The organism is Cognatishimia sp. WU-CL00825 (genome assembly GCF_040364665.1).
Taxonomy (GTDB): Bacteria; Pseudomonadota; Alphaproteobacteria; order Rhodobacterales; family Rhodobacteraceae; genus Cognatishimia.
Map to the genome: position 1 here is coordinate 57,672 of NZ_BAABWX010000005.1, position 113,833 is coordinate 171,504.

Annotated in this window: 110 protein-coding genes (1 of these 110 running past the window's edge); 64 read left to right on the forward strand and 46 right to left on the reverse strand. The window is 53.3% G+C overall.

What is annotated here, in order from left to right:
• Positions 1-2: 2 nt before the first annotated feature.
• Entirely contained in the window at positions 3-194 is a 192-nt protein-coding gene (locus ABXG94_RS14930) for a DUF1127 domain-containing protein (protein WP_353535544.1), read from the reverse strand.
• A gap of 432 nt (positions 195-626) precedes the next feature.
• Here ABXG94_RS14930 and hslV point away from each other — a divergent pair, with 432 nt between their 5' ends.
• From hslV to ABXG94_RS14950, 4 genes are read left to right on the forward strand one after another with little or no spacing between them, the layout of a single operon-like run.
• Positions 627-1,184, forward strand: a complete 558-nt coding sequence (gene hslV, locus ABXG94_RS14935; RefSeq protein WP_353535546.1) for an ATP-dependent protease subunit HslV — start codon at positions 627-629, stop codon at positions 1,182-1,184.
• Positions 1,181-2,215 carry an aldo/keto reductase gene (locus tag ABXG94_RS14940; RefSeq protein ID WP_353535548.1) on the forward strand — a complete coding sequence of 345 codons (1,035 nt, stop codon included), beginning with the start codon at positions 1,181-1,183 and terminating at the stop codon, positions 2,213-2,215. The genes hslV and ABXG94_RS14940 overlap by 4 nt, the downstream gene beginning before the upstream one ends.
• A gap of 28 nt (positions 2,216-2,243) precedes the next feature.
• Complete coding sequence (gene hslU, locus ABXG94_RS14945) at positions 2,244-3,551, forward strand: ATP-dependent protease ATPase subunit HslU (protein WP_353535549.1); 1,308 nt, start codon at positions 2,244-2,246, stop codon at positions 3,549-3,551.
• A gap of 1 nt (position 3,552) precedes the next feature.
• The gene (locus tag ABXG94_RS14950) at positions 3,553-4,788 is read left to right on the forward strand and encodes an MFS transporter (protein WP_353535551.1); all 1,236 of its coding nucleotides are present in this window, start codon (positions 3,553-3,555) and stop codon (positions 4,786-4,788) included.
• Here the strand turns inward: ABXG94_RS14950 and ABXG94_RS14955 are convergent.
• Genes ABXG94_RS14955 through ABXG94_RS14965 form a run of 3 tightly spaced genes read right to left on the reverse strand, consistent with a single transcriptional unit; the run spans position 4,785 to position 7,065 of the window.
• Complete coding sequence (locus ABXG94_RS14955; RefSeq protein WP_353535552.1) at positions 4,785-5,381, reverse strand: Smr/MutS family protein; 597 nt, start codon at positions 5,379-5,381, stop codon at positions 4,785-4,787. The genes ABXG94_RS14950 and ABXG94_RS14955 overlap by 4 nt on opposite strands.
• On the reverse strand, positions 5,378-6,415 hold the full coding sequence (gene mltA / locus ABXG94_RS14960) for a murein transglycosylase A (protein WP_353535553.1): 1,038 nt from the start codon (positions 6,413-6,415) through the stop codon (positions 5,378-5,380). Before mltA ends, ABXG94_RS14955 begins: the two co-directional genes overlap by 4 nt.
• Complete coding sequence (locus ABXG94_RS14965) at positions 6,412-7,065, reverse strand: Tim44/TimA family putative adaptor protein (protein WP_353535554.1); 654 nt, start codon at positions 7,063-7,065, stop codon at positions 6,412-6,414. The genes mltA and ABXG94_RS14965 overlap by 4 nt, the downstream gene beginning before the upstream one ends.
• A gap of 100 nt (positions 7,066-7,165) precedes the next feature.
• On the opposite strand from ABXG94_RS14965, the gene ABXG94_RS14970 reads away from it, so the two are divergent.
• Positions 7,166-7,669 carry an FxsA family protein gene (locus tag ABXG94_RS14970; protein WP_353535556.1) on the forward strand — a complete coding sequence of 168 codons (504 nt, stop codon included), beginning with the start codon at positions 7,166-7,168 and terminating at the stop codon, positions 7,667-7,669.
• 58 nt (positions 7,670-7,727) lie between these two features.
• Positions 7,728-8,240, forward strand: a complete 513-nt coding sequence (secB, locus tag ABXG94_RS14975; RefSeq protein ID WP_353535558.1) for a protein-export chaperone SecB — start codon at positions 7,728-7,730, stop codon at positions 8,238-8,240.
• A gap of 51 nt (positions 8,241-8,291) precedes the next feature.
• Here the strand turns inward: secB and dnaQ are convergent, their stop codons facing one another.
• The 4 genes from dnaQ to ABXG94_RS14995 are packed head-to-tail and all read right to left on the reverse strand — an operon-like array spanning position 8,292 to position 11,038.
• Positions 8,292-9,026 carry a DNA polymerase III subunit epsilon gene (gene dnaQ, locus ABXG94_RS14980; RefSeq protein WP_353535559.1) on the reverse strand — a complete coding sequence of 245 codons (735 nt, stop codon included), beginning with the start codon at positions 9,024-9,026 and terminating at the stop codon, positions 8,292-8,294.
• The gene (gene coaE / locus ABXG94_RS14985; RefSeq protein ID WP_353535560.1) at positions 9,019-9,612 is read right to left on the reverse strand and encodes a dephospho-CoA kinase; all 594 of its coding nucleotides are present in this window, start codon (positions 9,610-9,612) and stop codon (positions 9,019-9,021) included. The genes dnaQ and coaE overlap by 8 nt, the downstream gene beginning before the upstream one ends.
• A complete protein-coding gene (locus ABXG94_RS14990; RefSeq protein ID WP_353535562.1) occupies positions 9,609-10,442 on the reverse strand; it encodes a shikimate dehydrogenase in 834 nt (277 codons plus the stop codon). Before ABXG94_RS14990 ends, coaE begins: the two co-directional genes overlap by 4 nt.
• Complete coding sequence (locus tag ABXG94_RS14995; protein ID WP_353535564.1) at positions 10,439-11,038, reverse strand: Maf family protein; 600 nt, start codon at positions 11,036-11,038, stop codon at positions 10,439-10,441. Before ABXG94_RS14995 ends, ABXG94_RS14990 begins: the two co-directional genes overlap by 4 nt.
• Before the next feature lie 417 nt (positions 11,039-11,455).
• Here ABXG94_RS14995 and hemJ point away from each other — a divergent pair, with 417 nt between their 5' ends.
• The 7 genes from hemJ (at position 11,456) to ABXG94_RS15030 (ending at position 18,843) form a co-directional block, all read left to right on the forward strand.
• The gene (gene hemJ, locus ABXG94_RS15000) at positions 11,456-11,905 is read left to right on the forward strand and encodes a protoporphyrinogen oxidase HemJ (protein ID WP_353535566.1); all 450 of its coding nucleotides are present in this window, start codon (positions 11,456-11,458) and stop codon (positions 11,903-11,905) included.
• A gap of 120 nt (positions 11,906-12,025) precedes the next feature.
• Positions 12,026-13,321 carry a transcription termination factor Rho gene (rho, locus tag ABXG94_RS15005; RefSeq protein WP_353535568.1) on the forward strand — a complete coding sequence of 432 codons (1,296 nt, stop codon included), beginning with the start codon at positions 12,026-12,028 and terminating at the stop codon, positions 13,319-13,321.
• A gap of 6 nt (positions 13,322-13,327) precedes the next feature.
• On the forward strand, positions 13,328-14,626 hold the full coding sequence (gene mnmE, locus ABXG94_RS15010; RefSeq protein ID WP_353535569.1) for a tRNA uridine-5-carboxymethylaminomethyl(34) synthesis GTPase MnmE: 1,299 nt from the start codon (positions 13,328-13,330) through the stop codon (positions 14,624-14,626).
• Between the two features lie 3 nt (positions 14,627-14,629).
• Positions 14,630-16,504, forward strand: coding sequence for a tRNA uridine-5-carboxymethylaminomethyl(34) synthesis enzyme MnmG (gene mnmG / locus ABXG94_RS15015; protein ID WP_353535570.1), 1,875 nt, complete (start codon positions 14,630-14,632; stop codon positions 16,502-16,504).
• A gap of 2 nt (positions 16,505-16,506) precedes the next feature.
• Positions 16,507-17,127, forward strand: a complete 621-nt coding sequence (gene rsmG / locus ABXG94_RS15020) for a 16S rRNA (guanine(527)-N(7))-methyltransferase RsmG (protein WP_502901720.1) — start codon at positions 16,507-16,509, stop codon at positions 17,125-17,127.
• A complete protein-coding gene (locus ABXG94_RS15025) occupies positions 17,120-17,929 on the forward strand; it encodes a ParA family protein (RefSeq protein ID WP_353535572.1) in 810 nt (269 codons plus the stop codon). Before rsmG ends, ABXG94_RS15025 begins: the two co-directional genes overlap by 8 nt.
• A gap of 20 nt (positions 17,930-17,949) precedes the next feature.
• A complete protein-coding gene (locus ABXG94_RS15030) occupies positions 17,950-18,843 on the forward strand; it encodes a ParB/RepB/Spo0J family partition protein (RefSeq protein ID WP_353535574.1) in 894 nt (297 codons plus the stop codon).
• A gap of 55 nt (positions 18,844-18,898) precedes the next feature.
• Here ABXG94_RS15030 and ABXG94_RS15035 read toward each other — a convergent pair whose 3' ends face one another.
• Genes ABXG94_RS15035 through rph form a run of 4 tightly spaced genes read right to left on the reverse strand, consistent with a single transcriptional unit; the run spans position 18,899 to position 21,728 of the window.
• A complete protein-coding gene (locus ABXG94_RS15035) occupies positions 18,899-19,252 on the reverse strand; it encodes a YbaN family protein (protein WP_353535575.1) in 354 nt (117 codons plus the stop codon).
• A 4-nt stretch (positions 19,253-19,256) separates the two neighbouring features.
• A complete protein-coding gene (gene hemW / locus ABXG94_RS15040) occupies positions 19,257-20,414 on the reverse strand; it encodes a radical SAM family heme chaperone HemW (protein WP_353535577.1) in 1,158 nt (385 codons plus the stop codon).
• Positions 20,407-21,018, reverse strand: coding sequence for an RdgB/HAM1 family non-canonical purine NTP pyrophosphatase (rdgB, locus tag ABXG94_RS15045; protein ID WP_353535578.1), 612 nt, complete (start codon positions 21,016-21,018; stop codon positions 20,407-20,409). The genes hemW and rdgB overlap by 8 nt, the downstream gene beginning before the upstream one ends.
• Positions 21,015-21,728: a ribonuclease PH gene (gene rph / locus ABXG94_RS15050; RefSeq protein ID WP_353535580.1), complete on the reverse strand. Its 714-nt coding sequence runs from the start codon at positions 21,726-21,728 to the stop codon at positions 21,015-21,017. Before rph ends, rdgB begins: the two co-directional genes overlap by 4 nt.
• Positions 21,729-21,853: 125 nt before the next feature.
• On the opposite strand from rph, the gene hrcA reads away from it, so the two are divergent.
• The 3 genes from hrcA to ABXG94_RS15065 are packed head-to-tail and all read left to right on the forward strand — an operon-like array spanning position 21,854 to position 24,597.
• Positions 21,854-22,918 (forward strand): heat-inducible transcriptional repressor HrcA, encoded by a 1,065-nt coding sequence (gene hrcA / locus ABXG94_RS15055; RefSeq protein WP_353535582.1) that lies wholly within the window; start codon positions 21,854-21,856, stop codon positions 22,916-22,918.
• A 9-nt stretch (positions 22,919-22,927) separates the two neighbouring features.
• Positions 22,928-23,485 (forward strand): nucleotide exchange factor GrpE, encoded by a 558-nt coding sequence (locus ABXG94_RS15060; protein WP_353535584.1) that lies wholly within the window; start codon positions 22,928-22,930, stop codon positions 23,483-23,485.
• Between the two features lie 59 nt (positions 23,486-23,544).
• Complete coding sequence (locus tag ABXG94_RS15065) at positions 23,545-24,597, forward strand: TPM domain-containing protein (RefSeq protein ID WP_353535585.1); 1,053 nt, start codon at positions 23,545-23,547, stop codon at positions 24,595-24,597.
• A 2-nt stretch (positions 24,598-24,599) separates the two neighbouring features.
• On the opposite strand, the gene mutS is transcribed toward ABXG94_RS15065, so the two are convergent.
• A complete protein-coding gene (gene mutS / locus ABXG94_RS15070; RefSeq protein WP_353535759.1) occupies positions 24,600-27,215 on the reverse strand; it encodes a DNA mismatch repair protein MutS in 2,616 nt (871 codons plus the stop codon).
• A gap of 176 nt (positions 27,216-27,391) precedes the next feature.
• Here mutS and ABXG94_RS15075 point away from each other — a divergent pair, with 176 nt between their 5' ends.
• Entirely contained in the window at positions 27,392-29,647 is a 2,256-nt protein-coding gene (locus ABXG94_RS15075) for an NADP-dependent malic enzyme (RefSeq protein WP_353535586.1), read from the forward strand.
• Between the two features lie 76 nt (positions 29,648-29,723).
• Positions 29,724-30,599, forward strand: coding sequence for a ribokinase (locus tag ABXG94_RS15080; protein WP_353535588.1), 876 nt, complete (start codon positions 29,724-29,726; stop codon positions 30,597-30,599).
• A gap of 102 nt (positions 30,600-30,701) precedes the next feature.
• On the opposite strand, the gene msrA is transcribed toward ABXG94_RS15080, so the two are convergent.
• On the reverse strand, positions 30,702-31,364 hold the full coding sequence (gene msrA, locus ABXG94_RS15085; protein ID WP_353535589.1) for a peptide-methionine (S)-S-oxide reductase MsrA: 663 nt from the start codon (positions 31,362-31,364) through the stop codon (positions 30,702-30,704).
• Between the two features lie 249 nt (positions 31,365-31,613).
• The gene (locus tag ABXG94_RS15090) at positions 31,614-32,843 is read right to left on the reverse strand and encodes an argininosuccinate synthase (RefSeq protein ID WP_353535591.1); all 1,230 of its coding nucleotides are present in this window, start codon (positions 32,841-32,843) and stop codon (positions 31,614-31,616) included.
• A 151-nt stretch (positions 32,844-32,994) separates the two neighbouring features.
• On the opposite strand from ABXG94_RS15090, the gene ABXG94_RS15095 reads away from it, so the two are divergent.
• A complete protein-coding gene (locus ABXG94_RS15095; protein ID WP_353535593.1) occupies positions 32,995-33,720 on the forward strand; it encodes a hypothetical protein in 726 nt (241 codons plus the stop codon).
• A gap of 69 nt (positions 33,721-33,789) precedes the next feature.
• A complete protein-coding gene (ilvA, locus tag ABXG94_RS15100) occupies positions 33,790-35,028 on the forward strand; it encodes a threonine ammonia-lyase IlvA (protein WP_353535594.1) in 1,239 nt (412 codons plus the stop codon).
• Positions 35,029-35,031: 3 nt separating this feature from the next.
• On the opposite strand, the gene ABXG94_RS15105 is transcribed toward ilvA, so the two are convergent.
• Positions 35,032-35,361 carry an Hpt domain-containing protein gene (locus ABXG94_RS15105; protein ID WP_353535596.1) on the reverse strand — a complete coding sequence of 110 codons (330 nt, stop codon included), beginning with the start codon at positions 35,359-35,361 and terminating at the stop codon, positions 35,032-35,034.
• A 133-nt stretch (positions 35,362-35,494) separates the two neighbouring features.
• Here ABXG94_RS15105 and ABXG94_RS15110 point away from each other — a divergent pair, with 133 nt between their 5' ends.
• Complete coding sequence (locus ABXG94_RS15110; RefSeq protein WP_353535597.1) at positions 35,495-36,763, forward strand: PP2C family protein-serine/threonine phosphatase; 1,269 nt, start codon at positions 35,495-35,497, stop codon at positions 36,761-36,763.
• Here ABXG94_RS15110 and ABXG94_RS15115 read toward each other — a convergent pair.
• Positions 36,760-37,209, reverse strand: a complete 450-nt coding sequence (locus ABXG94_RS15115; protein ID WP_353535598.1) for an NUDIX hydrolase — start codon at positions 37,207-37,209, stop codon at positions 36,760-36,762. The genes ABXG94_RS15110 and ABXG94_RS15115 overlap by 4 nt on opposite strands.
• Before the next feature lie 79 nt (positions 37,210-37,288).
• Here ABXG94_RS15115 and hslO point away from each other — a divergent pair, with 79 nt between their 5' ends.
• The 6 genes from hslO (at position 37,289) to ABXG94_RS15145 (ending at position 43,932) form a co-directional block, all read left to right on the forward strand.
• Positions 37,289-38,278 carry an Hsp33 family molecular chaperone HslO gene (gene hslO / locus ABXG94_RS15120; protein ID WP_353535600.1) on the forward strand — a complete coding sequence of 330 codons (990 nt, stop codon included), beginning with the start codon at positions 37,289-37,291 and terminating at the stop codon, positions 38,276-38,278.
• The gene (locus tag ABXG94_RS15125; protein ID WP_353535601.1) at positions 38,275-38,871 is read left to right on the forward strand and encodes a CoA pyrophosphatase; all 597 of its coding nucleotides are present in this window, start codon (positions 38,275-38,277) and stop codon (positions 38,869-38,871) included. The genes hslO and ABXG94_RS15125 overlap by 4 nt, the downstream gene beginning before the upstream one ends.
• 8 nt (positions 38,872-38,879) lie before the next feature.
• Entirely contained in the window at positions 38,880-40,028 is a 1,149-nt protein-coding gene (locus ABXG94_RS15130; RefSeq protein WP_502901723.1) for a CCA tRNA nucleotidyltransferase, read from the forward strand.
• A gap of 197 nt (positions 40,029-40,225) precedes the next feature.
• Entirely contained in the window at positions 40,226-42,064 is a 1,839-nt protein-coding gene (locus ABXG94_RS15135; protein ID WP_353535762.1) for an ABC transporter ATP-binding protein, read from the forward strand.
• Positions 42,065-42,141: 77 nt separating this feature from the next.
• Positions 42,142-43,362 carry a class I SAM-dependent RNA methyltransferase gene (locus ABXG94_RS15140; protein WP_353535603.1) on the forward strand — a complete coding sequence of 407 codons (1,221 nt, stop codon included), beginning with the start codon at positions 42,142-42,144 and terminating at the stop codon, positions 43,360-43,362.
• Between the two features lie 81 nt (positions 43,363-43,443).
• Positions 43,444-43,932: a L,D-transpeptidase family protein gene (locus tag ABXG94_RS15145; RefSeq protein WP_353535605.1), complete on the forward strand. Its 489-nt coding sequence runs from the start codon at positions 43,444-43,446 to the stop codon at positions 43,930-43,932.
• A gap of 1 nt (position 43,933) precedes the next feature.
• Here the strand turns inward: ABXG94_RS15145 and dalA are convergent, their stop codons facing one another.
• Positions 43,934-44,521 carry a divisome-associated lipoprotein DalA gene (gene dalA / locus ABXG94_RS15150; RefSeq protein WP_353535607.1) on the reverse strand — a complete coding sequence of 196 codons (588 nt, stop codon included), beginning with the start codon at positions 44,519-44,521 and terminating at the stop codon, positions 43,934-43,936.
• 166 nt (positions 44,522-44,687) lie between these two features.
• On the opposite strand from dalA, the gene ABXG94_RS15155 reads away from it, so the two are divergent.
• Together ABXG94_RS15155 and ABXG94_RS15160 are read left to right on the forward strand one after the other, a co-directional pair.
• Positions 44,688-45,290, forward strand: a complete 603-nt coding sequence (locus tag ABXG94_RS15155; protein WP_353535609.1) for a L,D-transpeptidase — start codon at positions 44,688-44,690, stop codon at positions 45,288-45,290.
• Between the two features lie 146 nt (positions 45,291-45,436).
• Positions 45,437-45,619, forward strand: coding sequence for a hypothetical protein (locus ABXG94_RS15160; protein WP_353535611.1), 183 nt, complete (start codon positions 45,437-45,439; stop codon positions 45,617-45,619).
• Between the two features lie 81 nt (positions 45,620-45,700).
• Here ABXG94_RS15160 and hemH read toward each other — a convergent pair whose 3' ends face one another.
• Positions 45,701-46,762 (reverse strand): ferrochelatase, encoded by a 1,062-nt coding sequence (gene hemH / locus ABXG94_RS15165; protein WP_353535613.1) that lies wholly within the window; start codon positions 46,760-46,762, stop codon positions 45,701-45,703.
• A gap of 125 nt (positions 46,763-46,887) precedes the next feature.
• Complete coding sequence (locus ABXG94_RS15170) at positions 46,888-47,706, reverse strand: methyltransferase domain-containing protein (RefSeq protein ID WP_353535614.1); 819 nt, start codon at positions 47,704-47,706, stop codon at positions 46,888-46,890.
• Here ABXG94_RS15170 and ABXG94_RS15175 point away from each other — a divergent pair.
• Genes ABXG94_RS15175 through ABXG94_RS15195 form a run of 5 tightly spaced genes read left to right on the forward strand, consistent with a single transcriptional unit; the run spans position 47,701 to position 50,180 of the window.
• Positions 47,701-48,453, forward strand: a complete 753-nt coding sequence (locus ABXG94_RS15175; protein ID WP_353535616.1) for a double zinc ribbon domain-containing protein — start codon at positions 47,701-47,703, stop codon at positions 48,451-48,453. The two genes, ABXG94_RS15170 and ABXG94_RS15175, sit on opposite strands and share 6 nt — an antisense overlap.
• A gap of 36 nt (positions 48,454-48,489) precedes the next feature.
• On the forward strand, positions 48,490-48,747 hold the full coding sequence (gene grxC / locus ABXG94_RS15180) for a glutaredoxin 3 (RefSeq protein ID WP_353535618.1): 258 nt from the start codon (positions 48,490-48,492) through the stop codon (positions 48,745-48,747).
• Positions 48,747-49,580: a carbon-nitrogen hydrolase family protein gene (locus ABXG94_RS15185; protein WP_353535620.1), complete on the forward strand. Its 834-nt coding sequence runs from the start codon at positions 48,747-48,749 to the stop codon at positions 49,578-49,580. The genes grxC and ABXG94_RS15185 overlap by 1 nt, the downstream gene beginning before the upstream one ends.
• Positions 49,567-50,019: a MarR family winged helix-turn-helix transcriptional regulator gene (locus ABXG94_RS15190; protein WP_353535622.1), complete on the forward strand. Its 453-nt coding sequence runs from the start codon at positions 49,567-49,569 to the stop codon at positions 50,017-50,019. Before ABXG94_RS15185 ends, ABXG94_RS15190 begins: the two co-directional genes overlap by 14 nt.
• Positions 50,020-50,033: 14 nt before the next feature.
• Positions 50,034-50,180, forward strand: a complete 147-nt coding sequence (locus ABXG94_RS15195) for a hypothetical protein (protein WP_353535624.1) — start codon at positions 50,034-50,036, stop codon at positions 50,178-50,180.
• Here the strand turns inward: ABXG94_RS15195 and ubiG are convergent.
• Positions 50,177-50,923 carry a bifunctional 2-polyprenyl-6-hydroxyphenol methylase/3-demethylubiquinol 3-O-methyltransferase UbiG gene (ubiG, locus tag ABXG94_RS15200; protein ID WP_353535625.1) on the reverse strand — a complete coding sequence of 249 codons (747 nt, stop codon included), beginning with the start codon at positions 50,921-50,923 and terminating at the stop codon, positions 50,177-50,179. The two genes, ABXG94_RS15195 and ubiG, sit on opposite strands and share 4 nt — an antisense overlap.
• A 49-nt stretch (positions 50,924-50,972) precedes the next feature.
• Between ubiG and pip the strand changes: the two genes are divergently transcribed.
• The 3 genes from pip to ABXG94_RS15215 all read left to right on the forward strand — a co-directional run bounded on the left by pip (position 50,973) and on the right by ABXG94_RS15215 (position 54,319).
• Positions 50,973-51,947 (forward strand): prolyl aminopeptidase, encoded by a 975-nt coding sequence (pip, locus tag ABXG94_RS15205; protein ID WP_353535627.1) that lies wholly within the window; start codon positions 50,973-50,975, stop codon positions 51,945-51,947.
• A 94-nt stretch (positions 51,948-52,041) separates the two neighbouring features.
• Positions 52,042-53,586 carry an ABC transporter substrate-binding protein gene (locus ABXG94_RS15210; protein WP_353535629.1) on the forward strand — a complete coding sequence of 515 codons (1,545 nt, stop codon included), beginning with the start codon at positions 52,042-52,044 and terminating at the stop codon, positions 53,584-53,586.
• A gap of 112 nt (positions 53,587-53,698) precedes the next feature.
• The gene (locus tag ABXG94_RS15215; RefSeq protein WP_353535630.1) at positions 53,699-54,319 is read left to right on the forward strand and encodes a CDGSH iron-sulfur domain-containing protein; all 621 of its coding nucleotides are present in this window, start codon (positions 53,699-53,701) and stop codon (positions 54,317-54,319) included.
• On the opposite strand, the gene ABXG94_RS15220 is transcribed toward ABXG94_RS15215, so the two are convergent.
• Positions 54,274-54,999 carry a hypothetical protein gene (locus ABXG94_RS15220; protein WP_353535631.1) on the reverse strand — a complete coding sequence of 242 codons (726 nt, stop codon included), beginning with the start codon at positions 54,997-54,999 and terminating at the stop codon, positions 54,274-54,276. The two genes, ABXG94_RS15215 and ABXG94_RS15220, sit on opposite strands and share 46 nt — an antisense overlap.
• A gap of 221 nt (positions 55,000-55,220) precedes the next feature.
• Here ABXG94_RS15220 and rimP point away from each other — a divergent pair, with 221 nt between their 5' ends.
• The 4 genes from rimP to infB are packed head-to-tail and all read left to right on the forward strand — an operon-like array spanning position 55,221 to position 60,578.
• On the forward strand, positions 55,221-55,796 hold the full coding sequence (gene rimP / locus ABXG94_RS15225; protein ID WP_353535632.1) for a ribosome maturation factor RimP: 576 nt from the start codon (positions 55,221-55,223) through the stop codon (positions 55,794-55,796).
• Positions 55,797-57,422: a transcription termination factor NusA gene (gene nusA / locus ABXG94_RS15230; protein WP_353535634.1), complete on the forward strand. Its 1,626-nt coding sequence runs from the start codon at positions 55,797-55,799 to the stop codon at positions 57,420-57,422.
• Between the two features lie 22 nt (positions 57,423-57,444).
• Positions 57,445-58,077: an RNA-binding protein gene (locus ABXG94_RS15235; protein ID WP_353535636.1), complete on the forward strand. Its 633-nt coding sequence runs from the start codon at positions 57,445-57,447 to the stop codon at positions 58,075-58,077.
• The gene (infB, locus tag ABXG94_RS15240) at positions 58,074-60,578 is read left to right on the forward strand and encodes a translation initiation factor IF-2 (protein WP_353535637.1); all 2,505 of its coding nucleotides are present in this window, start codon (positions 58,074-58,076) and stop codon (positions 60,576-60,578) included. The genes ABXG94_RS15235 and infB overlap by 4 nt, the downstream gene beginning before the upstream one ends.
• A gap of 387 nt (positions 60,579-60,965) precedes the next feature.
• Here infB and mutT read toward each other — a convergent pair whose 3' ends face one another.
• Genes mutT through ABXG94_RS15255 form a run of 3 tightly spaced genes read right to left on the reverse strand, consistent with a single transcriptional unit; the run spans position 60,966 to position 63,467 of the window.
• Positions 60,966-61,364, reverse strand: a complete 399-nt coding sequence (gene mutT / locus ABXG94_RS15245) for an 8-oxo-dGTP diphosphatase MutT (protein WP_353535638.1) — start codon at positions 61,362-61,364, stop codon at positions 60,966-60,968.
• Positions 61,365-61,383: 19 nt separating this feature from the next.
• A complete protein-coding gene (argJ, locus tag ABXG94_RS15250) occupies positions 61,384-62,613 on the reverse strand; it encodes a bifunctional glutamate N-acetyltransferase/amino-acid acetyltransferase ArgJ (RefSeq protein ID WP_353535640.1) in 1,230 nt (409 codons plus the stop codon).
• A gap of 2 nt (positions 62,614-62,615) precedes the next feature.
• Entirely contained in the window at positions 62,616-63,467 is an 852-nt protein-coding gene (locus tag ABXG94_RS15255; protein WP_353535642.1) for a peptidylprolyl isomerase, read from the reverse strand.
• 171 nt (positions 63,468-63,638) lie between these two features.
• Here ABXG94_RS15255 and secA point away from each other — a divergent pair, with 171 nt between their 5' ends.
• The 3 genes from secA (at position 63,639) to ABXG94_RS15270 (ending at position 69,036) form a co-directional block, all read left to right on the forward strand.
• The gene (gene secA, locus ABXG94_RS15260; protein ID WP_353535643.1) at positions 63,639-66,350 is read left to right on the forward strand and encodes a preprotein translocase subunit SecA; all 2,712 of its coding nucleotides are present in this window, start codon (positions 63,639-63,641) and stop codon (positions 66,348-66,350) included.
• Positions 66,351-66,469: 119 nt separating this feature from the next.
• Positions 66,470-67,456 (forward strand): translocase, encoded by a 987-nt coding sequence (locus ABXG94_RS15265; protein ID WP_353535645.1) that lies wholly within the window; start codon positions 66,470-66,472, stop codon positions 67,454-67,456.
• 20 nt (positions 67,457-67,476) lie between these two features.
• Entirely contained in the window at positions 67,477-69,036 is a 1,560-nt protein-coding gene (locus ABXG94_RS15270; protein WP_353535646.1) for a phosphate ABC transporter substrate-binding/OmpA family protein, read from the forward strand.
• A 6-nt stretch (positions 69,037-69,042) separates the two neighbouring features.
• Here the strand turns inward: ABXG94_RS15270 and radC are convergent, their stop codons facing one another.
• The 3 genes from radC to dnaK form a co-directional block, all read right to left on the reverse strand.
• Entirely contained in the window at positions 69,043-69,810 is a 768-nt protein-coding gene (gene radC, locus ABXG94_RS15275; RefSeq protein ID WP_353535648.1) for a RadC family protein, read from the reverse strand.
• A gap of 84 nt (positions 69,811-69,894) precedes the next feature.
• Positions 69,895-71,040, reverse strand: coding sequence for a molecular chaperone DnaJ (dnaJ, locus tag ABXG94_RS15280; protein ID WP_353535650.1), 1,146 nt, complete (start codon positions 71,038-71,040; stop codon positions 69,895-69,897).
• Positions 71,041-71,118: 78 nt separating this feature from the next.
• On the reverse strand, positions 71,119-73,032 hold the full coding sequence (gene dnaK / locus ABXG94_RS15285; protein ID WP_353535652.1) for a molecular chaperone DnaK: 1,914 nt from the start codon (positions 73,030-73,032) through the stop codon (positions 71,119-71,121).
• A gap of 201 nt (positions 73,033-73,233) precedes the next feature.
• On the opposite strand from dnaK, the gene ABXG94_RS15290 reads away from it, so the two are divergent.
• The gene (locus tag ABXG94_RS15290) at positions 73,234-73,872 is read left to right on the forward strand and encodes an alpha-ketoglutarate-dependent dioxygenase AlkB family protein (RefSeq protein ID WP_353535653.1); all 639 of its coding nucleotides are present in this window, start codon (positions 73,234-73,236) and stop codon (positions 73,870-73,872) included.
• Here ABXG94_RS15290 and ABXG94_RS15295 read toward each other — a convergent pair.
• Both ABXG94_RS15295 and ABXG94_RS15300 read right to left on the reverse strand, forming a co-directional pair.
• Positions 73,842-74,441 (reverse strand): SH3 domain-containing protein, encoded by a 600-nt coding sequence (locus ABXG94_RS15295; protein WP_353535655.1) that lies wholly within the window; start codon positions 74,439-74,441, stop codon positions 73,842-73,844. The genes ABXG94_RS15290 and ABXG94_RS15295 overlap by 31 nt on opposite strands.
• A 23-nt stretch (positions 74,442-74,464) precedes the next feature.
• Positions 74,465-75,286 (reverse strand): ABC transporter permease, encoded by an 822-nt coding sequence (locus ABXG94_RS15300; RefSeq protein WP_353535657.1) that lies wholly within the window; start codon positions 75,284-75,286, stop codon positions 74,465-74,467.
• A gap of 96 nt (positions 75,287-75,382) precedes the next feature.
• Here ABXG94_RS15300 and cysQ point away from each other — a divergent pair, with 96 nt between their 5' ends.
• Entirely contained in the window at positions 75,383-76,201 is an 819-nt protein-coding gene (gene cysQ, locus ABXG94_RS15305) for a 3'(2'),5'-bisphosphate nucleotidase CysQ (RefSeq protein ID WP_502901721.1), read from the forward strand.
• A gap of 48 nt (positions 76,202-76,249) precedes the next feature.
• Here the strand turns inward: cysQ and ABXG94_RS15310 are convergent, their stop codons facing one another.
• Both ABXG94_RS15310 and ABXG94_RS15315 read right to left on the reverse strand, forming a co-directional pair.
• On the reverse strand, positions 76,250-78,064 hold the full coding sequence (locus tag ABXG94_RS15310) for a polysaccharide biosynthesis protein (RefSeq protein ID WP_353535660.1): 1,815 nt from the start codon (positions 78,062-78,064) through the stop codon (positions 76,250-76,252).
• A 270-nt stretch (positions 78,065-78,334) separates the two neighbouring features.
• On the reverse strand, positions 78,335-78,964 hold the full coding sequence (locus ABXG94_RS15315) for a sugar transferase (RefSeq protein ID WP_353535661.1): 630 nt from the start codon (positions 78,962-78,964) through the stop codon (positions 78,335-78,337).
• On the opposite strand from ABXG94_RS15315, the gene ABXG94_RS15320 reads away from it, so the two are divergent.
• The 5 genes from ABXG94_RS15320 (at position 78,963) to ABXG94_RS15340 (ending at position 84,463) form a co-directional block, all read left to right on the forward strand.
• Complete coding sequence (locus tag ABXG94_RS15320) at positions 78,963-79,094, forward strand: hypothetical protein (protein ID WP_353535662.1); 132 nt, start codon at positions 78,963-78,965, stop codon at positions 79,092-79,094. The two genes, ABXG94_RS15315 and ABXG94_RS15320, sit on opposite strands and share 2 nt — an antisense overlap.
• 29 nt (positions 79,095-79,123) lie before the next feature.
• Positions 79,124-80,140 carry a glycosyltransferase family 2 protein gene (locus ABXG94_RS15325; RefSeq protein WP_353535664.1) on the forward strand — a complete coding sequence of 339 codons (1,017 nt, stop codon included), beginning with the start codon at positions 79,124-79,126 and terminating at the stop codon, positions 80,138-80,140.
• Between the two features lie 209 nt (positions 80,141-80,349).
• Positions 80,350-81,336, forward strand: coding sequence for a glycosyltransferase family 2 protein (locus tag ABXG94_RS15330; RefSeq protein WP_353535764.1), 987 nt, complete (start codon positions 80,350-80,352; stop codon positions 81,334-81,336).
• Entirely contained in the window at positions 81,333-83,030 is a 1,698-nt protein-coding gene (locus ABXG94_RS15335; protein WP_353535665.1) for a DUF5927 domain-containing protein, read from the forward strand. The genes ABXG94_RS15330 and ABXG94_RS15335 overlap by 4 nt, the downstream gene beginning before the upstream one ends.
• A 5-nt stretch (positions 83,031-83,035) precedes the next feature.
• A complete protein-coding gene (locus ABXG94_RS15340; protein WP_353535667.1) occupies positions 83,036-84,463 on the forward strand; it encodes a nodulation protein NodH in 1,428 nt (475 codons plus the stop codon).
• Positions 84,464-84,473: 10 nt separating this feature from the next.
• Here the strand turns inward: ABXG94_RS15340 and ABXG94_RS15345 are convergent, their stop codons facing one another.
• The 6 genes from ABXG94_RS15345 to ABXG94_RS15370 all read right to left on the reverse strand — a co-directional run bounded on the left by ABXG94_RS15345 (position 84,474) and on the right by ABXG94_RS15370 (position 88,275).
• Positions 84,474-84,938 carry a PTS sugar transporter subunit IIA gene (locus tag ABXG94_RS15345; protein WP_353535669.1) on the reverse strand — a complete coding sequence of 155 codons (465 nt, stop codon included), beginning with the start codon at positions 84,936-84,938 and terminating at the stop codon, positions 84,474-84,476.
• 40 nt (positions 84,939-84,978) lie between these two features.
• Positions 84,979-85,545, reverse strand: coding sequence for a ribosome hibernation-promoting factor, HPF/YfiA family (hpf, locus tag ABXG94_RS15350; RefSeq protein WP_353535671.1), 567 nt, complete (start codon positions 85,543-85,545; stop codon positions 84,979-84,981).
• Between the two features lie 248 nt (positions 85,546-85,793).
• On the reverse strand, positions 85,794-86,552 hold the full coding sequence (gene lptB, locus ABXG94_RS15355; protein WP_353535673.1) for an LPS export ABC transporter ATP-binding protein: 759 nt from the start codon (positions 86,550-86,552) through the stop codon (positions 85,794-85,796).
• Complete coding sequence (locus ABXG94_RS15360; RefSeq protein ID WP_353535675.1) at positions 86,552-87,004, reverse strand: LptA/OstA family protein; 453 nt, start codon at positions 87,002-87,004, stop codon at positions 86,552-86,554. The genes lptB and ABXG94_RS15360 overlap by 1 nt, the downstream gene beginning before the upstream one ends.
• A gap of 52 nt (positions 87,005-87,056) precedes the next feature.
• Positions 87,057-87,659: an LPS export ABC transporter periplasmic protein LptC gene (gene lptC, locus ABXG94_RS15365; protein ID WP_353535676.1), complete on the reverse strand. Its 603-nt coding sequence runs from the start codon at positions 87,657-87,659 to the stop codon at positions 87,057-87,059.
• Positions 87,660-87,663: 4 nt separating this feature from the next.
• A complete protein-coding gene (locus ABXG94_RS15370) occupies positions 87,664-88,275 on the reverse strand; it encodes a ribonuclease D (protein ID WP_353535678.1) in 612 nt (203 codons plus the stop codon).
• 187 nt (positions 88,276-88,462) lie between these two features.
• On the opposite strand from ABXG94_RS15370, the gene ABXG94_RS15375 reads away from it, so the two are divergent.
• Both ABXG94_RS15375 and ABXG94_RS15380 read left to right on the forward strand, forming a co-directional pair.
• A complete protein-coding gene (locus tag ABXG94_RS15375) occupies positions 88,463-89,023 on the forward strand; it encodes a DUF4202 domain-containing protein (RefSeq protein WP_353535680.1) in 561 nt (186 codons plus the stop codon).
• 34 nt (positions 89,024-89,057) lie between these two features.
• On the forward strand, positions 89,058-89,450 hold the full coding sequence (locus tag ABXG94_RS15380) for an acyl-CoA thioesterase (RefSeq protein ID WP_353535682.1): 393 nt from the start codon (positions 89,058-89,060) through the stop codon (positions 89,448-89,450).
• A 224-nt stretch (positions 89,451-89,674) separates the two neighbouring features.
• Here the strand turns inward: ABXG94_RS15380 and ABXG94_RS15385 are convergent, their stop codons facing one another.
• On the reverse strand, positions 89,675-90,739 hold the full coding sequence (locus tag ABXG94_RS15385) for an ABC transporter ATP-binding protein (protein ID WP_353535683.1): 1,065 nt from the start codon (positions 90,737-90,739) through the stop codon (positions 89,675-89,677).
• 18 nt (positions 90,740-90,757) lie between these two features.
• Positions 90,758-91,543, reverse strand: a complete 786-nt coding sequence (locus tag ABXG94_RS15390) for an IclR family transcriptional regulator (protein ID WP_353535684.1) — start codon at positions 91,541-91,543, stop codon at positions 90,758-90,760.
• Positions 91,544-91,672: 129 nt separating this feature from the next.
• Here ABXG94_RS15390 and ABXG94_RS15395 point away from each other — a divergent pair, with 129 nt between their 5' ends.
• The 10 genes from ABXG94_RS15395 (at position 91,673) to ABXG94_RS15440 (ending at position 103,672) form a co-directional block, all read left to right on the forward strand.
• Positions 91,673-92,938: an ABC transporter substrate-binding protein gene (locus ABXG94_RS15395; protein ID WP_353535686.1), complete on the forward strand. Its 1,266-nt coding sequence runs from the start codon at positions 91,673-91,675 to the stop codon at positions 92,936-92,938.
• Between the two features lie 132 nt (positions 92,939-93,070).
• A complete protein-coding gene (locus ABXG94_RS15400; protein WP_353535688.1) occupies positions 93,071-93,988 on the forward strand; it encodes a carbohydrate ABC transporter permease in 918 nt (305 codons plus the stop codon).
• Between the two features lies 1 nt (position 93,989).
• On the forward strand, positions 93,990-94,838 hold the full coding sequence (locus ABXG94_RS15405; protein WP_353535689.1) for a carbohydrate ABC transporter permease: 849 nt from the start codon (positions 93,990-93,992) through the stop codon (positions 94,836-94,838).
• Positions 94,835-96,919 carry an alpha-galactosidase gene (locus ABXG94_RS15410; RefSeq protein ID WP_353535690.1) on the forward strand — a complete coding sequence of 695 codons (2,085 nt, stop codon included), beginning with the start codon at positions 94,835-94,837 and terminating at the stop codon, positions 96,917-96,919. The genes ABXG94_RS15405 and ABXG94_RS15410 overlap by 4 nt, the downstream gene beginning before the upstream one ends.
• Entirely contained in the window at positions 96,916-98,625 is a 1,710-nt protein-coding gene (locus ABXG94_RS15415; protein ID WP_353535692.1) for an IlvD/Edd family dehydratase, read from the forward strand. The genes ABXG94_RS15410 and ABXG94_RS15415 overlap by 4 nt, the downstream gene beginning before the upstream one ends.
• Complete coding sequence (locus tag ABXG94_RS15420; RefSeq protein WP_353535694.1) at positions 98,625-99,395, forward strand: SDR family NAD(P)-dependent oxidoreductase; 771 nt, start codon at positions 98,625-98,627, stop codon at positions 99,393-99,395. Before ABXG94_RS15415 ends, ABXG94_RS15420 begins: the two co-directional genes overlap by 1 nt.
• The gene (locus ABXG94_RS15425; RefSeq protein ID WP_353535695.1) at positions 99,392-100,315 is read left to right on the forward strand and encodes a 2-dehydro-3-deoxygalactonokinase; all 924 of its coding nucleotides are present in this window, start codon (positions 99,392-99,394) and stop codon (positions 100,313-100,315) included. The genes ABXG94_RS15420 and ABXG94_RS15425 overlap by 4 nt, the downstream gene beginning before the upstream one ends.
• Positions 100,315-100,920, forward strand: coding sequence for a 2-dehydro-3-deoxy-6-phosphogalactonate aldolase (locus ABXG94_RS15430; RefSeq protein WP_353535697.1), 606 nt, complete (start codon positions 100,315-100,317; stop codon positions 100,918-100,920). Before ABXG94_RS15425 ends, ABXG94_RS15430 begins: the two co-directional genes overlap by 1 nt.
• Positions 100,920-101,765, forward strand: a complete 846-nt coding sequence (locus ABXG94_RS15435) for an SMP-30/gluconolactonase/LRE family protein (protein WP_353535699.1) — start codon at positions 100,920-100,922, stop codon at positions 101,763-101,765. Before ABXG94_RS15430 ends, ABXG94_RS15435 begins: the two co-directional genes overlap by 1 nt.
• Before the next feature lie 8 nt (positions 101,766-101,773).
• The gene (locus ABXG94_RS15440) at positions 101,774-103,672 is read left to right on the forward strand and encodes a beta-galactosidase (protein ID WP_353535700.1); all 1,899 of its coding nucleotides are present in this window, start codon (positions 101,774-101,776) and stop codon (positions 103,670-103,672) included.
• A gap of 80 nt (positions 103,673-103,752) precedes the next feature.
• Here ABXG94_RS15440 and ABXG94_RS15445 read toward each other — a convergent pair whose 3' ends face one another.
• The 6 genes from ABXG94_RS15445 to ABXG94_RS15470 form a co-directional block, all read right to left on the reverse strand.
• Complete coding sequence (locus ABXG94_RS15445) at positions 103,753-105,645, reverse strand: PhoX family protein (protein ID WP_353535701.1); 1,893 nt, start codon at positions 105,643-105,645, stop codon at positions 103,753-103,755.
• A gap of 242 nt (positions 105,646-105,887) precedes the next feature.
• A complete protein-coding gene (locus tag ABXG94_RS15450) occupies positions 105,888-107,282 on the reverse strand; it encodes a TRAP transporter large permease (protein ID WP_353535702.1) in 1,395 nt (464 codons plus the stop codon).
• On the reverse strand, positions 107,282-107,953 hold the full coding sequence (locus ABXG94_RS15455; protein ID WP_353535704.1) for a TRAP transporter small permease: 672 nt from the start codon (positions 107,951-107,953) through the stop codon (positions 107,282-107,284). The genes ABXG94_RS15450 and ABXG94_RS15455 overlap by 1 nt, the downstream gene beginning before the upstream one ends.
• 80 nt (positions 107,954-108,033) lie before the next feature.
• Positions 108,034-109,038 (reverse strand): DctP family TRAP transporter solute-binding subunit, encoded by a 1,005-nt coding sequence (locus ABXG94_RS15460; RefSeq protein WP_353535705.1) that lies wholly within the window; start codon positions 109,036-109,038, stop codon positions 108,034-108,036.
• A 243-nt stretch (positions 109,039-109,281) separates the two neighbouring features.
• Positions 109,282-110,505 carry a sigma-54-dependent transcriptional regulator gene (locus ABXG94_RS15465; RefSeq protein WP_353535707.1) on the reverse strand — a complete coding sequence of 408 codons (1,224 nt, stop codon included), beginning with the start codon at positions 110,503-110,505 and terminating at the stop codon, positions 109,282-109,284.
• A gap of 2 nt (positions 110,506-110,507) precedes the next feature.
• On the reverse strand, positions 110,508-112,238 hold the full coding sequence (locus ABXG94_RS15470) for an ATP-binding protein (RefSeq protein ID WP_353535708.1): 1,731 nt from the start codon (positions 112,236-112,238) through the stop codon (positions 110,508-110,510).
• 190 nt (positions 112,239-112,428) lie between these two features.
• Between ABXG94_RS15470 and ABXG94_RS15475 the strand changes: the two genes are divergently transcribed.
• On the forward strand, positions 112,429-113,833 hold the 5' portion of the coding sequence (locus tag ABXG94_RS15475; protein WP_353535710.1) for an autotransporter assembly complex protein TamA. Its footprint extends 374 nt past the window's final position; 1,405 of the gene's 1,779 nt are visible here — the first part of the coding sequence; the start codon lies at positions 112,429-112,431; the stop codon falls past the right edge of the window.

The following is a 113,833-nucleotide window of genomic DNA, read 5'->3' on the forward strand; positions in this document are numbered from 1 at the left end:
TTTCAGAGAACGTCTGCGCGGCAAAGACCGATGTCATCCAGCTGTGCTTCGCTGAGATCCAACAGGGCTTTGCGGGTTTTATGCTTGGTGTACCAGACCACAAACCCATTCAGAATTTCGCTAACCAGGGTGAACTCTCGGAGAGTTTCGACTGCTCCGAAAGGAGCTTTAGCGGCGATTGGATAAGAAGCCATTTATCATTTCCTTTGTATGTCAGCCGACCCAATGTCGGTTGCAAGGCTTACTTAGGATTGACCTGATGAATGTACAAATGTCGGTTGAACAGCCCTGATGTGCGCGTTTTGCATAGCTTGATAGGCGGGTAATTACCCGGCGAACTGTTGGTTAATCTTTTGATTTTACGCAAAAATACCTCTTATCGATTGCCGCGCCACCACAAGAAATAGGTGTTGCATTTCAACCGGCATCTAAAAACCGCCGCTATAATTCTTGGTTAATTGTACAATTTGTACGTTTGAGGGCGCGAAACGTACAAGTCAGGCCCTGATTCCCCAAAATGGTTAATAAGCGGAATTTTTTGCAACAAAGCGCTTGATTGCTCCCAAGTGCTTGCGTCGCCCTGTGGGCCAGACCATATACTTATCGCAAGGCAACGGAGGCACCCCATGGCAGAAGACAGTTTTCCTGGTTGGCACGGCACAACCATTATCGGCGTCAAAAAAGGCGGCAAGGTTGTGATCGCGGGCGACGGGCAGGTCAGCCTTGGGCAAACGGTCATCAAGGGCACAGCACGCAAAGTGCGCCGCTTGAAACCGGGTGGCCACGAAGTTGTCGCTGGATTCGCCGGTTCGACGGCAGATGCATTTACCCTGCTTGAAAGACTTGAGGCCAAACTAGAGGCCACCCCCGGCCAGTTGGCACGGGCCTCTGTTGAATTGGCAAAAGACTGGCGCACGGATAAATATCTGCAAAAACTAGAGGCCATGTTGATTGTGACCGATGGCAGCGAATTACTGGTGATCACCGGCGCTGGCGATGTGCTGGAGCCGGAGCATGACGTGACAGCAATTGGCTCTGGCGGCAATTACGCCTTGGCGGCGGCGCGCGGTATGATGGACAGCGACAAAGACGCCGAACAGATTGCACGCGACGCCATGGCGATTGCCGCGGACATCTGTGTTTACACAAATGGTCGCCTGACAGTGGAAGACATCTCTGCATGACCGAAATGAGCTATACGCGTCTGGGGCAATCCGGCCTTGTGGTGTCACGGCTGGCGCTTGGCACTATGACCTTTAACCTTGGGTCCGAGTTTTTGCCCGGTGTTGCCCAGGTTGGCCAAGATGCTGCCAATGAAATGGTGGCCAAAGCGCTTGATCACGGGGTGAATTTTTTTGACAGTGCGGATGGGTACTCTGCCGGCGAAGCGGAAATCATTTTGGGCAAAGCATTGGGCAAGCGGCGCGCCGACAATGTGATTTGCACCAAACTGGGGTTTCGCCAAGGCCCGACAATCACCAATGCCGGTCTTAGCCGTCGTCACATCATGCAATCTGTCGAAGGCTGTCTGAGCCGTTTGGGCACCGATTACATCGACCTGTTGGTGCTGCACAAAACCGATTTCACCACTCCAATGGAAGAGACCCTTCGGGCGCTAGATGATGCGGTAAAGGCGGGAAAATTGCGCTATATTGGCGTTTCAAACTGGCCTGCTTGGCAAGTGGCACGCGCCATTGAATTCCAAAAGCAAAACGGCTTGGCCCCCTTTGTGGCAGGTCAATATTTGTACAATGCTGTGGCGCGGGATTTGGAAGTTGATGTGCTGCCAATGATGGCGGAAATGGGCGCAGGTTTGATGGCCTGGTCCCCATTGGCGGGTGGTCTGTTGACCGGCAAATATGACCCGGCCAATTTGGATGCAGGCGAAGGCCGTTTGGCGGCAGGCGATTTTCTGGGAACCGACGCTGCGCAGGCCAAGGCCGCGCTTGGTGTGATGCAGGAAATTGCCAAGGATCGCGGTGAAACAGTGTCGAAAATTGCCTATGGCTGGGTGCTTGCAAAGGCGCGCAGCCATACGGTGATATGCGGCCCAAGCAAGCTGGCCTATCTGGAAGATGCGCTGGGTGCTATGGGTCTGTATCTGACACAAACCGAAGTCGCCGCCATTGATGCAGCCGCCGTCCCTGCCCGTCGCTATCCAGAATGGTTTGACACCATGATGACCGATGAAATTTTCACAAAAGCGCTGGCCTAGGCCCCTTTTGACGTGACCGGAGATAAAGATGACTGACCTAACCCCTCGTGAAATCGTTTCAGAGCTTGATCGGTTTATTATTGGCCAAAACGATGCCAAACGTGCAGTGGCCGTGGCCTTGCGAAACCGCTGGCGACGCAAACAGTTGTCAGATGATCTGCGCGACGAGGTCTATCCAAAGAATATTTTGATGATCGGGCCAACCGGCGTTGGCAAAACCGAAATCAGCCGCCGTTTGGCAAAACTGGCCAAGGCCCCCTTTATCAAGGTCGAAGCGACAAAATTCACCGAAGTTGGCTATGTGGGCCGCGATGTGGAACAGATTGTACGCGATCTGGTAGATGCCGCCATCATGCAAACGCGCGATTTTATGCGCGAAGACGTCAAGGTCAAGGCGCAAAAGGCCGCCGAGGAACGGGTGATTGATGCGATCGCCGGGACCGAAGCGCGCGATGGCACGCGGGACATGTTCCGGCGTAAATTGCTTTCGGGTGAGTTGGACGACACGGTGATTGAAATCGAAGTCGCAGATGCGTCCAATCCGATGTCGATGTTTGATGTTCCGGGTCAGCCGGGCAGCCAGATGGGCATGATGAACCTGGGTGATCTGTTTGGCAAAGCCATGGGCGGGCGCACCACCAAGAAACGCGTGTCGGTGGCAGAGAGCTATGATTTGCTGATTGGCGAAGAGGCCGACAAGTTGCTGGACGATGAAACCGTGACCCGCACGGCGCTGGAAGCGGTCGAGCAGAATGGCATCGTGTTTTTGGATGAAATCGACAAGGTCTGCGCCCGTGCGGATGCGCGTGGCGGCGACGTGAGCCGCGAAGGCGTGCAGCGGGACTTGCTGCCGCTGATCGAAGGCACCACGGTCAGCACCAAACATGGGCCGGTCAAAACCGACCACATTCTGTTTATCGCCTCCGGCGCGTTTCATATTGCCAAGCCGTCGGATTTATTGCCCGAACTTCAGGGTCGCTTGCCGATCCGCGTTGAGTTGCGTGCCTTGACCGAAGAAGATTTTGTGCGGATCTTGACCGAGACAGATAATGCGCTGACCCTGCAATACACCGCGTTGATGCAGACCGAGGAGGTTACAGTCACCTTTACCGATGACGGCATTGCGGCGCTCGCTAAAATTGCTGCTGATGTGAACAGTTCAGTTGAAAACATCGGGGCGCGGCGGTTGTACACTGTGATTGAACGGGTGTTTGAAGAGCTGAGCTTTACGGCCCCGGATCAGGCAGGGATAGAAGTCACTGTGAATGCCGAATTTGTCGAGCAACATCTGGGTGAATTGACCAAATCCACCGACTTGTCGCGTTACGTGCTGTAGCGTGACCACGCTGATTTCCTTTGTTATTCAGAACGCCCGCTGGCTGTCAGCGGGCGTTTTATTGACGTTTATGTCAAGCTTTGGGCAGACGTTCTTTATTTCACTGTTTGCTGCTGAAATCCGCACAGGATTTGGTCTGAGCCATGGGGAATGGGGCGCGCTGTATGCTATGGGCACCACCGCTGCTGCTGTGGCGATGATTTGGGGCGGCGGATTGACAGACCGCTTCCGCGCCCGCGCTTTGGGCACATTGGTGCTCGTTGGGCTTGCCTCAGCCTGTGTGGCCCTGGCGGGTTCGCGCAGTGTGATTTTATTGCCGGTGATCGTGTTTTTCCTAAGGTTCTTTGGACAGGGCATGTCGCGACATCTGTCGATGGTGGCGATGGCGCGCTGGTTCACCCGGTCGCGGGGGCGCGCGCTGTCGATCGCCAACCTTGGCTATTCTTTCGGGGAAATCACCCTGCCGATCTGCATTGTTTTGCTGATGGGCTTCATTGACTGGCGGCTGATTTGGCTTGGAAGCGCGGTGGTGGCTTTGATGGGTGTGCCGTTATTAAGAGGTCTGCTGAAACAGGAACGCAGCCCCAGAGATGCGGTGGATCAGACGGATTCTTCGGGCATGTTTGGCAAGCATTGGACGCGTCCAGAATGCCTGAAACACTGGCTGTTTTGGGCCATGGCCCCAACAATTCTTGGCATTTCTGCCTTTGTGACCACGTTCCTGTTTCATCAGGTCTATTTTGCCGAATTAAAGGGCATTACACATTTAGCGCTGGTTTCGACTTTTCCCTTTTTTACGGGTGTGTCGATTGCCGCCACTCTTGCGGCAGGCTGGTCGCTGGACAAATGGGGCACAGCGCGGTTGATGCCCATCATGTGCCTGCCTATTGCTTTGGGCTTTGTATTCTTTGCAACAGCCGCGGGTTTACCCGGCATTCTGGTCGGGTTGTTTTTTATGGGTTTGACCGCTGGCAGCAGCGCCACTGTTATTCCGGCATTTTGGGCAGAATATTATGGCACACGCCACATTGGCGCGATCAAAGCAGCAGCAGCCGCATTGTTGGTGTTGGGATCTGCCGCCGGACCCGGGTTGACTGGGGCTTTGATCGATCAGGGCGTGTCGTTGGACCTGCAGTATTATGGTGTAGGCATTTATTTTCTGATCAGCTCAGCTTTGATCGGGCTGGCCGTGACCAAAGCAAATCTTAATCTGAAATCGAGTCCAGTAACGCCCTAGCGGCCCCGCCGCAGGTAGATGTAATAGGCACCGCTGCCCCCATGTTTCAGATGTGCCTCGGTGACCTGCATCACAACCTGCCCAAGGGGGGCCATGGTTAACCATTGTGGCACCTGGTGTTTTAACACGCCTCGGCGTACTGGAATGGGGCCAAAATCATCTCGGGATTTGCCCTTGCCGGTGATCACCAGCACCAATCGCTGCCCATCCGCATAGGCTCGCATGATAAAACCAACCAAAGCAGGATGCGCCTGATCAAGGGTCATGCCATGCAGGTCGATTTTGCTCTCTGGCACCAATTTGCCGCGCTTCATTTTGCCAAAAGCCTTTTTGTCCATCTGAACGGGCTGCGCGGCCACACGTTCCGAGATTGACGGCATCAGCTGGTGGGAATGTGACGGTTTTTTGGACTTTGCGCCGATTTCAAACGGATCAATGCGCGCTGGTTTGGCCTGCATTGCATCGGGCAAAGGCATGGGTTTGCGCTTTGCTTCAGGCTCTGGACGCAGAGGAGCGGTCTGCAAACGTTCGGTGGTGTCTGAGACGCGCCGCCAAAGTTCTTTGTCTTCTGTGGTTAGACCGCGCTTTTTCACATGCCTGCCTCTGGCAAAAGCGCATAGGCACGCTGGATCGGCAGCAAAACAACCATACGGCCCGGGTCACGCAAACGGCCAGCGGCCCGGCCGGCCTCGTCGCCCGTGCCGAAAAACACGTCAGCGCGCTGCGCGCCTTTGATGGCAGAGCCGGTGTCTTGCGCCACCATCAAGCGATTCAGCGGGTTTTTGCCAGCCTTTTCCAGCCAAACCGGGGCGCCAAGCTGGGTAAAAGCTGGATCAACAGCCACCGACCGCAATGTGGTGATCGAGCGGTTCATCGCCCCCAATGGGCCTTTATCGGCAGGCACGCGGGTGACGCGGCGAAAGAAAACATAAGACGGATTGTGGCGCAGCAGCTCGGCGCCATCGACGGGATTTCGACGCACCCAATTTTGAATGACCTGAGCAGACACCTGATGCGCCTTATAAACGCCGCGTCGCACAAGTTCGGTGCCAACAGAGCGATACGGATGACCATTTGCACCGCCATAGCCCACGCGAATGGCGCTGCCATCCGGCAGTTTTATCCGGCCAGACCCCTGAATTTGCAGGAAAAACAGCTCTACCGAGTCGTCCACCCAAGCGATTTCTAGACCGCGACCCACCATGGCACCAGTGGTTTCGATATCGCGTCGGCTTAGCCATCTGCTGCCCCGGCGCACCTCGCGCGGTTTCGCATAGACCGGAAAGCGATAGCGTGCGGTGGGCACGCGCGAGCCATGCAGTTCTGGCTCAAAATAGCCGGTGAACAAGGCGTCTTTGCCGTCTTCGATCAATACGGGCCGAAACAGCAGCTCAAAGAACTTTTTGGCATTGCCAAAGCTGGGGGCCGCCGCGCATATGGCGCGCCAATCGGGCGCATCAAGATCAAGACAAGTGTTTTGAAACACCCGCATCGCCGCGTTGTGATTGTCGCGCTCCCAGCCCTTAAGGTCCGAGAACGACAGGATTTTATATGTGGTTTCAGAGGCTGCTGAGGTTCCCATAAGCGTCAGGCCCGCGAGGAGTGCAGCGCGCAGCGCTGCAATCATTCGCCCGTGGCAACAAGCTGCCAATTGGGATCGTCAGCCCCCATGATGCGCGCAAATGTCCAGGTGTCTTTTTGACGTTTGACCTGAGATTCGCTGCCCTCGACAATCTCGCCGTTGGCATCGCGCACCACATAGGTGAGTTCGCCGATAAATTTCACGGTGACCTCTGCTTCGCCTGTGGCATCGTCAAAGCTGGCATCATGCAGGTGGGTTTCACGCACGCCGCTGAATTCTGCCTCGATGGTCAGCCCCTGCGCTTCGCGGGCTTTGATCACCTGAGAAAACGCCTCGTGCACGTCTTGGGACAAAAAGGATTCAATTTGCGAAAGATCGCCGGTTTCAAACCCCATCAAGATCATTTCATAGGCGCCTTTGGCCCCACCAAGAAAGTCGGTCACCCCAAAAGAAGGCTCGGCGGCCTTCATTTTGCTGAGTGCTATCGCAGCGTCGCTGTTTTCGGGCACGTGATCGGTGATATCGCGGTCCGGACCGCCGTCGATCACCTCGAATCCGGGATTTTTGCGTTTGGGGGCCGCTGCTTCGCGGGGCGGTTCAAAGCCATCGCGTGTGCCAAGCACGTTCTTCAAGCGAAGAATGAGAAAAACGGCAATACCGGCTAAAACCAAAATCGAAATTAAGTTCGGATTCATCAGAACCTCATGTAGGGCATGGAAACATTCATATACCGCACTTATGTAAGTCACAGGCGCGATCAAGTCCACACGCGCTGATGTGAAGGAGAAAACGAATATGTGGTTGTTTCTGGCCTTTTTGGCTGTGCCCTTGATTGAGATTGCCTTGTTTATTCAAGTTGGCGGTGCAATCGGGCTGATGCCGACGCTTGCGATCGTTATTTTGACCGCTATTGCCGGGACTTGGCTGGTGCGAAATCAGGGTGCGATGGCTATGGGCAACCTGCGTCGCTCGTTTTCAGAGCTGAATGACCCGACAGAGCCTTTGGCGCATGGGGCGATGATCTTGATTGCCGGCGCTTTGTTGCTGACGCCGGGGTTTTTCACCGATGCTGTGGGCTTTTCGCTGTTGATGCCACCGGTGCGCGTGGCTGTGATGAGCTATGCGCGCAAACGCATTAAGGTGCAGAAATTTTCGATGGGGCACATGGGCGGGCAGGCTGGCCAGCACAGTTACGACCCACGGCGCGAGACCGCCGATGATGTGATTGACGGCGATTTTGCCGAAGTGGACCCAGATAAAAAGCCCACCCATGGCCCCTCTGGATGGACTAAGCATTGAGGCGGCATGTTCAACCTGTTAAGGCTAACGGCAAAATTTGAATTCATTGGAGAATACCATGGCTGAGAACGAAGCCGCAGCAGCCCCAGAGGCCGCGCAAGCCCCCCAGATTAAGATGAATGTACTGACGCAGTATATTCGCGACATGTCTTTTGAAAACATCCTGGCGCAAAAAGGCGTTCAGGGCGAAGTACAGCCAGACGTGCAGGTTCAGGTCAATCTGGATGCCAAAAAACGAGCGGCTGACAACCAGTTTGAATCTGCGATCAAATTGAAAGTCACCAGCAAAGCCAAAGGCACAGAAGACACGCTGTTTTTGCTGGAAATCGACTATGTCGGTATTTTCTCGATCGAAGGTATTCCTGACGAACAGCTGCACCCATTCCTGTTGATCGAATGCCCACGGATGATTTTCCCGTTCCTGCGCCGCGTTGTATCTGACGTGACCCGCGACGGTGGTTTCCCGCCGCTGAACCTGGAAACCATTGATTTTGTGGCATTGTACCGCAATGAGCTGGCCCGTCGTCAGGCCGCGCAGACCCAAAACGGTGCGCAAAAACTCGACGCCTAAGATTTTAGCGGCACCCGCATTTCCATGTGGGTGCCCGCAAGCCTTGCCGGCTTAAGACAGCTTTTTCCAAAGCGCCTCTTCCCCCATTTTATCAACAAACGCCGCATGGGCACTTTGTTCTTCGGCGGTCAAACGCGAGGGCAGGGGTTTGGTGCGGGCCTGTGCCCGCCAATCATCATCAGAGGAATTGCCATTTGAGTTGCCGGAGGACGAAGCCAGTGCAAAATCCGGCTGGCGTCCGCCAATCAGCTCTAAATACACCTCTGCCAGAATTTCAGAATCCAACAAAGCGCCGTGCAATGTCCGGTTGCTGTTGTCGATGTTAAAACGGCGGCACAGGGCATCAAGCGATGCGGGCGAACCGGGAAACCGCTTGCGGGCAATCGCCAGCGTATCCAAGGCCTGTTCCCACGGTAATTCGGCCAAGCCCATGCGTTTGAGTTCGAAATTCAGAAATTTCATATCAAACGCTGCGTTGTGAATCACCAGTTTGGCATCGCCGACAAAATCCACAAACGATTGACCAACTTTGGCAAAAACCGGTTTGTCGCGCAGAATGACCTGGCCCGGTTCTGGCTCTTTTGGCGGTTGCAGCAGGTCTGGGCCAATGCCGTGAATGTCAAAGGCCCCCTGCGGCATGGAACGTTCGGGGTTGATATAGACGTGATAAGTTTCACCGGTCGGCATGTGATTGAACAGTTCTACGCAGCCTATTTCAACAATGCGGTCGCCGCCCTCTTGGGCTTCAAAACCAGTGGTTTCCGTATCAAGTACAATCTCACGCATGAGCCAATTGCCCTCTGATTTGACTGACGATCTGCTGCACCTGTTGCTTGGCATGCGCCACAGTATCGGTGATGACAACGTAATCAGAGCGGGCACATTTGTCATCATTTGACATCTGGTTTTCCCGGATGGTTTCAAATTGCTGCGCCGTCATTGTACCGCGTTCTAAAACCCGATTTTGTTGGATTTCAGCTGGAATAGAGACGCATACAACCGCATCCATCGTCTTTTCTGAGCCAAGTTCAAACAGCAAAGGAATATCAAGCACCACAATATCGCTGGTGGTTGATTTGATAAAATCTGCGCGGTCTTTGGCGACCAGCGGATGCACAATGGCTTCGAGTTTTTTGAGCACGGCCGGATCTTGCTGGATCAATTGCTTTAAGGCGTCGCGCGAAACCGTGTTGTCTTGGACTGCGCTGGGAAATGCGGCCTGGATCTGGGCAACTGCGGCACCACCGCTTGCATACATCCGATGCACTGCTGCATCCGCATCCCAGAGCGCACAACCCAATTCGGCGAACATCTGCGCCGTTGTGGATTTGCCCATGCCAATAGAGCCAGTGAGACCAAGTTTGAAGGTCATGCCAGGATCGCTTGCCGCAACTCTTCGGTCACCTCGGGTCTGGGGCCAAACCAACGTTCAAATCCTGGGGTGGCTTGATACAGCAACATGCCCAGCCCATCAACAATGGTGCAACCTTTGGCTTCGGCTGCTGCCAGAAACGGGGTTTTCATTGGGTTATACACCAGATCGGTCACCAAGGCCGCCGGGTTCAAGCCATCAAGCGGCACGCGCAGTTCAGATTTGCCCGCCATGCCGAGCGACGTTGTATTGACCACGGTTGCGCCGTTTTCCATGACATTCCCGATTTGAACCCATTCGATCACGGTCAAACGGGCGCCAAAATCATCGCGCAATTGCTCTGCGCGCACACGCGTGCGGTTGGCAATCAAGATTTCCGGCACCCCAACATCCAAAAGCGAGGCCACAACAGCGCGCGCGGCACCACCTGCCCCAAGAACCACGGCAGGGCCAGATGTCGGATCCCAATCAGGTGCATTCTGGCGCAGGTTTTCAATAAAGCCGTAACCGTCTGTATTGTCTGCCAGAATTTTACCGTCTTCGTGAAAAATCAACGTATTGGCCGCACCAATCAGCGTTGCACGATCGGTCACTTGGTCAGCAATTTCCAAAGCCCGTTCTTTATGGGGAACGGTCACATTTGCACCGACAAAACCCATCTTATGCATATTGCGCAGCACGGTTTCCAAGTTATCAGGCGACACTTCCATTGGGATATAATGGCCCGGAATGCCATATTTGCGCAGCCAAAACCCATGTAATTGGGGGGACTTTGAATGCGCGATGGGCGCACCGATCACCGCGGCCAGAGGAATTTTAGGCAATGTCATCGTGGTAAATCCCCTCGGAGTGTTAGATAGGCTAAAATTTCTAAAAGTGGCATGCCTAGAACCGTAAAATAGTCACCATCCACGCGGGTGAACAGCCGTACGCCTTCTTCTTCCAGCATATAGCCGCCGACGCAGTGGCGGATTTTCTCCCAGTTGCGATCAAGATAGTCATCTAGGAAATCATCGGAGAAATCACGCATCAAAAGCCGAACAATGCCGACATGTCGCCACACCGGTTTGCCAGCTTCGTAGATCACCGCCGCAGACAAAAGCGTGTGGCGCTTGTGACGCAATTGCAGCAACTGCTGACGGGCATGTTCTTTGTCTTTGGGCTTGCTGAATACCGTGCCGTCGCAGTCTAGAACCTGATCACAGCCAATCACCAAAGCGTCAGGACGCTTGGCGCTTACGCGTTTGGCTTTGGCCTCTGCCAAGCAATCAGCGATGTCACGAGGGCGCGCGCCTTCGGCTTGCAGGCTTTGGCGGATCATTTCTTCGTCTACTGGGGCGGTCATCACCTGAAAGGGCACCCCTGCATTTTTCAGCAGCTGGGCGCGGATTTCAGAACCAGACGCAAGAAGTATAGGAGCGGTCATGTGGATAACTCGGAGGATAAGAAACAGTGAAGCTTGCGGATAGGTTGTCGATGATATCGCCCGGACGTGCAAGCTGTAGATAACCCAGCTTTTGTGCCAGCGTTCACGGCGGTTTTCCCCTTGGGATGAGGATATCTGTCGTTCTGTGGTGGAATCGGTTTACCAGAATTCTATCCGCCGAGTTATCCACAAGCCTTATTTCTGACACATTCAAATAAACCTTTGAAAATAAAGCTAACTTAGATAACAAAAAACTTGTGCACTGATTTTCCAGATTATTTCCCCACCGGTGACTCTGATGTGGAAAAACCCAGCAAAACTCGATAATCCACAGAAATGATCCTCCCTACCTAATCAACTTCCTTTCTTATAAATATTTATTTATTTGAGAGAGAGCAAAGCGCTAGGAATCTTACCATGTCTGACATTCTTGCAAATCTTTATCCCTGGACCAAAGCCTTTCACATCATGTCAGTGATCAGCTGGATGGCCGGACTATTCTATTTGCCCAGATTGTTTGTGTATCACGCTGAACAGGCCACCAAGGGCGATCAATTGGATCAAACGCTACAGATCATGGAATTCAAACTGTTGCGGTTGATCATGGGCCCTGCAAGCGTCGCCACATGGCTGTTTGGCTTGTTGTTGGTGTTCACCCCGGGGATCGTAGATTGGAGCGCTGTGTGGCCTTATACAAAGGCGCTGGGCGTGATCGCTATGACAGTGTTTCATCATTGGCTGATGATCCAGCGCAAGATCTTTGAACGCGGCGAAAATAAGCTTGCTGGACGGCGTTTTCGGATGATGAATGAAGTGCCCACAGCGCTGATGGTTTTGATTGTGATTTCGGTTGTAGTGAAATTCTGAGATCAAATTGACTTTGCTTGGGAATCCACCTATTTAGCGTTCAACAGGTCCGTCCGGACTATGTGCTTTCCGACTTAAATTACTGATGAACGGCCCGAATTGGGCTGAATAGGTGTCTGTATGACCGAGATTACCCCTGAAATCGAACCTGTGATCAAGCTGGCGTTGTCTGATCTTAAGGCTAAGAGCCCCAAAGATCTTTTGGCCGTCGCCGAAGAGCTTGAGATCGAAAATGCATCGACCATGCGCAAAGGCGAGATCATGTTCCAAATTCTGCGCGAGCGTGCAGATGAGGGTTGGGAAATTTCAGGCGATGGTGTGTTGGAAGTGCTGCAAGACGGTTTTGCGTTTTTGCGTTCGCCAGAGGCCAACTATTTACCGGGCCCAGATGATATTTATGTCAGCCCTGATATGATCCGCAGATTTTCTTTGCGCACCGGCGATACGGTTACAGGTGTGATGAAGGCCCCAGAGGAAAACGAACGCTATTTTGCCTTGACCGGTGTGGCCACAATCAACTTTGAAAGCCCGGAAAAAGCCAAGCACAAGATCGCCTTTGATAACTTGACGCCGCTGTATCCTGACGAGCGTCTGAAGATGGAAATCGAGGACCCGACCATCAAGGATCGGTCCGCGCGTATCATCGACCTGGTTTCCCCGATTGGGAAAGGGCAGCGGTCGTTGATTGTTGCGCCGCCACGGACTGGTAAAACGGTTTTATTGCAAAACATCGCGCATTCGATCGAGGCCAATCATCCAGAGTGTTATCTGATTGTTTTGCTGATCGATGAACGCCCCGAAGAGGTGACCGATATGCAGCGGTCAGTTAAGGGCGAAGTGGTTTCTTCGACTTTTGATGAGCCTGCAACGCGCCACGTGGCCGTGTCAGAAATGGTGATCGAAAAAGCCAAGCGCTTGGTGGAACATAAACGAGATGTTGTGATTTTACTTGATTCGATCACAAGACTTGGTAGGGCATTCAACACAGTTGTGCCATCCTCTGGTAAGGTTTTGACCGGTGGTGTGGATGCAAATGCCCTGCAACGCCCCAAGCGTTTCTTTGGTGCTGCGCGCAATATCGAAGAGGGTGGTTCACTGACCATTATCTCGACGGCGTTGATTGACACAGGTTCTCGTATGGATGAGGTCATCTTTGAAGAATTCAAAGGCACCGGTAACAGCGAGATTGTTTTGGATCGTAAAGTGGCTGACAAACGCGTCTTCCCGGCGATCGATATTTTGAAATCTGGTACCCGGAAAGAAGATTTGCTGGTTGATCCAAAAGATCTGCAGAAAACCTTTGTCCTGCGTCGCATTCTGAACCCAATGGGCACAACAGATGCGGTTGAATTCCTGATCTCAAAACTCAAACAAACCAAGACCAATGGCGAGTTCTTTGATTCAATGAACACCTGATCCGCAATGGATATGGTGCAAGATACAATTTTTGCTTTGGCGACGGCCCCTGGGAAAGCAGGGGTCGCTGTCGTTCGCGTGTCCGGTGTTGCAGTGTCTGATGTTGCGGCTGCGTTGTTTGGCGATTTGCCCAAACCCCGCTTTGCGGCGTTGCGCGTGCTAAAAGACGGGCAGGGGCTGCGCCTTGACCAAGCGTTGGTTCTATATTTCCCAAAAAAGAATAGTTTTACCGGCGAACAGGTTTTAGAACTGCATCTGCACGGGTCTGTGGCTGTGGTAAATTCGGTTTTGCGTGCGCTTGGCGATATGCCGGCATTGCGTTTGGCTGAGGCCGGAGAATTCACCCGTCGCGCTTTGGAAAATGGCTGTCTTGATTTGGCGCAGGTCGAAGGCCTGGCAGATCTGATTGATGCGGAAACCGAAGCGCAGCGGCGACAGGCCTTACGCGTCTTATCTGGCGATCTGGGTAAGATTGCTGATCAATGGCGTAAGGATCTGATCCGTGCGGCAGCCTTGATAGAGGCCACTATCGATTTTGCAGATGAAGAGGTACCGGTTGACGTCACGCCAGAAGTCACAGCGCTTTTGTCTGATGTGACGGCCAAGCTGAAGCAAGAGATTACCGGAGTAGAGGCTGCTGAGCGTATTAGAGCAGGATTTGAAGTTGCGATTATTGGTGCGCCAAACGTCGGAAAGTCCACTCTGCTGAATGCGTTGGCAGGCCGAGACGCGGCGATTACATCGGAATACGCCGGGACAACGCGCGATGTGATCGAAGTTCGAATGGACCTTGCGGGTCTGCCGGTTACGTTGCTGGATACCGCTGGATTGCGAGAAACTGAGGACCACGTCGAGGGTATCGGTATTAAGCGTGCCATCGAACGTGCCCAGCAAGCAGATTTACGAGTGTTTTTGGTAGAGCAGGGCGAAGAGCCAGAACTGGAAGTTCAAGCGCAGGATATCGTGGTGACAGCCAAGGCTGACACTTTGCAGGATAAGGCGGGCGCTGTGTCTGGTAAAACCGGGCTGGGACTTTCTGGTTTGATTGAACAGGTTACCGAGCGGCTGGCGATGATGGCCGGCCGGTCTGGTATTGCCACACGGGAGCGGCACCGGCTCGCCATGTTGCGCGCAGATGAAAGCCTAAAATCCGCCAAGTCGGTTTTACAGCTTGGGTCTGATCACTATGATATAGCTGCGGAAGAGTTGCGTACGGCCATTCGGGCTTTGGATTCTATCGTGGGTCGCATTGATGTTGAAAACCTGTTGGATGAAATCTTCTCGAGTTTTTGCATCGGAAAGTAAGGAGTGTTTCACGTGAAACATTTTGATGTCATTGTTGTTGGTGGTGGGCACGCTGGGTGTGACGCCGCCCATGCGGCTGCGCGCACAGGTGCCAAAACAGCGTTGGTAACGCTGTCAATGGACGGGATCGGCGTAATGTCATGCAACCCAGCTATTGGCGGACTTGGCAAGGGTCACTTGGTGCGCGAGATCGATGCCCTTGACGGGGTGATGGCGCGGGTTGCGGATAAGGCTGGCATTCAATTTAGATTGCTGAATCGACGCAAGGGCCCCGCTGTACAAGGCCCCAGAGCCCAAGCGGATCGAAAAATCTATCGTGCTGAAATGCTATCGGAAATGCAGTCTTGCGAAAACCTTGATATCATTGTTGGCGAAGCTGTCGATTTTTTAATGCAGGGTGACACGGTTTATGGTGTTCAACTTTCAGATGGCACTGACATCCAAGCAAAATCGGTGGTTCTGACGACTGGCACATTCTTGCGAGGTGTCATTCATATCGGTGATGTTTCCAAACCAGGTGGGCGGATGGGTGATAAGCCTTCTGTCAAGCTGGCGGAACGTATTGATGGGTTTGGCCTGAAACTTGGACGCTTAAAGACTGGCACGCCGCCGCGTCTGGACGGCCGTACTATTCGCTGGGATGCGCTTGATATGCAGCCGGGTGATGAGGAGCCAGTGCTGTTTTCATTCCTTTCAAAGTCTGTGACCGCGCCGCAAATCAGTTGTGGGATCACCCATACTAATGAAAAGACCCATGACATTATCAAGAAGAACCTAGATCGTTCTGCGATGTATGGCGGGCACATAGATGGTGTTGGTCCGCGATATTGTCCTTCTATCGAAGATAAAGTCGTCAGATTCGCAGATAAAACGTCGCATCAGATCTTTCTTGAACCCGAAGGTGCGGATGATCACACGGTATATCCCAACGGAATTTCAACTTCGCTACCTGTGGATATTCAGGATCAATATGTCCGGTCCATATTCGGTCTAGAAGATGCTAAGATCATTCAACCAGGTTACGCCATTGAGTATGACTATGTTGATCCGCGCGCATTGGATGCAGCTTTGGCCGTTCAGTCCGTACCTGGGCTTTATCTTGCTGGTCAAATTAACGGCACTACAGGCTATGAAGAAGCTGCTGCACAGGGTCTGGTTGCTGGTCTGAACGCTGCGCGAAATGCCCGCGGCGAGGAACCGCACTATTTCAGCCGCTCAGATAGCTATATTGGGGTTATGGTCGACGATCTAATAACAAGAGGTGTTTCTGAGCCCTATAGAATGTTCACATCACGCGCAGAGTTTCGTTTGTCTTTGCGCGCGGACAATGCAGATCAACGCCTGACTCCCATTGGAATACAGCTCGGTTTGGTTGGGCGCGCCCGGAAATCTGCGTTTGACGAAAAGCAACAAGCATTGGATACAGGGCGAGCCATATTGGACGGTTCAGTCTATACGCCGAAGCAGGCGCAAGCTGTTGGTATCGCAGTTAATAATGATGGCACCAAACGGTCTGGGTTTCAATTGCTGGCATTTCCCGACATTGACATTGAAGATATCGAAAAATTGAATCAGGAATTTGCGGGGTTGGATCGTGACATTCAGATTCAGCTTTCAAAAGACGCACTTTACTCAAACTATATTGAACGTCAGAAACGAGACGTGGACGCGATGCGCCGCGATGAAGCGCAAAAGATCCCAATTGATTTCGTTTATGAGGAAATAGATGGGCTTTCGAACGAACTAAAGTTGAAGTTGTCGGCAGCTAGACCTGGGAATTTGGCGCAAGCTGCGCGGGTTGATGGGATGACACCCGCAGCATTGACTCTTTTGTTGGCAAAGTTACGGCAGCGACAACGCGAAGTACGGAGCGCCTGATTGTGGTTCCAGAAAACGTAAAAGCGCGTCTAGATGTTTCACGTGAAACAATAGAGCGATTGGAAAAACTCGCTGAGTTGCTAGAAAAGTGGAACCCCAAAATCAATCTTGTTTCCAAGTCCACAATTGCGGATCTTTGGAACAGGCATATACTTGATTCCACGCAGCTATTTAAAATGTCACCAGATATCGCAGGTCATTGGCTTGATATTGGTAGCGGTGGTGGGTTTCCGGGATTGGTAGTTGCCATCCTAAATACAGAAAAAAAACGCCCCTGGCAGGTCACGATGATTGAAAGTGACATTCGAAAATGTACTTTTTTAAGAACTGTTCTGCGCGAAACAGGGGTATCGGCCGAAGTTATCACCAAGCGGATTGAATCGGCGGAACCACAAAACGCTGATGTACTGTCAGCGCGTGCGCTGGCCGATTTGGACAAACTGAATGGTTTTGCTGAGATACATCTGAAAACCACCGGCGTAGCGCTATTTCCCAAGGGAAATCAGTGGAAAAAAGAGTTGGAATTTGCGCAGAAATCGTGGAAGTTCAACCATGAGGCTATTAACAGTGAAACCCAAGAGGGTTCGGTTATCTTAAAGATCGAGGGAATAACACGTGTCTGATCCTATCCGTGGAAGCGGGCCAAAGATAATAGCCGTGGCAAACCAAAAAGGCGGCGTTGGGAAAACAACAACTGCAATCAATCTTGCAGCTGCGCTTGTCGAAGAGGGCGTACGCGTACTGTTGGTGGATCTTGATCCGCAGGGCAATGCGTCAACGGGTTTGGGAATCGAAACTGATAACCGCAAGTATACAACCTATGATCTATTGCTAGGTGACGTGGACTTAAAAGACGTTATCCAGTTTGTCGATCAAGAAGGGCTTGGGATTGTACCGGCGACAGTGGATTTAAGTTCGGCCGATATCGAATTGATGGCCAATGAAAAGCGATCTTACCTGTTGTATGACGCGCTGCGACAGCCAGCCATGGATGAATTTGACTGGGATTACATCCTGATCGATTGCCCGCCTTCGCTGAATTTACTGACGGTCAATGCAATGATTGCCGCGCATTCGGTGCTAATACCGTTGCAAAGTGAGTTTTTTGCGCTCGAAGGCTTGTCGCAATTGATGTTGACCGTTCGAGAAGTCCGGCAGACAGGCAACCCGAAACTGCGGGTCGAGGGTGTGGTTCTGACAATGTTTGATGCGCGCAATAACCTGTCGCAACAGGTCGAAGAAGATGCGCGTACAAATTTGGGTGAGTTGGTGTTTCAAACGCGCATTCCACGGAATGTTAGGGTTTCTGAAGCGCCGTCTTTCGCGCAACCCGTTTTGCAGTATGATCCAACATCAAAGGGTGCAGTGGCCTATCGCCAATTGGCGCAGGAACTGTTGGATAAGCATCTTGGCGTAAGCGCCTAATATTTTTTTGGAGGCTGGGCATGGTAGAAAACAGAATGAAATCTCGCGGATTGGGTCGTGGTCTTTCTGCATTGATGGCAGATGTAAATGAAACAACAGCACCAGTTGATCAAGGTGGCGCCCCGCGTGCGGACCTGATGGTGCCGATTGAAAAGATCCAGCCCAATCCTGATCAACCCCGCCGCAGGTTTGATGCTGAGCACCTTGAGGATCTGTCAAATTCGATTCGGGAAAAGGGTGTAATTCAACCTTTGATCGTGCGCGAGAAGCCGGGTGATGTGGGCAATTACGAAATCGTTGCGGGGGAACGCCGCTGGCGGGCTTCGCAAATGGCGCAATTGCATGAGCTGCCTGTTATTGTCCGCGAGTTCAATGATACCGAAGTTCTTGAGATCGCGATCATTGAAAACATTCAGCGTGCGGATCTGAACCCGGTTGAAGAAGCCGCGGGCTATCGGGCCTTGATGGAAAAGTTTGGCCATACGCAAGAGGTGCTGTCCAAAGCGTTGGGCAAGAGCCGGAGTCACATTGCAAATTTGATGCGGCTGCTGAATTTGCCGGATGATATCCAGAGCTTGCTTGAGGAAGGTCAGCTGAGCGCGGGACATGCGCGTGCGTTGATTACGTCCGATCATGCCAAAGAAATTGCCAAGCGCATTGTTTCAGAAGGCCTGTCTGTACGGCAAACTGAAAGTCTGGTTAAAAAGTTTGCTTCTGGCGACTTGGACAAGCCTAAAAAGGCACGCCCAGTAAAGGATGCGGATACCAAGGCGCTTGAAGGTGACTTGTCTGCGAACCTAGGTATGAAGGTTGCAATTGACCATAAACCTGGTGGCGAATCCGGGCAAATCACCATCAAGTATGCGGATATGGATCAGTTGGATGAGATTTGCCGGATCTTGACCACCACGTAGTCGCGGTGAAATAGTGTCAAATGGGCCGGATTTCCGGCCTTTTTGCTGTCTTGGTTTAACCGTTTGGGCGCGACCAGATGAACAGCAAAACACAGCTGAGTGTAATGGCTTGGATAAGCAAGAGCTTTACCGCGAGGCCGATCAGAAGTGAAATTCCAAATACTATTACAATGGATAAAGTCGCCAGACGTTTGGCCTTTGGATTGATCGCGCCGCGCTCTTGCCATTCGATGATGGGTGGACCGAGTTGGGGATGTTGGAGCATCCAATTGTGTAAACGTTCTGAGCTGCGGGCAAAGAAGAAGGCTGCGAGCAGCAAAAAGGGTACAGTGGGCAATAGCGGTAAAACGACGCCAATGAGCCCAAAGGCCAGGGCGATTAGGCCAAGTAAAAGCCAAATATACTGCATATTGTTATTCCACCAATATCTGGGCCAACAATGTGTTCAGCACCATACGCCCGTCTTGTGTTGCAAACAGATGATTACCGGATTGGTGAATCATGCCGATATCTTGCAAATGGGTGAGTGTGCCGGAATTTAAAGTGCGGCCAGAGAGTTTCTTCCAGCGATTTAGATCGACGCCGTCATTCAGGCGCAGTCCCATCATCATCATTTCATCCGCCTGGTCCGGTAGGGCAATTGGGTTTTGAACGTTTTCGCCACTGCCTTGATCTACGGCATCAAGCCATTTGTCCGGATTGCGCCAGCATTCAATGGCGTAGCGCTGGCCACCCAGAGTTAGTCGGGCGTGGGCACCGGGTCCGATGCCGGCATAATCGCCATAACGCCAGTAGATTTTGTTGTGGATGCTTTCTGAGCCGGGTTTGGCATAGTTAGAGACCTCATAGCCTTCCAAGCCCGCTTGGGCGCAAATTTCGCCTGTGGCTTGATACATATCGGCGGCCAGATCATCATGCGGTAGGCCGCGCAATTTGCCTTTGGCATATCGGTCACCAAAGGCCGTGCCTGTTTCGATAGTCAGTTGGTAGAGCGAGAGATGATCTATTGCCATCGACAACGCTTCGCGTAGTTCAGCTTGCCAGTCAGACAGGGTTTGATCTTGGCGCGCATAGATCAGGTCAAAGCTGACCCGTTCGAATGTAGAGCGGGCGATATCAAAAGCGGCTTTGGCTTCGGCAACAGAATGTATTCGGCCAAGCCGCTGAAGGTCGCGATCGTTCAGTGCCTGAATGCCCATCGAAATACGGCTGACGCCACCTTGCTGATAGGCCAAAAACCGTCCGGCTTCGACCGAGCCAGGATTGGCCTCGAGGGTGATTTCAAGACGATTGGCCGTGGACCAGGTGCTGTAGATCTTTTCAATGATGGATGCGACGATGTCTGGGTCCATCAATGACGGGGTCCCGCCACCAAAGAAAACCGAGTTCAAAACACGTCCTTTGGTCAATTTTCCAACGCGATCAATTTCCGCTAAATAGGCTCTAAGCCACCTTGATTGGTCTATTTTGCGCGACACATGCGAGTTGAAATCGCAATAGGGACATTTGGCCTGACAGAAGGGCCAATGGATATACAGGCCAAAGCCCCCGGATTGCCAATCTTCAGCCAAAACAGCCAGCCAAGAACTGTGCAACCGCACGACCGCGGTGACTGATTTTGTTTTTCTCGACCTTGTCCATTTGCGCACAAGTGATGTCGAGCCCTTCGGGCACAAACATCGGGTCATAGCCAAACCCGCCTTCGCCGCGGATTGGCCAGGTCAAGGATCCGGGCATCACGCCTTCGAACACTTCGTCGTGTCCGTCGGGCCAAGCGATGACCAAGGTGCAGCGGAATTGTGCTGTGCGTGGGGCGTCAGGGCCCACGGCGGTTATTTCGTCATTGGCACGGGTCATGGCCATCATGAAATCACGGCCATTGTCGGTTTCGGCCCAATCGGCGGTATAGACGCCGGGCGCCCCATTCAATGCATCAATGGTAATGCCACTGTCGTCAGACAGCGCGGGCAGGCCAGTGGCCTTGGCCGCTGCATGCGCCTTGATACGCGCGTTGCCCACAAAGGTGTCTTCGGTCTCTTCTGGCTCTGGCAGATCCATGTCTGCTGCCCCCACGACGGTCACGCCGTGAGGAGCCAAGATTTCGCTGATCTCGGTCAATTTGCCTTTGTTGTGTGTGGCAACCAGCAGCTTGTCGCCCGAGAATTTGCGAATCATCCGACAGCTTCCAATTGCATGGCGGCCAGTTCGTCGACGCCTTTATCCGCGAGATCCATCAGTTGGTTCATCTGGTCACGCGAAAAAACAGAACCTTCGGCGCTCATTTGCACTTCGATCAGGTTCTTGTTGCCTAGCATGATGAAGTTACCATCCACGCCGGCTTCGGAATCTTCTGGGTAATCCAGGTCAAGCACAGGCTGGCCCGCATAGATGCCGCAGGAAATTGCCGCCACCGGAGAGATCAGCGGGTCGGTGATGATGTCGCCAGTTTTCATCAATTTGTTCACAGCCAAGCGCAGTGCAACCCAACCACCAGTGATCGACGCGCAACGTGTACCGCCGTCGGCTTGGATGACATCGCAATCCACAGTGATTTGGCGTTCGCCCAGGGCAACACGGTCAACGCCTGCACGCAGGGACCGGCCAATCAGTCGCTGGATTTCAACGGTACGGCCGCCTTGTTTGCCCATGGCAGCCTCGCGCCGCATGCGAGACGAGGTGGAGCGGGGCAACATGCCATATTCAGCGGTGACCCAACCCAGGCCGGAGCCTTTGATAAAGGGAGGAACGCGTGATTCAAGGGAGGCGGTGCACAGTACATGGGTGTCGCCCATTTTGATCAGGCAAGACCCTTCGGCGTGTTTGGTGACATTTGTTTCGATCGAAACCGACCGCATTTCGTTTAGCTGACGTCCTGATGGGCGCATGGGGGTATCCTCTGATTTCAGGCAATAAAGGTTGGCTCTGGGATACAGGTCTGGGTGGCCAAAGTGCAACCCCGATTGACCTTTATGCTTGCGCGTCCTTCACGGCTGCCTAGATTGGGTAGCATATGACAGACCGCAACGACATTTTGAATGAAATGAATGACCGCTCGCGCGAGGTGTTTCGCCGCGTGGTCGAAGGCTATTTGGATACTGGGGACCCGGTGGGGTCGCGCACATTGACGCGCGAACTGTCAGAGAAAGTCAGCGCCGCCACCGTGCGCAATGTGATGCAAGACCTGGAATATTTGGGCCTGCTTGATTCACCGCATGTCAGCGCCGGGCGCATTCCAACCCAGCAGGGGCTGCGGATGTTTGTTGATGGGTTGCTTGAGGTGCGTGACTTGGACCGCACCGATCAAGAAAAGATCGATGCCACAATGGGCGGCGGCAATGGTGACGTCGGCAGCATGCTGGATCGGGTGGGGTCGGCGCTGTCGGGCGTGACCCATGGTGCGTCTTTGGTCTTGGCTCCCAAACATGAGGCACCGATCAAACATATCGAATTTGTCAGCCTGGCGCATGATCGGGCTTTGGTGGTTTTGGTGATGGCGGACGGGCATGTTGAAAATCGACTGTTTACGCCGCCACCTGGGCAAACCCCTAGCAACATGCGCGAGGCAGCTAATTTTCTGAACTCGTTGATCGAGGGCCGGACGCTGAGCGAATTGCAGACCGTGATCGCGGACGAAATTTCGCGCCGCCGCCAAGAGATCGACAAGCTGTCGCGGGCGTTGATCGATAGCGGATTGGCGGCCTGGGCAGATAAGGATGGCGCCGAAGAGCGACTCATTGTGCGGGGACGGTCCAATCTGTTAGGCGACAGTCAGGGCGAAGAAGACTTTGAGCGCATCCGAAACCTGTTTGATGACTTGGAACGCAAGCGTGATATCGCGGATTTCCTTGAATTGGCCGATCAAGGCGACGGTGTGCGGATTTTTATTGGCTCTGAGAACAAACTTTTTTCACTTTCGGGTTCCTCTTTGGTGGTGTCTCCATATATGAACTCTGATCGAAAGATAGTGGGTGCTGTTGGGGTCATCGGTCCAAAGCGCCTGAATTACGGACGGATTGTGCCGATTGTGGATTACACGGCGCAACTGGTTGGAAAGCTGATTTCTGACCGGGCATAGAGGTGAGTTATGGCAGAGCCGAAAGAAAACGAATTTCTAGACGATATCGCAGATGCAGAAGCGGATGCTTATGCACATCTGGATGAGTTGGAAAATGAAGCGATCGCGCTGGACGAAGTGACGGCGGAGCGCGATGAATACAAAGAACGCTGGATGCGGGCTTTGGCAGAGGCAGAAAACGCGCGCAAACGTGGCGACAAGGCCCGTCGTGACGCTGAAATGTACGGCGGATCCCGATTGGCTCGCGACATGTTGCCGGTCTATGACAATATGAAGCGCGCGATGGAATCCATTACCGAAGAGCAAAAGAGCGCAGCTCCGGCTGTGATCGAGGGCATTGAACTGACGATGCGTGAATTGCTGAATGTGTTTAAGAAACATGGCTTGGAAATCATTGTGCCAGAGGTTGGTGATAAGTTTGATCCAAACCATCACGAAGCGATGTTTGAGGCACCGGTTCCTGGCACCAAAGCCGGCGAAATCATTCAGATCTCTGCCGAGGGCTTTATGCTGCATGACCGATTGTTGCGCCCGGCCAAGGTGGGTGTCAGCTCTATGCCGGCATAAGCCTAAACAGCTCTTAGAAATTGTGTTAGAAAGCTCCTGTTTATCAGGAGCTTTTTGCGTTGAAACAGTTTGCCATCTATTGGATTTTTCTTGTCTGGGCCACGGCGGCAACCGCACAGACCTATCCGGATTACACCGAAGTTTGGGTCAATGATTATGCTGATTTGATGACGGCCCAAGAAGAAGACCTTGTGCGTGAGAAGTTGCAAGAATTGCGTGACAAACGCGGCATTGAATTCACCGTTCTGACCATCCCTAACATGTCAGATTATGGGTATTCAGGTGAAATAGAGCCGTTTGCAACTGGATTGTTTAATCAATGGGGCATTGGCGATGCCACACGCAACGATGGGGTTTTGATGCTGATTGCGCGTTATGATCGGGTGATGCGGATCGAATTGGGCTCTGGATATAGCACCAGCAAAAACGACGCTATGGCCGCGATTATTGACGACGTGATGTTCCCGCATTTCCGCAGTGACGACTATGCAAAAGGCATCGACCGTGGTGTGGTGGCAGTGGTGAAAAACCTTACTGGGGTCTATCCCGGAGAATTTGACATTTCATCACCCCATCGCCTCTGGAATGGGCTTAATCGATGGCTGGATCGCATCGGGGATTGGATTTTTATCGCCTATGCATTTGCGGCGGGTTTGGCCTATCGCTTTTATCGCCGGTGGAAGCGCAACAGGCCACGGAATTGCCCGATAGATGGGCAGGAAATGCAGCGATATTCTGAGGAAAACGAAGACAAATATCTGAAGGGTGGTCAGCGCACCGAAGAACGCCTGAAAAGTGTGGATTATGATGTTTGGCACTGCGCGAATTGTGATCACATCACAATCGAAGCTTACAAAGCCCTATTTTCAAAATATGGGGCCTGTCGCAGTTGTAATTATAAAACGCTTGAAGCCGATAGCTCCGTTGTGACACCAGCAACCACATCATCAACAGGTCTGCGACGTGTGGACTATCACTGCAAAAATTGTGACGACCGCTATCACGCCCATGAAACCATTCCCAAAGTGTCAAAAAGCAGCTCTTCTTCCTCGGGTGGAAGCAGTTTTGGCGGTGGCTCATCCTCGGGAGGCGGCGCAAGCGGCAGCTGGTAGACCTAATTCGCTAAACTCTTGAGTTCATAGAGCAATTCAAGTGCTTCGCGCGGACTAAGGTCATCGGGCGTGATGGTTTCCAAACGGGATTGAAGGGGTGATGGGCCTGCCAGTTGTTTGGGGGCGGCTGCAGGGGCCGCTGCAAACAGTGGCAGATCATCGATCAAAGCCTTTTGGCCTGCACCTTCGCGTTCGCTTTTTTCCAGCATTTCTAAAACGTCGCGGGCGCGGGCCACAACGGCTGGGGGCAGACCGGCCAGTTGCGCCACTTGCACACCATAGCTGCGATCAGCGGCACCGCGCTTGACCTCGTGCAGAAAAATAACTTCGCCATCCCATTCCTTGACGGTCACCGTGGCGTTGTCGACGCCTTTGAGCTTACCAGCAAGGGCCGTCATTTCGTGATAATGCGTGGCAAATAGCGCGCGTGAACAATTCACTTCGTGCAAGTGTTCAAGGGTGGCCCAGGCGATCGACAGGCCGTCATAGGTGGCGGTGCCCCGGCCGATTTCGTCCAATATTACAAGTGCGCGGTCGTCTGCTTGATTCAAAATGGCGGCGGTTTCCACCATCTCGACCATAAAGGTCGAGCGGCCACGGGCCAGATCATCAGAGGCCCCAACACGAGAAAACAATTGGCTGACAAGTCCGATCCGAGCGGCGCTGGCGGGCACGTAGCTGCCCATCTGCGCAAGCAGGGCGATCAATGCATTTTGTCGCAAAAAGGTCGACTTACCGGCCATGTTCGGCCCGGTGAGCAGCCAAATACTTGGATCATCGCCGCCGGACAAATTACAGGTGTTGGCCACAAAAGGCGCACCACCTTGTTGGCGCAGGGCCGCCTCTACAACCGGGTGGCGCCCACCTTGAATGGCAAAATCCTGCGTGTCATTGACCTCAGGACGGCACCAGTTTTCGCTTGTCGATAAATCCGCGATTGCGGCTTGAAGATCAAATTCCGATAGGGCCTTGGCTGCGGTTGAGATAGGGCCAGAATTGTCCAAAATGGCTTGTCTTAGGGTGGAATAGAGACGTTTTTCAATTTCCAGCGCAGTGTTGCCTGCATTGAGGATTTTGGTTTCCATCTCTGACAGTTCGACGGTGGTGAACCGGACCTGATTTGCGGTTGTCTGACGATGAATGAAGGTTTCAGACAGCGGTGCTGACATCATGACATCTGCGTGTTTTGAGGTTGTCTCGATAAAATAGCCTAAGACATTATTGTGTTTGATCTTGAGCGCAGAAATACCGGTCAATGTGCTGTATTGCGCCTGCATTTGAGCGATGACGCTGCGGCCTTCATCGCGCAATTGGCGGGCTTCGTCCAAGGCGATGTCATAGCCTGGCGCGATGAACCCGCCGTCGCGCGCAAGCAAAGGCGGTTCTGCCACCAGCGCGTCATCCAATAGTGTCAGCAAGCTGTCGTGGCCCTGTAGAGCCGCTTTGGCGCTGGCAAGGATAGTCGGCAGATCAGTGTTTTCGCACAGGTTTGAAATATCGTCTGCTTGGGTCAATCCATTGCGGATGGCTGACAGATCCCGCGGCCCGCCGCGGTCAAGCGACAGGCGGGATAGGGCGCGATCTAGATCTGGCACGCGTTTAAGGTGGTCGCGCAATGTGCTGCCGAGCGGGCTGTTTTGCGCCATGAAAGACACGGCGTCCAGCCGTTGATGAACCGTCGCCAGATCTAGAGAAGGAGAGGCGAGGCGGCGTTCCAAAAGGCGGGCACCTCCAGAGGTCACCGTGCGGTCGATTGTGGCCAAAAGCGACCCTGCACGACCACCAGACAGCGCATGGGTTAATTCCAAATTGCGACGGGTGGCAGCGTCGATCTGCATCGTGCCACCGGTGGCTTCGCGCACGGGTGGACGCAGCAAGGGCAACTTGCCTTTTTGCGTGACTTCGAGATAGTCGACAATGGCGCCAAGCGCGCCAATTTCTGCACGTGAAAAGCTGCCATAAGCATCCAGTCCCTGCGCGCCAAACAGCCCTGCGACGCGTTTCTCTGCAGCGGTACTGTCGAATGATCCACGTGACGTTGAGGTGAGCGAGACGCCCATATCAGAGACTAATTCGCCTAAATCTGCTTCACTTCCTTCGGCCACCAGCAATTCAGATGGGGCGAGGCGTGCAAGTTCTGCAGCCAATCGGATGCGCGCCAAAGGCATGACATGCAGCGCACCGGTTGAAATATCTGCCCAAGCCAGCGCGGCAACATCGCGGACCTGTGCAAAGGCAGCCAGAAAGTTATGACGCCGGGCATCCAAAAGTGAATCTTCGGTCAATGTGCCGGGGGTTACCAGACGCACAACTTCGCGGCGCACCACCGCTTTGTAACCGCGTTTCTTGGCCTCTGCCGGGCTTTCCATTTGCTCGCATACGGCCACGCGAAACCCCTTGCGGATCAAAGTCAGAAAATAGCCTTCGGCTGCGTGATGCGGCACGCCACACATCGGAATTTCGCTGCCTTCGTGTTTGCCGCGCTTTGTCAGTGCAATGTCCAGTGCCTCGGCTGCGGCCACAGCGTCGTCAAAGAACATCTCATAGAAATCGCCCATCCGGTAAAACAGAATCGCATCTGGGTGCGCTGCTTTGATTTCCAGATATTGTGCCATCATTGGTGTGACGGCTGATTTCGTTGCGCTCACAATCGTTCCCCCGGGTGGTGTTTTTGTGGTGTAGCAATATCTGAATGGAGCTTGAAAGGCGAAATGATAAATAGTTGCGGCGCTAACATATTGTGACAGCGGTTTGGCTCAGATAAGACCCAAAAGACTTAAAAGGATCGGCTGCAATGACAAAGACCAAAGTGACGCGCGAGGAAGCACTGGCTTTCCATCTGGAACCCACGCCAGGCAAGTTTGAAATCAGGGCCACTGTCCCGATGACAACCCAGCGCGATTTGTCCTTGGCCTATTCGCCTGGCGTTGCGGTGCCTTGCGAAGCCATCGCGGCTGATCCAGCCGCCGCCTATGACTATACCAACAAAGGTAATCTGGTTGCGGTGATTTCAAACGGCACGGCAGTATTGGGCCTTGGCAATCTTGGCGCCTTGGGCAGTAAGCCTGTCATGGAAGGCAAAGCGGTATTGTTCAAACGCTTTGCGGACGTGAATTCGATTGATCTGGAACTGGACACAGAAGATCCCGAAGAATTCATCAATGCGGTGAAGCTGATGGGGCCAACGTTTGGCGGCATCAATTTAGAAGACATCAAGGCACCTGAATGTTTCATCATCGAGCAACGGCTCAAAGAAGAAATGGACATTCCAGTTTTTCATGATGACCAGCACGGTACGGCTGTGATCTGCGCGGCAGGTCTTTTAAATGCGCTGCGGATTTCTGGTAAGAAAATCGAAGATGTTAAGATTGTGCTCAATGGTGCGGGCGCGGCGGGGATTGCCTGTATTGAGTTGGTCAAATCCATGGGTGCAAAACATGACAATTGCATCGTTTGCGACACCAAGGGTGTGATCTACCAAGGCCGAACCGAAGGGATGAACCAATGGAAATCCGCGCATGCGGCCAACACCAAATTGCGCAGCCTCGAAGAGGCAATGGTGGGCGCGGATGTGTTTTTGGGCGTGTCGGCAAAAGGGGCCGTGACACCAGAAATGGTTGAAACAATGGGCCCTGATCCGCTGATCTTTGCGATGGCGAATCCCGATCCCGAGATCACCCCAGAAGAGGCGCAGGCTGTTCGCCCGGATGCGATTGTTGGCACGGGTCGCTCTGATTACCCAAATCAGGTGAATAATGTTCTGGCCTTCCCATACTTGTTCCGTGGCGCATTGGATATTCACGCTCGCGCAATCAATGATGAGATGAAAATTGCCTGTGCCGAGGCTTTGGCGGATATGGCACGCGAGGATGTGCCAGATGAAGTGGCCATGGCTTATGGGCGCAAACTGGCATTTGGTCGTGATTACATCATTCCGACACCCTTTGATCCACGGCTGATCTACCGCATTCCGTCTGCAGTTGCCAAAGCGGGCATGGATACCGGTGTTGCGCGTCGTCCGATCATCGACATGGATGGCTATGAAGCCAGCCTGAAATCGCGGATGGACCCAACCGCCAGCATGCTGCGCAACCTGAACGCGCGGGCGCGCAATGCGCAGGCACGGATGATCTTTGCCGAAGGTGATGACCCTCGTGTGCTGCGCGCAGCGGTGTTGTATCAACGTTCGGGGCTAGGCAAGGCGCTGGTTGTTGGGCGCGAAGCTGATGTGGCTGAAAAGCTCGAAGCTGCTGGGCTTGGCGATGCCATTGCAGAGATCGAAGTTGTGAATGCAGCCAATTCGATGCACCTGCGCACCTACAAAGACTTTTTGTATAAGCGCTTGCAACGTAAAGGCTTTGACAAGCAGGATGTGCACCGTTTGGCAGCGCGCGATCGGCATGTTTTTGCATCTTTGATGCTGGCGCATGGCCATGGCGATGGCTTGGTGACCGGGGCGACCCGTAAGTCTGCGCATGTCATGGAATTGATCAACCACGTGTTTGAAGCAGATGCTCAGGCGGGCGCGGTTGGTGTGACAGCTATTTTGCACAATGGCCGTATTGTGCTGATTTCCGATACGCTGGTGCACGAGTGGCCTGATGAAACAGATCTTGCCAATATCGCCGAAGCCTGCGCTGGCGTTGCACGTCATATGGGGCTAGAGCCGCGTGTGGCATTTGTCAGCTTCTCGACCTTTGGCTATCCGGTGTCAGAGCGTGCCGAAAAAATGCATATGGCGCCGGCGGTTCTTGATAAGCGCGGTGTGGATTTTGAATACGAAGGCGAAATGACAGTTGACGTTGCCCTGAACACCAGCGCGCAAGAGGCTTATCCGTTCCAACGCCTCAGTGGGCCAGCCAATATTCTGGTGGTGCCAGCGCGGCATTCGGCGAGTATTTCAACCAAATTGATGCAGGAGATGGCCGGGGCGACCTTGATTGGTCCGATTCTGACAGGGGTGGATCATTCGATCCAGATTTGCTCGACGACCTCGACCTCCAATGACATCATGAACATGGCGATTTTGGCCGCCTGCAAAGTGGGCTAGCTAACCTTTTTCGTGCTTGCACTCAGCTTGAGACCATCCGACAGTGATGGTCTCATTTTAGGTATGCGAGAATTTTATGGCAATTTATAACCTTGGGTCGATCAATGCCGATCTGTTCTATCAGGTGCCGCATTTGCCGGGGCCTGGCGAAACGCTTGCCGCCAAGGGAATGCATAAAGGCCTAGGGGGAAAAGGGGCCAATATGTCTGTGGCAGCCGCGCGTGCGGCCGCCTTGGTGTCTCATATCGGTGCCGTTGGATCAGACGGAACTTGGGCGCGGCAGCGGTTGCTGGAATATGGGGTCGATACCCGTCATATAGCGGTTCTGGCCCACAGCCCAACGGGCCATGCGATCATTAATGTGGACCAAGAAGGCGAAAACGCCATTGTGCTTTTGCCAGGGGCCAACCATGAGATCACCAATAATGCCATCGGCAAAGCGCTGAGCGAAAGCGCGCGTGGCGACACGCTTTTGATCCAAAATGAAACCAACAACCAAGCCTATGCGGCGCAAATGGGCCGGGATCTGGCGATGTTTGTTGCCTATGCGGCTGCGCCCTTTGACAGCGATGCGGTGCAAGCGGTTCTGCCGATGCTTGATTTCCTGATCTTAAACGAGGTGGAAGCCGAGCAATTGACCGCCGCCACCGGGCTTTCGCCGCAGGACCTGCCGGTTGCAGATATTGTGATCACGTTGGGCGCCAAAGGGTGCCGCTGGATCAACACGCAAAAACGCACGCAACAGGATTTTCCGGCCTTTTTGGTTGACGTGGTCGATACAACGGGTGCGGGGGATACGTTCACCGGCTATCTGCTGGCGGGGCTGGATCGCGGTATGCCGATGGAACAGGCGATTTTGCTGGCGATGCGGGCGGGTGCTTTGATGGTGATGCGTCAGGGCACTGCAGACGTCATTCCCGATCTTAAAGAAGTGCAAAGCGCCCAGTTCTAGCGGATCACCCCCTGGCTTCACCTTTGGAAAAAACTCTGGGGTGAGCGGTGAAATCATCGATTTCACCGCGAGGGGCAAAGCCCCTAAAACCTTTACCAGTCTTTAGTGTTTATCAGCGAAAGGCGCTGCGGACCCCCAAAGCGATTTTACCTTGGCATCGCGACCACAGGCCTTGCGGTAGCGCGCATAGGCATCAGACTGACGCTTTGGTCCAAAACGGGTCAAAACCAGTTTTTCACCTTTGTAATAATCCTGGTGATAGGCTTCTGCCTTATAGAATTTTTGCGCGGGCAACAGTGGGGTGACAATCTTGCGGCCGAGATCTGATTGGGCCTTGGCTTTGGATGCTTCGGCAGCGGATTTCTGAGCGTCATTGGCGTAAAAGATCGCCGTGCGATAGCTTTCGCCTCGGTCACAAAACTGGCCGCCCGCGTCGGTGGGATCAACCGAGCGGAAGAACAAGTGCAACAGCTCGTCGCGTGTCACGGTGTTATTGTCAAAGGTGATCTCTACGGCTTCGTAATGGCCGGTGCCACCTTTGCCGATTTTTTTGTAGGTTGGGTTTTTTGTTGTGCCACCCGTGTAGCCAGAGACGGCTTTTTTAACGCCTTTGACGCTTTCAAAGTCGCTTTCAACGCACCAGAAACAACCGCCAGCAACCACCAGTTTTTCGGTGCCAGCTTGCGCAGAGCCACAGCTTATTGTTGCGCCAATGGCAATAAGGCCGCTTAGCAAAGCCATTTTCAAATTGATCATGCGGTCCATGCGGGTCTCTCCTAATGTGTGAGAGCAGTTTGCAATGTCCATTATCTGCGCTCAAGTCACACAGGCGTCATGTCACGCCATGGTGATTGGGAGTGAAAAAAGCGTTTGCATAAGTTGGAAGTTGATGACTAGGGGCTTTGCCCCTCACGGTGAAATCGGTGATTTCACCGCTCACCCCAGGGTATTTGGATCAAGCACAAGCACGAGGGGGCAGGCAGAAAAAGGCCCGCGCGTGGCGGGCCGATTTGACTATTTCTTTGCGACGCGTTTGTTGCGCATGGCGATCAGTTTCAGGCGCAGCGCGTTGAGCTGGATAAAGCCTGCCGCGTCTGTTTGATCATAGGCCCCCATGTCTTCTTCGAAGGTCACGTGTTCTTCGGAGTAGAGGGAATGATCAGACCAGCGGCCCACGGTGCGCACGTGGCCTTTGTAAAGTTTCACACGTACCGTACCGGTGACGTGATCTTGGCTTGCGTCGATAGCGGCTTGCAGCATTTCACGCTCTGGCGAGTACCAGTAGCCGTTATAGATCAGCTCGGCGTATTTTGGCATCAACTCGTCTTTAAGGTGCATCGCGCCACGGTCCATTGTGATGGATTCGATGCCGCGGTGTGCCTCGAGCATGATGGTGCCGCCCGGCGTTTCATAGATGCCGCGGGATTTCATCCCAACATAGCGGCCTTCGACCAGATCAAGACGGCCGATGCCGTGCTTGCGACCGTATTCGTTTAGCTCTGTCAGAACTGTGGCCGGGGACATGTCCACGCCATTGATGCTGACCGGATCGCCTTTTTCAAAGCCGATCTCAATGAATTCCGGTGTGTCAGGCGCCTCTTCGGGGCTGACGGTGCGCTGAAAGACATATTCTGGTGCGTCTACTGCCGGATCTTCGAGGCTTTTGCCTTCGGAAGAGGTGTGCAGCAGGTTGGCATCCACAGAGAATGGCGCTTCGCCGCGTTTGTCTTTGGCGATCGGGATTTGGTGCTTTTCAGCGAATTCGATCAGTTTGGTGCGGCTGCCCAGATCCCATTCGCGCCAAGGGGCGATCACGGAGATGTCTGGGTTCAGCGCATAGGCGGCCAGTTCAAAACGCACCTGGTCGTTGCCTTTGCCTGTCGCGCCATGAGAGACCGCATCTGCATTGTTGGCCTCGGCGATTTCGATCAGGCGTTTGGAAATCAGCGGGCGGGCAATAGAAGTGCCCAAAAGATACAGGCCTTCGTAGACGGCGTTGGCGCGGAACATTGGAAAAACAAAATCGCGCACAAATTCTTCGCGCAGGTCTTCGATGTGGATGTTTTCAGGCTTGATGCCCAAAAGCTCGGCTTTTTTGCGGGCCGGTTCCAGCTCTTCACCTTGACCGAGGTCGGCTGTGAACGTGATCACTTCGCAACCATATTCGGTCTGCAACCATTTCAAGATGATCGAGGTATCAAGGCCACCGGAGTAGGCGAGAACAACTTTCTTGGGCGCGGACATGTCAGATTTCCTTTGGGCGGCAACATAGGGGCAATATCTGCGCCGATACCGCCTTTTTTTGCTTAGGGCAAGTCATGTGACCTATGCGGCTTGTCAAAGGGTCGAAAAAAGGGAATGTGGGGGGATTATTAAGACGAATTTGGAGGTCGAAATGGTTGGCTGGAAATTGTTTAAGCACGCGGTGCTAATGATCGTTCGAAACTTTACCGATATTTTACGCATCGGCTTCTTGCCAATGTTGACCGCTATTGCGTCAATTGGGCTGCTTGCGTTTGCTTTAGTTGGCTCCGGCAGCATTTCGAATGCGGCATCGCAATTTACGTGGTTGGTTTTGCCGTTTTTTGCCATCGGCTTTTTTTGTATGTTCTGGTTTATCGTTGGCTGGCATCGGTTTGTGCTGTTGCAGGAAATGCCGAATGGCTGGTTGAACAAACCCAATGGTAAAATCGCAAACTATTTCGGGACGATTGTTAAGCTTTTTCTGGTTTCGCTGCTCTGCATGATGCCAGCACTCTTAATTTTGTTGGCGTTTAAGTCGCTTCCTATTCTTTTGTTCCCAATCATGCTTAGCTACATGTTTGTGGTTTTTTACTTACTTTTTCGGCTATCAATTTCACTGCCGGCTGCTGCAATCGGAGAACCCCTAACTCTTGGAGAGACTCTTGCTGCCACCGAAGGCAATTTAGGAGCGTTCATCGTTTTGTTTTTGTGCAGTTTAGTATTTCAACTTGCTGTGCAATTTCTAGCTAGCGTCCTAATTATTGTTCCGATCTTAGCAGCGGTGGTTTCGCTTGCCGGGACAATTTTCACCTCAATGTTAAACGTTAGCATCTTAACAACTCTGTATGGTTATTTTGTCGAAAAACGCGAACTCTGAACTGGTATACACCTGTATTCTTTGACGCGAACTCTTGCCTTGGGCGTGGGCTTGCGTCACTGAAAACAAATGACTCAATTCCAAGATCTTGCCCGCCGTGCCCAAACTGCAATGCGTGATGTATTTGATGCGACGCCTTTGCAGCGTAATGCGCATCTGTCGCTGCGCTATGGGGCTGAAATTTATCTGAAACGCGAAGATCTGACGCCGGTGCGCAGTTACAAATTGCGCGGGGCGTTTAACGCGATGCGCAAGGTGATGGCCAAAGACCCATCGCGTGATCTGTTTGTTTGTGCGAGTGCTGGCAATCACGCTCAGGGCGTGGCCTATATGTGTAAGCATTTTGGCGTTAAAGGTGTGATCTTTATGCCGGTGACCACGCCGCAGCAAAAGATCTTTAAGACCAAGGTTTTTGGCGGTGATGCAATCGAAATACGCCTGATTGGTGACTATTTTGATGACACTTTGGCGGCATCACAGGCCTATTGCGCAGAGGCGGGCGCGGTGTTTTTGTCACCGTTTGATGATGAGGATGTGATAGAGGGGCAGGCTTCGGTTGCAGCAGAGATTGAGCGGCAATTGGGGCGGGTGCCAGATCAGGTAATTTTGCCGGTTGGTGGTGGTGGATTGGCCGCGGGTGTGCGCAGTTATTTCGGTCAAAGAACAAAGCTGACGCTTGTAGAGCCATTGGGCGGCGCAAGTTTGAAAGCGGCTTTGCAGGCCGGGGCCCCAACACGGCTGGATACATTGGATGGGTTCGTGGATGGTGCAGCAGTGGCGCGAATCGGTGAAAAGACCTTTGCGCGGCTTGCCGATATCAATATTGCCGATGTTTTGGCTGCGCCGGAGGACAGGATTTGCACCACGATTTTGGAAATGCTGAACGTCGAAGGTATCGTGCTAGAGCCCGCGGGGGCATTGGCCGTGGATGCGCTAGAGGATGTTGCAGACCAGATCAAAGGTAAAACCGTGGTCTGCGTGACCTCTGGTGGGAACTTTGATTTTGAACGTTTGCCAGAGGTGAAGGAGCGCGCGCAGCGCTATTCTGGCATCAAGAAATACTTTATCCTAAGGTTGCCGCAGCGGCCGGGTGCTTTGAAAGAGTTCTTAGGCATTCTTGGGCCGGACGATGATATCGCGCGTTTTGAGTATCTGAAGAAATCTGCGCGTAATTTTGGGTCTGTGTTGATCGGCATCGAGACCAAAAGCCCGCAGAACTTTGAGACTTTGTTCGCGCGGTTAGAAGCGGCTGGCATGACCTATACCGACATCACCAACGACGAGGCTTTGGCGCAGTTTTTGATTTAGCGCTTATGCGGTGTGTTGCGCCAAACCGGCAAGGAATGCACCGCGGGATTTTTGGTAACATTCAAGAATTTCGGGCAGGTCGATGCCATCTGCCTGGCCGCGTGAGGCAGTGAGTTCACCGATTTGGCAAAGCTTCGCGAACTCTTTGAACCCTAGATTCAAGGCGCTGCCCTTTAGAAAGTGCAAGGCAGATTCCAGGTGTTCACGTTGTGGGTTTTTACCAAGGACTGCGATGGCCTCATCCACTTCTTCCAGAAAGATTTCGACCACTGCGGCAAAATCATCCGCGCCGATTTCGGCCTGTAGGTCTGCGAGCCGTGCCCAATCGATCATGCTGTCCTCCGGCGCTTAATGTGGCAGTGAATTCTTAAAGAAGCATGAGCGGCGATGAACAGGTTGCTTCATGCCCTCTTAAGGAATTGTGGTCTAAAACCAAGCTGATGAAGTGTTTTCACGGGGGCACCTTGTGAGTGCAGAGCCGCAGCACATGCAGGAAAAACAAGCCAAAGGGGCCATTCAGCTTGTTTTGCTGGTGGATGACAGTCGTTTGCAGCGACGCATTCTAAGTGCGCAATTGGCCCGTGATGGCTATGAGGTTGTAGAGGCTTGTTCTGGGCAAGAGGCGCTGGATTTCTGCAGTGATCGGTCGCCGGACTTGGTGCTGTCTGACTGGATGATGCCAGAAATGGATGGTCTGGAGTTTTGCAAAGCCTTTCGTGAGCTGCCCAGCGAAAAATACGGCTATTTCATTCTTTTAACCTCTAAAAGTGAAAAAGATGAGGTGGTGAAGGGTTTGGAAATTGGGGCTGACGACTTTTTGATCAAGCCGATAAACGCGCATGAATTGCGGGCCAGAATTTCGGCTGGCGAACGCATATTGCGCATGCAACGTGAGTTGACCGAGAAAAATCGCGTGATCTCGGATACTTTGTCGGAGCTGCAACGGGTGCACGATTTATTGGACCACGACTTAATAGAGGCCAAAAAATTGCAGCAATCTTTGGTGCGCAACCGCCACGTGACGGTGGGCGCAAGCCAAGTGTCTTTGATGTTGCATTCCAGTGGCCATGTTGGCGGCGATTTGGTTGGCCACTATCGGATCGATGCCCATCAGGTTGGGTTGTTTTCCTTTGATGTGTCAGGTCATGGCGTCAGTTCGGCCCTGATGACGGCGCGTTTGGCGGGGCTGTTGTCGTCTTCTGCACCCGAGCAGAACGTTGCCCTAAAGGCAAAATCAGGCGGAGGATATGCGCCAGTGCCGCCGGCCGAAGTGATTGCCAATTTGAACGCGCAATTCTTGGATGAAATCGAAACAGAACTCTATTTCACGATGATACTTGCGGTTGTGGATCTTAGATCTGGCAGGGTGGTTCTGTCTCAGGCTGGGCACCCGCATCCGCTGGTGCAGCGCGCAGATGGTTCCATGGAGCAAAGTGGCACGGGGGGCTTGCCCGTTGGGTTGATAGAGCAGGCAAAATTTGAAGATTTTGAAATTCATCTGCGTACTGGTGATCGATTGCTGATCTTGTCAGACGGCATTACCGAGTGTCCGAACGCAGCAGGCGAAATGCTGGATGAGCACGGATTAGAGCGGCTTGTTGGCAAGCTGAAAAGCCAAACGGGTGAAACGTTTCTGGAATCGTTTATTTGGTATTTGCAGGAGTATGCTGGGGCGAAAGGGTTTCCAGACGATATTTCGGGGGTGTTGTTTGAGTTTGAGGCGGATGTGGCCTAGCCAAGCGCAAGATGCGCAAAATACTGATCGCCGCTGTTGGCCAGTAACGCGATGGCATTGGGGGCGGGCATCCAGATTGCGCTGTGTCCTGGTTCGGTTGGCGGCCCTAAGGCACGCGCTGGGCGTGCCACATAGATGCTGCATAGCTTTTCAGCCCAAAGGTCATAATCTGGCATATAGCAAAACCGGCGAAAGGCCCCCAGACGTCGGGGGGCAGCCAAGGTCCAGCCGGTCTCCTCCAGAACCTCGCGGTGCAGCGCCATTACGGGCGACTCACCCGGGTCAATGCCACCGCCAGGCAATTGATATTCGGCATCTTGGGTCTGATCGAAGGGGGCTTCGCGGGTGATCAGCATGTCAGAGCCTTGCAAAAGCACAACATAGGCCCCTGGACGCAGTTTATAGCGTCGATCCGCAGCGGGCGGGGTTCCAAACCGTCTAATCATGCGATACCAGCCCTTTTCGTTCGTCTTGCCGCACCTATATAGTCGCGGTATGCCAAGATCAGGCTTGTAAGGAAACCCCATGACCCTCGGAACTAAAATCGCTTGGGACGACACAGTATTGCCGTTCCAGTTGGACAAATCAGATATTCGCGGCCGTGTTGCCCGGTTGGATGGCGTGCTGGACGGTATTTTAAAGCAGCATGATTACCCGGCGACGGTTGAAGCCTTGGTGGCGGAAATGGCCTTGCTGACCGCACTGATTGGTCAAACCATCAGCGTGCGCTGGAAGCTGTCGTTGCAGGTGCAAACCAATGGTCCAGTGCGGATGATCGCAACAGATTATTATGCCCCCAAGACCGAGGGCGAGACGGCCCAAATTCGTGCCTATGCCACATTTGATGCGGACCGGCTGACTGACGCAGCCCCCTTTGAGCAATTGGGCAGCGGTTATATCGCTGTTTTGATTGATCAGGGTGAAGGCACAAAACCGTATCAGGGTATTGCGCCTTTGGCAGGCGGCTCGTTGAGTGCTAGTGCCGAGGGTTATTTTGCCCAATCAGAGCAATTGCCAACCAGTTTTTCGTTGCGCTTTGGTAAGTCGACAGAACCTGGTGTTGGCGAACATTGGCGCGCCGGTGGCGTGATGTTGCAGCATATGCCTAAAGCGTCTCCTTTCGCTAAGGGCGAGGGTGGCAGTGGCGAAAGTGGACTTTTGACAGCCAGTGATTTGCTGGGCGACGACGATGAAGAAAACTGGAGCCGTGCCAATATTCTGATGAATTCTGTCGAAGATCTGGAATTGATCGGCCCTTCGGTGACCCCTGCAGATCTGCTTGTGCGGTTGTTTCACGAAGAAGCCCCACGGGTTTATGATGCGCAATCGGTGCGTTTTGGCTGCTCTTGTTCTGAAGATCGTGTTCGCCAGAGCCTGTCGATCTATTCTGCCAAAGACATCGAAACCATGACAAATGAACTCGGGCGGGTGACCGCTGATTGCCAATTCTGCGGCTCACATTATGATCTTGATCCGCTGACGGTTGGGTTTCAGGCCGAGAAGTCTGTCCAGTGACGGACCCGGTGGCTCCTCTGCTGGCTGCGCTTGGCCGTGACGGCGGGGCGTCATCGGATTTTGACCTGAACACCGAAGTGCATTTGCCAGAAGGTCGCAAATTGCGATCTGCAGCTGTGTTAGTGCCTGTTCAGGTGATCAATGGTGTTGCGCAGGTATTGTTGACCAAACGCAGCTCGCACCTAAAACACCATCCGGGACAGATCGCGTTTCCGGGTGGAAAGCAGGACGAGGGCGATGCAGATGTAACCGCAGCTGCCCTGCGTGAAGCGCAGGAAGAAATTGGCCTGCCAACTGAAAATGTCCAGGTTCTTGGCACCTTGCCAACCCACGAAACGGTGACCAGTTTTACGGTCACGCCGGTTGTAGGGCTGGTGCAGGCCCCGTTTCTCATAAGGCCGGAACCCGGCGAGGTCGAAGAGGTGTTTCATGTGCCGTTGTCACATGTGACTGATCCGGCGCGGTTTGCCATCGAAGGACGTATGTGGCTGGGCGAGCGCCGTCACTATTATATTGTGCCTTTTGGCCCCTATTATATCTGGGGTGCAACAGCTCGCATTCTACGCGGGCTGGCGGAACGGATGGCAGCGTGAGCAGTATCGTGACAGTTTCGGGTGACTGGCTGACCAGGCCTAGCACGCAAGCTGTTTGCCGAATGCTTGAAGCGGCTGGCTATCAAGCGTTGTTGGTCGGGGGATGCGTGCGCAATGCGTTGTTGGACGCCCCGGTGTCAGACATTGATATTTCGACCGATGCGCGCCCGGATCAGGTGATCAAACTGGCAAAAGCGTCTGGCCTTAAGGCCATTCCAACCGGGATTGACCACGGCACTATCACGGTTGTGGCTGATGGCATTGCCCATGAAATCACGACGTTTCGCAAGGATGTGGAAACCGATGGGCGTCGCGCGGTGGTGGCCTTTTCGGAGCATCTGGAAGATGATGCGCACCGACGGGATTTCACCATGAATGCGCTTTATGCCCATGCTGATGGCCGTGTGATTGACCCCTTGGGCGGCTTGGCAGATCTGCAGCAGCGCCGGTTTCGGTTTATTGATGATGCAGAGCAACGCATACGCGAGGACTATTTGCGCATCCTGCGGTATTTTCGATTTCATGCCTGGTATGGTGACGCCAGCGCTGGCATGGACCCAGATGCCTTGGCGGCCATTGCGGCACATTCAGGTGGATTAGACTCTTTATCTAAAGAGCGCATTGGTGTTGAAATGCTTAAACTATTGGGCGCGCCCGACCCATCGCCAGTGATAGCGACGATGCGGCAATGTGGCGTTCTTGGCCACATCCTAGAAGGTGCGGATGACCGTGGTTTGGCGCCATTGGTACATCTTGAAAACACCTTGGAGGTTTCCGCAGATCCATTGCGCCGATTGGCGGTTCTGGGGGGGCAAAATGTGAGTGTTAGCCTGCGCCTTTCCAATAAATATACCCAACGGTTGCGCGAAATGCGGGATGCGGCGAGCGGTGTTATGGGCGCGGCCGAATTGGGATATCGTCATGATGCGGATCTTGCTGTCTGTGCCTTACTGTTGCGCTCTGCTTGGTTGGAAATGCCATTGCCAAAGTCAGTAATGTCCGAGGCCAAACGCGGCGATCAGGCGGAATTTCCGGTGCGGGCAGCAGATTTGATAGCGCGGTTTCAGGGCGCGGCGCTGGGGGCTGAACTACGACGGATAGAATCTCGTTGGATCGCGTCAGATTTTCAATTGTCACGTGATCAATTGCTGTCTTAGGCACAAGAGTTGACTCGAATCCAAACCTGCGCCACGCTGAGGGTCGCACATGAAGGATTGTAAGATGGATAGACGTACCTGGTTTTCTTGAGTTGTTTCTGACCTGAGTCAGAGCACCGCGTGTTGTCCAATTTTTGGAACGACACCGCCAGCCTATGTCTGTTTTCCAACACTCTTACGAAAAGCGTTGTTTCATGTTGTTTAAATTCTTTGAAAACTTGGTCGATCCCTATTGTGACTATCCGGAAACGGATGTGCCGCCCCGTCGTTTGCTGCCGTTTCTGTTGGCTTATTCCAAACCCTTTAAGCGTGTCTTTGTGGTGGCTGGGATAATGTCGGTCGTGGTGGCTGCCGTCGAAATCGGTTTGATTTATTATATGGGGCGCTTGGTGGATCTGTTGTCGGGCGACCCGGCAGTGGTTTGGCAGACCTATAAATTTGAATTGCTGCTGGTAGCGGGGCTTGTGCTGTTTGTACGACCGATTTTGCAGGCATTGGATGTATTGGTCCTGAACAACGCTATATTGCCAAATTTCGGTACGTTGATCCGGTGGCGCGCGCATAAACATGTTTTACGTCAGTCGGTTGGTTGGTTTGAAAATGATTTTGCGGGCCGAATTGCCAATCGCATCATGCAGACACCGCCTGCGGCGGGAGAGGCGGTCTATGAGGTCTTTGACGCGCTTTCCTTTTCGATGGCCTATGTGATTGGCGCGGCTGTTTTGTTGTCACAAGCAGATGTGCGCTTGTTGTTGCCGCTGGTGATCTGGTTGGTGTTATACGGATGTTTGGTGGCCTGGACAGTGCGCCGGGTGGGGCCAGCGTCAAAGGCGGCATCAGATGCCAGATCTGCGGTCACGGGCCGCGTGGTTGACGCCTATACCAACATTCATTCGGTTAAATTATTTGCCCATAATCAACACGAACTAGATCACGCCAAAGAAGCCATCGAGCACACACGGCGCACCTTTCAAAAGGAAATGCGCATCTTCACGGTGATGGATTTTGTACTGGTCGTGTTGAATGGCTTGCTGATCTTGGGCGTGGTCGGTTGGGCGATCTGGCTTTGGGTGCAAGGCGCGGCCACTGTTGGCATTGTGGCCGCAGCCACGGCTTTGGCTTTGCGGCTGAATGCGATGACCCAGTGGATTATGTGGGCGCTGACCTCTTTCTTTCAGCAATTGGGAGTGGTTTCTGAGGGGATGGAGACCATCGCACAGCCGATTGATTTGGTGGATGCCCAAGGGGCAAAGCCGCTGGTGTTGTCACATGGAAAAATCGAAGTTAAGTCTCTAACTCACCATTATGGGCGCAATATGGGCGGGTTGGATGCCATTAACCTAACGGTCGATCCCGGTGAAAAAATTGGTCTGATTGGGCGGTCGGGAGCCGGTAAGTCAACTTTGGTTAAGCTGATGCTTCGGTTTTATGATGCCGAAGGTGGGCAGATTTTGATGGATGGACAGGATATTTCCAAGGTGCGCCAGGACAGTCTGCGCGATCACATTGGGATGGTTCAGCAAGACAGTTCGTTACTGCATCGATCTGTACGCGCAAATATTCTCTACGGTCGCCCTAATGCGACCGAAGCTGACATGATCGAGGCGGCGCGCAAAGCTGAGGCACATGAGTTTATTTTGTCGCTACAAGATCCCGAAGGGCGCACGGGTTATGACGCCCATGTTGGAGAGCGCGGTGTAAAGCTGTCGGGAGGTCAACGGCAGCGTATTACTTTGGCAAGGGTTATCCTGAAAGACGCGCCGATCTTGCTGTTGGATGAAGCAACTTCTGCCCTGGACAGCGAGGTCGAAGCCGCCATTCAGCAAACACTATATGGAATGATGCAAGGCAAGACCGTGATTGCAATTGCCCATCGGCTGTCCACTATCGCGCAGATGGACCGCATACTGGTGATGGATAAGGGGCAGATTGTCGAAGAGGGCAGCCATCGTGGGCTTTTGGCAAAAGGTGGTCTTTATGCGGAGTTTTGGCAGCGGCAATCCGGTGGGTTTCTGGATGTCGACGCGGCGGAATAGTCTTTGCGTCAAGGTTTTTGGGCCTGTTGTAAGGGCAGGGGTTTTCCCGGACCCGGTGGCGGGGTATGGCCAATGACATGACAGAGATAAAAATCACCCGCTTGGGATTGCACGGCGACGGCATTGCAGATGGCCCAATATTTGTGCCGTTGGCACTGCCCGGCGAAATTGTAGAGGGGGATGTTGACGGCAATACGCTTGGAAATATGCGTGTGCTCTCGCCTTCTGAGGAACGTGTGAAAGCCCCGTGTCGGCATTTTAAGTCATGTGGCGGGTGCAGTTTGCAGCATGCAAAGGATGATTTTGTCGCCGATTTCAAAGTGGATGTGGTGCACACGGCGCTGGCCGCGCAGGGTATTTCAGCACTCTTTCGCCCTATCGTCACGTCGCCAACGCAAAGTCGGCGCCGGGCGGTGATTTCTGCACGACGCACAAAAAAGGGTGCGATGGCCGGGTTTCACATGCGGGCGTCTGATGTGATTTGCGAAATTCCGGATTGCCAATTGTTGCATCCCGACCTGAAGCCCGCGCTGGGCATTGCTGAACGCTTGGCAACCGTAGGTGCGTCGCGCAAAGGCGAATTGTCGGTCACAGCCACAATGTCAGCTGAGGGTTTGGACATTGCCGTGACCGGCGGCAAAGAACTTGATGCGGAATTTATTGCCCAGCTTGGTCAATTGGCGCATGAATTGCGCATCGCGCGGCTCACTTGGGATGGCGAGGGCGTTGCGACCCGCGTAGCCCCTTGGCAAAGTTTTGGGTCTGCACGAGTCACACCACCACCAGGGGCGTTTTTGCAGGCCACCAAGCAGGGTGAAACTGCGCTGTTGCAGGCGGTGCAAGATATCGTTGGTGGCGCGGCCAAAGTACTTGATCTCTTTGCGGGATGTGGCACGTTTTCTTTGCCATTGGCTGCAAATGCCAGCGTGCATGCTGTCGAAGGCGAGCGACCAATGATGGAAGCGCTTGATCAGGGTTGGCGCATGGCCCTGGGCCTAAAGCACGTGTCTACAGAAACGCGTGATCTGTTTCGCAACCCGATTATTGCCGACGATTTGCGGTTTGATGCGGTGGTTATTGATCCGCCCAGAGCAGGCGCAGAAGCCCAATGTCGTGAATTGGCCAAGTCAAACGTCGCTACGATTGCCTTTGTGTCGTGTAACCCGGTGACCTTTGCGCGGGATGCGGCGATTTTATTGGCTGGGGGCTATCACTTGCATTGGGTGCAGGTTGTGGATCAGTTTCGCTGGAGCAGTCATATCGAGGTTGTCGGCCATTTCTCGCGCGCAGAGCCGTAACATTGGCGTGAGGCGGTGCTGAGCGCTGGGCGAAAGACGGCAGCCGTGCTATTTCGGTTGTGAGCAGTCAAAGAGAAAAAAATGCGGATTTTTGCCCTATTCCTTGCGGCCCTTTTGGTCCTGTCGGCCTGTTCGTCGAAATTTCAGACGTATAACGGCCCCGAAGTCACGCGGGTTGTGGTTTTTAAAGAACAACGAAAAATGTATCTGATGCACCATAAAAAGGTGCTGAAATCCTATGATGTTGGACTTGGATTTGCCCCGGCCGGTCATAAGCAACGCGAAGGCGATGGCCGCACGCCAGAGGGCGAATACAAGATCAATCGTCGCAATCCCAACAGCGAGTTTCATCTTTCAATTGGGATATCATACCCGAATGCCAACGACCGCGCCTATGCGGCGCGCAATGGGTTTAGCCCGGGAGGCGATATCTTTATTCACGGCAAGCCGCCCAAATTTGCCAAGGCACCGAACGACTGGACGGCGGGATGCATCGCCGTCACCAATCGCGAAATTCAAGAAGTCTATGCGATGGTGACCAACGGCACGCCGATATCGATCTACAAATAACCTATTCGACCTCTGCAAACAGATCAGAGGTTGCACTGGTGGCCGTCGGGGAGGGTGAAATCTCTGGGGCCACACCTTCGGCACCCAACACCAAAGTCCACCAGATTTTACCGTTGCTTTCCTGATGCCAGCTAAAACCCAGATCTTGGGCGCTGTGGTCTAGAATAACCGCGCGTGATCCCGGATCTTCCATCCAGGCACCCAGCGTTTCCAATTCTGTTTCATAGGTTTCTGAAATCGCTTCGCCCACCAAAACCCCAGGGTATCCGGCGCGCGCAATGCGTTGGATGGGGGAAGAACCGTCAGAGCCAAAATGCCAAGGGCGGTTCTGGATCGACATGTCCCGCGCATGTGTGGCGGCCGCCGCAACCAGTTGTGGGTTCAATTCGACAGCCGACGCGCCTGATGCTGACCGCAGGGCATTCACAGAATCAAGCATGCGGAATTGGATTTTGGACGTGTCGTTGGCTCGAATCCGATAAAGTCGGGGCAATGGTTTGCCATCAGCCCCAAGCGGAGGGTCGGTCACAGTGGTTGTGCAGGCCGAAATAGCCAAGAGTGAAGCCGTAAGAGCCGCTACAAGACGCATGGGTCGTCCTTCCGCAATCATTTTCAGTTCGTTTCATCGGTCTATCGGTACATGCGTTGCGTTGAAAGCCCACATTCGTGTGACATGGGCACAATAACGCTTGTTTGATTTGCGACTGCGTCTTTCAGGCCATAAAATCACGCAAAACGCAGAGGCAATGATAGCTATGACTGATTCACGCACACCCGGCTTTGGCCGTCGCGCCTTTTTGGCGAGCGGGGCAGCCTTTATTGGTGCGCCTGCATTGGCGCAGAATGTGAACGACACTTCGACCACCGAAGTTGAAAACGAAATCACCGAGGTGGTGCGCCGCAATACATCGAGCTTTCGGTCGATGCGCTGGGAGCCACATTTTGACAATCTGAAGAATGGCGCGATCCTTGTGGATCTGACCAGCCGTGCGCTGCACTATTGGGCTGAAGATGGCGTGACTTATAAGCTGTACCCATCGTCGGTTCCGCTGACCGAAGACCTGACCCGTCGTGGACGTACCAAAGTTGTGCGCAAGGTTGAAGGTCCCAGCTGGCGGCCAACCCCAGCGATGCGAAAGCGCAATCCCGAGTGGCCAGAGTATGTTGGTCCGGGCCCAGATAACCCCTTGGGCACACACGCGCTTTATCTAAGTTGGACCTATTATCGCATTCATGGTACCCATGATACACGCAAAATTGGCCGCCGTTCGTCGAACGGTTGTGTTGGTTTATACAACGAACACATCGCCGAACTGTTTGAGATGGCGAAAGTCGGCACACAAGTGTTGCTTATTTGACGACAAAACGTCGCTGACGCCGTTGTGATCTTGTGATTGGGTTTGCAAACACCTGTGATTGCTGTTTACACCTAAATTACGAGGTAAGTCTTGGGCGCTTGGCGTCGCAATATCCTGCGGCGCAAGCTAATTTCTTGGAGGTTACTATGAAAAAACTCGTTCTCGCAGCAGCACTGACTGCAGCAGCATCCACAGCATTTGCTGGCGGCATGTCTGAGCCAATGGTTGAAGCACCTGTCATCATGGAAGACGCAGCGTCTTCTTCTGCTGGCAACCTGATCGTTCCTCTGCTGCTGATCGCAGTGGTTGCAGCGGCTCTGGCTGACTAAACCATACTTGGTGCGGCATCGCCGCTCTAGGATATAAAGGGTGTCGCTTAGGCGGCACCCTTTTTTGTGGTAAATGGGTCTTTAGTCCAGCCAACCGGCCAGGTTTTCTTGGGCAACTTGGACCAAGGCAGCGATATGGGCGTCGTCGTTATTGAGACAAGGAATATAGGTGAACTTTTCACCACCTGCTTCTTCAAAGCTTTCTTTGATCTCTTCGTTGATTTCTTCCAGAGTTTCGATGCAGTCCGCTGAAAAGGCTGGGGCGATCACCGCAATGTTCTTTTTGCCTGTCTGGGCAAGGCGTGCAACTTCTTCGACCGTATAGGGCTGTAACCATTCTTCGGTGCCAAAACGCGACTGGAAGGTGGTGATCAGCTGGGTTTTGTCCCAGCCCAGTTTTTCCTGCAGCAAGCGTGTCGTTTTCTGACATTGGCAATGATAAGGATCGCCTTGCATCAAATACCGCTTGGGCATGCCGTGATAGCTGACCACGAGAATATCGGGTTTGTCTGTCATTGCGTCATATCCGGCCTGAACCGATGCGGCGAGCGCGTCGATATAGGCGGGCTGATCAAAATATGGTTCAATTGTGCGGGCTGCGGGTTGCCAGGTTTCTTGCATCAAGGCCCGAAAGAAGTGATCGTTAGCGGTGCCAGACGTTGCGCCAGCATATTGTGGGTAAAGTGGGAAAAATAAGATGCGTTCGCATCCAGCCGCCACCATCTCGCGCACTTTTGACTGGGTTGATGGGTTGCCATACCGCATACAGAAATCCACCATCACCTGATCGCCATAGCGTGTGTGCATTGCCGTTTTGAATTTGGCAGTTTGGTCTTTGGTGATGGTCATCAAGGGGCTTTCGCCCTTGTCGTGATTCCAGATCGATTTATAGGCGGCCCCAGAGCTAAAGGGACGTTTTGTCAGAATGATCAATTGCAACAAAGGTTGCCATTTCCAACGTGGCAAATCGATGACGCGTTCATCGGACAGGAATTCGTTCAGATAGCGGCGCATCGGCCAGTACGAATAGTCATCTGGCGTGCCAAGATTGGCCAAAAGGATACCCGTTTTGCCACGCGCCACCTTGGGGTGATTGTCGGCGGCAAAATCAGGGCGGGTGGCTTGGGTATTGGCGTCCAGCATGAGAGATCCTGTTTCTATGTCTGCTCTGAGATAGCGCCTAACACGCGTGGGTCAATTCAGATATTGAAGTTTGTTTAGACTTTGGCGTGTTTACAGAGGCAACGCAGGCTTAATGCCGTCACGCGTTAGTCCGCCAGTTTGGTTTCCTTTGTGCCCAAGGCATCTGCCAATCTGGCAGCCGCAGAACCGGGGCGCAGGGGTTTGGGTTGATTTTCGTCAGGGCACCACGCTGTCATGAATATTAGTTCGAATGTGGCGCTGACCCGTTCATCACTTTGATAGGTTTGGGCATAAAGCTGCGCGGCACGCTGGAACACTTGGCGGCCACTAAAGCGCCGCAGACGGGCAGTCAGGGCGTTTGCCTCGCCCATCGCCCGCAGATCGCGCATCAGGTGCCAAGGTGTTTCATAAGAAACCGTCAATGGCAGACTGTCAGCCACTGGCAAAGCCATGCCTGCGCGCTGCAAGAGCGCCCCCATGTCGCGTATTTCACCCATAGGCAAGACGCGCGGGGCCATGCCACCGCGGGTTTCACTTTCAGCCTGGCCAAGAGAGGCGCGCAATTCATGCAATGTCTGGCCTCCAAAACTGGCCGTCATCAAAAGCCCATCGCTTACCAAAGCATGCCGACATTGTATTAGCTGCCCAACCGGGTCGTTTGCCCAGTGCAAACACATGCTGTGGATCACCAAGTCATGACTGTTTGCCGAGAGCTCCAGCGTGTCAGAATCGGGCACGATAGTCGCATTCGGAATCCGGTTTTGCCAGATTTCGGGAAAGGCCGTGACAATGGCAGGTTTTGTAAACGGCCTGTTAACCATTTCTAGTCGATCCTGAATATCATCAGCCGCGGCTTCTTGCAGAAACAAGCCTTTAGAACGATCCGCACGGGCTCGGTTGGTCAAGAGGGCTTTGCGATCAGTTAGTAGAGGTGTGTTTTGCATAGGCCGGAACATAAGCGCTTCGTCAGGCAAGTTCAAACCGCGTTACACCTGCTTTACCCTCCACGTTGTGTGGGTTGCGGCGAACTTGTTGAAGCTGATTTTGGTCTGTGCGGTGCGTGCTGGAAAGACACGCCGTTGATCGGCGGCCTTGTCTGCAATTTTTGTGGCGTGCCCTTGCCTGGGGATGGGCAAGTGAGCGAGACCAGCTGCGACGATTGCATGGCGGTGACCCGTCCCTGGCAACAGGGGCGGGCGGCGCTATTGTACCAGGGAACCGCCCGGAAACTGGTGTTGCGGCTTAAGCATGCTGACCGCCATGATATCGCGCGACCGGCGATAAGCTGGATGCAAAGGGCGGCGCAGGGGTTGAACCTGCAGGACGTGATTGTTGTGCCAATCCCTCTGCATTGGCGTCGGTTCTTACGTCGAAGATACAATCAATCTGCGCTTTTGGCGCAGAGCTTGGCGCAGGCTATGGGGCTGGAATATTGCCCGGACTTTCTGGTGCGATCCAAGCCAACTCCGGCCCTTGAGGCGGCGACGCGCGAAGAGCGTTTTGCACTATTGCGTGGCGCAATTGTGCCCAACCCACGCCACCACAAGCTTGCGCAGGGTCGATCTGTCTTGTTGGTGGATGATGTGATTACCTCGGGGGCAACGTTTTCTGCGGCCACCCATGCTTGTTTGCAATCACAGGCGAGTGAAGTGCGTGTCATAGCCCTAGCACGCGTTGCAATGCACACCTAAATCGCGCATGACACTTTCAGGCTTTAGGAAAACGCAATGAAAAACGTAGAAATTTACACCCGTCCCCTTTGTGGATTTTGCGCGGCGGCAAAATCTTTGTTTGCAAAAAAAGGTGTGACCTTTGTAGAGGTGGATTGCTGGGCGAATCCGGATCGTAAACCGGAAATGATTCAGCGCAGCAATGGTGGCCGGACTTTCCCGCAGATTTTCATCGACGGGGATCATGTTGGCGGATGTGACGATCTGATGGCTCTGGAGCGTGCGGGCAAGCTCGACGGTCTACTGGCGGCCTGATGAAAACAGCCCTGCTGCAAATATGCTCTTCGGACGATCCAACCGAAAACCTCAAAATGGTTCGGGCGGCGATCAAAGAGGCTGCAGCAAATGGGGCTGGCTATGTTCTTACGCCGGAAGTGACCAATTGCGTCTCTGGAAGTCGGACTCATCAAAAGGCGGTTTTGCAACTCGAGACTGAGGATCGCACCCTTTTGGGCATTCAAGAGTTGGCCGCACAGCTTGAAGTCTGGGTGACTATTGGCTCTTTGGCGGTAAAGACCAATGATCCGGATGGTCGCTTTGCAAACCGGCAGTTTTTGATCGATGCCAACGGGTCGATTGCTGCGCGCTATGATAAGATTCACATGTTTGATGTACAGGTTTCAAAAGAAGAAACCTATCGTGAATCTGATGGCTATAGGCCCGGCACACAGGCTGTGGTGGCGGAAACGCCTTTTGCAAAAATTGGCATGACCATTTGTTATGATGTGCGTTTTGGGCATTTGTTTCGGCGGTTGGCGCGGGGCGGGGCCGAGGTTATAACGGTGCCTTCGGCGTTTTCTTATGTCACGGGCGCGGCGCATTGGCAGGCGTTGTTGCAGGCGCGGGCCATTGAAACGGGGTGCTGGGTGCTTGCTCCGGCTCAGGTTGGGCGACATCTTGCTAGCCGTGGCCCCCAGCGCCTGACTTATGGGCATTCGCTTGTTGTTTCGCCATGGGGTGAGGTTTTGGCAGATGCTGGTTCAGAAACCGGTATCGTTTACATTGATCTTGACCGTGAAAAAGTGGCACAAGCACGCAGACGCGTGCCGTCACTGACATATGATCAAAGGTTCAATGGCCCAGACTGATAATGAATCCAGCGCCTTAGCGATTTCTCTGTTTAGTGAAATTCTGATGGCTGACCAATTGGCGCGCAGCCGTCTGAGCAAAGCTTTGCCTAAGGGCATGGAGTTGTCGCATTTTTCGGTTTTGAACCATTTATCCCATTCCAGCAGTGAGCGCAGCCCGGCGCAGCTTGCCAAGGCTTTTCATGTGACCCGTGGGGCAATGACCAATACATTGGGCAAGCTGGAAACCGCAGGCTATGTGCATATTCGCCCGGATTGGGATGATGCGCGCCGCAAGATGGTGGCAATAAGCCCGGCGGGACGTGCTGCAAAAGAGGCGGCCTTGGCGGGCATCGCGCCAATTATTTCCGAAGTTGTTGCAGATATTGGGGAACACCGCGTACGCGCGGCCCTACCGATTTTACGCGAGCTGCGGGTCAAGCTTGAGGACGAGCATTGAAAAGCAAAAGGGGCATGAACCTTTTTGCAGTTGTTGCTGCGATTCTGTTTATGTTGATCTATGCCGTTCCCTCTATTCGGGGCGCAGCCGAAGTGGAAAAATGTGTTGAAATCGGTGGCAGGTATGATCATGCCACCGGTGTTTGCAAGACGGGTGGTTAGGCGGGTTTCGTACTGGTGGTCACATAATTTACGCTTAGATCTTTGTCGGACAGCGACCAGCTCCAACCCAGAGGATTAAATACAAAACCGGTGCGATCCACTGGTGTCAGCCCACCCTTTGCCAGCATGTCAAACAACTCATCAGGTGTGATAAACTTGTGCCATTCATGGGTGCCCTTTGGCAGCCAGCGCATGATCCATTCTGCGCCAATGATAGCTGCGCCAAAGCTTTTGGTGGTGCGATTGAGCGTAGAACAGATCATCAATCCGCCCGGTCTGACCAATTGCTGACAAACGGTCAGAAATTCTTGCGGGTCAGCGACGTGTTCAACCACCTCCATGTTCAGAACAATATCAAATTTCTCGCCTGATTCAGCGATGGCTTCGGCAGTGGTGTGGCGATAATCGATGGTCAGGCCGGATTGTTCGGCGTGCACCTGAGCGACGGGAATATTGCGTTCGGCTGCATCAGCGCCAACAACGGTTGCCCCCAAACGCGCCATGGGTTCTGCCAGCAACCCGCCGCCACAGCCAATATCAAGCAGTCTTAAGCCTGAGAACGGAAGATCTGTGCTAAGGTCACGGCCAAATTCCGCCGCGATTTGGCGGGTGATGTAATCAAGCCGGCAGGGGTTCAGCATATGCAGAGGTTTGAATTTCCCTTTGGGATCCCACCATTCTGCGGCCATCGCCTCAAATTTTGCGACTTCGGCGGGGTCGACAGTGTTCAACGTGGGTTGCATTCTGATCTCCATATGCTCATCTGGGCGCGCAATACTATATAGATCGCTTATGGACAAACACTCGGGTCAAAAACGCGCAGTTCAATATCTTTATCCGCCGATCGATCCGTTTGATCAGCGGATGCTGGATGTGGGTGACGGCCATTCGATCTATGTCGAACAGTCAGGCAATCCAAATGGCATGCCGGTTGTTGTCCTGCACGGGGGCCCCGGCGGGGGATGTAGCCCTGCGATGCGCCGCTATTTTGATCCAAACATTTATCGTGTCATTCTATTTGATCAACGTGGCTGTGGTCGGTCGCGACCGCATGCTGAGATTGCGCATAATACCACCTGGCATCTGGTCGCCGATATCGAACATATCCGTACCAGCTTGGGCATCGACCAGTGGATTGTGTTTGGCGGAAGCTGGGGCGCAACGTTGGCGTTGATTTATGCGCAAACCCATCCAGAACGTCCCGCGGCTTTGGTTCTGCGCGGTGTTTTCTTGATGACACAACGCGAACTTGACTGGTTTTATGGCGGTGGCGCTGGGCAGTTTTGGCCCGAAACATGGGCGCGCTTTGCGGATCTGATCCCGGAAAACGAACAATCGGACATGATTGCGGCCTATCACCAGCGCTTGTTTTGTGGTGATCGCGCGGTCGAAGTGAAATATGCCCGGTCTTGGGCTGCATGGGAAAACGCTTTGGCATCGGTTCAGTCTGATGGCACATCTGGTTCACCCCCGGCTGAATATGCGCGGGCTTTTTCGCGTTTGGAAAACCATTATTTTCGCAATGCGGGTTTTTTGGATTTTGATGGCCAGATATTGGCACATATGGATCGCATCGCGCATATCCCTGCAGCGATTGTGCAGGGGCGATTTGATATGATTTGCCCGCCGCGCTCGGCCTTTGATCTTGCGGCACGTTGGCCAAATGCGAAATTGCGTATGATACAAAATGCAGGCCACGCATTAAGCGAGCCAGGAATTAGTGCGGAATTGGTGCGAATCATGGATCAGCTCGCGCGCGAAGGCTAGTTTGATCTGGGCGCTACTGCCTGGTTGAAATTTATGATAAGACAGGCTTTGTTGTGACTCCCATTTGCGGGCTTGGATTGGATCTGGAACACTTATGAGACGAATTGGCAGACGTAGCTTGCTTACAACCGGTGCCGCCGCAGGTGTGCTGGCTGCAACGGGTTTGCCACTTCGGGCTGCACCAACGCGTTCTGGAACTTTGCGGCTAGGACTATCGGGCGCATCGCCTTTTGATAGTTGGGACAGCCGCACACATCGCGATAATTTCATGATTATGGCGGCGCATGGGGCAGTGTTTGATACCCTGACCCAAGTTGCCGCGTCCGGGGAATTGATCGGCGAACTGGCAGAGAGTTGGCGGGCCACATCGGATGCCTTGGTTTGGACCTTTAAGCTGCGCAAAGGTGTGCAGTTTCACAGTGGCAAAGCCTTTGTGGCAGAGGATGTGATTGGGTCGCTGCAATTGCATATGGATGTGACCGACCAGAGCCCAGCCTTGCCGATTGTTTCAAGCATCGCTGAAATGCGGAAAATTAACGCGCATGAGGTTGAAATTACGCTGACCGCGCCAAATGCAGATTTTCCTTTTTTGTTGGCGGATTACCACCTGTGTATCTATCCCGCTGAACAAGCTGAGCTTGCGATGATAACGGGCAATGGCACGGGCCTTTATCAAGTCGAGTCGTTTGAGCCTGGCGTGAATTTGCGGCTGAAACGGGTGGAAAGCCATTACAAGGATGGCAAAGAAGGCTGGTTCAATGAAGTTGAGCTGATTGCGTTTGACGATGAAACTGAACGTGTGACTGCGTTGCTGGAGGGGCAGGTTCACGCGATTGATCGACTGCCACCACATCGCGTGCCTTTGGTGCAATCAGAACGACGGTTACAATTGTCTGAGGTCACCGGAAACCAACATCTGTCTTTTCCGATGCTGACCAATATTGCGCCCTTTGATGATATGAACCTGCGCAAAGCCCTGAAACATGCGGTTGATCGGCCTGGATTGGTCCAGCATGTCCTGCAGGGTCATGGGGCTGTTGCCAATGACACGCCAATTGGGCCGGCCAATCAGTTCTTTGCCAAAGATATTCCTGTTGCCAGCTACGATCCAGATCGGGCGCGGCACTATCTGGCCAAAGCGGGCCTTGCGGGTCTGCGTTTGGATTTGTCGGTAGCAAATCACCAATACCCCGGTGCGTTAAAAGCGGCGCTTTTGTATCAAGAAACCGCAAAGGCCGCAGGCATCGACATCAATGTTAAGCGCGAATCCGATAGCACCTATTTGACGGATGTTTGGCGGCAAAAACCTTGGTGCACCTGTATTTGGTCTGGCAGATTGACCGAAGATTGGATGCTGTCGACGATGTCGCAAACCGGCGCACCTTGGAATGACACGCTTTGGGACAATGCGCAGTATCAGGATTTGTTGCTGTCCGCCCGATCCGAGCTAGACACTGCAAAACGCCGCTCGATGTACCATGATCTACAACATTTGATGGCACTAGAGGGTGGTGCGGTTGTGCCGGTCTATGCAAATTATCTTGATGCGCACAGCAGCAAGTTGCGCAATAGCGGCGCGGTTGGAAATGTCTTTAATATGGACAATGCGCGCCTGATCGAACGCTGGTGGTTCGGTTAAACATTCTGTGGATTATTGCAGGGTTGCCTGTGCGCCAACGCAATTGGTTTTGCTTTGGCTATGGTGGGTCTGCGGATAAGCTGTTGCTATTGCCATCCACAGGAGAGCCCGAATGTCTGACGCCCCGATCATCCAAGAACGCGAGAATGGACCGCTGATTGTCAAAGGCGTCACGCAGATGCGCGATGCTCAGGGCAATGAAATCGCCTGTAAACCGGTCATGGCCCTGTGTCGATGCGGGCAGTCAAAAAACAAGCCTTTTTGTGATGGCAGCCACAAAGATGCAGGTTTTGAAAGTCGGGGTGGCACGCCGGCGGGTCGGGATCGGCTGATCACATATGCGGGACAGGATGTTTCTGTCAGCTATAACCCTCTGCTATGTTCGCATGCTGCACAATGCGGCAAGCTGGCCAAGCACATCTTTAACCCGGCTGAAAAGCCTTGGGTGCAGCCTGACAAAGGCACGGTTGACGAAGTAAAAGAGGTGGTTGCCGCTTGCCCGTCAGGGGCCTTGGCCCTGGCAGATGTTGATCCGCCACATTTGATGCCGGATCGGGTGCAGATTCAAATTGAAGAGAATGGACCTTATTGGGTTTTGGACGTCACGGCCCCGGTGCCACCGCAGGCCGAAAACATGTCAGAACAAAAATTTGTTCTGTGTCGCTGTGGTCAGTCTGGCAACAAGCCCTATTGTGACGGGACCCATCGGGATGCCAAATGGCGCGACGCCTGAAGCGACGGGGTTCGGGCGTCCTGGCGCTCGACCTCTCCTTTGAGAAGCCAAGAGACGCAGAAAGCCCAGATGCCACACGCTTCTAGCCAAAAGATAAGGTTCCATTGTTCGACCCAAACTCTGGCGTCAAACCAATCAAAGGCCCGCACAAACGACGCATATGTTGCCAGCACACCAGCCGAGATAATGAGCCAGCCACAGATGCGGTAAACCCGGCGAACCGGGCCGTTGGCGGTGCGCGCAAAGCGACTTAGGCAAAAAATGGTGAGAGTTGTGAGGAAGACAAAAGAAGACAGAAAATGCAGGCCGACACTGATACGATCATCCATGATGGCGTGAAAAAAAGTCTCTATCCCATTAGCGTGCGGTTTGTTTGGGAATAAGGCAAGCCCAATGGCCGAGGCACCGCTGAGCAATCCAGTGATGTTTTCCCGTCGACTGGCGTGGGACGGGCGATCCCCCTGGTAAGCCATTAGAAAAATGCCAATCGCCACCAGAGCCCCAACCACAAAGTCACGCATCGAGGAAAAATAATAGTCGCTGATTGATGGCAGCACTTGGCCATGGGTGATGTAGCCCCCTGTAAGCAGAACCAAGGGAAAGGCCATTGCGATGACCCCGAGCGCTTGGCGCACGTTAAAATAGGTCATAATAAATGTGTCGCGGTTATGAGTTGCCATGGGTCCAGAGTGTAGAAAAAGAATTACCAAAGTCTTTCTTTCTATCGGGATCATCAGAGCGAAAGGCGCTGTCTTTGTCATTGGGGGATAACAGCACTTGCACCGGTGTAACAAAGGTCGTATATGGCTTTTTAACAGCGGCGCGCTGAGCTTAGGCTGAACGCTCCACCGGGAAAGATCGACGGGCCGCGTGCCCGTTTTTTTGTGCTTGGAACACTTGTATGAGCAATATGATTGCCAAAACCGCGATAGACAGTCGTCTCGCCGAAATCGTGAACCCTATCATTGAAGATATGGGTTTCGAATTGGTGCGTCTGCGTCTTATGGGTGGCAAAACCAATACATTGCAGATCATGGCCGAACGCCCCGAAGGCGGCATTGAGGTTGATGATTGTGCGCAGATCAGCAACGCCGTCAGTGCGGCGCTGGATGTCGAAGATCCTTTAAACGATTCTTATGTTCTTGAAGTCGGTAGCCCGGGCATTGATCGCCCGCTGACCCGTCTGAAAGACTTTGAAAACTTCGAAGGCTATGACGTGAAGATCGAAACCAGTGAATTGATTGATGGCCAAAAGCGCTTTCGGGGAATTTTGGCTGGGGTCGAAGGCGAAGAAGTATTACTGAACCTGGAAGCGGGTACAGTTGGGCTGCAGTTTGAATGGCTGGCGGATGCCAAGCTGATTTTGACTGATGAGTTGATCAAGGAAATGCTGAAGCAGCGTAAAGATGCTGGCACCTTGAGCGAAGGAAATTTTGACGAGATCGAGACCGAGTCCGGTTCTGAGGAGACTGATTAAATGGCGATTACCTCTGCAAACCAGCTGGAGCTTTTGCAAACAGCCGAGGCCGTAGCCCGCGAAAAGATGATCGACCCAGGTCTGGTTGTCGAAGCGATGGAAGAATCGCTCGCGCGCGCAGCGAAATCCCGCTACGGCGCGGAAATGGATATTCGTGTCGCGATCGACCGCAAGACCGGCAAAGCGACATTCACCCGTGTGCGTACGGTTGTTGAAGACGAAGAACTGGAAAACTATCAGGCCGAGTTCTCTGTAGAGCAAGCCAAACAATACATGGAAAACCCAGCTGTGGGGGACACCTATGTAGAGGAAATTCCGCCAGTAGAGCTGGGCCGTATCGCGGCACAATCTGCCAAGCAGGTCATCTTGCAGAAGGTGCGCGAAGCCGAACGTGATCGTCAATTCGAAGAGTTTAAAGATCGCGCCGGCACTATTATCAATGGTCAGGTTAAGCGCGAAGAATATGGCAATGTGATTGTCGATGTGGGCCGTGGCGAAGCGATTTTGCGCCGCAATGAAAAAATTGGCCGCGAATCCTATCGCCCCAACGACCGCATCCGGGTTTTCATCAAAGACGTGCGTCGCGAAGCTCGTGGGCCGCAAATCTTTTTGTCTCGCACAGCGCCAGAATTCATGGCTGAGCTGTTCAAAATGGAAGTGCCAGAAATCTATGATGGCGTGATCGAAATCAAAGCTGTGGCGCGCGACCCTGGGTCTCGTGCAAAGATCGCTGTGATTTCCTTTGACGGTTCGATTGACCCAGTTGGTGCCTGTGTTGGTATGCGCGGTTCGCGTGTTCAGGCGGTGGTTAACGAGCTGCAGGGCGAAAAAATCGACATCATTCCTTGGAATGAAGATCAGCCAACATTTCTGGTGAACGCACTGCAACCTGCAGAAGTCACCAAAGTTGTTTTGGATGAAGAAGCTGGCAAAATCGAAGTTGTTGTTCCAGAAGAACAGCTGAGCCTGGCGATTGGTCGCCGAGGTCAAAACGTGCGTCTGGCGTCGCAACTGACCGGTCTTGATATTGATATCATGACCGAAGCCGAAGAATCAGCTCGCCGTCAGAAAGAATTCGAAGCCCGCACCAAATTGTTTGTGGACGCTTTGGACATCGATGAATTCTTTGCGCAATTGCTGGTTTCCGAAGGGTTCACCAACCTAGAAGAAGTTGCCTATGTCGAGATGGATGAGCTTTTGGTCATCGATGGCGTTGACGAAGGCACCGCAAACGAAGTGCAAACACGTGCGCGCGAATATCTGGAAGCCGCTGCTAAAGCCGCTTTGGATGCCGCCCGTGCTCTGGGTGCAGAAGACAGCCTTATTGCATTCGAAGGTCTGACGCCCCAGATGGTAGAAGCTTTAGCAAAGGACGACGTCAAAACGTTGGAAGACTTTGCAACCTGTGCTGATTGGGAATTGGCTGGTGGCTGGACAACCGTTGATGGCCAGCGTGTCAAGGATGACGGAATTCTAGAGCCTTTCGGAATGGCCTTGGAAGAAGCGCAAGACATGGTTATGACCGCGCGTGTTGTGCTGGGTTGGGTTGACCCTGACGAGTTGATTGCTGACGCCGCTGCCGACGAAGATGGCAAAGACGTTGCAACAGATGAGGCAGAAGCCTGATTTAGGCACTGAAAGGGCTGATATGACGCGTGGCGGACATAGCAAAGACCGGGCAGATGACCCGGAGCGCAAGTGTATTGCCACCGGCGATACACACCCCAAATACGGGCTGGTGCGTTTCGTTGTCGGCCCTGATGCGCAGATTGTGCCCGACATCCTAGGCAAGTTGCCGGGGCGTGGAATATGGGTCTCTGCGGATAGAAAAGCCATTGAAAAGGCTGCAAAGAAAGGTGCCTTTTCAAGGTCTGCCAAAACCCAGGTCACAGTGCCTGATGGCTTGGTGGATGAAGTCGAAAAACAACTCGCGCGGCGGGTGGTTGATTTGATCAGCCTCGCGCGAAAATCCGGAAGCGCTGTCACTGGCTATGAAAAAGTGAAGGACTGGCTCTCGAAAGAGGTGGCAGAAGTTCTCATTCAAGCAGTGGACGGTTCCGGCCGGGGCAAGACTAAACTGAGTACGCCTCACTATGGCAGCTACATCGGATGGCTCACTGCAGAAGAGCTTGGATTGGCATTTGGGCGACAAAACGTGATACATGGGGCGCTTGCGTCTGGTGGACTCACGAAAAGAGTTGTAGAGGAAGCCCAAAGACTAAAGGGCGTACGCGAAAATACGGCGGCAGGGGTCGTCGGAAAGGGTAAGACAGCTAGATGAGCGATAACGACGGTAAAAAGACATTGGGTCTGCGTGGCGCGGGTGCTCGTCCGGGCAACGTAAAGCAAAGCTTCAGCCATGGCCGGACCAAAAACGTCGTGGTGGAGACCAAACGCAAACGCGTTGTGGTGCCGAAACCCGGTGCAGCTAAACCAGGTGTTGGTGGTGGTCGCCCAGGTGGTGATCCTTCCAAACGCCCCGCTGGCATTTCTGATGTGGAAATGGCGCGTCGCCTAAAGGCGTTGCAGGCTGCAAAAGCCCGCGAGGCCGAAGACAACGCACGTCGCGCAGCCGAAGAAAAGGCGCGTGAAGAAGAACGTGCACGACGCCGTGCAGAAGCCGAGGCCAAGGAACGTGAACAGCGCGAAGCTGAGCAACGTGCCAAGGAAAAAGCCGAAGCCGAAGAAGTCAAAAAGCGTGCCGCGGAAGCGGCGTCAAAGCGCGCTGCGGCAGATGCAGCGGCAGCCAAGGTTGCGCCTGCACCTAAAGCAGACACACCGCGCCGCGATCTTTCAAACAAGCCTGCGCCGGCCCCAACACCACGTAAGTCTGATCGTGAACGCGATCAGCGCAATACACGTGGTCGCGGCCAAAACGACGGGCGTCGCTCTGGTAAACTGACATTGAGCCAAGCAACCGGCGGTGCCGGTGGTCGTCAGAAGTCCATGGCTGCGATGAAGCGCAAGCAAGAGCGTGCGCGTCAAAAAGCGATGGGTGGCCCGGTTGAGCGTGAAAAGGTGATCCGTGACGTTCAGTTGCCTGAAACCATTGTGGTTTCTGAGCTGGCCAACCGTATGGCCGAGCGTGTTGCTGACGTTGTTAAGTCGCTGATGAACATGGGCATGATGGTGACGCAGAACCAAGCGCTGGACGCGGACACTGCAGAATTGATCATCGAAGAATTCGGCCACAAAGTGGTGCGTGTTTCTGACGCTGATGTTGAAGATGTGATTTCGGATGCGGCAGAGGACGAAACAAATCTTCAGGGTCGTCCACCGGTCATCACCATTATGGGCCACGTTGACCACGGTAAAACATCGCTATTGGATGCAATCCGGGATGCGAAAGTTGTGTCTGGCGAAGCTGGCGGTATTACGCAGCATATTGGTGCGTATCAGGTTACAACTGACAGTGGCACCACCCTGAGCTTCTTGGATACACCAGGCCACGCGGCCTTTACCTCGATGCGCTCTCGCGGTGCTCAGGTGACCGATATTGTTGTGCTTGTTGTTGCGGCAGACGATTCCGTCATGCCACAGACAATCGAGGCGATTAACCACGCAAAAGCGGCCCAAGTGCCAATGATCGTGGCGATCAACAAAATCGATAAGCCTGCGGCCGATGCCAATAAAGTACGGGCAGAGCTTTTGCAGCACGAAGTGATTGTGGAAGCGATGTCAGGCGAAGTGCAAGACGTCGAAGTTTCTGCGGTGACGGGCCAAGGCCTAGACGAATTGCTGGAAGCGATTGCATTGCAGTCTGAAATTTTGGAACTGAAGGCCAACCCAGATCGCGCCGCCCAGGGCGCTGTGATCGAGGCGCAGCTTGATGTTGGACGTGGCCCAGTTGCGACGGTCCTTATCCAGAAAGGCACTTTGCGTCTTGGTGACATTTTTGTTGTCGGCGAGCAGTTTGGTAAAGTACGGGCTCTGATTAACGACAAAGGTGAGCGTGTTGCTGAAGCGGGTCCATCGGTGCCTGTCGAAGTCCTGGGTCTGAACGGCACGCCCGAAGCGGGCGATGTTCTGAACGTAACAGAAACAGATGCGCAGGCGCGTGAAATTGCAGAATACCGTGCACAAGTCGCCAAAGATAAGCGCGCAGCAGCTGGTGCAGCGACGACGCTGGAACAGTTGATGCAAAAAGCCAAAGACGATGAAGACGTCTCTGAGTTGCCTATTCTGGTCAAAGCTGACGTTCAGGGTTCTGCTGAAGCGATCGTTCAGGCGATGGAAAAAATCGGCAACGATGAAGTGCGCGTACGCGTTCTGCATTCGGGTGTTGGTGCGATCACTGAATCTGACATCGGACTTGCCGAAGCATCCGGCGCACCAGTTATGGGCTTTAACGTCCGTGCAAATGCGTCCGCCCGGAACACAGCCAACCAAAAAGGTGTGGAAATTCGGTATTACTCGGTCATTTATGACCTTGTTGATGACGTAAAAGCCGCGGCCTCTGGTTTGCTATCTGCAGAGATCAAAGAAAACTTCATCGGTTATGCGAACATCAAAGACGTGTTCAAAGTATCCAATGTTGGCAAGGTTGCTGGTTGTTTGGTGACCGAAGGTGTTGCACGTCGTTCTGCGGGCGTTCGCTTGCTGCGCGACAACGTGGTAATCCACGAAGGCACACTGAAGACATTGAAGCGCTTCAAAGACGAAGTGCCTGAGGTTCAGTCTGGTCAAGAATGCGGTATGGCATTTGAGAACTATGAAGACGTCCGTGCGGGTGATGTGATCGAAATCTTCGAGCGCGAAGAAGTCACAAGAACTTTGGACTAAGTGTTACTAAATAGACAAAAAAAGACGCCGCTCAGAAATGGGCGGCGTCTTTTTTTGTTGATAGTTAGGTCTTCCTGAAACCGATCATAGCGAAAGTCACGGTTATACGGGTGTGCCCGAATATACTGTCTTGCCTACACGCACCGAAATGCGTCCATCTGGCAGAGAACGTACAAAGAAACCTTGCACCGAAATGCAGCTTCCAAGTGTTATCGTTCTAAGCATGTCAAATTCCCCCAGTGTCTTTGACGTGTTGAACTTACATAGTCTTGATTCTGTTTCGCCCAAATGTGCGTCACATTAACTTTACATTATGTGAAAATTTGAGCGATCCAAGAAAAAAACGGATGGATATACGAAATAGTCGTATTTCCGTCATAATTTGACCTAGATCCAGTCCCGGATGATTGGAATCAGCGGCAAATCTGCTGGTGGCATTGGGTAATTTCGAAGGTCTTTTGGATAGACCCATTTCAATGCTTGGCCCTCATTGGACATAGGCGCGCCTTGCCACTTGCGGCAGGCAAATAGCGGCATCAACAGATGAAAATCATCATAGCTGTGGGATGCAAAGGTCAGAGGTGCCAAGCAACTCTCCCAGGTATCGATACCCAATTCTTCTTGCAGCTCGCGAATCAAAGCCACTTCTGGGGTTTCGCCGCTTTCTATTTTGCCGCCTGGAAACTCCCATAAACCTGCCAGAGATTTGCCCTCTGGACGTTGGGCAAGCAGAACCCTGCCATCGCGATCAATAAGGGCGACAGCGGCCACCAACACAGTTTTCATTTCCACATTCCCGTTGATCTTAAGACCGATAGTCGGCGTTGATAGAGATGTAACCATGGGTCAAATCACAGGTCCAAACTGTTGACGTTCCTGCCCCAAGACCAAGGTTCACGCTGATCTTTAGATTGTCCTGCCGCATATAGGCCGCGGCTGCTTCTTCGGAATACTCCGGAGAAACCCAGCCCTTTTCGGCGACCAAAATGTCCCCGAAACGAATGGCCAACAGGTCGCGATCAGCGGCAGCACCGGACTTGCCAATCGCCATGACTATGCGGCCCCAATTTGGATCTTCGCCGGCAATCGCTGTTTTGACCAAAGGTGAATTGGCGATCGAAAGCGCGTGGGCACGGGCATCTGAATGAGTCGCTGCGCCCGTGACTTCAACCTCAACAAATTTGGTGGCCCCTTCTCCGTCTTTCACAACAAGGTGCGACAGCTCTTGCATCACGTTATGCAGTGCGTCTTTGAACGGTGCGCAGTTTGTTTCTACGTTGACACCAGACGCTCCAGTGGCCCCAAGCAGCAATGTGTCAGACGTCGAGGTGTCGCTGTCTACTGTGATGCAGTTGAAAGTCACATCGGTCAGTTCCGACAACATTTCCTGCAACGCAGGACGCGCGATTTTGGCGTCGGTGAAGATATAGACAAGCATGGTGGCCATATCTGGCGCGATCATGCCGGAGCCTTTGGCGATGCCAGCGATTTTGATGGTTTGGCCATCAATCAGAACCTCTGCACTTGCGCCTTTGCTGAATGTGTCCGTTGTCATAATCGCTTGCGCTGCGTCTTGTATCCCGTCAACAGACAGGGCCTGCACAAGATCGCCAACTTTGGCGGTGATTTTGTCATGCGGCAGCCGTTCGCCGATCACACCGGTTGACGAAGTGAAAACGCGCCCAGCAGGAAGGCCGGTTGCATTGGACACTGCTTCACAGATAGCCGTCACAGAACCTTCGCCAGCGCGTCCAGTAAAGGCATTGGAGTTCCCAGAATTGATGATGAAAGCGGCTCCATAATCGCTGTCATTCAAAATCTTGGCTTGGCAATCCAGTACATTTGCAGACCGAGTCGCGGATTTGGTAAAAACGCCTGCCACAGTGCTGCCCGGTGCAAGTCGCATCAGGGTAACATCATTGCGATCAGGGTATTTCACACCAGCAGCAACAGCAGAGAACTCTACGCCGTTAATTACCGGTAAATCTGGAAAACTTGCGGGCGCAAGCGGTGAAACAGTGTCTATGTCAGCCAAAATCAGTTCTCCAACAAATCTGCTTGCTTCAGAATGGCGGGATCTATCGCCTCTGCTGCAGAACGATCCACATCAGCGGCCTCAGTCAGGCGCGCAAGCTCTGCGTCAATCGTTGCGCGTTGCACGTCGGCCAGGATCTCTGCGCGTACTGCGTCAAGAGCTGGGGCCTCTTGTAGACGGCTGTCGTTCAATTTGATCACATGCCAGCCAAATTGGGTTTCGACTGGATCTGATACAGCGCCAACTTCCAGAGCCTTCACCGCCTCTTCAAAGGGCGCAACCATCTGACCTGCACCAAACCAGCCAAGATCACCGCCACCTGGGCCAGAAGGACCAGTGGATTTTTCTTGTGCAGTTGTCGCAAAGTCAGCGCCGTTGCGGATGTCTGCGGTGATGGCAGTGGCTTCGTCCTGGGTCGGCACAAGAATATGCGACGCATGGAATTCACGGCTGCCTTCAAAATTGGCGTATTTTGCATCATATGCGGCCTGGACAGCGGCATCATCTACCTTGCTTGCGATCACTTCCTGCAGCACTTCTGCGGCAAGCATCGAAATCTTGGTATTTTCGACCGCCAAGGCAATGCGCTTTGGTGTTTCGCCGCCAAAGCTTTGCGCCAAAAGGTTTTGTTGTACAAGCTGATCCAAAATGCCGTTGAACAAAACGTCATCAGGAAGTGACTGATACTGCGCATCGAGCGTCGCCCGGATGGCCAGCATATGCCCCAGGGTGACGTCTTGGCCATTTACTGTCGCGACAACCGTGTCTGCATTGGGCGAATCATCTGAAAACGCAGGAGTGGCCAGCAAAAGGGCAACCGCTGTGCCTCGCAGAAAATTGAGTGATTTCGACATCGAATGGTCCTTGGTTGTTGCCGCTTTGGTTGGCGACGTTGACACTGTATTACAGGCCCCTTACATCGCTTTGAGGCCGACGCAAAAGTCCGTTGCCCTGTTTGTATGAGCAGGCGACAGAACGGGCAAGCATTAGCGGCGCAAGATTTTGTCAACGAAGGACAAGTAGACATGTTGGGTTTTGGAAAATTGACCAAAATGGTCCTCGGGACACCGAATGACCGCAAGATCAAAGCGACCCGACCCATTGTCGCGCAGATTAACGATTTGGAGCCGGAATTCGAAAAGCTGAGTGACGCTCAGATTATCGAAAAAACCGCTGAATTCAAAACCCGTGTAGCGGATGGTGAAGCGCTGGACAAAATTTTACCAGAAGCATTTGCCAACTGCCGTGAGGCGGCAAAACGCGCGCTTGGCCTGCGGGCGTTTGATACGCAGCTGCTTGGCGGTATTTTTCTGCACCAGGGCAATATCTCGGAAATGAAGACAGGCGAAGGTAAAACGCTGGTTGCGACTTTCCCGGCGTATTTGAACGCGCTGACTGGCAAGGGCGTGCACATCGTTACCGTCAACGACTATTTGGCCAAACGTGACGCTGAGTGGATGAGCAAAGTCTATACGGCGTTGGGCATGACCACAGGCGTGGTGTTTCCACAGCAAGCCGAAAATCAAAAGCGCATGGCTTACGACAGCGACATCACTTATGCGACCAACAACGAATTGGGCTTTGATTATCTGCGCGATAACATGAAGTCCGAGTTGAAAGACATTTCGCAGAAATTCCACCACTTTGCGATTGTGGATGAGGTCGATTCGATCTTGATTGATGAGGCCCGTACGCCGCTGATCATTTCAGGACCTGCAGAAGACCGTTCAGAGCTTTATATCTCGATTGATAAAGTTATCCCTGAAATTGAAGACACGCATTTTGATCTTGATGAAAAAACCCGGGCGGTGAACTTCACCGACGAGGGTAACGATTGGTTGGAAGAACAGCTTCTGGCGCGCGGCCTTTTGCCCGAGGGGCAGTCTTTGTATGACCCGGAAAGCACAACTTTGGTGCATCACGTCAATCAGGGATTACGCGCGCATAAGCTTTTCACCAAAGACAAAGATTATATTGTGCGCAACGATGAAATCGTGCTGATTGACGAATTCACGGGCCGTATGATGGCGGGTCGACGGTTGTCCGACGGTCTGCACCAGGCCATCGAAGCCAAAGAGAATTGCTCTATCAAACCCGAAAACGTGACTTTGGCTCAGGTGACATTCCAAAACTATTTCCGGCTGTACGACAAACTGGGTGGCATGACGGGCACCGCGCTGACCGAAGCCGATGAATTCGCAGAAATCTATGGTTTGGGTGTGGTCGAAGTACCAACCAACCGGCCGATTGCGCGCCAGGATGACGACGATGCGGTCTATCGTACGGCTAATGAAAAATATCAGGCGATTGTGGATACCATCAAAGAAGCGAGCGCCAAAGGGCAGCCGACTTTGGTGGGCACCACATCGATTGATAAGTCTGAATTCCTGTCCCAAATGCTGACTGACGCAGACATCGAACATAACGTTTTGAACGCACGTCAGCACGAAAAAGAAGCGCAGATTGTGGCGGATGCCGGCAAGCTGGGCGCAGTCACCATTGCCACCAACATGGCGGGTCGTGGGACCGATATTAAACTCGGCGGCAACGTTGAATTCAAGGTCATGGAAGCCATAGCCGCCGATCCCGAAGGCGATCATGCAGCGATTCGTGAAAAAGCAGAGGCCGCACATAAGGCTGATGAAGATGCTGTGAAGGCCGCGGGCGGCCTGTTTGTTTTGGCCACCGAGCGCCACGAAAGCCGCCGCATTGACAACCAGCTGCGAGGGCGGTCAGGCCGTCAGGGGGACCCGGGTCGCTCTGCGTTCTTCCTGTCATTGGAAGATGACCTGATGCGTATCTTTGGTTCTGATCGCTTGGACAAAGTGCTTTCGAGCCTTGGTATGAAAGAAGGCGAAGCGATTATTCACCCGTGGGTGAACAAATCGCTGGAGCGTGCGCAGGCCAAAGTCGAAGGTCGCAACTTTGATATTCGTAAGCAGTTGTTGAAATTTGATGACGTCATGAACGATCAGCGTAAGGTTATCTTTGGCCAGCGTCGTGAAATCATGGAAGCAGATGATCTGTCTGAGATCATCAAGGATATGCGCCACGAGGTGATCGGGGATCTGATCGACCAGTATATGCCTCCAAAAACCTATGCAGATCAGTGGGATACCGAAGGTTTGTATGCGGCATGTATCGAGCAGCTGGGCATTGATGTCAAAGTGATCGATTGGGCCAAAGAAGAAGGTGTGGATGATGAAGATATCCAAGACCGTCTGGAAAAGGCCGCTGATGAGCATATGGCGCAAAAGGCCACTACCTTTGGGCCGGAATCTTTGCGCAACATCGAAAAACAGATTCTGCTGCAAATCATCGACACCAAATGGCGCGAGCACCTGCTCACGCTTGAACATTTACGTTCTGTTGTTGGGTTCCGGGGTTATGCGCAGCGCGATCCGTTGAATGAATACAAAACAGAAGCCTTCCAGCTGTTTGAAAACATGCTGGATACCCTGCGCGTTGACGTGACACGGAACCTGGGTCAAATCCGTCCAATTACCGAAGAAGAGCAACGTGCAATGTTGGCGCAAATGCAGGCTCAGCAAGCGCAGGCCCAACAGGCGATGGCACCCGCTGATCAAGCTGCCGCCGCAGGGGGCGCTGCTCCAGAACCGCTTATTGCAGGTTTTGATGAGGATGATCGCGCAACTTGGGGCAACCCGGGCCGCAACGACGCCTGCCCCTGTGGATCAGGTAAAAAGTTCAAGCATTGTCACGGCAGTTTGTCTTAGGCACAGCGTCTAAAACGCTTAAAATCTTCTGATTATGACCAAAAGGGCGCCACACCGGCGCCCTTTTTTCCGTTCAGTTTGGTGCAAAGGTTAACGCGTGATTGAAAGGGGACACCCCCATGAAGTTGAATGCCGTAAGTCGAAGAGTCGCCCTAACCATCTTTACCCTCAGCAGCGCAGCGGCTGTTGGGTTTGTGATGCAATCTGGCACACCGATACAGGCCTCAGTGGCTGCTGGCCCAAAGGTCACAAAAATTGTCGATTCTGTTGAAGCTAGAGCAGCAAGTGCAGTTGGGCAGCTCGCCACGCCCTCTGACGCTGATATGCGCGCAGAAGCTGTGTTGCCAGCCTCGCCCATCGTATTGGCGGTTGCGCAAGACCTTCCAACCCTAGAGATGCCGACCGAGACCCCGTCGCCGCGGCTTGGATGCGCCACAGCACTGTCTTCAGAGATTGCAGCTGTAGCTATGGCCAATTTGACGGTGACAGCGCCGTGCCTTCCAGAGGCGCGCATTGTCATCAGCCATTCGGGGCTGCGTTTCACCGAAGTTTTGAACGCAGAAGGCACGCTGGAGATTTCAGTGCCTGTTCTGGCAGAAGCCGCTGAATTTTCGGTGACATTCCCGGACGGATCCAGCGAACAATCCACTCTCTCGGTGCCTTCACTGCGGTTTTATGATCGCGTGGCATTGCAGTGGACCGGTGAAAGCGGTCTGCAAATCCATGCCCGCGAATTTGGTGCCGATTATGGCGCGTCTGGTCATGTCTGGTTTAACAGTGAAAATGATTTGATGGACGTGATCAGCGGCAAACAAGGGTTTATGCTGCGACTTGGTGATGGGCGAAACGAAATATCTCAGATGGCAGAAATCTATACGTTCCCACGCGCCAATGCAACACGCAGTGGCGAGGTGATATTGTCCGTCGAAGCAGAGGTGAATGGCAGCAATTGTGGACGGTCTATTCGTGCCCAGTCTTTTCAGGTGATTGCGGCGCAACCTTCCGTCACCCGGTCGCTGGAAATGTCAATTCCAGAATGTTCTGCAACTGGTGACTTTCTGGTGTTGAAAAACCTGCTACAAGACCTGACAATCGCGCAGAAATAGACGCAGGTCAGGGCAACACAATGGTTCATTTTCGTGCGGTGGTTCTCGCCGCACTTTCCCTTTTGTTTGGCGGATTTTCTGTTTTAGCACAGGATGTTACGCTTACTTCGGCTGACGGTGCTGTCGAGATAAATGGCACTTTGATGGGGTTTGATGGCGAATTCTATCGGGTTCAAACCGTTTATGGTCAGTTGACCGTTGACGGCACGGGCGTGTCTTGTGACGGACCGGGCTGTCCAAATCTGACGGATTTCGTTGCCAATGTGGCTATATCCGGCGCGGCGGGGATGGCCGAAGTGCTGATGCCCGCCCTGATTGATGCCTTTGCGCTGCGCAATGGCTATGCGGTTTCGCGCAGAACGCTCGATAAAACTCATTTTGTCTATGCGCTGTCAGATCAGGTCACGCGCGCGCCAATAGCAGTGTTTAATTTTCGTGCGACGTCGACCAGCGAAGGTTTTGCGGACCTTTTGGCGGACGAAGCTGACATTGCAATGTCGTTGCGTGAAATCCGCGATTCCGAGATCAAACGCGCCTATGACGCCGGTTTGGGAAACATGCGCGAAAAAAACCGTAGTCGGGTTTTGGCTCTTAATGCCCTTGTGCCAATTGTGTCACATGACAACCCAATTGACCGTGTTTCACCGGCGCAATTGGCGCAGATATTCTCTGGCCAGATTGATAATTGGCAAGACTTGGGAGGGCCGGATGCGCCAATCGCGCTGCACGCGCCCGGCCAGGGGTCAGGTATGCTGCAATCGCTCGAAGATCGTTTGATGCGACCGGCTGCGCGCCAGTTCAGCCCTGATGTTGAATTCCATGCGCAAATGGAGGTTCTCGTGAACGCCGTGCAGCGCGACCCGTTTGCGATTGGTATTGCGACCTATGCCAGCGCGGGGGCCGCGACGCGCTTGCCGTTGTCGGGGGGCTGTGGGTTTTCGGTGCACGCGACGCGCCGTGGTATCAAAACCGAAGATTATCCGCTGACCGCCCCGATGTTTTTGTATTTGCCTGCGCGCCGCTTGCCCAAAGTCGCGCGAGATTTCCTGGCCTATACGCGCGGTCCTGCTGCGCAGATTGTGATTCGGCGTGCCGGGTTTGTGGATCAGGCGCCAGAGGAAGTTCCAGTTGCTTTACAGGGTGAAAGGTTTGTGAATGCCATTTCACAGGCTGGCTCTGAAGTTGCTTTGGCGGATCTGCAAACCATGGTTGCGCGGCTAAGCGGACTAAAACGCCTGTCCAAGACGTTTCGGTTTGAACCTGGAATGTCGACGCTGGACGCGCAGTCAAAATCCAATGCCACGCAACTTGCCCGTGCCATCGAACAAGGGATTTATGACGGTCGCGAGTTGGTTTTTGTGGGCTTTAGCGACGGCGAAGGGTCAGCGCAGGCGAATCGCAACATTGCAATACGGCGTGCCGAAGCTGTGAAAAAGGCCGTGTTGAATTCGGCAGAGGCGTTAAATGCTGACCGGTTGGATATTCAGGTCGAGGGTTTTGGAGAAGCGCTGCCCATGGCCTGCGATGAGAGCGCCTGGGGGCGTCAGGTGAACCGCCGGGTCGAGGTTTGGTTGCGTTGACCCTGCCTAGGCGAGCAGCCCTTTAGAACGAAAGCTAAGCGCTTGTGATTTGCCGATGACAAGATGGTCGTGCAGCGTGATCGATAACACGCCGCAGGCCCGCTGGATTTGGGCAGTCATGTCCAGGTCTGCCTGCGACGGCGTTGGGTCACCTGATGGATGATTGTGCACCAAGATTAAAGCACTTGCGTTTAATTCCAGGGCGCGCTTGACTACTTCTCTGGGATAAACAGGTACATGGTTCACGGTGCCTTGTGCCTGTTCTTCATCGGCAATAAGCGTGTTTTTAGTGTCTAAAAACAGCACTCTGAACTGTTCCGTCTCACGATGTGCCATTGCGGTCTGGCAATAGTCCAACAAGGTTTCCCAGGAACTTAGCACGGGTCGCTGCATGATTCTGGATCGTGCAAGGCGATGTGCTGCAGCTTCGACAATTTTGAGTTCGCAGATAACCGCGTCACCTACGCCTGCGACTTGGCTTAGCCGGGTTGTGGACGCCGACAGTGTGGCGTTGAAACTGCCAAAGGTCTTCATCAAGCGATGGGCAAGTGGTTTCACATCTTGGCGTGGAATGGCCCTGAACAGAACCAATTCCAAAAGCTCATAGTCAGGCATGGCATTGGCCCCACCTTGAACAAACCGTTCGCGCAATCGTTTGCGATGATCTTTGAGGTAAGAGGGGGTTTTTGTTTGCGGCCTTGGGCACGAATGCCCAGTAGTCTCGCCCTCAAATAGGGGAAGCGCCAGTTCGGAAAATGTATTTTCGTCCGCCATAGTTTTAGGCTGGGACCAAGGTGTAAGGAAATCGTTAACAAAAAAGGCGCACCCGATGGTGCGCCTTTGTCGCAAATTCTTGCGTTATTTTGCTTTCATAGAGTCCCAAAACCCTTTGACCGACTTAAAGAAGCTGCTGCTTTCAGGGCTATTTTCCTCTGAGAGTTTTTCAAACTCTTTCAGCAATTCTTTTTGCCGGCTGGTCAGATTCACAGGGGTTTCCACGGCCAATTCAATGAACATATCACCCTGTCCGCCACCGCGTAGTGCAGGCATGCCTTTAGAGCGCAGGCGCATTTGGCGACCAGATTGGCTGCCAGAAGGGATCTTAACGCGGCTGCGACCACCATCCAGCGTCGGCACCTCGATATCACCACCCAACGAGGCTGCGGTCATTGACACAGGCACGCGGCAGAACAGGTTAGTGCCCTCTCGCTCAAAGATGCTGTGTTTGGAGACTTCGATAAAGATATACAGATCGCCAGTTGGCCCGCCCCGTAAACCCGCCTCACCTTCGCCAGCCAGACGAATGCGCGTACCAGTTTCAACTCCCGCAGGGATGTTGACCGACAGGGAACGATCTTTTTCGGTTCGTCCAATGCCGCCACAGGTGCCGCAAGGGTTTTTGATGATCTGCCCTAGGCCAGAACAGGTTGGACAGGCGCGTTCGACCGTAAAGAAGCCTTGTTGCGCGCGTACTTTGCCCATGCCAGAGCAGGTTGGGCAGGTCGTGGGTTCGGCTCCGCCTTCGGCCCCAGATCCGTTACAGGAGCCGCAGGACACCGAAGTTGGCACCTGAATGGTCTTTTGCAAACCGGCATAAGCATCTTCTAAAGACACCCGCAGATTATAGCGCAAGTCAGAGCCGCGCGCTGCGCGTTGACGTCCACCGCCGCCACGCTGGCCGCCCATAAAGTCGCCAAAAAGGTCGTCAAACACGTCTGAAAACGCGCTCGCAAAGTCGCCCTGTCCGGGATGACCACCGCGTTGACCGCCCATGCCACCTTCGAACGCGGCATGACCATATTGATCGTAAGCGGCCTTTTTATTCTCGTCCTTTAAGACGTCATAAGCCGCGGCTGCTTCTTTGAATTTCGCTTCGGCGTCAGGATTATCTGCATTTCGGTCTGGATGAAATTCTTTGGCCTTCTTGCGATAGGCTTTTTTAATTTCGTCCGCAGAGGCACCTTTGCCCACACCCAGCACGTCATAAAAGTCGCTTTTTGCCATGGGTTACTCCTCTGAGCCGGAAAGATGAAGGGCCGGTCCGGCGAGCGGACCGGCCCCTATCGTCATCCGACCGCGCAATTAGCGCTTGTCGTTGTCCAGATCTTCAAAGTCAGCGTCGACGATATCGTCTTCGACTGGCCCACCTTCGTCAGCTGCTGCAGGCTCGTCGCCTGCTTCTTCTGCAGAGGCCTTATAGATCGCTTCACCCAGCTTCATTGCTGCTTCGGTGACGTTCTGTACGCCAGACTTAAGCTTGTCAGCTGTCGCCTTTTCGTCTTCCAGATCGTCTTTCAGCGCTGCGATTGCCAATTCGATGGCTTCCACAGTTGTTGGGTCAACCTTGTCAGAATGCTCTTCCACAGACTTTTCAGTCGAGTGGATCAGGCTTTCCGCTTGGTTGCGGGCTTCGACCAGTTCTTTGCGATCTTTATCCGCTTCAGCATTTGCTTCCGCGTCTTGAACCATCGCTTCGATGTCTTCGTCAGACAAACCGCCAGAGGCTTGGATTGTGATCGACTGCTCTTTGCCGGTGCCTTTGTCTTTGGCACCAACAGACACGATGCCGTTGGCATCGATGTCAAAGGTCACTTCGATCTGCGGCATGCCGCGTGGAGCCGGTGGGATTTCTTCGAGGTTGAATTGACCCAAGATTTTGTTGTCAGCAGCCATCTCACGCTCACCCTGGAACACGCGCAGTGTCACAGCGTTTTGGTTGTCTTCTGCTGTCGAGAAAGTCTGAGACTTTTTCGTTGGGATCGTTGTGTTGCGGTCGATCAAGCGTGTGAATACGCCGCCCAAAGTTTCGATACCCAAGGACAGTGGAGTCACGTCCAACAGAACAACGTCTTTGACGTCGCCTTGCAGAACACCGGCTTGAATAGCTGCGCCCATGGCCACAACTTCGTCTGGGTTCACACCCTTATGAGGCTCTTTGCCAAAGAACTTGGTCACTTCCGCGATGACTTTTGGCATACGTGTCATGCCGCCAACCAAAACGACTTCGTCGATGTCAGACGCAGACAAACCCGCATCTTTCAACGCCGCGGCGCAAGGTTTCATCGACGCTTTGATCAGGTCGTTGACCAGAGATTCCAACTTGGCACGTGTCAGTTTCATGACCATGTGCAACGGCGCGCCGTCTTTACCCATAGAGATAAACGGTTGGTTGATTTCTGTTTGTGACGCAGAAGACAGCTCGATCTTGGCTTTTTCGGCAGCTTCTTTCAGGCGCTGCAGGGCCATCTTGTCTTTTGACAGATCAACGCCGTGCTCTTTTTTGAACGTATCCGCAAGATAGTTCACAATGCGCATGTCAAAGTCTTCACCGCCAAGGAAGGTATCGCCGTTGGTGGATTTAACTTCGAACAGGCCGTCGTCGATTTCCAGGATAGTTACATCGAATGTACCGCCACCAAGGTCATAGACCGCGATGGTTTGGGTTTCTTCTTTGTCCAGGCCGTAAGCCAGCGCGGCGGCTGTTGGTTCGTTGATGATCCGCAGAACTTCCAGGCCAGCGATTTTACCGGCGTCTTTGGTCGCCTGACGCTGCGCATCGTTAAAGTACGCAGGCACGGTGATAACCGCCTGTGTCACTTCTTCGCCTAGGTAGGATTCGGCGGTTTCCTTCATTTTGCCCAATGTGAAAGCAGAGATTTGCGACGGGGAGTATTTCTCACCCTTAGCTTCAACCCATGCATCCCCATTGCCACCATTTACGATGGCGAATGGCACCATTTTCTTGTCTTTTTCGACAGCTGCATCATCAACCCGACGACCGATCAGGCGCTTGACGCCATATACGGTGTTTTCTGGGTTTGTGACGGCCTGGCGTTTTGCCGGCTGGCCTACTAGGCGCTCGTCGTCTGTGAATGCTACGATCGAAGGTGTTGTGCGTGCACCTTCTGCGTTTTCGATTACGCGTGCTTGAGAGCCATCCATGATGGCCACGCAAGAGTTTGTTGTACCGAGGTCGATACCAATGACTTTACCCATTTCTGATCCCTTCTAACTTAAGGCGATTATCCGAACGCGGACCCATATAGGCATCCGGCCCGATCCTGAATTGCAGCAACCCGCAGATTACTACGCTTCGCAGGGTATATAGGGAGGCGAAAAAGCTGCTGCAAGCATCAGTTTGATTTGGGTATGGCAAATTTTGCTCTATTTTTGTCTGTATGTGGCATGGAGGCCGAAATGAAGGCAATTAAACCGCTGATGATCAACGGATTTGAGATCCACAAAGGGTTTCTGAGTCGCGCAGACCAAGCCAAGGTGGTGCAAAGCTTGCGCCACGTTGTGTCACAGGCTCCGTTGGTATCGCCAGTAACGCCCAGCGGAAAGCCGATGACCGTGCGCCAGACTTCGGCTGGAAAGCTGGGCTGGGTCACAGATACATCTGGATACCGATATCAAGCCACCCATCCAAACGGTACGCCATGGCCCGCTGTGCCATCGCAGATCACCGCGATATGGCAAGAGGTGACCCAATGTATGCGTGCGCCAGATAGTTGTCTTGTCAATTTTTACACCGAGCATGCCAAAATGGGGCTGCACCAAGACAAGGACGAGGGCAATTTCGACTTTCCCGTGGTGTCCATTTCATTGGGGGATGACGCGCTGTTTCGCATGGGCCACGTAGAGCGTGGTGGCAAAACAGAATCGATTTGGCTCAGCTCTGGGGACGTTGTGGTGATGGGCGGCGCGGCGCGTCTCGCCTATCACGGCATCGACAAGTTGCGGTTTGGAAGCTCTGGGCTGCTGACGCAAGGAGGGCGGGTCAATGTGACGTTGCGGGTGGTTGATCAGGGGGCCAGCGAGCAGCAGCCCTCATAGCCGGCAGTGTGACCGTTGTTGTGAATGAACAAATGCAATTGCAGGGCATATTCGCGATCTGACATGCCGTCATTGCACATCTCATTGTTGATCACCGCCGAGAAACCCGCCGCTGTGTCGCCGGCTCCCAAGCCCATCGTGCCACCCAATCTGGCGTGGATGTCAGACGTCCAAGTGATGCCATATGGTCTGGCTGGGTCATGGAAATCCTCAAAGACAGCCTTTGTGGCGGTCTGGTTGATTGTTAGCGACCAAAAGGGTTCGGTCCCGCCACAGCGCAGGGGCGTTTGAAAGGCATGCCATTTAGCTTGCTTTGCCGCATGTAGATAGGTCAGCCGTACCCAGCCGCTGACCTCATTGCTGTTAACCAACCCCCATCGGCCGCTGGGGTCATGATCGACAAGTTCAATATCCGAGGCGTCTGGTGGCAACACTCCTAAGATCTCAGAGCTTGGGTCAGGGTCAATGCGAATATTTAAAACATCGTTGTTTGCCACATTGATCACATTTGCCAAAATCGGAAAGCTGTCGCGCTCGTAGGGGTTGGCAAACAGAAGTGTGGGCGACAAGCACAGGACGGCCAGAAAAGGCTTCACCGTTTTGAGGCCCAGCTAAGTGATGCCTGACGGCGCGTGTAAAATTCGCCCATCAAGCCCAACATCAACAGGACAAGCCCGACATAAAGCGGGTATTCCGCGCTGCTGTTGCGCGGTGCATAGTTGATAAAGGCATAGCCGCGTGCCTGATCGATGGTGTGAAACAGCGGGTTCCAGTCAAACATTGCCAACATAAAGCTGGGCAACGTATTGGCGACAAACATCTTGCCCGAGGCAATCATATTGACCCGCGCATAGATCGTATTGGCGATAGAAACAAAGGTTGGATACCAGGGTTTGATGGCCAAAAACACCAGCCCGACGCCTGCGCCTGTAAACCAAGCCAGCATTAACATTCCAAGCGCGCCAATTGGATCGTCGATCACAACCGGCTGCACGGCAACGTGATAGACAAACAGGATGCCAAGCAGGGACAGCATTTGGATATACAAGGTGCCCAACGCGGCTGCCATAATTGCAATGGCGGTATTCATTGGGGCGTGTTTCATCATGGGCGATGACGGCCCTTCGGCCCCCACAACCGCGCCCATGGTCTTGGTATGGGTCATGAACAAAAAGATGCCGGACATGATATACAGCAAAAAGTCGCCGCGAATGGCCGCGCCTTTTAGCCCAAGTATCGAGAACATCAAAAAGAAGGCCAAAACAAAAATGGCCGCCTGCATCATGTTTAAAAGAATCGACATAACGGCGTTGCCGTGGGTCTTTCGCACTTTGCGCACAATCGAATGATAGACCAATTCGGATATAGCAATTGCTGATTGAAGCGCCGTTTTGGGCCCAGTTTGTTGAAACATGACCGTTGCTGCCCTTTCTGCCACTGTTTGGTGCACGGAATTCTTGCCGTTCCGCGTCGCGCACAGCATAAGAGGACAAAGCTAAATTTTCAACAAATGCCTAGGCAGGAGTTTCCATTGGACTACGATACACTTATCCCTGTGATGCGCAGCCTTGCGATTGAAGCAGGCGCGAAAATCATGGAAATCTATAATTCCGACGATTTTGACGTGAAACTTAAATCAGATGACAGCCCGGTAACCGTTGCTGATGAAGCGGCAGATGCAATCATTTCTGCTGGTTTACGCGCCGCATTTCCCGGTGTGATGCTGGTCACCGAAGAGCAATCAGAAAGCCACAAAGCCAAGGGTGATACATTTTTGATTGTCGACCCGCTTGATGGCACTAAAGAGTTTATTCACCGTCGTGGCGATTTTACGGTCAACATTGCTTATGTTGAAAAAGGTGTGCCGCAACGCGGTGTTGTTTATGCGCCTGCCAAAGACCGGATGTTCTTTACATTGGCCAATGGCCAATCTGTCGAAGAAACCGGCGATTTTGCGGTAGATACTATTGGCGCGACCTCTGACATCAATGTGTCAGATGCCGATAATGCAGGCCTGATGATTGTTGCGTCCAAGTCGCATCGTGATCAGGCAACCGAAGATTACATCAACAAATACAACGTCAAAGACAGCAAAAGCGCGGGTTCGTCGCTAAAGTTCTGTTTGGTTGCAACCGGTGAGGCGGATATATATCCGCGCGTTGGTCGCACAATGGAATGGGACACAGCAGCAGGTCATGCGGTTTTGTTGGGAGCCGGTGGCGACGTGGTACGGTTTGATGACCACACACCGTTGACCTATGGCAAAGAGGATTTCGCGAACCCGTTCTTTATCGCTTACGCCCCAAGCGTCGAGCTGAAAAAAGCATAAGCGGAGTTTCTGAAAATTGTATAAAGCGGGCCATTAGGGCCTGCTTTTTTATTGGTTTACCAAGTTGGCGCTGTCTTGGTTTTCAAAGTTTGCTTCGACCCATTTGTGTATGACTTGCAGCGCCTGTTCCTCGTTGCGCAACTCAATAGCCTTGCGCAGTTCTTGCAAAATATTTGCAACTTCGATTTCCGACGGGTGAAATTCTTGCGCACGTAAAATTTTGGGGTGAGGCGTAGTCAGCATATCTTTGCCGATCAGCAGCTCTTCGTGCATTTTTTCACCAGGGCGCATGCCAATGAATTCAATTTCGATGTCGCCGTCTGGTGTTGCTTCGTCGCGTACTTTAAACCCTGCGCCTTCGATCATTTGCCGGGCCACATCATAGATCAGCACAGGTTTGCCCATGTCCAAAACAAAGACATCGCCACCACGCGAATAGGCACCGGCCAATAGTACCAACCGCACCGCTTCCGGTATCGTCATGAAATAGCGCGTGACATCAGAGTGGGTCACAGTCAAAGGACCGCCGCGGCGAATCTGTTTTTCAAACAGCGGGATGACCGAGCCAGAAGACCCGAGAACATTGCCAAATCGGACCATTGCAAACCGGGTTGTGGTGCTGCGCGTGGCAAGGTCTTGGATGACCATTTCTGCAAGCCGCTTTGAGGCCCCCATGAAAGATGTTGGGCGGACGGCTTTGTCAGAGGAAATCAGAATAAACCGTTCGACGCCAGCGACGCGTGCGGCCTCGGCAACGATCTTGGTCCCAAGCACATTGTTTTGCAGACCCTGAAGGCAGTTTTGCTCGACCAATGGCACGTGTTTATAGGCCGCAGCATGCAGCACCACATCGATATCATAGGTTTCCAGGGTTTCTTTCACTAATGGCACGTCGGTGACCGACCCTAGTATTGCGATCACAGGCACGCCGTTTGCCAAGTCTTCCAGTTCCGCTTGGATCTGATATAGCGCCAACTCGCTGTGATCGATCAGCACGAGGCAACTTGGCGGGCAGGTGAGGATTTGGCGGCACAGCTCAGAGCCAATCGACCCGCCTGCGCCCGTGACAAGGATACGTCGACCCTTATAGGCTTGGGCTTGCTGGGGCATGTCAGCTTCAAATTTGTCACGTCCAAGTAGCGAAGACAGTTTGACCGGGCGCAGGTCTGGCGCAATGTTTTTGCCTTTTACAACCATTTCAGCAAAGGAGGGCACAGCAAGTACTTCGCATTCCAGGTTTTTCAGCCTGCGACGTATCCGGTTGAGCTTGAATTGGGTTGCAGAAGGCATGGCAACCACCACACGATCGATCTTTTCACGGCGTACCAAAGTTTCAATGCTGTTGGGAGCATAAACACGAAGTCCGCTTATCGTGAGTTTGCGCAGGGCTGTATTGTCATCAATAAATGCAAATGCAATGAATTCATCATCGGTCATCAAAGCGGCTGCCAACTGTTGTCCAGTCTGGCCTGCGCCGTAGATCAATACCTTTTTACGTGTCCGAACAGAGCTGTACGCCTGCATCACCATTTCGCGCAGAACAATACGTGCGCCCACACAAAAAGCAAAAAATGTCAGCGCATAGACAACCAGTGTAGCGACGGGCAAATCGCGTGAAAACCCAGGAAGCATGTTGCAAATCAAACCACAGATGCCGACAACTGAAGCAACCGTGGCTGTTTCTGAAACACCTTGAAGTGCATAGGAATTCAATTTGACGCGGTGAAGGCCAAAAAACCTAATAATTGCTGCACCAAATGGCAGGATTAGCACAAGATAAACGCTGTTTTGCAGCAGAATTTGTGCAGAAAATGGCGGCGAAAGCGTCAACAACTGCGCGACCCAGAAGGCCAGAATCATCATTAATAGGTCGACAACAAACAGTAGCGCGCCCTTTTGAGAGCGGTTTAAAGTTGTGCACAGTCGGTAAATAAAATGATTACTTTCAGCGCCTTTGAGGATGGGAAGTGAATTTTTCATATGTAAATTTCGATGGTAAATTGAAGCCCGTTCGGCCAATGCAAGCTAGTATAATCACGCCTACAAAGCAACCAGTGCTAAACCTATGCGTGTGTCATTTCTATCTAAAATTTCATCTAATTGCTGAATAAACCGGCGAATGTCTGCCTGTAGTCAATGTTTTGGGCGCTTTGGTGCCGCACGCAAGCGTTTGTTCAAAGTTGCAAAAATTATATACAGATCTAGCATCACTGATTGATGTTGCCGATAAATCAAATCGATGTGGGCCTTGCGCGGAACGCAGCGGTTCAAATAGATCGCATCATTTTCGGCACCTGTTGAGCTGCCTTGCAGCAACCGTGTTTCTTCTTTGTTGTAAACAATTGTTGCTAACCCCGTCACTCCGGGGCGACATTTGAGGACTTCTTTGTACAGGTCAGGTCGCAATTCCACATAGCGACGCAGCGGCGGTCGTGGACCAACGTAAGTCATGTCCCCACGGAAAATGTTCCAAAGCTGGGGCAATTCATCAATGCGATATTTGCGGAGCTTTTGGCCCAACGGGGTGATGCGTGCCGCTTTGTGACCACCACTCGCGCCAGTATCAGATTGGTCAGCGGTCATGGTTCTGAATTTCCATAGGGCAAAACCTTGATCCGCAGTTTTCATCCGTTCTGAAACGTAAAAAATCGGCCTGCCCTGCAGGATCAAAACTGCGATGGCTGTAACGATCATCACCGGCAGCAAAAATGGCAACATCAGCAGCACAAGGGTCAGGTCGAAAATTCGTTTTGAAAGGGTCATGGATCTTCAAATTTGGCAATGGATCGAACTGCTATGCCACGTCAGCGCGCATGTCTCAATAGAGGCCGAGGGCGCTTGTCAGATTCCGCGTCAAAGCACCGTTGGCCAAAGCCGCGCTTACATGGCATGAAAGGTATGCTGCACCAAGGAGCTGTGTTCATGTCGCCGTCTTCATTGCTGACCGCTTATCGGATGCGCCTAAAGCGTCGTCGCCTTTTGTGGCGCTCGTTTCGGGCGCGTCGTCAGTTGCAGACGGTTTCGGACCGGACAGGAGTCGTCCAGGGCGACATGGTTCTGGCGGTTTGCGTATTGCGCAACGAGATTTCCCGTCTGCCATATTTTCTCGAACACTATCGGGCGCTGGGCGTGGGGCATTTTCTTTGTGTTGATAACAACAGCGATGATGGCACCACTGACTATCTTGCTGCGCAGGCAGATGTTTCACTTTGGTCGACTTCGGCGAGCTATCGCGCGGCCCGTTTTGGGCTTGATTGGCTTACCTATTTGCAGATGAAATATGCTGTGGGCCATTGGTGCCTGATGGCTGATGTAGACGAGCTTCTTGTCTACAAAGACTATGAGACGCGCGGACTTACAGAACTGACCGCTTGGCTAGACAAGCAAGGCATAGCTGCCTTTGGCGCGCTGATGCTTGATCTGTTTCCAAGGCAGTCCCTTAGTAAACAACCCTATGAACCGGGGCAAAACCCGATTGAAATTTTGAACTGGTTTGATCCAGGGCCCTATCGGGCAACGCGCCAAATGCCGCTGCAAAACTTGTGGGTTCAGGGGGGAACCCGTGAAAGGCTGTTTTTCCAAGATACGCCACAGCGATCACCCACATTGAACAAGCTGCCGTTGGTGAAGTGGCGGCGTGGCTATGCATATGTGAATTCCTGCCATTCTATGCTGCCACCGGTGATGAACCATTGCTATAATGGCCCAAGGGGGCAGCAGCCTTCAGGCGTATTGTTGCATACGAAATTTCTGCCGGAAATTGTTTCCAAATCAGAAACGGAAAAGCAACGAGCACAACACTTTCACACACCGAAAAACTTTGATGATTATTATGACCACCTCGTTGCTGATCCCGTTTTATGGCACGAAGGGGCCGTGCAATACCAAGGTCCAGCACAACTGGAAAAATTGGGTTTAATGCACGGCGGAGGTTGGTGACCTACACGCTGAAGTTGAAAGTCCGGCTAAAGTTTTAAGTAAAATTAAAGCGCAGCGTAACGCGATCTAAATTCATTGATTTCATGAAGAATTTTGTGACATATTGCCAAGAAACGAGCAAAACAAATGGGTCATCAGATCCGCAACATCGCAGCGCTTCGGCATCAACTTCGTGAGGAACAGTCGTGAGCCTTTTGGACTCATATCGGATGCGTCTGAGCCGCAAGCGTCGCATTGTTCGTTCGGTCCGCAAAGCAAGGCAGCTGCGGTGCAAGCAAGACAACACAGGACGCATTCAAAATGATGACGTCCTTTTGGTCTCGACCATTCGGAACGAAGCCATCCGCATGCCGTATTTCTTGCAGTATTACCGAGATATGGGCGTCAATCATTTCCTATTCGTGGACAATGACAGCACCGATGGCTTGATGGATCTTGTTGGCGATATGCCCGATGTATCAGTGTGGTTCACAAAAAGTAGCTATAAATCTGCGAATTATGGTGTGGACTGGATGAACTGGATCAAACGCAAATACGCGCATGGTCATTGGACTCTGGTGGTCGACCCGGATGAGTTTTTTGTTTACCCGTTTTGTGACAGCCGCCCCATTCGTGCATTGACCGATTGGCTGGATAATTCTTCGCTGCGCAGCTTTTCAGCCATGTTGCTGGATATGTATCCCAAAGGCAGGCTTGATGAATTCCCCTATGCCCCCGGGCAGAACCCGATGGAAATCGCGGCTTGGTTTGATGCCGGCAACTACACTATCTCTAAGAACCCGCAGTATGGAAACCTTTGGATCCAAGGGGGACCAAGGGCGCGTGCGTTCTTTGCAGACGCACCCAAAAAAGCACCGGCTTTGAATAAAATCCCGCTCGTGAAATGGGATCGCGACTATACCTATGTCAGCTCGACCCATAATTTGCTGCCGCGTGGTTTGAACCTGACATACGAAAAATGGGGGGGCGAAAAGGCCAGCGGCATTCTTTTGCACGCCAAGTTTCTGGATACTTTTGCCGCAAAAGCCGCAGAAGAGCTTTCGCGCAAACAGCATTATGCAAACAGTGTTGAATATACGACCTATGCAGCTCAGCTAAAAGACAACCCAGACCTTTGGTGCAAATGGTCGGAAAAATATATCAACTGGCGCCAGTTAGAGATTTTGGGCCTGATGTCCAAAGGAAACTGGGCATGACATTAGGCGTTCTCATGTTGGTGCACACGGATCTGCAACGGGCAGAGCAGGTGGCGCGCCATTGGATTGCCGCAGGTTGCCCAGTTGTGATCCATGTGGACGCGGCGGTTGATCGTCAGACGTTCAAAGCATTCAAAGCCAACCTGAGCGACGCGACATTGGTCCGGTTTTGCAAACGTCACAAGTGTGAGTGGGGTATGTGGGGCTTGGTGGCAGCGTCGCAGTCGGCTGCAGAGCTGATGCTGGCGTCGTTTGAACAGGTGCGGCACGTGTTTCTGGCCTCTGGTTCTTGTTTGCCTCTGCGGCCCGTTTCAGAACTGACCTCATATCTTGATGCAAGGCCCAGAACGGATTTCATCGAGTCGGCCACCACCGCTGATGTGCCCTGGACTGTCGGTGGGCTGGAAGCAGAACGGTTTACACTGCGATTTCCATTCTCTTGGAAAAAGCACCGCTATATCTTTGATAAATATGTTAATTTGCAACGACGTCTAGGGTTCAAACGCAGCGTACCCAAGGGATTGGTGCCGCATATGGGGTCGCAATGGTGGTGTTTGACGCGGCAAACCTTGTCGGCCATTCTGCAAGATCCAGACCGTTCAACCTATGATAAATACTTTAGAAAAGTATGGATCCCAGACGAAAGCTATTTTCAGTCTTTGGCGCGGCTATATTCGACCAGTATCGAAAGCCGCTCGCTGACGCTGTCGAAATTTGATCATCAGGGCAAGCCACATATTTTCTATGATGATCACCTGCAATTGTTACGGCGGTCTGATTGCTTTGTGGCACGCAAAATCTGGCCACGTGCGGATCGGCTGTATCAGGCCTTTTTAGATCAGGCACAGCGCGAACCGCGTCATGCAGAGCCCAATCCAGCCAAAATTGACCGAATTTTTGCAAAAGCTGTCGAGCGGCGCACAATTGGTCGGGCGGGGCTGTATATGCAATCGCGCTTTTTGGACCAATATTGGGAGAACGGCGTGTCGGCTGCCCCCTATTCGGTATTCCAGGGGTTTGCAGAATTATTTGAGGACTTTGACACCTGGCTGACCGCGGCATCAGGCTGTCAGGTGCATGGGCATCTATTTGCACCAGAGCGGGCCGAGTTTGCAGGTGGGCAAAAAATTATCAACGGCGCTTTGTCAGACAGCGCAAAATTACGCGATCATAACCCGCAAGGTTTTTTGACAAATTTGATCTGGAACACGCGCGGGGGACGCCAGTGCTTTCAGTACGGTCCAAGTGATTTGCAGGCCAACAATTGGTTTTTTGCCAAAGACCCGAATGCGCAGATTTCTATCATTTCGGGTGCCTGGGCGATCCCGTTGTTTAAATCCAATCGAAATTTTGCAGAGATCCGCAAGCAAGCGGCGAAACTGCAAAAGATAGAGACTGACTTTTTGGATGTAATGCGCTCGCCTTGGGCCAAGGCCCGTGTTCGTATTTGGACGATGGCCGAATTCATCGAGGCCCCTATGGAGCCTTTGCAAACCGTGATTGATGAAATTGGCAAGCAAACACCGCGCCGCTTGTCCGAGGCCCCGCGCATGACGGATTTGACAGGTTTTGGTCAATTTCTACAAAATCTCAAGAACCAGGGCATGCACCCGTATCTTATGGGGGATTTTTCGGTATCGTCTGGTGAAACAAGCGACGGTAAGCCGCCGCGCAAACCCTATTTGGTACAGTGAACTGAATGTCTGACACTTTTGACTATTTTGTTGTTTTCGCCGAAATGCGCACCGGTTCCAATTTTCTGGAGGCCAACATCAATGCGATCGATGGGTTGGCCTGCCATGGCGAGGCGTTTAACCCGCATTTCATCGGATACCCCAACCACACGACAATATTGGATGTGGACTTGGCTGAGCGCGAAGATGATCCGCAGGCTTTGGTTGATGCCATCAAGGCAGATTCGACCGCTTTGGGAGGCTTTCGGTTTTTTCATGACCACGACCCGCGTATCTTGGAAAGCTGTTTAAACGATCCTCGCTGCGGAAAGATCATCCTGACACGCAACCCAATGGACAGCTATGTCAGTTGGAAAATCGCTCAGGCGACAGGACAATGGAAATTGACCGACGTGCGCAAACGTAAAGACAGCCAGGTGGTATTTGACGCCGAAGAATTCACGGTTCATGTCGCCAAGCTGCAGGCTTTTCAGGTATTCTTGCTGAACACATTGCAGAAATCGGGGCAAACCGCGTTTTATGTCGCCTACGAAGACCTGCAGGACGTCGATGTGATGAATGGCTTGGCAAAATATCTTGGGGTTTCTGGGCGTATTGACGCGCTGGACAGCAAGCTAAAACGGCAAAACCCAAGCCATATCTCTGATAAAGTCGCCAATTTTGAAGCCATTCCGGCCGCTATTTCGGATCTTGATCAGTTTAATCTGTCGCGGACGCCAAATTTTGAACCGCGACGGGGCGCGGCGGTGCCTACTTATGTGGCGGCACCTGATACCGGTTTGATGTTCTTGCCGATAGCGGGTGGGCCGGATCAAGAAATAATATCCTGGCTGGCAAATTTGGATGGCAAAGATCCCGCGGATTTGGTGACAAAGATGAACCAGAAACAACTGCGGCAATGGAAACGTGGGCATCAACCACATCGCGCCTTTTGCGTTTTGCGTCACCCGGTTGTTCGAGCTCATCACACGTTCTGTACCAAGATCCTCTCGACCGACGCTGGCAGCTATAAAAAGATCCGTCGTACGCTGCGCAATCGTTATGGATTACCAATACCAGACACCCTGCCCGATGTGCTGTATGACGCCAACGCGCACCGCATGGCTTTTGCTGAATATCTGAAGTTTGTACGGGCCAATTTGGTTGGACAAACCGCGATTCGCCAAGACGCTTTTTGGGCTTCGCAGGCTAGCATTGTGACCGGGTTCTCTGGATTTGCCCTACCCGATGTCATTTTGCGCGAAGACGAAGCTGAGCAGGGGCTGAAAAATCTGGCCAATCAGGTGGGGCGCGAGGAGGTGCCGGAATTGACGAAAGGTCTCGACAGCGCTCCGTTTTCGTTAGACGAAATCTATGATGACGCCATCGAAGCGCTGACCCGTGAGGCCTATCAGCGGGACTATGTCACATTTGGTTTTGAAAATTGGCGCTGATGTTACGGGACTAGGCCGCTTGAACTGAATCAGCTTCTGTCAAAATTGCATAGAGTGTCGAGGCTTCTGGATTGGCCCGAAGCTTGGTGCAAATGCTTTGCTCGCGCAGGGTACGCGAAACATGCGCCAAGGCTTTCAGGTGCTCAACGCCCGCATCATGCGGGGCAAACAATGCAAAAGCCAAGTCAACAGGCTGCCGATCTACAGAGTTGAAATCCAAAGGTTTTTCCAAAAGGATAAAAGCACCGGATACCCCTTGCAGACCCGGAAGTCGGGCGTGGGGCAAAGCCAATCCCTTGCCAACACCTGTTGGGCCTAGGCCTTCACGTTCTTGCAGAGCCTCCACAACACGCGAACTGTCCAGCCCATAGGCTGTCGCAGCAAGATCACCAAAATCTTGCAGCAAACGCTTTTTGCTGGAGGCAGCCGAAATCACTTTGACTGCCTCTGGGCTTAGGATCGTTGAAAGGTCCATTGTGCCTGTGTCCTTGGACAGGGCTTTCGCCCTATTCCCGTTATTGCGGGTCAATCCAGCCTATGTTGCCGTCTTCGCGGCGATAGACAACATTTAGCCCGTCTTTTCCCTCATTGCGGAACACCAAGACCGGTGCTTCCGCTAGCTCCATCTGCATAACAGCCTCGCCAACTGACAAAGCCGGGATCTGTGTCTGCATTTCCGCCACAATAATGGGCTGCAGAGTTTCCGGTTCTGACTCGCTAGCTGCGCTTTCAGTGGCGAGGATATAAGATGCCGCACCTGAAAGTTCAACCGGTTCTGCCCGGTCTTTATGATGGTCTTTTAGGCGGCGTTTGTAGCGGCGCAGCTGCTTTTCCATTTTGTCGCTGCAATTTTCAAAAGCGGCATAAATTTCTGTTGCACGGCCTTTGGCCTGTGCGGTCAACCCAGTGGAAAGGTGGACTGTTGTTTCACAAACGTATTCATGAGCGCTTTTGGAAAAGACGACTCCGGCGTCAGTTGGCCTTTCGGCATATTTGCCCACAACGCCGTTCAATTCGTCCTGAACGTGCTTTTGCAGGGATTCGCCAATGTCGATTTGTTTTCCGGTAATTTGGTAGCGCATCCTGTCTCCTTTAGTTGGAACATAGCTGATCACACCTAATAAACGCCTAGGCGCTTAGGTTTTTTAGATCAGAATGTAGGTATTAGACGTATGTTCCGGTTTGCAGGTACTGGCCCCTTCAACAAGAGGCGACATGTTTAGCAAAGCGAAGGTCACATGCGTCATGCCACTATTGGGGCAGGCCAAGCAAAGATTGTCAATGATCTGAGACAAACTTAAGCCAAAAACGGCTGATTCAGGTTTTTGGCTTATGAAATGCGGAAACTGTCGCCAAGATAGACGCGGCGCACATTTTCGTTTTCGACGACCTCGTCGGGGCTGCCTGACATGAGAACTTTACCATCGTGTAAAATATAGGCTCGATCCACAATTTCGAGTGTCTCGCGCACATTGTGATCGGTGATAAGAACGCCGATGCCACGTTTTTTGAGGTCTGAAACCAAATGACGAATGTCGCCGACCGAGATCGGATCAACCCCGGCAAAGGGTTCGTCCAACAGCAAGTATTTTGGATCAGCGGCTAGGCAGCGGGCGATCTCGACGCGTCGTCGTTCGCCACCAGAAAGCGCCAGGGCTGGCGCGCGCCGCAGGTGCTCGATTGAAAACTCAGACAACAGTTCTTCCAGCCGCTCGCGGCGTTTGTGCCGGTCTTTTTGCGCAATATCCAAAATCGCCATGATGTTGTCTTCGACATTCAGACCACGGAAAATGGACATTTCCTGTGGCAAATAGCCAATGCCCAATTTGGCGCGCCGATACATCGGCATAGTGGTCACATCAACGCCATCGATCAAAACGCGGCCACCTTCGGGGACGACTAAACCGGCGATCGAGTAAAACGATGTGGTTTTGCCACTGCCATTTGGCCCCAGTAAGGCGACCACTTCACCGCGCTTCAACTCGAGCCCGACATCGCGGATGACCACGCGTTTGCGATAGCTTTTGCGAAGTTTTTCAACGCGCAACCCCGAAGAACCCTCGGTGACCTCAAATTTTGGCTGGGTCATCAGTTCGCCTTTGGCCTTAAAACGGTTTTTACACGGCCGTGTAATTCTGCCGTTGAATTGTTTAAATTCACAGTCATGCGTTCAGAGGTGATGGAATTGATGCCCTGCACCAGTTGCACGCTGCCTGACATGTGGATCAAGCCGCTGTCGACGTCATATTCTGCGTCATCTGCTTTGGCGGTATCTTTGCCGCTGACAATAAACACCCCGCCAGAGCCGACAAGCCGTGCGATGCCATCTGCATTTGCGGTATAAAACACATTTACCAATGGCGCTTGCATACGCATTTCGCCTTGGATGATTTCCACATTGCCCTGAAAGGCGGCGCTGCCGGTTTCCTGATCAACGGACAAGCTGTCAGCCGAGACCTCGACAGGTGCGTTGGGGTCCTGAGTTGAAATGCCAAAGTCGACTTTGAATTCCTGCGCTGACGAGCTGGCTGGAAGCGTCATTAACACTGCAAAACAAATCGTTTTTAACCCAAACAAAGCAGACCTCGTGTATTTACTGTGGCGTGTATAGCAGGTTCACGCCATTAGTGAAAAGGAAACGCGTGCGGGCCCCATCGTCAGACTGTGACATTTGCATCGCTCCGGCACGAAACTGTCCCGCTGGGCCGGATCCTGCGATTTCGTGGGTGGCGCTGGCAGTGCCTGTGTCCATATCCACCAGCAACTCTTGAGTGGTGATTGTATAGCCCGTTGTCGACTCGATCATCACATGCCCTTTCAGGGTTGCCCCCAAAGTCAGGCTGTTGATGGTTGCCGCATCCGAGGCAAATGCCACCGTTGATCCATCTGTGAAATCCAGTTGCGCAGATATGTCTGAGGCATGGGTGACCCGCGGGTTGTCTAGATCGGGTTTGGCCGATTCTGCGGTGACAGAAATTGAATCGCCGGCCAAGGTTTGGCCCGCAAAAAACGGCGCGCTAATACGTTGATCGCGCGCACGTTCTTCAAGCTCGCTTTTGGCAAAGGGTATTGAACTGGTTGGCGCAACTGATCGTGCAAACAGGAACATCGTGGACAACAGCATAAGTGCAATCAGTGGCAACAGTACTTTGAGCCAGGCAATCACTGTTGAATATGTCAGTCCACGTCGTGCCATTGTATCAATGCGCAAAGATGTCGGTTTCGGGCCAGCCAGCTAGGTCTAGTTTTGCCCGGGTCGGAAGAAAGTCAAAGCAGGCCTGGGCCAATTCTGAGCGCCCTTCACGCGCAAGCCGCTGATTCAGCTTTTCGCGCAGCTCGTGCAGGTACAAAACATCGCTTGCAGCATAAGACAGTTGCGCATCGCTTAGGGTTTCAGTGCCCCAATCGCTCATTTGTTGTTGCTTGGAAATATCGATGTTCAATAGTTCTTGCAGCAGGTTCTTAAGCCCGTGCCGGTCCGTATAAGTGCGGATCAGTTTGGAGGCAATTTTTGTGCAATAGACTGGGGCAGTTAGGGCCCCAAAAGCATTGTACATTGCGGCGATGTCAAACCGTCCAAAGTGAAACAATTTCAACACCTTGGGATCTTCAAGCATTTTGCAGAGGTTGGGGGCTTCGGTTTGGCCTTTTTCTATTTGAACCAAATAGGCTTCGCCGTCTCCGCTGGACAGTTGCACCACGCACAGGCGGTCGCGGTGCGGGTTCAGGCCCATGGTTTCACAATCGATCGCAACGATTGGTCCCAGGTTAAGCCCGTCGGGCAGGTCGCCCTTAAAAAGATGGTTTGCCATGTTTGCCTCAATGTTCGGATACCCTCCGATCTACGGCTTCACTCGTTTGGTTTCAATCTTAAGCTCGGGGGGAAATGCGCAAAAATAGTCGCAAAGCCACAAATAACGGCGATTAAGTGCGCTGGGAGAAGTCAAATACGCGTGTTACGTTGGAAAAAAAGCGCCCAGAATTCAGAAGGAACGCCATATGACAGACCGACTTCAACAGGTTTTATCCGACATTGATCAAGCAAATGCCAAGGACCCGCGTGAGGATGAGGGAAAACCCGAAGCCCTGTTGTATGGGCAACGCATGAGCGAAGAATGTGCCAGATTGTTCCCTAATGCATTGGAAACGTTACAGATTGCAGCTCGAGGGCAGCATGTTGAGCGTTGGGTTTTGTTGCGTGCAGATTATCCTGAAGGACGGGCTGGATATTTAACCTGGCGGAAAGATCTTGCAGCACATCACGCCAAAACCGTCGCGGGGTTTATGACAAGCGCCGGATATGAGGCGGAAGACATTGAAGAGGCGGAAAAGATGCTGCGCAAAGAAGGCATCAAACGCAACGAATTGGTGCAATCGCTCGAAGACGTGATCTGTTTTGTGTTTCTCAAGTGGTATTTTGCGCCATTTGCGGCAAAGCACCCGCAAGATAAAGTCCAGCGCATCGTTGAGAAAACCGCTCGAAAAATGTCGGCAGAGGGACGCGCGCGGGTCCTGAGCGAGTTTGAGTTGCCGCCGCAATTGGCCGCCGCCTTTGGATAACCACGTTAAGAATTAATGCGAACAGGGTAGAGATATGACCGACAAGACAGATGGCGAACAGTCTGAAATTCAAGGGGAATTGGTGATCCGAACCATTGCAATGCCTTCAGATACTAACCCGGCGGGGGATATTTTTGGGGGCTGGCTGATGGGTCAGATGGACCTGGCGGCAGGCAACTTGGCCGCTAAGATTGCCGGGGGGCGATGCTCGACTGTGGCCGTTGATGGCATGCAGTTTGTGCGTCCGGTGCGGGTTGGCGACGAAGTGTCGATCTATGCGGATCTGATCAAGACTGGCCGATCATCAATGAGCATTCAAATCCAGGCATTGCGACGGCGGCGGGATCAGAGTCATTCAGAAACAGTGACACAAGCGCGGTTTGTTTTTGTGGCATTGGACGAACAGGGTAATGCACGCGCGCTTTGATACGACTGCAAACCCTCCTTTTTGCATCCCAGCAGCGCGCCGCGTTAAGAAAGCGTTATTTGTACAATTTGTACGTTTCAAGCGCTGAAACGTACGATTCGAAAGGCTTGGTATTGAATAAGCTGCTGCCTGCGAACTGCCGGTTGAAATGGTAAACACATGCCGCAAGGCAAACAAAAACGCCCGTGCTGTTGCACGGGCGTTTTTTAGAAAGTTAACGCAGATTAACGGATGCGCAGCTCTGTTTTTGCGTCAAAGAACATGACTTTTTCCGTCTGATAGCTCACCTTGACCGAAGAGCCCTTTGGCAGAACGTCTTCTTCCTTGGATTCCACCACAACCCGTTCGCCGGTTGCGGCGCGAAGGTACTCGTAAGACACGCCGCCCAGCTGCTCTGCCAGATCCACTTTGACAGTGGATGTGTCAGACGCTGAAACAGTAAGGTGCTGCGGGCGCATGCCCACCAGTACTTCGCTGCCATTGGCTGGCAGGCTGACGGGGGCGTCGATCAATTCGTCATCCAGCGCTGGAACGCGCACTTTGCCGTCTTGAACCACACCATTTAGGAAGTTCATGGATGGGGAGCCAATGAAGCCCGCAACAAATTTGTTGTCTGGATTGCGGAACAGATCCATCGGAGCGCCGACTTGTTCGATGTGACCTGCGCGCAGAACCACGATTTTATCGGCCAAAGTCATCGCTTCGACCTGATCGTGGGTCACATAGATCATGGTTGCACCAATTTCGCTGTGCAGACGCGCGATTTCAACACGCATGTCGACACGCAATTCGGCGTCAAGGTTGGACAGCGGTTCGTCAAACAAAAAGACCTCTGGGCCACGCACAATGGCACGACCAATTGCCACACGTTGACGCTGACCACCCGAGAGCGCTTTGGGTTTGCGCTTGAGATAGTCGTCCAATTGCAAAATCTGGCTCGCCTCGCCGACCTTACGATCGATTTCCGCCTTTGGCACGCCGTTCATCCGTAGGCCAAAACCCATGTTTTCTTCGACGGTCATATGTGGGTAAAGCGCATAGGTTTGGAACACCATGGCGACACCGCGATCTGACGGGTCCGCGTGGGTCACATCGTTTGTTCCGATTGTGATCTTGCCGCCGGTTGTCTCCTCTAGACCGGCAACCATCCGCAACAGTGTGGATTTACCACAGCCTGACGGACCAACGAAGACGCAAAACTCGCCTTCTTGAATTTTCAGGTCCACTCCGTGGATAACCTGAGTTTCGCCATATTTCTTGATGACGTTCGTTAGCTCAACACCTGACATTAAAGCTGATCTCCCAATTTAACTCTGAACGGGGAACTGCCACGCTTTGGCTTCGTCCCCTATGTCTTGAACACATTTCAAGAGAATGGGCCGGAAATCGTCCAGCTCTTTCAATGTGTGTTTTTCTTTCGTGGTTGTGACTGATAGAGCGCCGATCACTCTATTTCCCCCGGAGCGGATCGGCGCTGCTATGCAGATAATCCCCGGTTCGTGTTCTTCTCGGTCATAGGCAAAGCCCTCGGCGCGAATTTTGTCGAGCTCGGCGCATAGGGCTTGGGGTGACGTGAGGGTGGTAGGCGTATATTTTAAATAGGCTTGTTGGGCCAAGGCCCGTTCTAGGGCTGGTTTTTCCATAAAAGCTAAAATGGCTTTGCCGACGCCCGTGCAATAGGCCGGGCCAACTTTGCCCGCAGCCGCAAACATTTCGACCGTCGAAAACTGATTGCGCTTGTCGACATACAGCACCTGACCATTGTCCATTTGCGCTAGGTGGATGGTTTCGCCGGTGCGTTCAGCCAAAAGATCAAGATGACGGCGGGCAACAGGCGCCAATGAGGATTGACCCCAAGCGGCATGGGCCAAGCGCACCAGACGCAAACCCAGGCTATAGGTCTGGCGATCCATGTCGTAGGACAACATCCCCTGATTCGTCAGGGTTTGTAGGAATCGGTAAAGGGTCGCTTTCGGATGCGGGCTGTTTGCCAGCAACTCGGAAAATCTGATTGGGCGCCCTACCTCTGCGACCAAATCCAATATTTCCAACGCCTTACCGACCGTGCCGTCCTTTTTTTCCGGCTTGGTCATTCAATTCTCCTCCTAAGTCCCGTTGCTTTGCAGCTTTCGAAACTTGTTGACAACCCTAGGGACTCGGCGCATTGTTTTCAATAGTTAAAACTCGGTCTCAATATTTGGAACCTAATGGGGAGGAAAACCATGGTCCTTAAATCGAAGTCCATCCTGGCGACGCTCGCTACCACTGTTGCGCTTACAACTGGCGCTTTTGCGGGTAGTCATGCCAAGCTTTCTGGCGATCTTGTCATTTTCTCAGACATGTCTAACCCTGCACCGCGCGCGGTCATGGAAGGCATGGTAGAGCGTTTTGGCGCGATGCATCCTGATCTGAACATCGAGCTGACGGTGATTGACCGCGAAGCTTATAAGACTCAGATCCGTAACTTTTTGACAGCAAACACACCTGACGTTGCAAACTGGTATGCGGCAAACCGCATGAAGCCATATGTTGATGCGGGTCTGTTCGAAGACATCTCTGATGTTTGGGAAGATCCAGCGATGGCTGATCTGGCATCCACCAAAGGTGCGATGACATTGGACGGCAAACAGTGGGGTGTTCCATACACTTACTACCAATGGGGTGTTTACTACCGCAAAGACATCTATGAAGAGCTGGGTCTGAACGAGCCTGCGAACTTTGATGAGATGAAGTCTAACTGCCAGACCATCATCGATTCTGGTCGTGCTTGCTATACAATCGGCACCAAGTTCTTGTGGACTGCCGGTGGTTGGTTTGACTATCTGAACATGCGGACCAATGGTTATGACTACCACGCAAAGCTGACTGGCGGCGAGATCGCTTGGACAGACGACGGTGTGAAGGCGACATTTGCGAATTGGCGTGAGCTGATCGACATGGGCGCGTTCATCGACAACCACACAGCCTATAGCTGGCAAGAATCTCTGCCATTCATCGTTTCCGGTGACGCAGCAGCGATCCTGAAAGGCAACTTTGCGGTTCCACCTCTGCGTGAAGCGGGTCTGGATGACAGCAAACTGGACTTCTATCAGTTCCCAGCGATCACTGAAGGTGTTGCACTGGCGGAAGACGCGCCAACAGATACATTCCACATCCCATCAGGTGCGAAGAACAAAGACGCGGCCAAAGCGTTCTTGAAGTTCGTTGTTTCTGCGGACAACCAGACACTGATCAACAACGGTGACAACCTGGGTCAGCTGCCTGTGAACGCTAAATCCTCTGTAGATAACGACAAGTTCCTGCAGGAAGGTTTCACAATGTTGTCTTCCAACAGCCCTGGCGGTGTTGCACAGTTCTTTGACCGTGACGCTCCTGCTGAAATGGCGAAAGTTGCCATGGAAGGTTTCCAAGAGTTCATGGTGAAGCCTGACAATCTGGACAAAATCCTGGATCGTCTGGATCGCTCTGCAAAGCGTATCTATAAATAATCCATCTCTGAAAGGTGCAGCACGCCCGTGCTGCGCCTTTTTCTCTGAAAATTCGCAGAGATTGCAGGTCCCAAAACTTTCGACGACCTTGGCATTTCTGGCTGCGAATCCCTCACATATCGGAGATTGACTATGTCTTCATCCACCGAAGCTGCGACGCAAACGTCGTGGTATAAGCGGAATGAGATAGCGGTCACCCCTTGGCTCTTTCTTGTGCCAGGTGTCGCCTTCTTTCTGCTTTACGTTATCTATCCTATCTTTTCATCGATCAACGTCTCTTTCTATGACTGGGACGGTCTGGGCGAAGCCTCTTGGGTCGGCCTTGGAAACTACGAAGAACTGTATTGGGACGATGCGTTTTATACATCGTTGCGCAACAACCTGATCTGGCTGGTCCTGTATCTATTGGCCATTCCGGCTGGTTTGTTTATCGCGTTATTCCTGAACCAGACAGTGACAGGCATCCGCCTTTATAAATCGCTGTTTTTCTTCCCCTTCGTGATTTCTCAGGTCGTGGTTGGTCTGGTGTTCACTTGGTTTTATGATCCAAGTTTTGGCCTGCTGAACCAGTTCCTTGGCGTGTTTGGCATTGATCCTGTCAACGTGCTGGGCGACGAAAGGTTTGTGACCTACGGCATTATCGCGGCCGGTCTGTGGCCACAAACGGCCTATTGCATGATCCTGTATCTTACAGGTTTGAATGCGGTTGATCCTGAACAAATCGAGGCCGCGCGTCTTGATGGGGCAAAGGGCTGGCGCATGTTGTGGCACATCATTGTTCCACAGTTGAAACCAGCGACATTTATTGCCTTTGTTGTGACCATCATTGGCGCGTTGCGGTCGTTTGACCTGATTTCGATCATGACAAATGGTGGCCCGTTTGGCGAAAGCCGCGTGTTGTCATTCTATATGTTTGAAGTTGCACTGTCCGAATATGGCTTCCGCATGGGCTATGGTGCGTCTATCGCCGTTGTTCTGTTCATGATCATGCTCTGCTTTATCGCGTACTTCCTGTACTCGATGTACCAAGACGACAAAGGGGGCCGCTGATATGTTTCCGACACCTATCGATAAAACATCGCGCAGCTGGCAGCTGTCTTATCAGGCGCTTTTGCCTGTTGCTTTGATCTTTTGGCTTTTGCCGCTGTTGGCGGTTGCGGTCTTTTCGATCAAACCGGGCGCGGATTTCACCACGGGTAACTACTGGGGATTTCCAACGTCTTTTGAGTTTGCCACCAACTATGGCAAGGTGTTCTTTGCCTCGGATATGCCGCGGTATATGCTGAACTCTGTGATGATCACGGTGCCCACCATGATCGGTTGCGTGGTTCTGTCTTCGATGACGGGCTTTGCCTTGGGCGTTTATAAGTTCAAATCGAACTTATGGATCTTTTTCATGTTTGTGGCGGGTAACTTTGTGCCGTTCCAAATTCTGATGGTTCCGGTCCGTGACCTGACATTGGATATGGGGCTGTATAATACCATTCCTGGACTTGTATTGTTCCATATCGCGTTCCAAACTGGGTTCTGTACTCTGTTCATGCGGAACTTTATTCGTGCGTTGCCTTTCGATCTGATCGAAGTTGCACGGGTTGAAGGCGTCGCAGAATGGCGGATCTTTTGGTATGTGGTCTTGCCGCTTATGAAGCCTGCTTTGGCAGCTATGGCGGTGCTGATCTTTACCTTTATCTGGAACGATTTCTTCTGGGCGATTGTCCTTACGCAGGGGGCTGAAAGTCAGCCGGTCACCGCTGGTATCACGAGCTTTAACGCTCAGTATCGTGCGGCGTATCACCTGATGAGTGCAGGGTCCATTGTCGCCGCTTTGCCTCCGGTTGCTATGTTCTTCCTGATGCAAAAGCACTTTATCGCTGGCCTCACTTTAGGAGCCGTTAAATGATCCAATGTTGGCGTCTTGATGACTCGCGTCAAACGCTCGTACTTGGGTCCCAAAATGACCACCTCGCTGAGGTGGTCTATTGGGGCCCAAGGCTTTCTGATACCGAAAACTTGACCACCCTTTATCAAGCACAGCTGATTGATGTGACGGGTGGCATGCTGGACCAAAACCCAGAACTTTCTATATGCCCCGAGGCGACGCGTACGTTTCCTGGGCAGCCGGGGATGTCTCTCCGTGGCGCAGGCGGCAAGCCGCTGTTGCCAAAATTCTGTTTTGAAAAAGCTGAACAAAAACCCGGCAAATTGACGCTGACGTTCAGTGATAAATCTGAGAAATTGACCTATACGGCCCGTTTTGCCATTGATGAACGCACCCATGTCATCGAAGCGCAGGCGTTTGTCGACAGCGACGCGCCGGTGCATTTGCATTGGCTGTCCGCGCCGGTGTTCCCGGCAACGCAATTCTCGGATGAGATGATTGATTTTGCCGGTCGGTGGTGTGGCGAGTTCCAGATGAACCGCACACCTTGGTCGGCTGGCATGCGCTATCGGGAAAACCGCACGGGGCGCACGGGCCACGAGCATTTCCCCGGTCTGATCGTGCCCTGTCGTGGGGCAACCAATACCTCTGGCCATGCCTATGCTTTCCATTACGGATGGTCCGGTGGGCACCGAATGGCGGCCGAAGAGCTGCCGGATGGGCGTCGCCAGATTCAGTTTGGCCATGCCACGCGAGTTGAAATGGAGGCCGGACGGCATTTCGAAACAGCCAAGCTTTATGCGATGTTTTCGGATGATGGCATCAATGGCTGCGCGATCGCGTTTCAACGGCATTTGCGCGACAATGTGGTGACATGGCCGGATGCGGATCGTCCGCGGCCGGTGCATTACAATTGCTGGGAAGCGGTCTATTTCAACCACAACCTGCCAGAGTTGAAAGACATTGCAAATCGCGCTGCTGATTTGGGTGCGGAACGTTTTGTGCTGGATGACGGTTGGTTTGGTGAGCGTGATGACGACACACAGGCGCTGTCAGATTGGGAAGTTGATCCGCGCAAATACCCAGATGGGTTAAAGCCGTTGATCGATCATATTCACAGTTTGGATATGACCTTTGGCATCTGGTTTGAGCCAGAGATGATTAACGAGAATTCCAACATTCACCGCGCGCATCCTGATTGGGCGCTGGGCGGCGAAGATCAGATTTTGGGGCGTCAGCAAAAAGCGTTGAACATGGCGCTGCCCGAGGTGCGGGACTTTTTGTTTGACCGTATCAGTGCGATTTTGCGCGACCACGATATCGAATATATCAAATGGGATCATAACCGGGTTCTGCCGTCGCCGGATGCGGCGCAGACGCGGGGCTCTTATGCGCTGATAGATCGTTTGCGTGAAGCGTTCCCGCATGTGGAAATAGAAAGCTGCGCCTCTGGTGGGGGACGGATCGACTTTGGTATTCTCAGCCGGACGCAACGTGTTTGGTTGTCAGATTCAAACGACGCGCTGGAACGGTTGCGGATGCAGCATAATGCAGCGATCTTTTTACCGATGGCCGTCACCGGCAGCCATGTTGGCCCACGGGAATGCCACACCTCTGGACGGGTCTTTGACATTCGCTATCGCGCTTGGGTGGCTGCCCAGCGTCATATGGGGTTTGAAATGGACCCGCGCGAGCTGACCGAGGAAGAGGTGACTGTTCTAAAAGAGGTCACGCAGTGGTGGAAAGACAACCGTCATTGGACCATCGGCGCAGATATTTTGCGGTTGGACAGTGCTGATCCTGCGGTGATTGCAGAACAGCAATTGGCTGATGGCGGCGGACGTTTTGTGGTGTTTGCGGGCAAGGCCGACACCTCGGCCCAAATTGCACCACGTCCTCTGTGTCTGACCCGTTTGACCGCTGATGCGACCTATCGGATTGAGTTGATCAACCGCGCAGACGCGCCAGAACTTTCGCGCGGCAACCCCTTGCTGAAAACAGAAACGCTGGAAGTGAGCGGCGCTTACTTAATGAACCACGGCCTAACCCTGCCTTGGAACTTTCCGGGGACGATGTGGGTGATTGAAGGAACCAAGGTATGACCAAGAAAAGACGCAACCGTGATTGGTACGGGATGCTGGACAAAGATGGATTTATTCGCCGTAGCTGGATGAAAAATCAGGGTTTTCCAGATCATGTTTTTGATGGTCGTCCGGTGATCGGGATCTGTAACACCTGGTCGGAACTCACACCGTGCAATTCTGGTCTGCGCGAGCTGGCCGAAGGCGTGAAACGCGGCGTCTGGGAGGCCGGTGGCTTTCCAGTGGAGTTTCCGGTGATGTCGTTGGGCGAAACCCAGATGAAGCCAACAGCGATGTTGTTTCGCAATTTGTTGGCGATGGATGTCGAGGAATCCTGCCGGGCCTATGGCATGGATGGTGTTGTGCTGTTGGGTGGCTGTGACAAGACAACTCCGGGTCAGCTGATGGGGGCCGCCTCGGTCGATTTGCCGGCAATTGTTGTGTCTTCTGGACCAATGTTGAACGGCAAATGGAAGGGCAAAGATCTTGGCTCTGGCACCGATGTGCGCAAGTTCGCGATGGACGTTAAAGCCGGCGACATGACGTTGAAAGACTTTATGGCCACGGAGTCGGGCATGAGCCGTTCCAAAGGCGTGTGCATGACCATGGGCACGGCGTCCACGATGTCTTCGATTTCCGAAGCGATGGGTCTGTCCTTGCCAATGAACGGCTCGTTGCCTGCGGTTGATGCGCGACGTATGGCGCTGGCGCATATGACTGGCAAGCGCATCGTTGAGATGGTTGAGGAAGATCTGAAAATCTCTGACGTGTTGACCAAGGAAAGCTTTGAAAACGCTATTCTGGCAAATGCGGCCCTGGGTGGATCGACAAATGCTGTGGTGCATCTGCTGGCGCTCGCAGGGCGTGTTGGCATTGACCTGACGATGGAAGATTTTGAAATCGGAGGTGAAATTCCTCTGCTGGTCAACTGCATGCCGTCGGGCAAATACCTGATGGAAGACTTTTGTTATGCGGGCGGGGTGCCTGTGGTTCTCAAAGAGATCCAGCACAAGCTGCGCAAGGCCAACACCGTGATGGGCAAAGATATCTCGCATTATTACGAAGAGGCCGAGTGCTATAATCGCGATGTGATTCACGCCTATGATGCGCCGCGTAAACCCGCAGCAGGATTGCGGGTATTACGGGGGAATGTCGCGCCAAATGGTGCCATTGTGAAGCCGTCCGCCGCCAGCGATCATTTGCTAGAGCATGAGGGCGAAGCCTATGTGTTTGAAAGCATCGAAGAATTGAAAGCCAATATCGACCGCGATGATTTACCCGTGACCAAAGACAGCATTCTGGTGCTGAAGCACTGCGGTCCCAAGGGCTATCCGGGCATGCCAGAGGTGGGCGATATGCCCGTACCAGGCAAGCTGGTGAAACAGGGTATTCGCGATATCGTGCGGATTTCTGATGCGCGCATGTCGGGCACGGCTTTTGGCACGGTGATCTTGCATGTGGCCCCAGAGGCGACAGCGGGTGGGCCGATTGCGCTGGTGAAAACCGGGGATCGTATCAAGGTGTCTGCGTCGACCGGTGTTTTGGAACTGCTGGTCTCTGCAGAGGAACTGGACGCGCGTCGCGCCGTTTGGGTGGCTCCAGAGCCGTATTATACCCGCGGGTATGCGAAAATGTATGTTGATCACGTCTTGCAAGCCGATAAGGGCGCTGATCTGGATTTCTTGGTCGGGAAAGATACCCGCCCAGTTACACGGGAGAGCCACTGATGTCAGTGAATGCCACCTTTCATGATCTGAAAGACAAATCTGTTTTTATCACTGGAGGCGGCGCTGGGATCGGTGCCTTCCTGACCGAGGGATTTTTGCAGCAAGGCGCGAAAGTGGCCTTTGTGCAGCGGTCGGATTCCACAGAATTCTGTGATGAGATGGAGCAAAAGCACGGTGTGCGGCCCTTGTTTATCAAGTGTGACATCACCGATATTGCGGCGCTTAAAGCGGCGATGCAGCAAGCCACAGCGGCGCACGGGCCGATCACCGCGCTGGTGAACAATGCCGCCAATGACAAGCGCCACGAAACGCTAGAGGTCGAAGAAGAGTTTTGGGACTGGATGCAGGACATCAACCTGAAAGCCTATTTCTTTGCGTGCCAAGAGGCGATCAAGGGCATGAAGGACGCCGGAGGTGGGTCGATCATCAACTTTACCTCGATTTCCTATATGATGGGCAATGCGGGATATCCGGCCTACACCACTGCCAATTCTGGCATCAATGGCATGACTCGCAGTTTGGCGCGCGAATTTGGCCCGGACCGGATTCGGGTGAATGCGCTGGCCCCTGGCTGGGTTTTGACCGATAAGCAAAAAGAAATGTGGGTCACACCCGAAGCCTTGGACGAGCATCTTGGCCGTCAGTGCCTGAAAGACACATTGGGTCCGGAAGACATTGTTGGCACAACGCTGTTCATGGCATCAGATGCCAGCAAAATGATGACAGGCCAGGCCATGGTCGTAGACGGAGGCGTTGTAGTCACAGGATGAATGACACAACACGGCAAAAACTGGCCCTTGTGGCAGTGGATTGGGGCACCAGCAATCTGCGTTTGACCCTGCTGGATAATTCCGGCGAGGCCATCGGAGAGCGGTCTTCGGATCGTGGCATGGGCTCTTTGGAACCGTCGGAATTTGAAGATGCGTTGCTTGAGCTGATCGACGAGGATTTGCCGCAGGACAAGGTGACCCCGGTGATCTGCTGCGGCATGGTAGGGTCGCGACAGGGTTGGCAAGAAGCGTCGTATTTGACCGTGCCTTGCGCCCCGCCGGATGGGACCCGCGCCACAAGGGTTGCCGTGAATGATCCGCGCCTGTCGCTTTGGATTTTGCCGGGCGTCAAACAAGCGCGCCCTGCGGATGTGATGCGCGGCGAAGAAACCCAAATCGCCGGCTATCTGGCACAAAATCCCGAGTTTGACGGCGTGTTGTGCCTGCCGGGCACCCACACCAAATGGGCGCGCATCAGTGCGGGCGAAATTGTCAGTTTTCAAACCTTTATGACGGGCGAATTGTTTGCGCTTTTGTCCAAGAATTCTGTGCTGCGCCATACGGTGAATGGCGCAAATTGGGATGCGCAGGCCTTTGAAGAGGCCTTGTCAGACGCCATGTCGCGCCCGCAAGGCATCGCCAGCAAATTGTTTGGGCTGCGGGCCGAAAATTTGGTGGGTGATATGAGCCCAACACAGGGCAAAGCGCGGCTGTCAGGCTATTTGATTGGTCTGGAACTGGCCGGTGCGCGGCCCTATTGGCTGGGCATGGAGATCGCGATGATCGGCGCGCCTGCGCTGTCGAAACTATATCAAGACGGACTGGCGGTGCAGGGTGTTTCTGCGTCGGTGCATTCCGTGAAAGACATGACATTGAGCGGCCTGAAAGCCGCCTATTCCGTAGTAAAGGATTCGAACTGATGGGCCGTGAAATAATTGCCATTCTGCGTGGCGTGAAACCGGACGAAGTTGTCGAAATTTGTGAGGGTATTCTTGAGGCGGGCATAGACCGCATCGAAGTGCCGCTGAACTCTCCACAGCCGTTTGACAGCATCGCCAAGATTGTCGACGCCTATGGCAAAGATGCATTGATCGGGGCGGGCACGGTCCTGACCCCTGAAAATGTACAAAAGGTCAAAGACGCGGGCGGCGATTTGATCGTTTCCCCAGATTGCTGCGTGCCGGTGATTGAAAAGACCAAAGAACTGGGCATGCAGTCTTGGCCAGGTGTGATCACACCAACCGAATGTTTTGCGGCGCTGCGTGCGGGTGCGGATGGGCTGAAGATTTTCCCAGGCGATTTGCTGGGCGTGAACGGTGTGAAAGCCGTGCGGGCTGTGTTGCCGCCAGAAACTGCGGTTTACGCGGTTGGCGGGGCTGGTCCTGACAATTTTGCCGATTGGGTGGCTGCGGGCATCACGGGGTTTGGCATTGGCTCTGGCATCTATAAGGTCGGCATGAGCGCCGCAGAGGTGCGCATGAAAGCAGACGCTATTGTGGCGGCTTATGATCGGGTGATGAGCTAATGACTTCGGCGGTTTTTGATGAACGTGTTTGTGAATTGGGCGAGGGGCCGTTGTGGCACCCAACGCGCCAGCAGTTGTTTTGGTTTGACATCTTGGGCCGCCGATTGCTGACCCGCAAGGGCGATGAGGCCCAGGAATGGGTATTTGACGAATATGTATCAGCCGCGGGTTGGGTTGATGACAATACGCTGATGATGGCCTCTGAATCGGGCCTATATCGCCTGAATTTGATCAATGGTGCGCGTAAAAAGCTGGCTGACATTGAGGCAGATAACCCGGTGACGCGGTCAAATGATGGCCGTGCCGATCCGCAGGGTGGATTTTGGATTGGCACCATGGGCATAGATGGTGAGCCACAGGCGGGTGCGATCTATCGCTATTATAAGGGTGAAGTGCGCAAGCTGTTTGGCGATATCACCGTGTCCAATTCGATCTGTTTTGCCCCCTCGGGGGATCTGGCTTATTTCTGCGACACACGCGCCAATAAAATAATGAAAGTGGCGTTGGATTCGCTTGGCTGGCCCGTTGGTACGCCAGACGTCTTTATTGACGTGAGCGCTGAGGGCCTGAACGCGGACGGCTCTGTTGTGGATGCCGAGGGCAACCTGTGGAACGCGCAATGGGGTGTCAACCGCGTGGCGTGTTATGCGCCAGATGGTACGTTTTTGCGCGCTGTATCCTTTGCAGGAGAGCAGACCAGCTGCCCGGCATTTGGCGGGGCTGACCTGAGGTCACTCTTTGTAACAACTGCCGCTGTTGGGTTAGATGGCCCGAACGAAGGCAAAACCTATGTCTGCGAAATGTCCGATGTCAAAGGGCAGGCAGAGCATCAGGTCATCCTGTGAGTTAAGACATGAAAAGAACACTTGGCACCTGCTATTACCCAGAACATTGGGAGAAATCCCTGTGGGCCGATGACGCGCGGCGGATTGTCGAGGCGGGCCTGACATGGGTGCGTATCGGCGAATTTGCCTGGTCACAATTAGAGCCTAAACCAGGCGAATTACGCTTTGAGTGGCTGGATGAAGCCATCGAGGTGCTGGGGGCTGCGGGGCTGAAAGTTGTGTTGGGCACGCCCACCGCAACGCCACCGCGCTGGATGATCGACAAACACCCTGATATGATTGCGGTGGATGTAGACGGCAGGCCGCGCAAGTTTGGTTCACGGCGGCATTATTGCTTTAGCCATACGGGCTATCGCAAGGAATGCGCGCGTATCGTGACGCTGTTTGCCGAGCGTTACGGCAAAAACCCTCATGTGGGGGCCTGGCAGACCGATAACGAATATGGCTGTCACGACACCACCATTTCCTACAGCGATGCAGCGCGTGATGCCTTTCGGGCTTGGTGTGCGGATCGCTATGGATCAATCGAGGCGCTGAACACGGCCTGGGGCAATATTTTCTGGTCGATGGAATATAATAGTTTTGACCAGATTGATTTGCCAAACCTGACCGTAACAGAGCCTAACCCAGCCCATGCGCTGGCCTTCCGTCGCTTTACCAGCGATCAAGTTGTATCCTTCAACCGCTTGCAGACCGATATCATCAAGGCACATTCCAAGGCACCAACCTCGCACAATTACATGGGGCGGATCACTGATTTTGACCACTATAAGGTGGGCGATGATCTGGAGATTGCCACTTGGGACAGCTACCCCATGGGGTTCCTTGAGGATCGGGTTGGGGCGGATGCGGCACATCAAAAGACCTTTGCCCGTCAGGGGGACCCGGATTTTCAGGCCTTTCACCATGATCTTTATCGTGCGGTCGGTAAGGGCCGTTGGTGGGTAATGGAGCAGCAACCCGGCCCAGTGAACTGGGCACCCTATAATCCGGCCCCCTTGCCCGGCATGGTGCGTTTGTGGAGCTGGGAAGCCTTTGCCCATGGGGCCGAGGCGGTGTGTTATTTCCGCTGGCGTCAGGCCCCGATGGCCCAAGAGCAAATGCACGCGGGCATGTTGCGCCCCGATGGCGTGGATGCGCCGGCGATTGTCGAGGCACGTCAGGTGCGCGACGAAATCGCGGCGGCGCCAGATGTGCAGAATGTGCAGGCACCGGTTGCTTTGATCTTTGACTATGACGCGGATGCGGCCTGGGCGGTGCAGCCACATGGGGCGGGGCTGAGCTATTTTGGTTTGGTGTTTGACACCTATAAGGCGTTACGCCGTATGGGTTTGTCGGTGGATATTCTGCGGCCCGAGCAGCGTGATTTTGACGGATACAAACTGGTGCTGGGCCCCGGGCTGATGCATATGGATGCGGGTCTAAAACAGGCTCTAACACAGGTAAAAGCCCAGGTTGTGATCGGTCCGCGCAGTGGTGCGCGCGATCAGAATATGAACATTCCGCTGCCGTTGCCGCCAGCCATTGACGGGTTGGATGTGGTGGTGGATCGTGTGGAATCCCTGCGACCGGATTCACCAGTGTCATTGGGCAATGCTGGGGCGTTTACCGGCTATCGCGAGTTGCTGGAAGGCACCGCGGATGTGGTGCTGCGCACTGCCCAGGGCGAGGCCGCCGTGATGAGCAATGGACACACCAGCTATGTTGCGGGGTGGGCTGACGTGGCTGGTTGGTGCGCGATCTTGACGCCGCTGCTGGAAAAGGCCGGGATAACCGTGATGGATCTGCCGGATGGGCTGCGCGTGCGTGACACCGCAACTGAACGGTTTTGGTTCAACTATGGGGCAGAGGTTGTTCAGTATGATGGGCGCGCATTTGATGCGGCTTCTGTCACGCGAGATGCTTGATAACAGGCTCTAATTGGGCTGAAATTGAAAAAGCGCGGCAGCCTATTGGTGTCGCGCTTTTCTGTCTTTATTGGCCGGGTTTAGCCAAATGTTGCGCCGTCTTTGCGCCATACAGCCACAACAGAAGAACGTGGGTTGCCTGTCCCGTCGGGCCAGGATCCGCCGGGGTGTTGCACCCCAACAAAGGCCACTGATTTATCCGCCGACCAGCACAGGCCCGTGACTTCGGCGCGGTTTGGGACGGTCATGAAACGTGCAATTTCGCCTGTTTCCGGGTCGCCAACCAGCATCTGGTTGTTGCCCATGCCTTCGAAGTCGCCCTTGTTCTTGTAATCGCCATCGGTTTGGATCCACAGCATGCCGTCTGAGGAAAATGCCATGCCGTCTGGTGAATTGAACATGTTGCCCGCGTTGACGTTGTCTGACCCTGAATAGGCGTTGTCATAGACGGTTGGGTTGCCTGCCATCACGTATAGATCCCAAGCAAAGGTATCAGCTGCATGGTTTTCACCGGCTGGGGTCCAGCGTACAATTTGACCGTATTTGTTGGTTTCACGTGGGTTCACGGCATTAACAGATGTGTCATCGCCCCCCGCGTTTGGTTTGACGCCGCGGTTTTTATTGTTGGTCAGGGCGCAGTATGCTTCGGCCTTGAGCGGGTTGGCGGCAACCCATTCTGGACGGTCCATTGTTGTGGCCCCAACGGCAGAGGCGGCCAAACGGGTGAAGCACAGGATATCAGCCGCAGTCATTCCGGTTGTTTCCGGGGTCAGGGCCAGCCATTCGCCGGTTTGATCTTCGTTGAATTTGGCCACGAATAAGACACCATCATCGAGCAAACCATCTGTTGCGCGACCGGGCGCATAGGTGCCGTTGGACACATAGCGGTAGAGGTATTCGCCACGTTCATCATCACCCAGATACACAACGATACGCCCATCAAGCGCGTGCACCATTTCGGCGTTTTCGTGTTTGAAGCGGCCCAAAGCGGTGCGCTTTACGGGCACTGAATTTGGATTGCTCGGGTCAATTTCAGTGATGAAACCATGGCGGTGGGGTTCGTTTGGTTCGTTTGAAATGTCAAAGCGTGGATCAAACTTTTCGTAGCCATAGCGGCCTTCGCCACCGATGCCGTAACGCTTATAGCCCTCGCCAACAGGCTCGGCACCTGTTGCGCCAAAATAGCCGTTAAAGTTCTCTTCGCAGGTCAGATATGTGCCCCAGAGCGTTTTGCCGGAACCGCAGTTGTTCATAGTGCCTTTGACAGTGGTGCCCTTAGGATCTGCCTTGGTTTGCACCAAAGCGTGGCCGGCCAGCGGACCCGCCAATGTCATTTTGGTTTCATGGGTGATGCGGCGGTTGTAAGGGCTGTCGACAACGACCTGGTATCCGTCGCCGCTGTTGGCCACTTCCATAACGGTCACGCCTTGCAGGTTTTTCAGCAGTTTTACCTCGTCCGCGGTGCGGGGGCTGCCGTCGGCTTCTTTGGGCAAGTTGATCTTTGGGTTCACATATTCCGAGTTTACCGCGATCAGCTGTTTACCGTCGACTTCAAACAGTTCCATACCGTCGGTGTTTTCGCCAAATACCTTGTCAGACATGTCGACCGATACGCCAGCTTCAGCGGAATAGGCATCCTTGGCCTCGGACCACAGGGCGTCGCCCCAACGCACCAGTACCTTGTGATCATATTCAGCTGGAACATGCACCGCGTGGTCGGTTGCAATGTCGATGGGGGTAAAAGAGAATTTGGCGTGAGCGGTGGCTTTGGTTGCTTTGGCAGCGGTGGTCGAGCTCAGCAGGCCGGTGCCAAAAACCGCAGCGCCAGAGCCAAAGGCCAATGCGCCGCCCAGGAAGCCGCGCCGGGAAATTGCTTTGTCGACAACCTCGTCAAATTGGTTGCCCTCTGGGCGCGGGTCGCGGTGTTCATCAAAATCGTCCCAAGACAGATCGCTAAGCGTTTTATCAACCATGGTGGTTATCCTTGCTAAGTGTTTTTTGCTAGGAATTGGCTGGGTAAGTCAGCCAAAATCACCGGGTTTATCTGCGCCTTTTGCTGCAGTTGCGTGACAGTTTGATGAATGGATTATGACGCTAGATTGCTGACAGATTGTGGCTAAGAAAGTGTTAATGCGCAGCTGGAAATAAAAAACGGCCCGCCGAATGATCAGCGGGCCGTACTTGATTTTTTAGTGCTGAAACGCCTTATTAGGCTCTAATTCACTATGATCTCCGGCCCCATCAAGGCATTCGGCAATGTGGTAGACAGCGCCGGTATATAGGTGACCATGATCAAGAAGATGAACAGCACACCCAGGAAAGGCAGCGCGGCGCGGACAACGCCCATCATTGGCATGCCTGCAACACCAGAGGTGACAAACAGGTTCAAGCCAACCGGTGGGGTGATCATGCCGATTTCCATGTTCACCACCATGATGATGCCCAGATGGATCGGGTCAATGCCCAGTTCAATCGCAATTGGGAACACCAGCGGAGCAACGATCACCAAGAGTCCTGATGGCTCCATGAATTGACCGCCGATCAGCAGGATGATGTTGACCACAACCAAGAACATGACGGGTCCGAAGCCAGCCGAAAGCATGGTGTTTGCCACAGCTTGCGGGATCTGTTCTTCGGTCAACACGTGTTTCAGGATCAGCGCGTTGGCGATGACAAACATCAAGGTGATGGTCAGTTTGCCTGCTTCAAACAGCGTCCGGCGTGTGTCTTCGTGAAAGAAGGCAGTGATCACAGCCAAGGGCTTTTGCATAAGCGAGGTGCGGTGACCGCCGTCCTTGGCAGCCAATGGACCCATGTCGCGGTAGATGAAACTTGCGACAAAGAAAGCATAGACCGAGGCAACGGCGGCGGCTTCGGTGGGCGTAAAGAACGCTCCGGTGACGCCGGGAATGCCATAGATGCCCACCATGATGATGACGATCAGCAACAGGCCCCAGGCCGCATCGCGGAAGCTGGTCCAGATTTCACCCCAGCCAAGCCATTCGCCCTTTGGCATATTCTTGATGCGCGCCATAACATAGATGGCCACCATCAGCATGACCCCAGCCAGAATGCCTGGAATGACGCCAGCAAGGAACATCCGGCCAACCGACACTTCGACAGCTGCCGCATAAACCACCATCACAATCGAGGGTGGGATCAAAATGCCCAAGGTGCCCGCGTTACAGATCACACCAGCCGCGAATTCCTTGGAATAGCCAGCTTGGCGCATCGCTGCGATTACGATGGACCCAATGGCAACAACCGTGGCTGGAGAAGAGCCAGACAGGGCTGCAAACATCATGCAGGCAAAGACCCCAGAGATGGCCAGACCACCGCGTAGGTGCCCCACGCAGGCAATGGAAAAGCGAATGATGCGCTGGGCGACACCGCCGGTGGACATAAAGGAGGAGGCCAGAATGAAGAACGGGATCGCCAGCAAGGTGTAGTGGCCTTCAAAGGCCTCAAACAGGGTTTGTGCCACTGCGGCCAGAGACGTGTCGCTGAACCACAAGAGAAACAATACAGACGACATGCCCAAAGACACCGCGATCGGAACACCGATCATCAGAAACCCAATGACCATGACAAATAGAATGATGACAGACATTAGATGTCCTCCCCGCGCTGTTCGCGGACTTCCGCAATTTCATCTTCGACTTCATGACTGGCCACAATGCGATCTGTTTGTCCGGTCCACACAGCCATACCGGCCTGCACAAAGCGAAGCAGCATCAGGGACATGGAAATAGGCAGAACAGCATAGGGCAGCAAACGTGGTAGTTTTTCGTAGGATTCACCTTCGTTGAACACGTCTTCCATCCATTTCAGAAAACCCGGATGAGGGATGTCGTCGACTTCGTACCAGCCTTTGGCCAGAAACTTGTCTTCAAAGCCCAAGGGGAACCAGCGGCCTTCGGTTTTTGGCAAGTTGGCAAAATTTGCCCAATAGTCCCATGCGCCCTTGAGCAGCAAAAAGGTGAACATTATGCAGATCACAATCGAGATCAGCCCAAAAGTGCGCCGCATAGGGGCTGATACCATGTTCAAGATGGCATCGACGCCCAGATGTGCGCCTTTTTTGACCGCATAGGATGCGCCCAACAGCACCAACCAGCCGAACATAAAGACGGTGAGTTCAAGGCCCCATAAAATGTTTGAATTAAATCCTTTGCGCGCAATCACGTTGGCAAAGGTCAGTAGTGTCATCGCGCCTAGTAGAAAGGCGATCAGGTTTTCTTCGATCTTGTCGATAAAGGATTCGCCTGGTTTCGGATGCATTTTCCCCTCCCTCAGGTTTCATTTGCGCATAAAAAAGGGCCCGCCGAATAGAGAGACGGACCCTTTGCAAGCGCCTGGATTTACATCGCGTTGTTGATGGCTTGCGCCGCGTCGATGTTGTCTTGTCCCACGTCGTCAGCAAATTGCGCCCAGACCGGCTTCATGGTTTCAACCCATGAGGCACGCTGTTCAGCGGTCAATTCACGGACAACGCCGCCGGCATCAATCACAGATTGGCGCGCGGCTTGGTTCACAGCAAAGGATTCGCTGTTCCGGGTTGCGGTGACCTCGTCCAGAATCGACAGGAATTGATCCCGCACATCTGCGTCCAGACCGTCCAGCCATTCGCCAGAGGTCACAACCAGATAGTCGATGATCCCGTGGTTGGTTTCTGTGATACCATCCTGAACTTCGAAGAATTTCTTGCCATAGATGTTGGACCAGGTGTTTTCCTGACCATCCACAACGCCCTGTTGCAAGGCACCGTATACTTCGGAGAAGGCCATTTTTTGTGGGCTGCCACCGATGGCTTCCATTTGGGCCACAAGCACGTCAGAAGACTGCACGCGGAAGCGCAAGCCATTGGCATCTGTTGGCTCAAGCAAAGGTGTGTTGGCAGACATTTGCTTCATGCCGTTGTGCCAGAAGGCCAAGCCCTGAAGGCCACGGCGTTTCATGCTGTCTTTCATCGCCTGCCCTGCGTCAGAGGCCTGGAACGCGTCAACTGCGTTGATGTCTTCGAACATGAAGGGCAGATCAAACAGACGGAATTTCTTGGTGAAGGCTTCAAACTTGGAAAGTGATGGTGCGGCCAGTTGAACGTCACCTTGCAGCAAAGCTTCGAGTACTTTGTTGTCGTCATAAAGCGTCGAGTTGCCGAACACTTCCATGCAGGCTTTGCCGTTCATCTCGTCGTTGACGCGCTGTTGCAGCAAAGAGGCGGCGATGCCTTTTGGGTGCTTGTCGGTGTTTGTAACGTGGCTGAATTTGATAACAACTTCGCCGGCATCACAGGCATCGCTCGCTTGAGCAACGCCAGCGCCCAGCGCAACGGATGTGGCAAGTGCAGCAGTGATAAATTTCATGATCTTTCCTCCCTAGGTGATCCAAAATTTCGATTGAGGTCTCGTAGAACCCTCGCAACCCTAGAGGGACCCATGACGAAAATGTGATCAAGGGGAAGTGCGGAAAATATTCAAGATCTTTGAAAACGTATATTTAATAGGCACTTATGAAGCTTATTGCTCGGGCCAATTATGAACCTGATCCGCAAGTGTGCGAACCTTCGCACACGCCATCTGGGGGCTGTGCGGATTTCCGCACAGCTGTTAGCGGTATAACTCTGCGCGAATCTCGTGACGTGCCAATTTATCATAGAAAGTTTTGCGTGGCAGCTTGAGCGCTTTGGCTGCCTCGGTGGCATTGCCCGCGTGGCGTTTTAGGGCCGAGGTGAGCAACGAGCGTTCCACTCGGGCCATTTGTTCGCTAAGGCCCAATTCTTCGGATGGGTCGCCATCATGGACACCCAGCACAAAGCGCGTGGCGGTGTTCATCAGGGCGCGGGCATTGCCGGGCCAGTCCTGAGCCATCAAGTCAGCCACCACATCCGGGGTCACCTCTGGTTCGGCCACACCTGTTTGTGTGCTGGCGATGCGCACATAGGCGCGAAACAGCACCGGAATATCTTCGGGGCGCTCTTTCAGAGTTGGAATACGCACCTGCATGACATTGAGACGGTAAAACAGTTCTGCATTCAGCCGCCCCTGTTGCATCTCAAGTTGTAGATCGCGGTAGGAGCCGGCAATCACCCGCGTTTGGCTGTTGGTTTCCAGCCGGTTGAGCAGTGCAAATTGCACATCCGGGGCCATGGCGGCTATTTCATCCAAAAACAAGGAACCGCCCGCGGCCCCATCCAAAGCAGCGACCAGCGCATCTTTGGTCAGACCGGCGGCGGATAGTTTTTCAAATGGGGCAGTGGTGCCATCGGCCAAAAGGTGAATGACCTCGGCGACTTTTGCGTTGCCAGAACCCGGTGCCCCCAGAACCAGAACATCCGTGCCAGCGGCGGCCGCACGACGGGCTTGATTGCGTAGGGTTTCGGCCTGTTCTGAATGGCCAAACAGCATGCGCGCGGCGGCATCGCCGCTTTCCAACTGCTGGCGCATTTGCCGGTTCTCTAAAACCATAGATCGCGCCCGCACAGCCCCCGCGACCACCGCAAGGAAATCTTTGGTCTCGCAGGGTTTCTCTAGAAAATTAAACGCGCCGGACTGAACGCCGCGCACCGCCATTGGGATGTCGCCCTCGCCGGTCAGCAAGACCACGGGCAGATCGGGGTCCACGGTTTTTGTAAAGGCCAAGAGCGCAAAGCCATCTTTGCCCGGCATGCGGATATCGCTGACAATCACCCCGTCCAGCGCGGCTGAAATATGGTCTTTGGCTTCGATATAGCTGCCCGCAGTGATCACGTCGTAATCGGCCAGCATGAGGGTTTGGCTAAGCGCGTCGCGCACGGCGCGGTCGTCATCCACCAATAAGACTGTATTGGTCATGCCTACTCCATTTCATCTGTGTGCTCAGAGCGTGTCAGTGACACGGTGAATTCAGCACCTGCGTGATCGCGGTTGCGTCCGGTGATATTGCCGCCAAAACTTTGCACCAGACCATAAGAGATCGAAAGCCCAAGGCCCATGCCTTCGGATTGGCCGACCTCTTTGGTGGTGTAGAACGGGTCAAAGATCTTGTCAGCATCATGCAGGCCCGGACCGCTGTCTGCGACAATCACCTGCACCTGTGACCCGGCGGGTTGCACGATGATATCGAGTTGTTTTTCGTCGCTTTCCGCCATGGCGTCAGCGGCGTTGCTGACAAGGTTCATCACCACCTGTTGTAGGCGCACGTCGCCACCGCGCACCCAAATCGGGGTATCGGGCTGGGTGCGGTTCACGATCACCTGTTCTGCGTGCAGGCGCGGTTGCAACAGCTCAAACACCGCGTCGATCACCGAGGTGATGTCCACATCGGTCACCGGTTCATGCTCTTGTCGGGCAAAGGCGCGCAGGTTCTTGATGATCCGGCCCATGCGGCGCGACAATTCGCTGATGCGATCCAGATTGTTGGCAGCTTCGGCCGGGCGATCGCGGTCCAGAAATTGCACGGCGTTTTCCGCAAAAGAGCGAATGGCCATAAGCGGCTGGTTTAATTCATGGCTGATCCCGGCGGACATCTGCCCCAGGGCAGAGAGTTTACCGGCCTGCACCAGATCTGACTGGGCTTTGCGCAGGGCCTCTTCGGCCTCGCGGCGTTCGGCGATTTCATGGCGTAGATTGACGTTGGCGTTTGTCAGCTGAACGGTGCGGGCGGCCACGCGAGCTTCGAGCTGGACATTGACGGCAGAAAGGGCACGGCGGCGTTCAGCCATGAAAAACAAGAACCCGCCAAACACCAGCGAGAGCGCGGCACCCACCAAGGCCTGCAATCCAGCAAGGCGCTGGGCAGGGGCCGTCGAAATTAGCGAATGCCCGATCATGCCAATGATGGGCTGTGGCAGTTCCAGATACAGCGCATTGCTGGGCAAAAACCGTTGCCCGGTTATTTGCCATTCGGTGTGACCTGCGGTTTGGGTAACGTTGTTGGGGGCAAATTCTGCGGCTCCGGTGGTGTCTGCAAAGGTCTGATGCAGTATTTCAGAGCGGTTGGAGACAAAGATTTGTTTTTCGGTGTCGGTAAAGAAGACCACCTGGGGGGCGCTGCGCCAATCGGATTCCTCGACCGTCTCCATATCGACCCGCACCAAAACTGCGCCCGCAGCCTGCCCGCCAATATACACGGGGGCCATAAAGGCAAAGATCCGGGTGCCGTCGTTCAGGACAGAATGGTCAAAACCCAATGCGCCGCTTTGGGCCCGTTGAAAATGCAGGGTTTGGGCAAAACTTTGCCCCACATGAGAGGGCTGCGAGCTGGCCAGCATGTTGCCTGCGTGATCCACATAAGCAATTTCCAGCGCACCCGAAGTATCTGACATTTTCAGCAGCAAAGGTAATAGGCTGTCGGCTGTTTCGGGCTGGCGTGCGATGGACCCTACATCTGGATGATCTGCCGTCAGTACCGCGAGTTGGCGAAACCTTGCCAATTGACCGACCAAGCGGTCTGCGGCCGAGCGCAGGTAAACCTGACCTTGTTCAGACACGGGCCCTAGGGCGGCGCGATATCCAACGCTGAAAATTCCGGCTGCAAAGGCGGCTACGACGCTGATAAGACCCAATATCGCCAAAAACCGCCGCAAGCTCTGCTCCCTTTTTTTGCAGAATAGAAAGCCAGCCGCGGGATTGCCACTGAAATTGCCAAGAAAATTTTTGCCTCGGTACGGGGCAACGACCAACATGCCGATGGAACCTTGGGGCGTCTTGCACTAACGTCCAAACGCAACCACATGGGTGGGGCAAGTTGGTCACTTCTGCGCAGGGGCAGCAAGAATGCGCATCGCGATAGTAGCAAGTTTTTTGGCTGGGCTTTTCCTAAGCGCAGCAACTGTGCATGCTGATGTCAGTTTTGAGGTCGTTGGCGACGACAAGGCTTTGCGCAAGGCGCTAATGGGCAATTCTGCTTTGGCCGCCATCGAGACGGTTAGTGCCGTAGCGCCCCAGGATCTGGTGGCCACGGCGCAGGCCGATTATCGCAAGCTTGCGGCCACCCTTTATGAGCGGGGATATTTTGGGCCCGTCATTTCCATTACACTTGATGGGCGTGAAGCCAGCAATGTGTCGCCGTTTAGACAAGTCGCGCGCTATGACAGCGTGCGGATATCCGTAGACGCTGGGCGCAAGTATCAGCTGGGGAAAGTGTCCATTGCGCCAGTGGTGCCTGGCACGGATCTGCCAGAAGGGTTTGTGGCTGGGGCCGAGGCATCGACCTTGATCCTGCGCAAAACGGCAGAAACGGCGATTGATGCTTGGCGCGGCATGGGGCATCCAAAAGCCAAGATTGCGCGGCAGTCGATACGGGCCAATGCAGCAAAGGCCGTGTTGAACGCGGATCTGCAAGTTGCGCCGGGACCCCAAGCTCGCTTTGGCCAGTTGATGCCCCAAGGCCAAAGCCGGATGCGGGCCGAGCGGATTGATGCGATTGGTGGTTTGCCCCGTAACGCGCAATATCACCCCGACATTGTCACACGTGTGGCAGAACGGCTGCGCGACAGCGGAGGCTTTGCCTCGGTGGCGTTGACCGAGGGCGATGTGGCCGCAGATGGTATGATGGATGTCACGGCGGTGTTGGTCGAAGCCCCGCTTCGGCGGTTTGGTATTGGCGCAGAGCTGACCTCTGACGAGGGGCTGGGTCTGAGCGGTTTCTGGTTGCATCGCAATCTTTTTGGCGGGGCCGAGCGGTTGCGGTTTGATGCCGAGGTCACGGGGATTGGGGGCAACAGCGGCGGAGTAGACGCTGATTTTGGCGTGACTTATGCCCGTCCGGCAACCCTTACACCGGATACAAATTTGCAGATTGGCGCGCGGGTGACCCGACTGGATGAACCCACATTTTTGCAAGAAAGTGCCGAGTTGTCGTTTGGTTTTGAACACCGGTTTTCCAAAACCAAAACCGGGTCAGTTTTTGCTGAAATTGCCCGATCTAAGATCACTGATAATTTCTCGACCCGGCACGTGACGCTGGTGTCGTTGCCGTCCACTATGGTGTGGGATAAGCGCGATGATCGGTTGGATGCACGGCAAGGCTGGTATCTTGCCACCGGGGCGCAGCCCTTTTTGATTTATGCTGACAGTGGAGGGCTGCGCGCAACCGTGGACGCGCGCGCCTATCGTGCCTTGGGGGCCAGCGGCAAAACTCGGCTGGCCGGGCGGGTGCAATTGGGCACCGTGGCCGGCG

Bases quoted from the DNA above. Each gene is read 5' to 3' on its own strand.
- ABXG94_RS14930 (WP_353535544.1), bottom strand. From the start codon at position 194: ATGGCTTCTTATCCAATCGCCGCTAAAGCTCCTTTCGGAGCAGTCGAA.
- hslV (WP_353535546.1), top strand. From the start codon at position 627: ATGGCAGAAGACAGTTTTCCTGGTTGGCACGGCACAACCATTATCGGC.
- ABXG94_RS14940 (WP_353535548.1), top strand. From the start codon at position 1,181: ATGACCGAAATGAGCTATACGCGTCTGGGGCAATCCGGCCTTGTGGTG.
- hslU (WP_353535549.1), top strand. From the start codon at position 2,244: ATGACTGACCTAACCCCTCGTGAAATCGTTTCAGAGCTTGATCGGTTT.
- mltA (WP_353535553.1), bottom strand. From the start codon at position 6,415: ATGATTGCAGCGCTGCGCGCTGCACTCCTCGCGGGCCTGACGCTTATG.
- ABXG94_RS14965 (WP_353535554.1), bottom strand. From the start codon at position 7,065: ATGAATCCGAACTTAATTTCGATTTTGGTTTTAGCCGGTATTGCCGTT.
- ABXG94_RS14970 (WP_353535556.1), top strand. From the start codon at position 7,166: ATGTGGTTGTTTCTGGCCTTTTTGGCTGTGCCCTTGATTGAGATTGCC.
- secB (WP_353535558.1), top strand. From the start codon at position 7,728: ATGGCTGAGAACGAAGCCGCAGCAGCCCCAGAGGCCGCGCAAGCCCCC.
- dnaQ (WP_353535559.1), bottom strand. From the start codon at position 9,026: ATGCGTGAGATTGTACTTGATACGGAAACCACTGGTTTTGAAGCCCAA.
- coaE (WP_353535560.1), bottom strand. From the start codon at position 9,612: ATGACCTTCAAACTTGGTCTCACTGGCTCTATTGGCATGGGCAAATCC.
- ABXG94_RS14990 (WP_353535562.1), bottom strand. From the start codon at position 10,442: ATGACATTGCCTAAAATTCCTCTGGCCGCGGTGATCGGTGCGCCCATC.
- ABXG94_RS14995 (WP_353535564.1), bottom strand. From the start codon at position 11,038: ATGACCGCTCCTATACTTCTTGCGTCTGGTTCTGAAATCCGCGCCCAG.
- hemJ (WP_353535566.1), top strand. From the start codon at position 11,456: ATGTCTGACATTCTTGCAAATCTTTATCCCTGGACCAAAGCCTTTCAC.
- rho (WP_353535568.1), top strand. From the start codon at position 12,026: ATGACCGAGATTACCCCTGAAATCGAACCTGTGATCAAGCTGGCGTTG.
- mnmE (WP_353535569.1), top strand. From the start codon at position 13,328: ATGGATATGGTGCAAGATACAATTTTTGCTTTGGCGACGGCCCCTGGG.
- ABXG94_RS15030 (WP_353535574.1), top strand. From the start codon at position 17,950: ATGGTAGAAAACAGAATGAAATCTCGCGGATTGGGTCGTGGTCTTTCT.
- ABXG94_RS15035 (WP_353535575.1), bottom strand. From the start codon at position 19,252: ATGCAGTATATTTGGCTTTTACTTGGCCTAATCGCCCTGGCCTTTGGG.
- rdgB (WP_353535578.1), bottom strand. From the start codon at position 21,018: ATGATTCGCAAATTCTCGGGCGACAAGCTGCTGGTTGCCACACACAAC.
- rph (WP_353535580.1), bottom strand. From the start codon at position 21,728: ATGCGCCCATCAGGACGTCAGCTAAACGAAATGCGGTCGGTTTCGATC.
- hrcA (WP_353535582.1), top strand. From the start codon at position 21,854: ATGACAGACCGCAACGACATTTTGAATGAAATGAATGACCGCTCGCGC.
- ABXG94_RS15060 (WP_353535584.1), top strand. From the start codon at position 22,928: ATGGCAGAGCCGAAAGAAAACGAATTTCTAGACGATATCGCAGATGCA.
- mutS (WP_353535759.1), bottom strand. From the start codon at position 27,215: ATGATGGCACAATATCTGGAAATCAAAGCAGCGCACCCAGATGCGATT.
- ABXG94_RS15075 (WP_353535586.1), top strand. From the start codon at position 27,392: ATGACAAAGACCAAAGTGACGCGCGAGGAAGCACTGGCTTTCCATCTG.
- ABXG94_RS15080 (WP_353535588.1), top strand. From the start codon at position 29,724: ATGGCAATTTATAACCTTGGGTCGATCAATGCCGATCTGTTCTATCAG.
- msrA (WP_353535589.1), bottom strand. From the start codon at position 31,364: ATGGACCGCATGATCAATTTGAAAATGGCTTTGCTAAGCGGCCTTATT.
- ABXG94_RS15090 (WP_353535591.1), bottom strand. From the start codon at position 32,843: ATGTCCGCGCCCAAGAAAGTTGTTCTCGCCTACTCCGGTGGCCTTGAT.
- ABXG94_RS15095 (WP_353535593.1), top strand. From the start codon at position 32,995: ATGGTTGGCTGGAAATTGTTTAAGCACGCGGTGCTAATGATCGTTCGA.
- ilvA (WP_353535594.1), top strand. From the start codon at position 33,790: ATGACTCAATTCCAAGATCTTGCCCGCCGTGCCCAAACTGCAATGCGT.
- ABXG94_RS15105 (WP_353535596.1), bottom strand. From the start codon at position 35,361: ATGATCGATTGGGCACGGCTCGCAGACCTACAGGCCGAAATCGGCGCG.
- ABXG94_RS15115 (WP_353535598.1), bottom strand. From the start codon at position 37,209: ATGATTAGACGGTTTGGAACCCCGCCCGCTGCGGATCGACGCTATAAA.
- hslO (WP_353535600.1), top strand. From the start codon at position 37,289: ATGACCCTCGGAACTAAAATCGCTTGGGACGACACAGTATTGCCGTTC.
- ABXG94_RS15140 (WP_353535603.1), top strand. From the start codon at position 42,142: ATGACAGAGATAAAAATCACCCGCTTGGGATTGCACGGCGACGGCATT.
- ABXG94_RS15145 (WP_353535605.1), top strand. From the start codon at position 43,444: ATGCGGATTTTTGCCCTATTCCTTGCGGCCCTTTTGGTCCTGTCGGCC.
- dalA (WP_353535607.1), bottom strand. From the start codon at position 44,521: ATGCGTCTTGTAGCGGCTCTTACGGCTTCACTCTTGGCTATTTCGGCC.
- ABXG94_RS15155 (WP_353535609.1), top strand. From the start codon at position 44,688: ATGACTGATTCACGCACACCCGGCTTTGGCCGTCGCGCCTTTTTGGCG.
- ABXG94_RS15160 (WP_353535611.1), top strand. From the start codon at position 45,437: ATGAAAAAACTCGTTCTCGCAGCAGCACTGACTGCAGCAGCATCCACA.
- hemH (WP_353535613.1), bottom strand. From the start codon at position 46,762: ATGCTGGACGCCAATACCCAAGCCACCCGCCCTGATTTTGCCGCCGAC.
- ABXG94_RS15170 (WP_353535614.1), bottom strand. From the start codon at position 47,706: ATGCAAAACACACCTCTACTAACTGATCGCAAAGCCCTCTTGACCAAC.
- grxC (WP_353535618.1), top strand. From the start codon at position 48,490: ATGAAAAACGTAGAAATTTACACCCGTCCCCTTTGTGGATTTTGCGCG.
- ABXG94_RS15185 (WP_353535620.1), top strand. From the start codon at position 48,747: ATGAAAACAGCCCTGCTGCAAATATGCTCTTCGGACGATCCAACCGAA.
- ABXG94_RS15190 (WP_353535622.1), top strand. From the start codon at position 49,567: ATGGCCCAGACTGATAATGAATCCAGCGCCTTAGCGATTTCTCTGTTT.
- ABXG94_RS15195 (WP_353535624.1), top strand. From the start codon at position 50,034: ATGAACCTTTTTGCAGTTGTTGCTGCGATTCTGTTTATGTTGATCTAT.
- ubiG (WP_353535625.1), bottom strand. From the start codon at position 50,923: ATGCAACCCACGTTGAACACTGTCGACCCCGCCGAAGTCGCAAAATTT.
- pip (WP_353535627.1), top strand. From the start codon at position 50,973: ATGGACAAACACTCGGGTCAAAAACGCGCAGTTCAATATCTTTATCCG.
- ABXG94_RS15210 (WP_353535629.1), top strand. From the start codon at position 52,042: ATGAGACGAATTGGCAGACGTAGCTTGCTTACAACCGGTGCCGCCGCA.
- ABXG94_RS15215 (WP_353535630.1), top strand. From the start codon at position 53,699: ATGTCTGACGCCCCGATCATCCAAGAACGCGAGAATGGACCGCTGATT.
- ABXG94_RS15220 (WP_353535631.1), bottom strand. From the start codon at position 54,999: ATGGCAACTCATAACCGCGACACATTTATTATGACCTATTTTAACGTG.
- rimP (WP_353535632.1), top strand. From the start codon at position 55,221: ATGAGCAATATGATTGCCAAAACCGCGATAGACAGTCGTCTCGCCGAA.
- nusA (WP_353535634.1), top strand. From the start codon at position 55,797: ATGGCGATTACCTCTGCAAACCAGCTGGAGCTTTTGCAAACAGCCGAG.
- ABXG94_RS15235 (WP_353535636.1), top strand. From the start codon at position 57,445: ATGACGCGTGGCGGACATAGCAAAGACCGGGCAGATGACCCGGAGCGC.
- infB (WP_353535637.1), top strand. From the start codon at position 58,074: ATGAGCGATAACGACGGTAAAAAGACATTGGGTCTGCGTGGCGCGGGT.
- mutT (WP_353535638.1), bottom strand. From the start codon at position 61,364: ATGAAAACTGTGTTGGTGGCCGCTGTCGCCCTTATTGATCGCGATGGC.
- ABXG94_RS15255 (WP_353535642.1), bottom strand. From the start codon at position 63,467: ATGTCGAAATCACTCAATTTTCTGCGAGGCACAGCGGTTGCCCTTTTG.
- secA (WP_353535643.1), top strand. From the start codon at position 63,639: ATGTTGGGTTTTGGAAAATTGACCAAAATGGTCCTCGGGACACCGAAT.
- ABXG94_RS15265 (WP_353535645.1), top strand. From the start codon at position 66,470: ATGAAGTTGAATGCCGTAAGTCGAAGAGTCGCCCTAACCATCTTTACC.
- ABXG94_RS15270 (WP_353535646.1), top strand. From the start codon at position 67,477: ATGGTTCATTTTCGTGCGGTGGTTCTCGCCGCACTTTCCCTTTTGTTT.
- radC (WP_353535648.1), bottom strand. From the start codon at position 69,810: ATGGCGGACGAAAATACATTTTCCGAACTGGCGCTTCCCCTATTTGAG.
- dnaJ (WP_353535650.1), bottom strand. From the start codon at position 71,040: ATGGCAAAAAGCGACTTTTATGACGTGCTGGGTGTGGGCAAAGGTGCC.
- dnaK (WP_353535652.1), bottom strand. From the start codon at position 73,032: ATGGGTAAAGTCATTGGTATCGACCTCGGTACAACAAACTCTTGCGTG.
- ABXG94_RS15290 (WP_353535653.1), top strand. From the start codon at position 73,234: ATGAAGGCAATTAAACCGCTGATGATCAACGGATTTGAGATCCACAAA.
- ABXG94_RS15300 (WP_353535657.1), bottom strand. From the start codon at position 75,286: ATGTTTCAACAAACTGGGCCCAAAACGGCGCTTCAATCAGCAATTGCT.
- cysQ (WP_502901721.1), top strand. From the start codon at position 75,383: ATGCCTAGGCAGGAGTTTCCATTGGACTACGATACACTTATCCCTGTG.
- ABXG94_RS15310 (WP_353535660.1), bottom strand. From the start codon at position 78,064: ATGATGATTCTGGCCTTCTGGGTCGCGCAGTTGTTGACGCTTTCGCCG.
- ABXG94_RS15320 (WP_353535662.1), top strand. From the start codon at position 78,963: ATGGATCTTCAAATTTGGCAATGGATCGAACTGCTATGCCACGTCAGC.
- ABXG94_RS15315 (WP_353535661.1), bottom strand. From the start codon at position 78,964: ATGACCCTTTCAAAACGAATTTTCGACCTGACCCTTGTGCTGCTGATG.
- ABXG94_RS15325 (WP_353535664.1), top strand. From the start codon at position 79,124: ATGTCGCCGTCTTCATTGCTGACCGCTTATCGGATGCGCCTAAAGCGT.
- ABXG94_RS15330 (WP_353535764.1), top strand. From the start codon at position 80,350: ATGCGTCTGAGCCGCAAGCGTCGCATTGTTCGTTCGGTCCGCAAAGCA.
- ABXG94_RS15335 (WP_353535665.1), top strand. From the start codon at position 81,333: ATGACATTAGGCGTTCTCATGTTGGTGCACACGGATCTGCAACGGGCA.
- ABXG94_RS15340 (WP_353535667.1), top strand. From the start codon at position 83,036: ATGTCTGACACTTTTGACTATTTTGTTGTTTTCGCCGAAATGCGCACC.
- ABXG94_RS15345 (WP_353535669.1), bottom strand. From the start codon at position 84,938: ATGGACCTTTCAACGATCCTAAGCCCAGAGGCAGTCAAAGTGATTTCG.
- hpf (WP_353535671.1), bottom strand. From the start codon at position 85,545: ATGCGCTACCAAATTACCGGAAAACAAATCGACATTGGCGAATCCCTG.
- lptB (WP_353535673.1), bottom strand. From the start codon at position 86,552: ATGACCCAGCCAAAATTTGAGGTCACCGAGGGTTCTTCGGGGTTGCGC.
- ABXG94_RS15360 (WP_353535675.1), bottom strand. From the start codon at position 87,004: ATGACGCTTCCAGCCAGCTCGTCAGCGCAGGAATTCAAAGTCGACTTT.
- lptC (WP_353535676.1), bottom strand. From the start codon at position 87,659: ATGGCACGACGTGGACTGACATATTCAACAGTGATTGCCTGGCTCAAA.
- ABXG94_RS15370 (WP_353535678.1), bottom strand. From the start codon at position 88,275: ATGGCAAACCATCTTTTTAAGGGCGACCTGCCCGACGGGCTTAACCTG.
- ABXG94_RS15375 (WP_353535680.1), top strand. From the start codon at position 88,463: ATGACAGACCGACTTCAACAGGTTTTATCCGACATTGATCAAGCAAAT.
- ABXG94_RS15380 (WP_353535682.1), top strand. From the start codon at position 89,058: ATGACCGACAAGACAGATGGCGAACAGTCTGAAATTCAAGGGGAATTG.
- ABXG94_RS15385 (WP_353535683.1), bottom strand. From the start codon at position 90,739: ATGTCAGGTGTTGAGCTAACGAACGTCATCAAGAAATATGGCGAAACT.
- ABXG94_RS15390 (WP_353535684.1), bottom strand. From the start codon at position 91,543: ATGACCAAGCCGGAAAAAAAGGACGGCACGGTCGGTAAGGCGTTGGAA.
- ABXG94_RS15395 (WP_353535686.1), top strand. From the start codon at position 91,673: ATGGTCCTTAAATCGAAGTCCATCCTGGCGACGCTCGCTACCACTGTT.
- ABXG94_RS15400 (WP_353535688.1), top strand. From the start codon at position 93,071: ATGTCTTCATCCACCGAAGCTGCGACGCAAACGTCGTGGTATAAGCGG.
- ABXG94_RS15405 (WP_353535689.1), top strand. From the start codon at position 93,990: ATGTTTCCGACACCTATCGATAAAACATCGCGCAGCTGGCAGCTGTCT.
- ABXG94_RS15410 (WP_353535690.1), top strand. From the start codon at position 94,835: ATGATCCAATGTTGGCGTCTTGATGACTCGCGTCAAACGCTCGTACTT.
- ABXG94_RS15415 (WP_353535692.1), top strand. From the start codon at position 96,916: ATGACCAAGAAAAGACGCAACCGTGATTGGTACGGGATGCTGGACAAA.
- ABXG94_RS15420 (WP_353535694.1), top strand. From the start codon at position 98,625: ATGTCAGTGAATGCCACCTTTCATGATCTGAAAGACAAATCTGTTTTT.
- ABXG94_RS15425 (WP_353535695.1), top strand. From the start codon at position 99,392: ATGAATGACACAACACGGCAAAAACTGGCCCTTGTGGCAGTGGATTGG.
- ABXG94_RS15430 (WP_353535697.1), top strand. From the start codon at position 100,315: ATGGGCCGTGAAATAATTGCCATTCTGCGTGGCGTGAAACCGGACGAA.
- ABXG94_RS15435 (WP_353535699.1), top strand. From the start codon at position 100,920: ATGACTTCGGCGGTTTTTGATGAACGTGTTTGTGAATTGGGCGAGGGG.
- ABXG94_RS15440 (WP_353535700.1), top strand. From the start codon at position 101,774: ATGAAAAGAACACTTGGCACCTGCTATTACCCAGAACATTGGGAGAAA.
- ABXG94_RS15445 (WP_353535701.1), bottom strand. From the start codon at position 105,645: ATGGTTGATAAAACGCTTAGCGATCTGTCTTGGGACGATTTTGATGAA.
- ABXG94_RS15450 (WP_353535702.1), bottom strand. From the start codon at position 107,282: ATGTCTGTCATCATTCTATTTGTCATGGTCATTGGGTTTCTGATGATC.
- ABXG94_RS15455 (WP_353535704.1), bottom strand. From the start codon at position 107,953: ATGCATCCGAAACCAGGCGAATCCTTTATCGACAAGATCGAAGAAAAC.
- ABXG94_RS15460 (WP_353535705.1), bottom strand. From the start codon at position 109,038: ATGAAATTTATCACTGCTGCACTTGCCACATCCGTTGCGCTGGGCGCT.
- ABXG94_RS15465 (WP_353535707.1), bottom strand. From the start codon at position 110,505: ATGACCAATACAGTCTTATTGGTGGATGACGACCGCGCCGTGCGCGAC.